The sequence below is a fragment of the Paenibacillus mesophilus genome (genome assembly GCF_005938385.1).
Classification (GTDB): domain Bacteria; phylum Bacillota; class Bacilli; order Paenibacillales; family NBRC-103111; genus Paenibacillus_AB; species Paenibacillus_AB mesophilus.
The window spans coordinates 53,530-168,872 of record NZ_VCRA01000006.1; the positions used below are offsets into that span (position 1 = coordinate 53,530).

Below are 115,343 nucleotides of genomic sequence, written 5' to 3' on the forward strand. Positions count from 1 at the left end.
TTTCATGCTCGCCCCTCCTGATTTGCTTCAACCAGTTTGTGTCCTGCGGTGCCTGCGATCCCCAACCCGTACCGAGCTTGCGACTTTGAAAATTCATCAGCAGATAGTTCCAGAATGTTCTGTAATGCTGCTTTCATGCGCTGGAATTCCTCGTCTTTGGTCAAGATTGCTCCCCCTCCTTGATAGCCCGGAACGGCCCGATGTCCTCGCCGTGGCTCCTCTTGTACTGCGTTCGATCCTTGTCCCAACAACGCCGGCACATCTTTTCTCCGCTCGCCGTATCGAAAGAATGCGGGCGGCATACCTCCTGAACCTTATCGTTGCACCAGTCGCATATCGTAAGCTGCTTCATCCATTCGTCCGGTGCGGTCTCCTGCATTCGAACAACAGCGCCGTTTCCATCACGGGCAACCCATATCAGCTCTCGCGTCCATTTCGCCATTATGTCCGCACCTCCGGGAATTCGTTCCATTCGCGGCCATCCAGCAGGCGACCGGCAGCTACTTTCCCAATTTTGCAAAGTGCCGTGTCCGGGTCGAAATTGAACCACGGTTTCCCTTTAATGCCTCGTTCGTTGCATCGAAGTTCATGAACTGGCGCCCATTCTCCAAACTGTTTGAAGAAGAAGGGCACGCCGGCCGCCTGACACTGATCGCGCAAGCTTCGAGCCCAATCCGGATGCATCGGCCGGGCGCCGGGGCCTTTTTCCCCGCCGACGATGATCCAATCAATCCGATTCCACCACGGAACCACTACCTCACCGAGCAATGGCTCGCAGCTCAGGAATCGGACCGCCGCCGGCGTCTCGATCAGCAGCGGAATCCGATCGTCCGCCGCCTTCTGAATCTCGACGCTGACGCCTAGCCATACGTTCGGGAGGGGCCATTGAAAGTCGTAATCTTCGTCCTTCAAATCGAGTCTTCCGAATCCACTGATTCGGTAACTCGTGCCATGCGCTGATGTCTCGATATCATTTTTCCTGCTTGAGTGGTTCAGATATTGCGCCATTCGCTCCGGCCGTTTCGTGAGAATTTGGAACGTGTGCTGCGGACAAAGCGCCATGACCGCGAAAACTTGGTCAATAAAGTCGTCCTGTACGTCCGGATGGAATAGGTCCGACATGCTGTTCACGAATATGCGCCGCGGCCGACGCCACCGCAGCGGCTGGTCGAGTTTATCCGGCCGGAGCGTGACGTCGAACCCTTTTTCAAAGTAATGCCCTGGTGTACCTCGGAAGCGTTCAGCTAGCGTAAGTGCGTAGCAATTCCGGCAGCCTTCCGATACCTTTGAGCAGCCGGTAACTGGGTTCCATGTGGCATCGGACCATTCAATTTTTGTTTTATCGCTCATGCCCGCATTCCTCCGTTCATCTTGCTTTATCCTTCCAACATTTGTGTATCGAAAGAAAACGATAATTCTGATAAACTTGACCCAATCGGGGTTCATTCCGTACTGTGCAAAAGCTGTTGCGCTGCCCGCGCTTGAATCAGCTGGAGAAAATAATGACGATAAGAGCCATCCGATCAAGGAAGGGAGCTGCAGCTCCCTTTTTGCTTTCTATGCTTGTTCCGTACCTTCCCCGCTCGCAATAATCCCCAGTTCCACCGAAACGTGTGTAATCTTCTCCATAGCCGCACGTACCGTCTCGTCCTTCATCGATGCGACCAGCAGCATGCCGGCTGCTGTATCAAGATCCGAAATCAAATCATCCATTTTGCTCATCCTGCTCACCTCGCCTTCCGCCTATAATATTTCTGCCGAGCATCCTTCCGCCGTGACCGGAAATTCCTGATCTGGCGGGCAAACTCGGCTTCGATCCGATCAATCTCAATTCGATCAGTCCGATGGGGATATTCGCCGCTCCAATCACCCACAACGAGCGATGTATGTCCATATGACCAGTTGCGCGAGTATTCGCAGTGCCGGCATCGTTCGTCCGTTTCGACGCACCCATACCCGGCGGGGCCATCCTCGGACCAACTGCGGAAACGAAGTTCTCGTCCGCACAGCGGGCAGCATTCCCCGCGAACATACTCGTCGCATAACCACCAAAAATCCTTCGGGTCCATGACCTTCTTCAACTGTCGCAGCCTGACGTTCATCTCGAACACCTCAATCACGTAAGATCACGTATCAAAATGGGGGGGCTGGTTACGCAAGTATGGTAGTGACCAGCCGGGAGCGTCGGGAGGACGTGCAAGCAGTTGCCGGTCAAGATCATGATGATTCCACCATCCTCAAAATAATTCCATCTGCCCGAGCTCCAAATCTTTGAGCTGTACGAGATTCGGCGCCTGCTCCCAAACGTCGCCCCCGTACCCCCGAAATTCGTACTCTCGACGAACCATATTTTCGTAAATCGTATAATTGTGGAGCCGCCCTTCCACCCGGCAGACACAACTTCCCTTGTAATACTTGTTCACGGCCACTAGTTCTATATCGTGGCCGCTTCTTGAAATGATTTCTTGCAGTTGGTTTGCATGCTCGGCAATCTGTACTTTGCTGGCGAGTACGGCATGTTGCGAACCACCATAGAAAAACTCGCTCAAACAGACTTCCCCCTTAATGCAGCACAGCAGCCCGCTGCTCGTCTTCCTCCGGTGCAACCCACACCGGCTGATAGCTCATCCGGAACGTGATACCCTGCCTGCTGCAGATCAGCGCCGCGCCGATCTCCTCGATCCAGCCTTTGGCCGATGGCGGCGGAACGAGATTGCCGATGTACTCTCGGGCCTTTTTGTCGGATTTGACTCCAACCAGTTCGAACGGCCGCCCGTCCCGCATGTACTGTGGCATTCCCTGGAGCATGGCGAGCTCGAAGGTCGTCAGCGCCCGGTGACGTGTGCCGTCCAGCGAGATGATGATCCAGACGCCTCGTTCGTAATCATCTGGGGCGCGCGGATCTGCGATGGCCGAAGCTCCCGAGTGGACGTCTCCGCCGGTCACAGTAGGAGCCGCAGCGTCCCACTTCATAACCCCGTAAGTGCCGTTACGCGGCGAGCAGGTGACGCGTGGATCAGCGATGCTGCAGGCCGATTGCATAACTCGTTCCGTCGCCCGGATCGTTTTGGCCGGCTCGTTCCATTGCTGCACGCCGTAGCAGTCCGGATAAAGCTCCGTTTTCACGCGTGGATCGCTGACCGACAGCGCGCCCGTCTGGATGTCAGTCTGGCCGATGATCGTGCTCGCCGGCGTCTCCCAGTCGCTGACCTTGTACGTTCCCGGGTATTTTCCGGCCCATTTGTTGACTCGCGGATCTGAAATTACGGGGGCTCCGCTACTTGGGCCGCCGCCACTTGTAACAGTGCGCCCGGCCTTGTCCCACTCGCTGACCTTGTACGTGTCGTGATACGGGCTGCCTTCAATCCTCGGGTCATTAATTGCAATCCCACCACTACCGAGCCGCGAACCGGTCACAACAGGCGCCGGCTCGTCGATCCGCGATATGCGGTAGGCGTTTCCCTGCTTGTTGACGTCGTGATGGATGCGCGGATCAGCGATACATGCGGCACCGTTATTCGGACCGACAGCTCCCGTTATCGAAGGGCCTATTTCGTCGAAACGATACAACCGGTATATATTACCGTGGGTCTCAGGCTTATAACCGGTTCTCGGGTCCGATATTGCCGTCGCGCTATTGCTTCGACCCGGATCGGCTGCTCCGGTGATCGCCCGGGAAGGTTTGTCCCACTCCTCGACGCCGTAAGCCCCGTTCCGCGGCTCGTGCTGTACCCGAAGTTTCCACCAATCAAGGTCCTCCAGCGCCCGCCAGTCCTTTCCGGCCGGGATCGTTGCAAGCCGGAGAGCAACGAGCCATGAGAGCATCGGTTCCCGGTGATGCCGCCCCCCGGCCGCAATATCTCCCGGCATTGGCAGCGGTCCGATCACGTCCCCGATCGTTTTAAGCGGCAGCTTCGCCGGCTCCAATATCTCAGCCGGGCATTTATCCGGATGACGGGCGATGAGAATGTACCGTTTCCGCCGAGCACCGAGCCCGCCGATTTCCCCGCAGCAGAAGACGCTTTCTGACAGCAGGTACCCCGCATCGACCATCATTTTTTTCAGCCGGTCGAGAACGTCCTTCCCCCGCGTCTGGATGCCCGGTACGTTTTCCATGAGCATGACCGGAATCGGGTCATGCTCGAACGCTTTCAAAGTCAGCTCGGTTTCCCGGAGCGCCAGTTGGTTGAGCGCTTGGTATTTCTTCGATTTGGATTTCTTCCCGCCCAGCAGTCCGGTGAAGCCCTTACACGGCGCACTGCGGAAGCTGAAATCCGGCGTTTTGTAGTTACAGGCCCGCCATATGTCGTCCGGCGTCAGCTCGCGCCAATCTTCCGGCGGCTCATGGCCGTGCCAATCGATGTATTGTTGCCGGGAAAAGAAGTCGAACTGATAGCACGGCGCACCGGTAAATACCTCGAAATTGCGGCAGGCGTCCGGGTCGACGTCCATCCCGCATACAACCTCGACCTGACCCGTTACCCCGAAAGCTTCGGGGCGGGCCATTAATGCCCCGATGGCGCCGCCTCCGAGCCCGCAGAATGGAAAGATTGCCGTTATTTTTTCGCTCATCCTGTCTGCTCCTTTACCTTCGGCAGCTGATCCAAATGCTGCTGGTTGTAATGGGCAAAAAACGTTTTGACATATCCAACGACATCGCGCCCACCGGGGTGAAGGTCCGCCAATTCCGAATATATGAGCCCCACAAAAGACTGAAATAGTTGGAAAAGTTCCACTGCCGCGCGCCCACGATCCATGCTTGCTGACTCAATTTCCGTAGCGAAGCGATCGGCCACCCCTACGACTCCGACATGTTGATGAATCGGGTGATCGCCCGGCAGGACAGGAACACGAATGAATACATACCCTTTATTCCGTTCCCGTTCTTCTTCCAGCATGCGGACTCTGCTGCGCAGGTTGTCAACTACATCATTGGAAACCCGAATTTCAGACTTTAGCCGGTCATTCTCATTCTCGAGCTCGGAGATCCGGCGCTCGGCTTGATCAGCCTCCGTCACTTCGCCCCGATCTTTAAGAGCAATTGCCTTCACGTCCCCCATACTGCACCCTCCCTGTCACGTATTACTTATCCAACGCCCCCCGATATCCCCGCTTACGCGGCGTCCCCGCCTTTTCCGTCGCCGTTCTTCTTCAGGGAGACAACGCCCCCGCGATCAACAGAATAAGGCGTTCTTGCCGGCTCCCCAGATTCTTCGCTTTCCTGCTCTTCCTCAATGTCCTCGATCGTCATCTGGTAGTCAGCTGATCGGACGGCGGCGGCGAATCGTTCAATACCCGTTTCCCATAGACCGTGTCGGGAGATAATTTCGGAGAACTCTTCCACATCGTGATCGCGAATGCCCCAATTATCCGGATCATTAACGTCGCACCACTTCGGCTCTTGCTTCTGGGTTTCCGGGTTGTATTCCAGCGTCTTTTCTCGCGTGAAATGGCAAAGCTCGTGATCGACAAGCGCCCGCCGCTGATCATCGGAGTAAACCTTCCATGCATGCTTGTCGATAAAGATGAACAGCATATGCCCGGTTGTATATCGCTCGAACGCTGTGCACTTCTTGGCCTTTCCCGCCCAGTCGTTATTTCCGTCCTTGAAGTAAAAGCCGATTAGGCCCTCGTTGTAGGCCTCTTCCAGGTGAGGATGATGATTAATAATAATGTTTGCCGCAACGCTTCTGACCTCGTGCGCTCTATCGAACATGTTATGCAACCTCCAGATTCCAAATTTTATTGACGACGGCAAGATAATCGAGCGGTACTCGGCCGGCTTCTACCCGGTAGGCATCAACATCAAGGGAAGTAATCGGAACACTCTGGGAGCCCCGCCCCCCTTTTGCCTTGCGCAGCAAATAGGAATTGAGCGTTACGAATGGAACCAGGAACGTGATCCGATGCTTTTCGAAATCGATAAGCAAAAAGCTGATTGCTCCATGTCTATGGGCTTTTGCCAGATAAGCGATCTGATGATCTTCGATGTTCTTTAGATCGAATCGGTCGAGCGACTTCACTGACTTTGCTTCGAACACGATTGATTTTCCCCCGAGGTATATCCCGTCATAATCAACAGTTGACGGTTTAGAGAAAAAGCCGGTAACCTTTCCACCCGGTCCTCTCCCTGTCACCTTGATCGGTGTCGGACGCTTATTGATGACTGCAATATCCTTTTGCTCGTACATCTCGTTGGTGCGATCGATTAGCGTCTCAAATGACATCCCGCGGTTAGCGAAATTGACATTCCTCTGCATGTCTCTCCCTCCCCTAATTGGCCCAGCGCCGATTATCACGCTTTTTGAAATTCTGCTGATCCTGCGGCGGCTTCGGCTTTGGTTGCTCCGAATGACTGCGATCGAGATTCACGAATTTGTTGAAGTTTTTCTGGAACACAAGCTCCACCGTTCCTGTCTGGCCGTTCCGCTGCTTGGCAATGTTGATTTCGATAATATTTTTCTTTTCGGTCTCTCTATCGTAGTAATCGTCACGGTACAGAAACGCTATGATGTCGGCGTCTTGTTCGATCGATCCCGACTCCCGCAGGTCCGACATCATCGGCCGCTTTTCTTGCCGTTGCTCGACAGCCCGGCTGAGCTGCGATAGCGCGATGACAGGCACGTCCAGTTCGCGGGCAATCTGCTTCAGCGTCCGAGATATTTCCGATACTTCCTGCTGCCGATTCTCGCCGGCCTTGCCCCGGCCTTGGATGAGCTGCAAATAGTCGATCAAGATGAGGCCCAGCCCCTTCTCTTTCTTCAGCCGGCGGCATTTTGCCCGGATCTCGTGAACCGTAATCGAAGGAGAGTCGTCGATGAAAATATTGGCTTCGGATAATTTGCTGATGGCTGTCGTCATTCGCTCCCAGTCTCCTGGCTCGAAGTATCCAGTCCGCATCCGTGTCGCGTCGACATCAGCCTCCGCGCATATCATCCGCTGAACGAGCTGCCCGGCGCCCATCTCGAGACTGAAAATAGCGACTGTCTCTTTCGCTCGCACGCCGACATTCTGGGCGATATTCAGTGCGAACGCGGTCTTCCCTACGGATGGACGAGCGGCGACGATAATCAAATCAGATTTCTGGAAGCCGGACGTCATCCGGTCTAAATCGGGGAAGCCGGACGGTACCCCGTTTATGCCGCGGTAAGTGTCCCGGTTTGAATAGCGGTCCTCTACCTGCTCGTAGACGGTTATCAAGACATTGCGCATAGTCGCGAATTCCTGCGCCGGCGCGGCCAAGTCTGCAAGTTTTGTCGCCGCCGTTTGCAGTCCGGAAATAACGATTCTTGGGTCTCCCGTTGACGCCGCCTGCCGCATGACAGCCATGCCGGCTTCGATCCCTTTTCGGAGCAGATACTTTTCGTAAACAGTGCCTACGTAAGCATCGACGTTGGCCGCCGTCGGGACGCTGTTTGCCAAATCAGACAGATACTGCATGCCGCCGATAAAATCCAATTCTTCCTCGTCACTCAAACGGCTGCTGAGCGTGATCAGGTCGATCGGCTCCTCTTCGTCGTATAGAGCGGCCATTCGGCTATAAATGCGGGCGTGCTTCCTGTCATGAAATGCTTCACCCTGCAGCTTGGCGCGCACAATCTCGATAGCCGTGCCCGTGGTGTCTAGCAGGATCGCTCCAAGAATGGCCTGTTCCGCCGGAAGATCACACGGTATCGGCATCCCCAGGAACTCATCCAAATTTGTCACCCGGTCTCACCTCGCAATATAGCCATCACTTTATCCCGATTTCCGGCCGGAGGAGGCGCCGCATTCTCACGCCAATGTTCGATCTGGGCAAGATACGTTTCCGTTTCTTCGCGTTGTCGCTGCCGATCCAACTGCTCGCCGAGCCGGCCGCGGATGTCGGCAATTCCTGGGGGAAACCTGCTATTTGTCGCGATATGTTGTTCGACGTTCTTCATCGCGGTATTAAAGGGGATGTCATACAGATATTTCAGATGACGCTCAATGCTTTCGTCACTGACATCAAAGTGCCTATACTCTTCCTTGATCTCTGCAAGAAGATCGATGACGTCAGCTTTGTCCACGCTGCCTCTCCTCCCTCGCTTTGCGCCGTAGATCTTCCAACTCACTTTGCTGTTTGGTCCGGCGCTGCGGTACTTCCCGCTGTTCCGGCGGATCTTTCGACTTAGGAGATTCCGGTCCGCCGCGTTTGCGGTAGCCAATCAGTACACCTTGGACATACGCCAAGTTCCTCTTATCTTCGGATTGTCTGAAGGTTTCGCGCATCGCTTTGATCATCCATTCCCCGCCGTAGTCGTCGAATAGAACTCCGAGTTCTTGGGCTTCGAATTCCCGAATCTCCCCATTCTTCGTGAAATTGTTCTGATAGGCTTGAAAGATTCGAGAGAATGGATATTCCTCCGGCGCGATTTCCGTCGTTGTTGTTGTTGTAGTTCTTTTTTTAATAATTGCTTTAATAATTGTTTTAGAAGTCCGAAATGCCGCGCTAGGATTGAAGAAATGACGCATTAAGCTTCCCTTTTTGGGAAGTTTTCGCTTCCCGATTCGGGAAGTTTTCGCTTCCCTTTTTGGGAAGTTAGTTCCCCTTTCAGGAAGTTTTTCACCTTCCCGATTAGGGAAGGAACTTCCCTTTTTGGGAAGTTTTTTGGATAGATTCGGCGACTCGTTTTCGATGTTGAAGCTGATCAGATTGTTCAGTAATTTCGGGTCAAAATCTTCATTCACATCGATATCCCACTGGTCATAATGCTTGTTGATTTGGAAGACATTCATGCTACCTTCCCAAAAGATGACATTCTTCATAACCAGCGTTTGGAGCTCTTTCCGAATGTGATTGTACTTGACTCCGCACAAGGCAAAATCTTTCAGTTTGGGGATGATCGCCGATGTTTTCCCACAGCCCCACGACAGGGTAAGGATAAAGTCGATGATGTTCCTTTGCCGTTGTGTAAACTTTCTCCGAATTATTTCCCTATGTATTTGATGGTTGATTCTTATATGAGGCCCATCAGGCTGCGGGCTTACAGCGGACTCCACCGGCGCTCACCTCCTATGCCGAAATGATCTGCTTATTCCTTTGATCGTTCTTATGCACAATCACGAGTTTGCCGACAAGCACCTTTGATACAAGCCAATCGTTAGGGTCCTTACCTGCTGATCCGATTGCGATCTTCTGCCGAAGGGTTGGGCGTTTCCCGTTTTTCAACGCCATTCAATCCTTTCCTAATGGTTTTACAGATGACACAGCCATTCGCAAGGGATACAGGCTCCAAATGCGGGAACCATTTCAGGTAATCCTTAACCTGATCCCGGAAAGCCTCCCGATCCACATCTTTCAGCTCCCACAGCTCGCGCCTAAGCGGCACGATTGTTCGCACATTATCGACTTCAACAAGGTGGCTGCTCATGCCGTCACACTATCGCGGCATTCGGTCAGGAACCGGCTAGGAGCCGCAGAAACCAACTCACCATTCCAGTTCTCAACTTGCTCAGCACGAGTAAGGAAGAGCCGTTCCTTGGCCCGAGTGACGGCAACGTACATCAGCCGGCGCTCTTCCTCCATGTCCACGGTCCGTTTCGACGGAAACACGTCTTCATTCAGGCCAGCCACAAAAACCGTATCGAATTCCAACCCTTTGGAAGCGTGGACAGTCATCAGTTTCACAGCATCCTGCTCCTCGACGAGTTTCTCCTGAATGTCGCGGTACTTCAGCCATTTCAGGAAATTCGAAGCGCTGGCGTCCTCTCCCAGCTGCTTCTTCGAACGCTCCCATGCTTCCATGGCACCGATGGCCCGCTCGACATCAGCCATCCGGTTGGTCAGGCCGTGCCGAGCGTAATAGGCGTCTATTCCCAGCGTCTCGATCAGGTAGCGCATCCAGTCAGAAGCTAAATAGACTTGCCTATCGCGAACAAGCCGATCCAATTCAAGCATGAGATTGATAAACGCCCCGCACCCAACGTCCGACGATGCTTCTGACTGAATGATTTCGAATAGCTCCTTATCCCTCTCCAACGCCTGAAACTCTATCGTCTGCATCTGCAGATCGGTCAAATAGGCTCGCGGAAACCGGAGTGCTTTCTTCAAATTGACCTTATCCCGTGGGTTGAACATGATCTGCAGCCAGGAGATCATCGACTTTACGTCTCCCCGTTTGTAAACATCATCGCCACCTGCAACCCGCTGAGTAGGCACCTCCCATGTTCCGAGTTGACGTTGAAGAAAATCGATGTGAGAGTTTGTCCGGGCCAAAATAGCGATAGATTTTAGAGGCGCCTCCAACTGCATCGAATCTTGAATAATGGAAAATATGAAAGCAGCTTCAGACATTGGATTGATCAATGATGCCCGCTGAACATCGTTACCCTGCTTATGAGCAATCAGCGTCTTCTCGGTTTGCTTCTCGTTGTGGCTAATCAACTTATTGGCCGCCGCGACGATCGGCTCAGTCGATCGATAATTGTCCTCGAGCTTCACGACCTCGCAGGACGGGTACTCCTTGGGAAAGTCGATAATATATCCGACCTTGGCGCCGCGCCAGCCGTATATCGCCTGAAAATCATCCCCGACGACAAATAGATTACGAGGAGCAAGCATGCGGAACATGTTCATCTGCTCGTCGTTCGTGTCTTGGAACTCGTCCACGAAAACGTGGCTATACATGCGGCGGTAATACTCAAGCGCTTCGGTATGCTCACTCCAAAGAGTGTTAACGTGATAGATAAGCTTGTCCAGATCAACCGCGTTGTTCTGCCGCAAACGGTAGGAGTACTCCCTTATGACCCTTTCTTCTTCAGGATGCCCGCGGCTGCCATCAGCACAATTGAATCGGTCCAGCACCTTCTTCAAGGATATTTTGCAGCCGAATTCGGTCATGATTTGAACCAAAATAGCCTCCCGGTCCTCTTGGTCGAATATCGAAAACTGCTTGTCCACGCCGATCAGGTGCCCCCACTCATTCAGCACCATAACCGCGAAGGCGTGGAAAGTATTACAGAAAAGTTTTTTCCCTTCTTGCTCGCCGATCAACTTGATGACCCGTTCCTTCATCTCTTTGCCGGCAAGTCGGGTAAAGGTCAGGGCCAGCATGTTGCTGGTCCCGACCCGATGATTGATGTGTAGGTTGGCAACCCGTCTTGTCAAAACAGTCGTCTTCCCCGATCCGGCGCCCGCCAATGTGAGAATAACCTCGGAATCCGATACAGAGGCACGAAGCTGGGCCGTGTTCAACCCGTCAAGCAGATGCATCGAAGGGCTCCTCCTCTGCAAACTGATCCGACTTGGCCGGCCCCAGATCGGTCACCAGCCACCCATCTGCTCGGAACTCGTATTCAATTGCTCCGGAAAGAACAATGTTATCGACGCGATCTTCGAGCCGGGAAATGCCGTCCAACAGCAGCTGGAAGTTCTTCGAGTCGCAATCGTTGATGTTGTCGATGACCAGTAGCTTCAATTTTGGCTGAGCCCGGTCGATGATCGTCATCATCATGGCCGCGAAGTAAAGCGCCTGCTGCCCGCGGCTCAAAACATCGAAATTTACTTGGTGTCCACGATCATTAATCCAGCCAAACTGGAAGACTTCTTTGCCGGTATCGCTTTCTGTTTGGAAAAACGGTTCGTTCATGATCCCCATGAATTGCAAGTTCTGCTGAATGTCCGATTTCAGAGGCCCGATGATCTCCTTGACTAGTTCGCCTTGGATTCCCTTCGGCCCCAGCTGCTCCAGTAACGATTTGAACGCGATCGCCTTATACTCGGCTTTCCGATTGTCCAGCATCGATTGCTGCATCAAGAGAATCGTTTGCTTTGCCTTCTCTTTCTCCTGAATCTTTTGCTTGAGCTCGTCGATCTGCGCTTGCACCCCAGCTGATTGGATTTGGAGCATCTGAACGTCTTCGATTTTATCCGCCGGTTCATTTACAAGCCGATTAAGTTCGTCTTCCAGAAGCTTCAGCTCGTTTTCACGTCGCTGAGCTGCCGTTCGGCGATCGGCTACTTCCTTATCAATGTCACCGACACGCTTCCGAATCTCGCTGTTTTTCTTACTGACTTCCTGGGCCTTAGAAAGAATGTTCTCTCGTTCCAACTCCGCAGACTTTACCTGCTCATCCAGTGTGGCAATCTCGGTCTGAACCTGCTTAAGCTCTTCCTGCAGCGTAGCGATCGCTTTGTCCGCCTCGGTCTTCTTCTTCGAGACAAATTCATCAAGTCCGGTAAAGTCCTTGTTACAACTGATCATATGATGAATGATGCAGCGTCCGCCGAGCTCCCCTACAGTGTCCAGAGATTCGGCCAAAGTCTTAACGGTACTTGATATGCTTACTACCTGATGGCGCAAGCCTTGATGCTTCTCGTCAAGGACCGCGCGCTGCGATCGTGCCGCCGAAATCTTATCTTTGAGTGGAGCCATGAGGACTTGAACATCCAGTTCTTCGAGAACCTGCTGTTCAAGGTCAGCGCGCTCCTTCTCCAATCCCGCCGTATCGGTAACAACCGGCTGCGCCTTCAATTGAGCAATATTCCCGCGCAATTCGCCGATCCGCTGAACTCGCTTGCCAACAATTTCTTTCTTGGCAGTCGATCCCGAAATCAGCTTTTCAACTCTGATCAATTGCTGCTGCAGCGAGTCAAGCTCGTTTTTCGAATCGGAAATGTTCCGGTCCGTCTCATCCATCTCGTTCTTCATGTCGGCGATTTGCCGAACGGCTCCCTGCGCATCCTTCTTCTTGCTGTCCCAGATCGTCCGCTGCGCGGTTGCCCAATCCAACATGGCTTGCAAGCCCTCGCTTACTCCAAAGCCGTCCGGATACTCCTGCAACGCTTCCTCAATAATGTCCTGTGTTGCTTGATACTGCTCCGGATTGTTCTCCCGGACCTCTTCAAGCAGCATGCTTTCCCGGAGCCATTCTTCGATTTTGGCCTTGCTCCAGCCGTCTGTCGTGATCGGGCTTAAGCTGTAGAAAAAGTCACGACGCTTGGCATCCGAAAGCGACAAGAACTCGTTAAAATCAAGCGCGACCGGAAAGCTGCCAATTTCGGAAAGGATGCGGGCCTTTTTATCCGTATCCTTTTTCTCGCCCCTTCCTGGTGAGACCGCAAGCGATTGATTGATCTCGACCTTCACCTTGCCGGTTTTGTCTCTGCTTTCATTTTTGGTAAAGGTCCGTGTGAACTGAAAAGCATCAGTCTTGAGCCCGACCACCATGGCATCCCCGGTTGCCAACTTGAATGTATCCTGAGCTGTTTTTCCGTTTCCGGGGGCATATCCCTCGATCGCAATGCCAAGGGTTTGGACCCGGGTTGTTTTCCCGGATCCGTTTGGACCTATGATCAGCGTCTTCTTTCCGAACTCCTGCGTACCGGTTTGACCCTTGACGTTGGTGAACGATATGGATTTGATCAAAACCGCTCTCCTCCTTCAAAGCCGTTCGATTGACTGCTCGACGCCGGCCCTCCGGCATGAATGACTTCGGCTTCTGCGTTTCCAGCTCGTTCCTCGTCGTCAGCCTCTGCAACAAAATCGGCTTCCGTAGCCTCGGCAGTCATGCTGATCGTCTCAGCCTTTTTGCCGTTAACGACTATGTCTTCCCCGCGCTCAGCCTGCTCGGCCACAGCCATCAGCTGCTCTTTCGAAAATTCATGAACGTATCCGATGACCTGCACTTTCGTTACACGCTGCTTCTCCGGTCCTTGGCAATCTACGTAGGCCGCATGAGAAAGCGCCGGGTGCTTCGACATCGCAAGCCGCTCGCAGATGGACTGTGCATTCCGCTCGGCGAACTGCTTTTTATTAATGAAGGTCTCGACCGCCTTCAAGATCTCTTTATGGGTAAAATCCGCCCAGACGCCGAATGTCCCGTCGATTTTCAGGAATACCCCCGTCTGCTTCTCCTTCTCCGTCAGCATCTGCTCCATGCAGACTTTGCCGGAGCCTTGATTAAACTGGACCTTCTTCATAACGTCTTGAATGAAATACATGCGGATGTCGTACAGCAGCGTTGCCGAGGTTATAACCAAATTCCCAATCGGGGAATAGCCGATCGCGATCTTCTTGCACCATACTTTGGTGATCGTGTGGCTTTCTTCGTCGATGATGGGATAAGGATTTACCACGATATCCCCGTTCGGCAGCTGGAGCGTGGCAGGAGTGATGATGGAAAGGCCGGCGATCTGGTTCAGTGTGTTGAATCCCTTCGATGTCGTCATGGCCTTGCCTTGGATCACCGCGAATTCACCGTGCGATTCCTTAAGCGTCGGCGCCCCCTTCACGCTGCGGATCAGCCCGCCCGGCGTACGGCGAACGAAAACTTGATCGTCGCCCAAGATTGCAATATTTTGCTTCTCAACGAGTTCCAACCGGCGCTCCATGCTCAAATCTTCTTGTTTAACTACCAACAAAATCAGTCCTTTCGATTGGGATAAACAGTATTGAGGGTTGTCTGCAAATGATGGACAACGAATTTCATATCGTCAGGCTTCAAGCGGTAATCATTAACCATCCTGTCGAATACTCGAGAGGAGACGTCCAGCAACGAAGCGAGCTTGACAGGATGATATTCGATGAATTGCGGCATTTCCGGTGCGTCCGAGACTATGACTTCCGGCATCGGCAACGCCTTAACCGTAAACACCCCATCGATTGCGTTCCGCAAATCAAGCGCTGCAGCCGGCTCAAGCTTCAGGTTCGGCATGTCCTCATGAAATGGAAACGACATATCCATGAGAGCCAGGGGCGCCAAAGGATGAGGATTGAGTCGAAGAACGATGCATTCCTCTGAATCCCAAAGATAATTCTTAAATTTCACGGTCTGGATCACGTGCATTCTCCATTCGCTATTGATTTTTCAAGGAACAGCATGGTACTATGGCCGTAAGATGTTTTGCTAAGGGACCCGCTGCTACGGGTCTTTTTCTGTTTTCGGGCTACACACGCGGCGGCCAATTCCATTGCCCCGGCCCCTCGCCTTGCTTTACGTCATGATTGAAGTACATCCCCTCAGGATTCAACACGCACAAATGGACCGTATTCGCATCGACAACCGCCGTAACAATTGCGGCACTCGGCTCGCTTTTGTGTACGCCATCGGCCGATCCTCGTCGCTGGTAATGCACAATTCTTCCTACGCTCGGAATCATGGATTTCCTCCTTCCTATGTATTGAAGAAGCAAGGCGGTCAGCGCGCGTGAAACGGTTTCCGCTGACTAATCTCTCCGTTCGCGTTCCCTTGCTGCGGTATCCCGCGACCATCCCGGCCGTAGCCGGTAGGTTTCGGCCCGATCCGCTTCGGGCCCATGGCGCTGTCGCGCTCGTCAGGCGGTTTGATTCGACTTTTTCATAAGCTGATAGCCCGCTGCCGCGGCCAGCTCGGCGATCGCCGCTTTGCTGACCATCTTGCCGTTATAGTGGATCAGATCATCCATGCTCCCCGAGAAGATGCAGGCCGGCTCGTATTTCTTGAGCATGATGCGCTCACCGTCCACGTAGATTTCCAGCGCATCCTTCTCACCGATCCCTAGCGTCCGACGCAACTCCATCGGAATAACGACCCGGCCCAACTCGTCAACCCTGCGTACAATACCTGTCGATTTCATCATCTATTTGACCTCCAATTTTTGTTTTACCGAACGCTCGTTCTGTGCTACAATAAACAAGAGATTTCTTAAACGGTTTCTCAACGACGTCCGGCCTGCCCGCCGGGCGTTTTTCATTTCCTCATTTGCTAGGCGCTCCATTTCCTCTTTTGCGAGACGCTCCATCTCTTCCAAATACCTGATTCCCTGCAGCAGCTTGTCCGGCTTCATAATTTCTGGATTCCGCCGGATTTGCTTCAAATTATGCCTTGCATTTCTACGAGCCCTACGCGCTTCCGCTACCAATCGCTTGATTGACATCCCCAACAACCTCCTATTTCAAATATTTGCTTGCCCGCAGCTTGCTGCGGTGCTCCTTCCACATCGTCATCCAGGAAAAGCAGTATTCCTTGCACAAAATTGCGACTTGATGAGTAAGGGCCGTGATCGCTTCGATGCATTCGATGATTGCCGTCTTGATCTTGGCGAGCTCCTTCTCGTCCATCTGGTCCCGGCGCTTCGTGATCGGCGCGGCAGCGAGCGCTTCCCGCGCCTCCTCGACCTCTTCGATCGTCTTCAAATGTACGTTCGCTCGATGCAGATCGGCGTTGTTCAGCCATGGGACCCAAGCCCCGCCAGTCGCTTCGTTTGCCGCGGCGATATATAATTCCGGCTCGTTGTAATGCTGACTCGTGCTTCGCATGACGTCCTCCGGCACCCGCCGGGTCCCGCGTATGTATTTGCTGATTGAAGAGTGGCTTACCTTCGCCACTTGCGCCGGTCCTTCACGTGTCTCGCCGCGCTCATCAATCACTTTTTCGAGGGTTTGTCCAAAATTCATAGTCCTGTTCACCTCCTTGTCCGAATATTGGGAAGCGTTTGGACACGAGGCTGATGTATGCTGTTGTTGTGATAAAACTTCCTCGAAATGCCACTCCATCACTTGCCCCGCATTATTTCTCCTGACCGCCCGCCGCCACGTCCCCGGCTGCGGGCGCCCCTTCTACTAACTGAAGTAGCTTGTTGAATTTCTCCTCCAGAACATACGAAGACAGAACGCAATGCTCTTTATAGAACCCCAATGCTTCGCGGATTCTTTCAATTTTGCGCGAGTCGCTTATGCCGAGTCGCTGATTACGTTCCGCGCTTACGATTTCTTCGAGGATGCCCCCGTAAAGGCACGTCACAACCCCTAATGGGATTTCCATTCCTCACGCTCCCTTCCGCTTCCGCAGCCACTTCTGGCCGTCTTTGATCAGCAGATCGATCGTCCCTTCGCTGGCTTCCTCCGGGTGCTTGCAGTACCAGAAAGGCCCGCCATCATGCATATGTAGGGCGCTTTCCGCTGCCTTCTGCCAGTCCATGCCCCGACAAACCACTAACGCACAAATCTTCGCGATGCATGCTTTCCGATGGTCCTGACTGCGCCATTTAAAAGGCATGGCCATCACCCCTACATCAGGATGTAAAGCATTTTGTGCCCTTTATCGATCGTCTTCACCAGTTCCCAACCGCCCACGGCCAAAAGCTCGTTTGCTCTGCGGAAATCGGTTGTCTCCTCGATCTGGCGGATATTCGTGAGATCGGTCATTGCATCAGGCTCCTTTCTCGGAGGATTTAGCAAAAGCAATCATATCTTCCTTAGCCTTGTTGGCTGCTTCCAGCCCTTCGACAATTGCCCGTACGAGGGCCGGATTATCCTTGGTGATTCGGACGACGTGTTTCTTTGCCGGCTTGTTCAAGCGAAGGCCTCCTTTCTATGCAGTTTGTTCACTGCTATCCAATAATTCCGAGACTGGAACTCCAAACGCCAAAGCCAGCTTGTTTAAAGTTGTAAGAGTCGGTTGCTTTGTACCAGCTTCCAAATAATTAATAAATGATTGGGATACACCCGACTTCCGAGCAAGTTCCATTTGCGACCATTGCCGACAGGTTCGAAGCTCCCTCAATCTTTTCACCTTGCATCACCTCCATTGATTACATTCTATATCTATTGATATATGTTGTCAACTCTATTGATATAATTTATTTATGTTTAAGGTATGATATAATCTCTATTGAGATATATCAGGATGGAGTGGCGTTATGGATTTCGCAAAAAGGTTAACTCATTTTAGGGAAGCTAGTGGGTTGAGTAAAAACCAACTATCGATTAAATCTGGGGTTTCCCAACCATACATCGGTGATATTGAGTCTGGAAAAAAGAAGCCAACTATAGATACAATCGAGCGCCTTTGTGAAGCCCTTGGAGTTACTCTTTCACAGTTTTTCAGTAGCATCGACGACTCTCTGCCCCCTGACATCCAACAACTTATTGAAACAACAAAAAAACTTCCGCCAGAAGAACGGAAGGCATTGAACGAATATCTGAATATACGGCTTTCCCAAACTGAAGGACAGAAGACGGAACTGGAACTGCCTGCTCCTGCCAAAAAGAAACTTCCCGACTTTGGAAATATCAGCGTAGCTGCCAAAGGCGGCCTAAATAAAGAAGATCTAACAGACGAAAAAATAGAACAAATTGAAAAGGAACTGGACGAGTTCAAGGAACGTAAGCGTAAATGGAAGGAAATGCATGGGGAATGAAGCAAGTACCCGAGCCGATCGGGCGAATTTCCAGGTGGTCTATGAAAAGAATTGTATTTTATTTGCTATTGTGCTTATTTGTTTCTGGATGTACGACAAAACAGACAGACACCGTAAAAAATAATTCCGTCACCAGAACGGCAGATCCTATCTTCACTGATTTTAATTCGTTCATTACAAAGTACAATTCAAAAACACAGGTACAACAAGATGCCTACTGGCAGGAATTAAAGGGACACACTGTTCAATGGAGTGGCTCTGTAAACGATGCTTATAATGATTCAACAAACAAAGAACAGAAAAGGATTATAGTTCATGTCGGCGGATCGAATTTTCTTAAAGTAAATCTATCAAAAGAAGTAAATGTTGATTTATCAAAGTTAAATAAAGGTGACAGCATCACGATTCGCGGCACCTTAAATGAGCAAGGTGGATTACTCCAATCCTGGGGAATATCAGAAGCTACTATTGTAAATAAAAAGTGAGTGTTTTCAGAAATAGCCCTCTGGGCTTTTATTTTCAAACAAAAACAGAACATATATTCGCATTTGGAGGGGTCAACATGAATTTGTGTTGGTACAAATCCAACGAAATGGAGGAAATGATTTGCAAGAAATACCGTGACAATGGGATCTTTTATCCTTCTGATCTTGAGATCGATCGCGTAGCAACGATATACCGCGCCGATGTAGCCACTCACAAAAAAGAGACAAAAACATACTGGGAAGACGATTTTGCCGTTATATACCTGAACGCCTTTTTAAATGAATTAAAGAAACGCGAGGACTTCTTTCATGAGATCAGTCACCTCATACTGCATATTGGAAATCAATACCGCATGCCTGAGCTATACATGAAAATGCAAGAAGACCAGGCGGATCAGTGCCAACTTTATTGCGCAATGCCTTACTTTATGCTGCATGATTACAAATACATAGAAAACAAAACAACCTACATCGATGTTTTATCAAAAGAATTTCGTCTTCCGATTCAATTCGTACAGAAACGAATTAACCAGATCGAACGCAGAATCCTGCAAGCAAAACTTGACGAAGAATTTAGGTCTGAAATGACACCATCACCAATTGAATACGATTATAGTCCGGAGACAAAACGTATACTCGCGCAACTGCATCGCCAAATCCAGTCATCAAGGGAGAGGAAGCGCAATGGCAAAGTTCAGAGTCGTATATGACTATTCAGATCACGGCTTAGTTCCAACTACGTTTGTTATTCGGTTTCAAACAGGTAAAGTCAAATGGGATATGTTCTCTTTATACATACGCATCGCTTCTCCATTCCAACGTATCTTGTCAGAAGATTTTCAAGATGTTGCCGGGATTTCAGTTTTTCTCGAAGATCTTATGATCAACCAGGAAAAGCCCGGTACTTTTGGTATTAATCTGGCGCGAATCAAGCATCGGTATAAAATTAACGATCTCACGAACGACGAACCACTTTTTTTTATTATCCAGATGGCTGACATTGGCGATGTATTGCAAATGGATGTAAGAAATTTTTATGATTGGGGGCGACCAGAATGAAGGCAGCAATTTATGCACGAACTGCACATTCTGAACAAAGCACATTGAGTCAAATCGAATTATGCCGCGAGTACATTCGGGAACAAAAGGGAACTGTTGTAGGTGTTTACGATGACGAAGGGTCTAGTGCCCACGACGACGATCGTGACGGACTTGCATCTTTAATGACCGATGCTTTGACAACCAGCTTCGACACTGTAGTAGTAACAGGTTATGATCGACTGTTTCGCAGCCACGGAAAGCTCCAAGAATTTATTAACCAACTCGGTGCATTAAAAATTGAATTGGTCGCGGTGAAATCATTATGAGAGTGGCCATCTACACACGCGTCAGCTCGGATCGGCAGGCCGAGGAAGGATTCTCCCTAGAGGCTCAATATGAACAACTCATCGAGCACATAAAGATAAGAAAATGGGAACTGGTCAGAGTCTTTACGGATCCGGGCATATCAGCGAAGGACTTAAAACGCCCAGGTGTCCAAGAAATGATAGCCGACCTAAAGAACAGGAAATTTGATGCAGTCCTTGTTCATAAATTGGACAGGCTTACTCGTAACATCGGAAATCTTCATGATCTAATCGATATGTTTAATAATCTTAACGTGAAGCTCATTTCATTGAGTGAAAATATTGATATTTCTACCGCAGCCGGAAAAGTATTCGTTCACTTTCTCGGCCTCTTGGCGCAGTACTACCGCGAAAACCTCGGTGAAGAAGTTCTAAAAGGGCTTCGCAAAAGCGCCATGAGTGGTAATCGAATAAATTTAAAACCAGTATTCGGTTATGACGTTGTCGACCATAAGCTAATCGTTAATAAAGACCAGGCTGAAATCGTAAAGCTTATCTTTGATCTTTATGTCAATAAGGGCAAGGGGCATAATTACATTGCAAAGTACTTAAATTCGCATAATTATATATCGAATTTTGGCCGATGGTATGACGTTACCGTTGCATATATTTTGCGCAATCTCACATATATCGGGAAAAACCATTATACCCCGCAAGGCATCCAAGAAAAACTCATCGTTCGGGACGGGGATCATGATCCTATAATTGCTCAAGATTTGTTCGATCTGGCTCAGGCAAAATCAAAAAAGGTAAGCGAAGGAATGATATCTTCATCAAGTTATGAATATCCGTACTCCACAATATTAAAATGTGGAGTATGCGGGAGTTCCTTCTCAGCAAGAGTCAAAAAGAGCAAGTACAACGATGTTGAACAAATTTACCGCAATTACCGATGTTACGGGAAGGATAAGCGGCACGTCTGCACTGTCCCAGATATATCAGAGAGAAAAGTCGAGAAATTACTGTTTGAAAATCTACAAATAGAGGTAGACAACGATATCCCAATTGAGGATGTTGTCGCAGCCGAAGCGAAAAATCTTGAAAAAGAACGCGCTAGGTTAGAGAAGGAGCTTTCGAAAAGTGCAAAGCGGAGGGAAAATTGGCAATATGCTTTCGGGGATGGAAAGCTGCCATATTCAGATTATGTAAAACTCATTGACACCGAGATGCAAAGAGCTCAGGACCTTCAAGTAGAACTTGATCGGCTACCTGTAAGAATCGAGCAGAAACCATCGAAACATCAGGTACTCGAGCAGATAAAAGAATTGAAGGAGTCTTGGGAGTTTATCCCTGTATCAAACAGGAAAAACATCATCCAAACGATGTTTAGCGGGATTGAGCTTACTTATAATGATGGGGCGTGGGCTATTACTGCGATTGAATAGCCCCCTTTTTTTCGGAGAATTACAACGCTATGCCAGCAGAGCATAGCGGCGAATAGTACGAACACCAATATTTGCTTCAAAGTCGTCAGCCCCAATTACGGATTGATCGATTGAATCGTTCCGTTCAGCTTGCCTCCGGTCGATTTGACGCTCCGCTGCATCCCCGCGCTGCCTCCTATAGTCGCGGAGTATATACCGACGACAACAGTTACAAGCATGACCGTAACCAAAATGTGCCGCATGGCGAAGCCTCCCTCGGCCGATCAAGGGCCCGGACTCAAATTCGTAATGTCCAGATTGGCCGTATCTCCCTTGGTCTTGATATTATTCCTCATCCCCGCATTCCCGTTATTGATGATCGACGTGAACAGCAAGGCCATTACGATCATCATCATGACTGTCATCAATATATTTCTCATAAATTCATCTCCTTTGCTTCATTCCATTCGAGAGAAACCAGCCCTTTCCAAGCTCAATTCAGCGCGTCGAACAGCTTCTGCCCTTCCTGTACCCAAGGATAAACGAAAATGCGGAACGTGTTCAGAATCGGAATTCCCGCTATGACGAACAAAATGTACGAGGTCGATTCTTTGCGGCTGTCTTTCGCCATATCCAGCTTTTCTTTGTAATCCTGGATCCGCTCCTTCAGCAGCGAATAGTAGCTGCCACTCTCGTTCAGGCGCAGCGAATTGATCGTTTCGGCGAAGCTGTACGCTTCTTCGGTGCCGAGCCGGCGCTTGAACCGTTTGATGGCCTGCTCCGCATCCTCGTACCATTCGTTCAGCAACAGCTGCAGGTCGGAACGGATCGCGGCGCAGAACGGTAAGCACCGGCTCAGCTTGGCATGGAGGCTCATTTTGGAGCTGCTGTAGTAAAGCAGCTGATTGCTGAGCGCATATATTTCTTTCATCATTTTATGAGAACGGTATTTCCCGAACGATTCCAGCAGCGTACGGTCGAAGCTAAGCAGCACGATGCCGATCATTCCGGCAACCATGACATAGGCAGGTTCGATCCACGGCAGCCCCCAGGAATGCCGCATTCCGAAGTATCCGGCTGCTCCGAGCATAGCGCCAAGCACCATTACACTTCTGCGCATCAGCTCGTACAGCAGCGGATCGATACGCAAACCGCTTTGCAATAGCAGCCGTTCTTTTGCCTCCGCGCTTCCCCCTGCACGTACGGATATGCCGAAAGCTTTCAGAACAAACGGGGGAATCGTCCGGCGGCGAACCAAATGCTTGATGGCGAGCAGCGGCCAACGTCTCCGCCTGCGCGGCCAAGAATGGAATAAAAAGAATAAGGACGTAAACAAGGCGGCGAATAAAGCGCCGTGCGCAATCACCTGCAGCCAAACCAAATGCTGGGACTCTATAACCATCCCGCGTTCCCCTCACATTCTCCGGATCGATAAATAAATCCCCATCAGAAACGACGCAAAAATGAGCAGCAGCGCGTCCAGCAGCATGTTCCTCCCGGCCGGATCGACGATATAATACAGGTACGCGTTATGGGCGTTTATTTTGAAATTAATGAAAAGAAACAGCAGCAAAAACAAGATCGACGAAAAATTGGCGAGGCGGATTTCCAGAAGCCGGTTTCGCTCCGCCTGGTCCGAACGCTGCGCCCGGCGCATATCCGAAATCAATTCCTTCATGCTGTCGCACAAATCGTTGCCTTCCAATAAACCTACGCGCAAAATGTTCGCGAAGTAGTCAGCCCACATATGCCCGAGACTGATGGAAAACACACGCAAGCTATCCTCCGTATCACGGCTCGTCGTCAAATTCCGGTACAGCTGCTCGAATACCGGCTTCATCGCGGGCTGCATCCGGTTTTCCTCCAACGTTACCTTTAAAGCGGTACGAATATTGCTTTGCCCGGAGACGATATAGTACTGGTAAAACAACTCGACCGCCGGCAAAAAATCCAGCCTCGCCTTCATCTGCCGACCGAGCAAACGCATACGCAGCACGATGTAGGGCAGCAGACCGAGCATACCTCCCGCCGATACGACGCCTTTAAAATTGTTGAAGCATACAAAACCGCCAATAATGCCTGTCAACAGCAGCAGCAGGGAGACGAACAGAAACGTGCCGATATGGAACCGGGCTTGAATCGATTCCAGCAAGTCCGTCAAATGCCGGTACAGCCAGTTGTATTTGGAAGCAAGGTGCGCCACGCGGTTGGCGAACGTTCCGCGCCGTACATAGTTCAACCGGTAACGGGTCGCCGAATGACGTACAATCGACTGCAGCAGTCTATTCAAAACCAAATAAACGAGCATAAACAACAGCAGCAAAAATGCGACTTTGACCAAAATCAGCATCGCTCGATCAATCCCATCGTCTGTAAAACGCGGCACTGTTCCGGATCGTACTTCATCATCCGCATCACGGCCCGATTCGAGAAAGGCTGAGGGAACCGCCACTTCCGGCTTGTAAAGTCGTAACGGACGATATCCCTCACCTTGACCTCCCCGTTCTCGTAGCCGTATTCGCCGATGCGCAGAAGCTTGCGCTTGCCGTCGACAAGCCCCATTTCGAGCCCGATTTGGGTTACATATTCGGTAATGCGCTTGGTCAACCGCTCCGGATTCATCCCTCTTCCATCCAGCATGCACATGTCCGTGATCGCTTCCGGCGCATCCTCCAGCTCATTGACGTGAACCGAAGTTACGCTTCCTTCATGGCCCCTCGTACAAGCCCTCACGTAAACGTTGGCGTCGTCGTCACGTATTTCGGCGTGACAGATCCGCTTCGGGGACTGGCGCAGCGCCAGCTTGAACGCCTGATTGCCGGAATGTACGGAATCGTCTTCGCTCACCTCGTATTCGATAATGTTTTTGTTCGGAAAGTCCCGCTTCAGCATCAGCTCGTGCCGCGTCTCGATCGTCACGATCCGCTCGTGGTCCGGCAGCTCCGCGATCATCGCCTTGATCAAATTCGTCTTGCCGGAGTTCGTCGGGCCGATGACGACCATATTGAAGTAGCAGCGCAGCAGACACAGCAGTACCGTTCGGATCGTCTCGTCCATCGTCTCGTAATCGGGATGGCACAGCGTATGCAAATTGTAGTACCGCATCGTGTAGAAACGGATCGTCATCGTCGGCTCGGCCGTAAAGCCGAAGCCGGTCAGCGTTACCCGCGACCCGTCCTTGAGCGACACTTCCGCCCAACGTTTGCGCGGATTGATCACCTCGTTATTGAACAAAACGAGATTTTGCTGAATCCGTTCAACCTCCTTGACATGCTGGAACTTGTGCGGGGACGGGATCGCCCGGCCGCCTCTCACCTCGAAAATATCGGTTCCGACGACTTGGATTTCTTCCAGCCCGTCCCTGTCCTGGAGCAGCAGCTCCAGCACGTTCATGCCGATCACTTCGGCAAACACCGCCTCGGCCAATGTCGCATAACGCCGGTTCGGGGGGACGATATGGTTCAAGCGCCGTTTCGCCAATTGGTCGTTAATAATGGCGACAAATCGGACCCGCTCCTCCTCGAACCCGAGCACCGCTCGGTTTAACGACTCGCTGTATTGCTGCCTCTCTTCCTCCGTCTTTCCCCGGGAAGCGACGAGATAGGTGCGAATTTCTTCAACGCACCGCTGGAAAGCGGGGTGTTCGTCCTCTCGCGGCAACTTTGGTTCGACAGCCGCTTGGGAAGTCTGATGTGCGGTCCCTCGCCGAAGCATGGAATAAGCGAGCACCGAAAACTTGCGTTCCGTCAGCTCTCCCATACCGTCCGCCCCGCTTTCCCAGGCTTGGCATGCATCCGCCCGAACAACCGCTTCAGCGGATGGGTGTACGGCTGCACCGCCGTTTCGATCCCGCACACCGCCGATAGCAGCGTGACGATCCCGCTCAGATCCCGGTTCAGCGGATGCTGGCCGAGCAGCAGATCGAACAGCTTGCCTTGATTGACTACTTCCGTCATATCCGCATATTTCCCGATCTTCCCGATAAACGATAGTCCGGTTTCTTTCCGGATGTCGCTCTGCCGAATGCCTGCCGAACTGCCGTTTTTATCGGACTGTGTCAGCACGAGATCGAACGAATCGGCGCTCAAGCCGATTACGGGACATAATCCGCGAAGCCAGCGATCCGTATCCTCTTGAAAATGAGTCAGCTCCGGTGTCGTTACCAGTATGCGCGAATCGGCCTGCAGAAGGGCGCAAATTGTCGCCGCATTGTCCCAATAGGCGTTCACCTCGACGATGCATACATCGAATGTACGTTTCGCTGTCTGCAGCAAATGCTCGATATCCTCCGCCGTGAAAAACTCAGCCTGCTCGCGCAGCTGGTTGCCGAACAATATCCGAAGGTTGGGCAGCCCTTTCACCGCCGTGCAATAAGCGCGGAGCCGTTCCGGGCGCAAGCTGTGCGAACGGATTTCGGCGCGGAGGTGATCGAGGCTCGCTTCCGGCTTCTCGATGCCGATATACCGGTGCAGCTTCGAGCTTTTCAAATTGAGGCATAAGTATGCGACCGAGCGTTCCGAACGGCTTGCCAATCCGACGGCGGTACCGAACGAAACGAATGTCGTGCCGATATTCGGCGTCGAACCGACGAACACGATGCTTTTTCCGCCGCTTTCGGCAATTTCGCCCCGATTTCCGTAAAACCGCTGAAGCAGCGCCGTATTTATGCTCTCTCTCGTCCGATGGGGAGGTACATATTGTATCCCGTTAACGATGCAATATTTGACCCACCTGCCGTTCTCGTTCGTATCGTGCCGATCCGACAACAACACGGTAAACGCTGCTCCGGGACAGCTTTCCTTCAGCCGCTCGACGTAGTCGCAGAACGCAGCCAGCCCGAAAAACCGGTCCGACAATACGATATGGTCGAACACGAGCGCCGCTAACGATCCGCATAGCGCATCCGGCTGTTGGAACAAATGAATGCGATCCTCCTCGCGGATTTTGCCGGATACCCATTCCTGGACGAGCGCTTCGTCCTGTGTAACAAAAGCGATTTGCATGCTGCGTCACCTCCTTCCGATTCCGTTGACCGTTTCTTCGGCAAGCGACGACGCGGATAGCGCGATAACGAGCTTTGCCTTCTTCGTACGGCATGCCCGGTCGATTGCGAGCCATTGCTCCTCGGTCAAGTTCAAATTGATCTGATCGATCGCTCCGTTCGCCTCCCGCCGGGACGCGTACATTTTCTCCGTATCGCCGTTGACCCGGGAGTACAAATTAGGAGACTTCGGGTTGTCGACTTCCACATTGGCTGAAGATTTAACCGAGGCGACCGTAATCTCGTATCCGAACAAACGCCCGGAATCGCTGTCGCTGCCGGACAAATAGAGGTTCACCCGGTCGCCGGCGCGAATTCCGTTGGATACGGATAAGATGTAATCTTTCGGGATTTGAAATGTGGATTGTCCCTGCGACGGCAGCAAATGAAACTTGTCCACCTTCCAAGCCAAAATCGGCTCGTCCGTCCCGAGCGGAACGACCGACTCCAGTCCGGCCAGCTGCGCCGCATCCGTAAACATGCCTTCCACGTATGAGCCGGCCAGCACCGGCTTGTACGCCAGCATATCCAATTCGATCATCGTTCCGGCGCGGATAAAATCTTTCGGAACGACCACGCTGACCGTTTTTTGCAACTCCACCTGCTTCAGCTGCAGCTTGTAGACGCCATAGACGAGTAGAGCGGCCATCAAGGCGGCCGAGAAGCTGATCAGCAGGTTTCGTTTTTTGTTCACCGACGCACCCCCTCCCGACACGACGAAAAGGACACAAACGGCCGGTTTCCCGGTCGTCTGCGTCCTTCGCAAACGTTGCTCGCTTTTCTATCGACTAAATAATAACATATATTGATCATTTTGTAAAATAATTCATTGTCTTCTGTGTACCTCGACCGCATCGTTTGCGTTACCGATTATGTTCACCGGCACATCCTCCGTTCTGACCACTCCGTTGGCGTAGCGAATTCGAAAATGGATCGGCACAATTCCTACCGGGATGCCTTCCGTTGCAGACATGAACTTGTCGTCGAAAAGCCGCCCTTCGAATCGGGTGCTATCTCCTGCTGCAGGGAGTAAGTTGACGCTGACCGCCAGCCGTCCGCCGTCAATTCCAACGGTGTCGATCCAAGCAGTCGCTTCGGCAACCGGTGCGGGCGAGCTTACCGTGCCGACTACGAATATTTCACCGGAATAAAAATCTTTCGGCACGCTCGTCGTGTTGTGGCCTTTATCGCTATGAATAACAGCCCACTGGGGAGTATGGTTCACTTCGGAACGGATTGTTAACGGCAACGCCTCCAATACTTTGGTTGCACTGCTTGCGGCGAAGCCGTCCGAAACCGTTAAAGTTACGGTGTATGAACCGGGATGCGTAAAAGGCTCGACCGCATCCGTCGTTCCGTATACGCGGATATCGCCGTTTGGCTTTCGAATTTCCCAGGCGGAGGTGAGCGCGTTTCCGTCCGGATCCGTCGACAAGTTGTCCAAGTATACCGTATCCCCTTCCCAAATCGGCTTCGGACTCCAATCGAAGTTCGCGAGCGGCGGACGGTTGATCAACAGCCATTTGTCCGATGACCATGCGGACCACGCATACCCGTCAAACACCCGGGCACGTACGCGCAGCTTCTGTCCGGCCGGCAGTGCCGTTCCGACCGGATGGCTTTGCGTTGTCGCGGAAGTATATTGCGACACTTCACCCGTATCGTAAATAACCGCCGTGTTAGCCTCGTTTGCGACATGAAGCTGGTATTTCAAAAAGATCGTTCCCGGGTCCGGATCGGTTTGGTTCCATGAAATCGTTGGCGTCGGACCTTCGATCGTCGGAGTTGCTTGCGTACCTGACGGATGTGAAACATCCGCCGATGGCGTCATGTTGATGCGCAGCCAACCGACGTTCGACCAGCCGGACCATACCGCCCCGTCGCTTACTTGAACTTGGACCTGCAGCGGGATGCCGGTAGGCAAATCGGCTGTCACCGTCATGCTTTGGCTCGTTGCTTGCGTCCATTGTGCGCCCGTGAAATCGTATACGACCGATCCGTCTTCGCGCATGATCTGTACGCGGTATTGCTGGAACACGCTGCCGTAAGCCAAATCCGGATCGTATTGGTTCCAAAATATCGCCGGCCGTCGGTTGTCCTGAATTATGTTGGCCGAAGCCGCCGACGTCCCGTTCGGGAAGGTCAGGACAGCCGACGGCGGGCTGTTCACGATCATCCAGCCGATGTTGGACCAATCGGACCATTCTTCCCCGTCGCTTGCTCTTACTTGCACCTGCAGCTTCGTACCGATGGGCAGATCGACCGGTACGCTCCAAGATGCGTTGTTGGCCGTTGTCCATTGCGGACGTTCGCCGCTTTCGACTACAATCGCTCCTGACGCGTCGGCTATTTTCACATGGTAGCCTTTGAAGATCGTTCCCGGCGAGTCGTTCTGGTTCCATGTGATCGTCGGTCTCGTCGTGTAGATCAGGCTCGGGGCCGCTTGTGTCCCGTTCGGGTACGTCAGTACTGCCGTCGGCCGGTTGTTCGCCGGCGGGATGACTGATACGCTAATCGTCGTGGAAACCGGGAAGCTCCATGCGCCATATTCGTCACGTACCATCAATCCGACCGTATATCCGCCGTTTTCCGTCGGGCGCGTCAGCTTATTCTTGACGTATTGACCGCTTGGCGAGATGTAATAATACAGCCGTTCCATAACGCCGCGGGTTGATCCGTAATCGATGCCGGTTACATCGGGTGGCGAGAAAGCCGAAGCATGGAACCACCGGTCCGGATCATAGCTCGTGTCGTTGTAACCGACCGTGCCGTCCGGATTAACCCACGCGGACATGACGGCAATCGGCCTTCGGTGTACGATCAATCGATTGGCATAAGCGTTCGAGTCTTTCCGGTAACCGTCAAACACCATGCTCGGATACAAATAATCCGGATGCGGATCGTCGTGGGCTTGCAGCGTGATCCAGTATTGACCGACTTTATCGAATAGTTGCTGCGGTCCCGTAAATGTCCGCCCGTTCAAGCCGGACACGCCTTGGTTGTTCATAAATTTGGGCGTATGCGCGATCGTCCATCTAAAACCTCCCGACATCGGATCGTTTTCCGGATCGGTGTAGGCGACATTCTCGTACCGCGCTTCCGCTTGGGCGACTCCATCCTCCCAAATCGCGTACTGAGTCAGCCATTCGATGTTTTGATGCGGGATGCCCTGCAGCGAAAGCTGTTTGAAATCGACGTACGCTTTCGTTGTAAACGGCCCAATCTTCCCGGTTCCAAACGTGCTGTCCGTAGTAGACAAATAAGGGACGCCGCCTAATGTAACATCGATTTGACCGCCGTTCATTTTCACCTTGATCGTGTAATCGGTATTGGCCTGGAACGAGTATGAGATGCTACTCAAGACTGTACGCGAGCCGCCTATATAGCGCGAAATGTACAATGTCGCTGCATCCAGCTCGACGGCGTACCGGTTCATCGGGTCCTGCATGCGGAACGACATGCCGGCAAGCCCGGTATCCAAATTCGGCCGATGCATGTTCACCGTAAACGACAGCTCCGCGTCGTCATATGCCGTTCCCGAAACGAACTGTCCAAGCTGCGAGCCGTTGCGAGTGATCGGACTTTCCTTCGGCGTCCCTTTCGCAATCCACATGTACCGATCCATCGGGTAGCTGGGCTGCCCCATATATCCAGGCGCGTTATAATAGTCGTAAGCTTGGAAAATCCCTAGGTGCACCCCGTCGGCAATATATTGCCTCCCCACAAGATTCGCATTTTGCAAGTAGGCTGAGTGGTATTGGGAGGAACTTTTGGACAAATACCGGTTCATCCCCCAGCTCGCGTTATTTTCCAGCGTGCCGTTGACCGTACTGGTGTAGCTCCCACTCACGTAGCCGCCGTCCGGTAAAATCGTGAAGCTGGGTGCCATCGCTTTAATCGGGATTCCGGCCCAATCTGAACGAATGCCGGTCGTTACATCGATCACGTCCTGAAACTCCGCAACAGTCGGCGACAGCGCACCATTTGAGAAGTAGTAGTAGTAGCTGTGTGTAATCAATTGCTTCGTTTCCGGATTGAATGCCGCAACCTGCTTGTTCTCCCAATTGGGAGCGAGAAAATCCGGATCGCGGTAATATCCGGTCCCGCGCAATTTCGTCGCCCAGGCGAGCGTGAAATCGCTGTTCACTCTCAAGGCATAGTAGCCGCCCGACAATTCCGGATTCAGGAAGAGGTCAACCCCGTTATTGGCGGCATCTTTGCAGCTGTTAAAAGCGAACGTGTAGTATTCACCGTCCACGCCTTTATACAATCCGGTGAAGTCCTCTCCCCAAGTGCAGGTGAACGTTCTTGGTGACGGCTCCTGTACTATCGTCCCAAACGCGTTCCGAAACTTGACGTTGATGCTTTGAGTGGATGCCGGCAGGTTCAGGGTGTTTTTACGAACCGTATTGCCGGAGGCGTCCAGTTCAATTTGATTGATGCTTCCATAGCTTTTGCTCAGAAGCACCAGATTGTCGCCTTTGCTGAACATCGTATAGTACTTGCTTTGCTTTCCTGTATTGGCAAACGGCGCCAGAGGAGCGCTTATTCGCAGCAAGTCCGGATTGGTCATGTTATAGCCTTTCATCGCTCCGGTGTACGAATCGTACATCACGACGCCGGTGGCGGATTTAGAAGGCAGGCCACTGTAACCTTGCATCGTCCAGCAGTTGCAACCATACGGGCCAACTGGGTTACCATCAACGTCTGTGTCATAGTACTCTTCTTCAAAATAGTCGAAATAAGCTTGACTGATATAATCAACGCCGACCACTTTGTAGATCGTTTCCCCGGCAACCTCAAAGCCCATAAACGTCGTAAACGGATACTCTACGTTGATGATCGTTCGCGCGCCGGAATAGTCCCCGGCCGCGATCTTCGCTTTGTTTGCATCGGCATTGGCACTGCTCGTATAAACCGGCATCGGGATGACCAGCTTTTGTGTCGGTGTAGCGGAGGTCAGCATGTAATCGTATGGACTTACGTTATCCGGCCACGAATGCCGTAATACCGTTGCCGCAGGCCCCGTGGTGATCTCTTTTACCTCGTACTTCGGCAGCCGATTCAAGTTCAAGCCGTACAACGATACGGTGTAGCCGCTACTGTCCGTTTGGTCAAAAATGAGGTGGCTATTATTCGTCCTCACCATATTGCCGAACTTGGCCGGAGTCAGATTTTGCAGATCGCCTACGGGTAGAAAAACGGGCTGCGAATAGTCCGGATTGATCGTGTCGATCGCTTTGTACGGCGATATGCGGTTCGCGCCGAATCCGTTGTCCGAGAAAGGAGTCAAAAACGGGCGATTGTCGTATTGTCCACTCCCGAAATAGAATTTGTCCGACACGTCATATTGCCGTTCCATTCCCCGACCGAGGGCTGCTGACAGCACCCCGTTCCGATTCGACCACGAAAAAGGACGGTTCTGAAGTTGCTTATTCGTATTCACGTCGTAGAGCGGCCACGTCATGATCGTTTGTGCACTGATCGTGACCGGTATGTTCACTTCCGGCTGTTGGTTTTTGCCGAAGATGTCGAACGAAACGGACGAGGCCAGGTTGATCGTATCGAGCACCAGGAGCGTAACCGGCTGTGTAGTCGAAGCATCGGCACACCTTCCGGTATCCTCGCATACGGTTACGTCGAACAAATATTTGCCGACGCGGTTCGGCGTAAAGGATGCTTTTGTCATCGTGCCCATGAGCGACTGCCAAGGATCGTCATGAAAGCCGTTGTTCGCCGCATCGTATTTGTACCGGTATGCCGCGGAGACAAGGGCATCGGAGTCCGGGCTATACGATTTATTGAACAGCTCGTAGGTGTGACCGCGAAGACCGAGCGGCGGGACGTCGAGTTTGCCTATGGGCGGCTGGTCCGGCTTAACTATGATCGGGCAGGTAGCCGGGGCTAACGATCGCAGACCTGCACTGTCATACACCCAAAGCTGGACTTGAACCGTAATATCTGCGCCAGTCGGATTGCTGTATGACGCTTGCCTGTTGACCCATTCGTCGCGGCTATGGTCGATGCTTCGTCCGGCCGGACTGTAGCTGTTGGTCGAAATGAACTTCGATGGATCGACCGGGCGGTTTGCTTTTACTGGTGTCGGTGCGCTGCAAAAGGCAATCGGCTCGGGCCGGATGACGTCGAGGAAAACGGGTACCGTTTTCGCCTCGCCCCTACGGTCTTTCCCCGTCACGTAAATCCGGTAGCTTCCGAGTTGATCGGCCGTCAAGCTATAGTAATGATCCTCCCGGTTATCGATGCCATATCGCGATGGGAGGCTTTGCAGCCAACTGCCGGATGCACCCGCGAAGTCCCAAGACCATTCGATCGGATAATCGTTCTCCGCATCGTAAGGCGACGGCGGCGCAGAAGTCGGGTCTTGGATAATGCGCAGGTTCACTTGGGATCCGAGGATAACGGTATTGACCGGTTGTGTTCCCGTTCGATTAGGCTCTTGGAAAAAGCCGGCCCGGAACTCCGGTGGCGTATTCGGCTTATCCGACGGCTGGACGATGAGCGGCTTGTCTCTTATCCATCCGGAATCGCCGCAGCTGGTGTAAATTTGCAGCGCGACCATAGTTGTCCCGACGGACAAATTGTCTGGATAGTTCGGATAAACAAATGCGGTCGTCGTAGTTCGTCCGTTTATGTTGCTGGTCATCCAGGTAATACCGTTTTGTGTGAACCGGTATTGATGGTAGCGATAAGTGCAACTGCTCGGAATCTCGAACGGCTTCGGGACGATTTGGAAGTTGTCCGTATATTTGATCGTCGGAGGAACAAGGTCGAAATCGCCGTCGATGCCGATGTTGACGGGAAATTCGTATTCGGCGTAATTGTTCAGCTCGCCGCCGCTATCTCCTTCATCAATAGCCCCCTTTCCTGTTCCATAGTCTACGTATAGACCGAACCTTATTTTTTGCGGGTTCGTCGCTGTGTAAGTGAATGTATCTGTGATAACTTGATTCGTATCTGCGCTGCTGAAGTATTTGTCAAAAACGGTGGCTCCGGTAGCTATATTTTTTACGTTTACCCGGAACGGGGTGTTGCTGATTGGAGCGCCTTGGTTTTTAAATTGGAGAGTGTATGTTTTTAGTTCGTCGATTTTGACGCTTCCGGTTGTTGTAATTCCGGATGGGACTAGGTCGGGCTTTGCTGCAGGTTCGTACACGACGTCTAGGGTGTAGGGGTATTCATAGGTGTATGCTTCTACGTTTACAGTAAAAGCGGTGTAGTAAACCATGAGCTTTGCACCGTTAGCAGGGAGGTTGGCAGCATATTGAGATAAAAAATTGAATCGTTGTCCGAATCGTACGACAATGTCATAATTGTAGGTAAGATCGACATCGTATACTCCGATAATGGAAGCGTCTTTCATTGAACCGGGGTCTATTAGCTCCGGCTCCGGCCCTGGGATCAAGGTAATTGTATCATTCAAGGCAGTCCCCGAAGCTCTTGCACGATCAACCGCATGTTTCTCTACCCACGAACCGTCTCCCAATTTGTCTGTATTAAATCGATTCTCCAAACTACCGACCAACGCCAAATTTATGTCGTAACATTCCTGACTGGTTCCGGAGTCCAATGCCGGATATTTGGACATGCCAAACTCATCTTTTTCCACCGCATAACAGGAGCGCTGATCCCCGTAGGAATTGTAGCTCGGACCCAGCCGTTCAAAGTTGGCATACCATAGATCCCGTCCATCGGCTTTTGAATATCGATACCATGCGTAGTAACCTTGGGCCGTTTGATTTTCATTCGAGTAGACCGGGACATCTTTGCCCGTAAGTGTTTCTTGTACGGTGTAACTCGTTTGCCCTATAGCATCGTCTAAACTTTTAAAAAGCGTTCCCTCATTGTATAGTTTCGCTTCCTTAATCGTATAACCGGCCTTGCCCAAAAGATTATTCGTCGTCAAAGTTTTATGGCCAATGTACTTTTTATCCGGATTCCACTGACTTTCCGCAACGTCGTACTTCAAAGTCACCGTTTCTGCGAATGCTGACTTTGAAGTAACCGGTTCAAGTAATACAGTGGCAATGAGCACGCACAACAAAACGATCGCTGTGCCCACCCACCATTTTTTATGTCTAAGCCTCATCTGTACGCCTCTATTCCATAATTGAAACTATAAGCGTTTTATCATAGAGTTTATTGCCCGCCAGCGCTGGAGCGTGAATTTTAACATAAAAACCATCTCGTACTTGTGCATGTTTCGAGATAACGAAAGCAGGAATATCCAAATATTTATTTTGAAAAATACGGGCAATACTGGTCATCTCCCCGTTTTGAAAATTTTCTTCGTTATGGATAAAACCACTCATGGTATACGGGACATAGTCCGCACTTCGGTATACTTGTGGATTATTGTTATATATCTCCCGTCCCTTGAAATATAGTACGTACACATTTTCTAGCTCGCTTACCAACTGCCCCTTGCCCAAACTGGTGTTATGCCACTTTAATGTACTCATATCTCCGAGTAAATACCGATTTGGATCATTCGGATCGTCCAAGTTAATTGCAATTAAAGCATCCAGCTCGCCCCGGTATCCATCCGGTGTCTCTACAAACAAATTGTCCGGGTCCCACGGATAGCCTCTTGAAATTCTCTTAAAGAAATCCGGCATAACCGTAAATATATTCGTTTTATGCCAAGCCAACTCCGCCCGGTTCACCGCATACTTATCCACTTCCAACTTACCGCCGCCATTAACGGTCAAGATCCGCTCGATAACCGTCACCGACTGTGCCCGTGTCGTCGCTTTCTCCACCCCGAGCTCGCCGCCGTCCAACCCTTGAATCAAGCCAGCCTTCGCGGCGAGATACATCAATTCGCCGTCGGATTTGCTTGCATCCGCCTTCTGCAGCTCCTTATCCGTCGCTCTTACGACCATCCGGGCCATCTCTTGGCGCGTAATCGGCGTGCTCCAGTCGCCGTTGTTGAAATCGCTCCAGCGGTGGATGCCGGCGTTGACGGCGGCGTTGACGTAAGGGAGGTACCACTCTCCCCCGGTTGTCCCGGCGCTGACCGGCAGCTTTAATGCGGTAACAGCCATTTTCACGAACTCCGCACGCGTAACCGATAGATCGGGACGGAACGTCCGGTCCTCGTACCCGTCGACGTATCCTTTCCCGACTGCCCTTTCGATCGCTTCCTTCGCCCAATGCCCCGAGCTATCCGGAAACGGATTCGGCTCCGCATTGACAGCAAAGGACAGCAGTACTGCTCCCGCGACTAGCGGCGCCGCTATTTTTCTCCACATCATTCATTCCCCTTTTCGTAACGGAATCGTTCATTAGTAGTATCACATAATCGTTGGTTATCCGTCCACAATTTCCCACATCCCAATTTGTACTTAAAAACAAAAACCGCCATTACCCGCGTTCCTTCGAACGCAGCATAATGGCGGTGCTTCCGCGATTGTTCATATTCCAAAAAATAACATATACTGGAGCAAGTTGTCAAGCGACCGCACAACCCTTCCATGTCCGGAAGGATTTGTTCCGTTATTAGCGTCTATCCGTTGGAGAATGGGGTGAAACGGAACAACCGGTTCCTCTATTTCAGCAAAATCGCCCAAGATAGCCCCAAAAAACGAAGATAACGGAAACAATCGTTCCTCTAAGCTCATTTTTCCGCTCATTCCGAAACGATAGCGGAACTCAGGCTTCCGTCAGTCGTCGACGACCCGATCCGGCTCGCCGTCAATCGAACCGAAACCCCTGCTCTTCCAAATATTCGCGCATATACGTACGAGCGGGACGCTTGAACTTGTCGGCCATTTCCTTCGACCAGGTCGTATCCCGCTTCCCTTTTGTCCGCTCGATATAATAATCCCGCGTCGTTCGGTCGTACTCGGCGATCGCCTCGGCTTGCGCCGCCTGCTCATATGTCTCGCGATGCAGCGCCGCTCGTAAAGGCAGACGGGGCCGCAAGCTCGACTCCTGCTCCGGATAACCGAGGCACATGCCGAATACCGGGTATACGAGCTTCGGCACGTTCAACAGCCGGGTCGCTTCGCGCAAATTGTTGCGGATTCCGCCGATATAGACGATGCCGAGGCCGAGCGACTCCGCGGCGATGGCGGCATTTTGCGCGGCTAGCGCGACGTCTACTGTAGCTACGATGAAGTTTTCCATCGTGCCCGACACCATCTCTACGCCCTCCCGCTCGCAAGCGAGACGGTCCCGGCTTAAATCGGCGCACCACACTAACAGCACGGGGCACTGCTCGACATGCAGCTGATTGCCTGCGACGACGGATAACGCCCGTTTCGTGTCCGGATTCGTCACGGCGATGACGCTATAGGCTTGTACATTGCTCGAGGTGGACGCCATCTGCGCGGAGCGGATAATCGCTTCAAGCGCTTCCTCCGGAACCTCGTCGGGTTTGAATTTGCGTATGGACCGATGCCTCTGGAGCAGCCCGATCACGTCATTCATAAATAATCCTCCGCCTTGTCCGGGACGCCGAGCCCCCGCAAAATAAATACCGCCGCATCGCGGTACATGTTCTCGAAGGTCGGAACGCCGTCGCTCAAAATGGGCAAAAAGTAGTCCGTATTTTTATGGAACAGCAGCGTCCCCATTACGAAAAACATCGTATTGTCGAGCGAGCGGAATTGAAAGACGCCGGTTTGTCTTCCTTTTTCGAGCAGCTCGCGCACTTTCAGCCATACCGGAAAAATCGTTTGCTGGATTGTCTCGACCCGCGCGGAATGCTTGAAAATTTCCTGCTGAATAATCATGACGAGCTCCGGATCGCTCAGCCGGAAGCGGGTTACCTCCTCGATCAGCTTCTTGATGCCGATAATGGGGTCGTGGAAGAACGGCTCGTACACCTCCATACGGTTCCCCGGAAAAAACGATTTGAACAACTCGACGAACACGTTGTCCTTGCCGCCGAAATGGTAGGAGACGAGAGCCACGTTGGCCCCCGCCTCATCGCATATTTGACGTACCGACGTGCCGTCGAACCCCTGCTTCGCAAACAGTTTTTTGGCAGCCAGCAAAATTTTCATCTTCACATCGAGATCCGTTGCAGACATGCGCATCCCCTCGTCGTAAGTCGTCCTTCAAGCGATCGTTCCTCTCGTGCCACTAAACACATTATGGCTTTTTCCCGCTTAATTCGCAACCGAAGGAACGCCGGACGCAACGACCGCAGGAGCCGCTTTCTCTTTACGCAGTGCGGTTATAATCAGACCGATCGCTATGGAGGACAGCATGACCGACACAAGTCCCAAAGCCGCCCCGCCGATGCCGGGTCCGCCGAACAGCAGGTTCATATTGCCTTCCACCGCATAAGTAGCGGGCAAGTAACGGCTTAAGCCGTAGTAAAAGTCCGACAGCAGCTCACGCGGCACCATAGCCCCGGACGATACGAGCTGGGCGGAGAGCATGATAATGTTCAGCAGCATCCCCGCATTGCCGAACAGAAGCAGGAACAGCTGCGAGAAGAACATGAAGGCGAGCAGGCAGAGCGTCTCGAATCCCCATAGCGCCATAAAGCCGTGCGCCGATTGCCCGCCAAGCAGCATGACGAATGACGAACCCACCAACGCGGTAACAATCGCCGCTGCGACATTTAATACGCCGCGCGCCGCGAACTTGTGCCAACGTCCGACCTGCGCGCCGATCATGATGGAAGCTTGCTGGAAGTTCATCCCCATAATCATCGACCCGACAAAAGACGCAAGCACGAGCATCATCGGCACCATCTGATTGTTCATACCCGTCACGGGGTTTGTCGAACGGATGCTGGACGCCACCTTCTCCGACAAAGCTTCCGCTGTGCCTTGAGCCTGCGCGGCCGGGACGTTCATCTGCGTCAAGACGGCCTGCGCGCCCGCCGCGACAGCCTGTTTGTTTACCGTTGCCGTGACGCTAGCGGCTACGCTCGACATCATGCTTTTGATCAGAGCCGGGTTGGACTCGTTGATCCAGTATTGCAGTTCGCTCTTCTGACCCGGCGTCTGCAGCCGCTTCGAGAAATCGGCGGGAATGTGCATCACCATCTGCACGTCCCGGTCGTTCAGCTTTTGCCGGGCTTCGTCCATTGTAGATTCCACCGATACCTGGAACGGCAAATTGCTGCGGACTTGTTCGCTGATCTGCTTGCCGAGCCCGGCATCCTCGTTTACAATCGCGATTCTCAAATGCGCGGCATTGTCGGACACCCCGTCATAACCGGTCATCCAGACGACGCTGAATATGAGCTGGAACATGATCGCGGTCGCTATTCCGATCTTCGTCGGCGTTTTTTGCAAAAAAGCTTTTAACGCTTTCCCCATTGGAATTCTCCTCTGTCGTTTTGTATTAAACATTTGTTTGAATTAAACGTTTGTTTAACACTTTACAAGCCGTATTCCACATTGTCAATACCGTTTCGACGAGGACTACAGCGACGACAAAGTACAACGACATGAAAATACCCTGAAAATACCCTAGATAGCGACATGAAAATGCCAACAACCTCGGAAAAGACGTATATTGACGACGAGAATATGCCTTCTATACGTGTAGATCGAAGAATGAATTCTTTCAAGGTGCCATCCACCGCCGCCGCGCTATACACCTTCCCAATCGGTTCCGGTAGACTCGGTCTCGATCAAATTCATCCTTTATTGTGCCGACGAAGAACCCGACGCTGCGGCATACCCTGACGGCTTCACCGTTTTCCTTTGTCGTTGCGCTTCATGCGAACGCATCGGTTCCTCCCCATGCCTTCAAAATGGAAATCGCAATGACAAAAATAAATAAAGATGTCAGAATCACTGCACAGACGAGCAGGATTTTGTGACACTGAGGTGTCGCGCTCACAACATTCTGGTCATGCTCTCTCACGGCTTGAAGTCACATCTACGACAAAACGAAAGGAATGTACCGGTGGACGAGTGCAGTTGCTACATTGATGAGGTCTGACCCAAAATATGTGGTGAAATACTTCCGCTTTTTTTAAGAGGTCAAATCGATGATTTGTCTGATTGCTTTTTTGGCTTCTGGAATCGGCAGCGCAGGAAAGACATGGTTCATTTTTGGATATTCGTAATAATTGATCATGACACCTTCCTTTTTAGCTCGGTCTCTAAGCTTTCGCGCATCAGCTAACATCAGCTCATGAGTTCCGATAAATAAGGAAATTTCCCCCAAGCCTTGTATATCACCGTTTATTGGGCTTAAAAGATAGTGATTCGGGTCTGTGTCTCCAGCATATAGTTTTCCGAGGATGGCGAGTCCATAAGAACCTAACACGGCATCATTCTTCTCGAATTTCTGAATATCTGGATTCGACAATGTGATATCTAACCATGGAGAGATTAGTATAATTCGACGCGGTTGCGGTAGATCTTTTTCCTTTAACAATTGAGCTAATGCTAACGCAAATCCACCGCCTGCCGAATCTCCCATAAATATAATATTTTGCGGAGAGGTTTTCATTAACAGCTTTTCATAAATGGGGAGTACTTGATCATATGATTCATGATACTGGTGATGAGGGACTTTTGGATAGACAGGTACGATCATGGTAGCATTGCTTAGATCCGCTATTTTACGTATGAATTTCCAATGTGCACCCCGGGGCTGATTTACATAACCTCCACCATGTAAATAAATTATATATTTTTCATTGGTTCGTTTGTTTCCTTGTAAAATATAACAATCCTTTCCATACGATTGTTCTATCGTAATATCCAGTTTTTGTTCGATTCCTCTAGGCAAAATATATGGTTTTGCATTCTCGGTTCTTTTTTGCTCGAGGAATTTCGCAAACTTCTCTTTGTCTGTATAACGTTGTTTTAGACCACTCATTAATAAAAAATATTTTATCAGTTTGCTCCGTATGCTTTGCTTCATCTCAAAATACCTCTCTTCTTGTTTTTTCAACCATATGGAACGAGTATATATACCCTTTACCTCGAACTTCGACCGTCACGGTCCGCAACTCTTGCGGTTTTTAAGGTTTTAGCTCCCCAAATCACTCGCCTGTTTCCCCGGCATGACGGGATCCTGAGTGACGCCGGATACGCCGTCCTCACCGTTCGGTACGTTCTGTCCATACCAAATTAATTGTTACCTTACCCCCTTATCGATATCTTTGTTGATCAGCGTTACCTCGGCAAGCCCATCTTGTCTGACGCGTAATTGATCCTGTTGTTCACCATTTCCATTCTCTCCTCTCCCTTGCAGGTATCGGCTAATCTTTCGATATTTCAATTTTTCGGGCAGTCTGGCTGTCTTGCTTTTCCTCTAACGTATCAATGACGCTGTCGATCACTGACCGGGAAGCAAGCAACCATTCCTTGATGGCGTTTGTTGCGTGCTCTTTGGCCTGTCGACGCTTCAGGTGAATGAACAACCGTTCCAATGCAGTCAAAGTTTCCAACATTAACACCTCCGGAATCTCTCATTGATCCTTCCCCCTGTCCGGCAAATCCCGTTTGCCGAAACGGATAACCAGCCGGTCCTCCACGTACCTTGCGCCTTCAACCTGCCTACCCATCAGAGATCTTGGCAAAATGACCTTCCGTTTATAGGCGCCCGCATCCACTGTCAATTCATCGCCTGCTTGCGTTAAATCCAGAACTTCCTTATCGACAAATGGAATCATCAGTTCCAGCAGCATGACCCCGTCCTCCTCCCGAATCATTTCCGTTCTGCCGCGGTAAAACATGTCCGAGGGATCCCGGGATTCGTACAGGATATCCGCAAATTGTTCAAGGGCGGTGAGGCCGATCACTTCCTCAGGCATCATCGGCGCTTTCAAAATCGTCAGGGGGCGGAAGTTGGATACGACTTCTTCCTCATATTTTCTTTGAATATCCCGCCAATGCGAGAAAAACCGATCTCCTGCCTCATCAGGCAGCACCCGGTTCACGATGATCGCGTCGGTGTTGAACCCGAACAAGTTTAAATAGGTGAAGGATCGTTTCGATTCTGCAAGCACCATCTTCTCGGGGTTCAGCACGATCCTCACCGACGTGATCTCCGGGTTAAGGACGACCCTCTGCACTTCCTCCAATCCGCGCGCGAACTGCTCGATGCTGTTCAGCACGTCATCCGAAGGAAGCTCCATATTGTTAACAAGCTTGGCGACCGGCCTAACAAGCTTGATTAATTTGCGTTCTGCCGGAAATATTTTTTCCAACCACCAATTCAATACATTTGGGTAGCTGAGGAGCCTCAGCGTTTCTCCTGTCGGAGCACAATCCACTACTAACACATCGTAATTTCCGTTTTGTGCGTGTTCCTTGATCAACAATAAGCTGAAAAGCTCCTCCATGCCGGGAAACACCAGCATCTCATCGGTCGTTATATCTTTCAGCTGCGCTTTGTCGAGCAGTTTCGTCAGCCAACCTTGAACCGTTCCCCAATTGCGCTCCGTTTCCCGGAGACTGTTCACTTCCTGTCCCCACAAATTTTCGCCGATCCGGACCGGTTCCGGTCCAATCGATACGGCCAGAGAATCCGACAAACTATGCGCGGCATCGGTGCTGAGAACAAGCGTCCGCTTTCCTCGTTTCGCCAGTTTCACCGCCGTCGCAGCCGCCACACTCGTTTTGCCTACGCCGCCTTTGCCCGTGAAAATAATAATTCTCATGCTTGCTCGCTCCTTTTAGTACGATTTCGTAATAAATAGGTAAAAAAAGAATCCGGTTCTAACCGGTCATTCTTCAATTATAATTTTCATCGGAACGGTCTTTTTTTCTTGTGGCTTTATCGGACCCACGTCTTGAAAAACCTTGGCTGCCTTCAACAGGAGAGTCATGAATTGCTCCATTTCATCCGGAGTCAAAGCCTCCTTCAGCCTTCCGAGAATCGCCAACATGATTTGTTCCGATTCTTTCGCAAGGCGACGTCCTTCCTGCGTCAGTGTCACGAGTTTAACACGCTGATCTTGCGCAGATGCAGCCCTGGCGATGTAACCTTTTTGTTCAAGCCGCTTTGCGATGCTGGTCATCGTACTTAGAGGGGCCCCCATCACTGACGCTAGTTCCGACATCGTCAAATCTCCCTTGAAGAGCAAAATAACCAGAGTTGACAAATCCGAGCGCGTCACTTTTTGTTCGAGCTGCAACGTATCAGACATAAAAGCGAACGGACGTAAACCGCTCCTGAGGAAGAGTTCGTAAAGTTGCTGCATGCCAATACTCCTTTTAGTACGAAATCATAGTAAATGGTTGTGTTCATTTTAGTACGAATTCGTACCAATGTCAATTCTGTCAATTCGGTTATGCCAAAATCGGTTAACAGTCATACCGATTGTATAACTGACTATTCGCCGGACTTCTCGGCTATTCGCTAACCCCGAGTACCTTTGTTCGGTACTGGAAATCCCGATAGGCATAAACAACCGTCTCGCCAGACTCCAGATTCTCGGCCTGGAATGCTTTTCGTCCACCCTGTAGGGGTTCGGAGCGTAAGTTTGATCTACAGTTTAACTACCAAAATCCGATATCAAAAAGGCTCCTCGTCCGAATAAAGATCGAGGAACCGCTGTTGCAAACCCTACTTGGCTGATCAACTTCCGCACCTTCAACAGTGAGCTGTCGGGATTATTCGCTCGTCTGTTTCACCTTTCGATTCCATTCCCTGCGCTGCAAGGCGGACTCGAGAAACTGGCATTCGTCGGGCCGTATGCCCCAGATTTCCCGCAGGTTGCCGTTCTTCTCGTCGATGACCTCATCCCGGCATAACAAGCCGTAAGCGAAGGCATCCAGTCCACGTCGGCGAAAAGCCTCCTCGATGTCCTGGGCGACGAGTCCGATATGCAAGCGGGCCCCGTCTCCCTTCTTCGCCACGGCGCCCTTGAAACGAAACATCCGGTACTGCACGCTGGCCCACGCATCGAGAACGGTGTCGGGGATCGGCTGAATGTCCTGTTTTTCGTGCCGATCCGAAGTGTTGATGACGCCGCTAGCGGCGTACACATCAGACCATCGCGCATAGGACGCGCCGAGATGAACGTCCGCATCGCTCGCGGGCGCGTGGAATTTGTCCGAGCCCGACAGCATCGTGCGGGTTACCGGTACGCCGTCCACCCACATTTTAGTTTCGCGCACCCCGCCCATGGAGAGAAACTCGATCACATTTTCCGACCACGTCGAACCTTTGCGGTATTTGCCCCCGTACCCTGCGCTCGTATATCCGTTAGCGATATACGGCGTTTCTACCCAATGGCGCGTTGGCGTTTGCACGTCGCCTTTGCCCGTCCAGCGGATCGAGTTGCTCGAATTAAGCGCGTTGACCATCTCCGAAGTTCCGCGAGCCGTCAAAGAGTTCGTTTCCAGCACTTTGGCCGTCCAGTTCGGATTTTGCACCGTCCCCAGCGTCCGCATAATGTTGTTATCGTCGATGATCGCAATCGTGGAATGAATGTAGGTCCCGATGAACGTGCACAACGATCGGCCGGACAGCCCGTTCAGATTGATCACCGGACGCTGCCGCCCTGTTTCCTGCACGCATTCGAAACGGCCGTTTATAAACGTTACGCCTTCCACATGGCCCCCTTCGGCCTTAAACATTTCAAAATCCCCTTGAAGCGGTGCCGCTCTTTCCTGGAAAATACAATTGATGAATACGTTTCCGTATGCTTTGGGCGTGCTGTTGCGGTACATGTACAAACAATGCACGTTGCCGCGATAGCGGCAGCTGATCCACGTGTTCTCGTTAAAGGCAACCTGCTTCGCTCCGGGTACGGGGTTCACCCCCAACAGCAGACCTTTTTTGATGGCATAACATTCCACCATTTCAAACTTGTTATTGTTCGCTTCATGACCGTAGGTAACGGAGTTATACACTCTATGTCCGCCGTCAAACCTTTTTGTCCGGATGCGGTGAAAATCACCCGAGTACACGCACGTATCCAGCGGCCAATACCAGTTGTTCTGCTCGCCCGGGATCAGAATGAAATTGCCGCCGCATTGTCCCAACCCGTCGAACACGACCGCTGCACGGTTGTTTTCTCCGGCGGGTCCGCCGTTGATCCGCAGGCCGGATACATTCCGCTCGTTGGGGGAGTAAATGTAAGGATCGGCTCCCGTTCCGAACAAGCCGGAGCTCTGCACCGCGAACAACAGCGGTTCGTTAAGCGTGACCGTCACGATGCGCGCCGGCAAATACAAGTAACGGTTGGGCTCTGCCTCCGCCACCCGCTTGGCCGCAAGCAGTCCGGCCGTCTCGTCGCCGTTGTCGCCGACGACTCCGAACCACTCCGCATAGACGCCGCGCCCGTCGAAGGGACGCACCCAGCAGCCGTATCCGTTCGGATCGGTTTCTCCGGCGCCGCTTAAGAAATTCGCCAATGTCGCCTGCTGGCCGTCCCATGGAACCGTCCAGCTTATAACCGTTCCGCCGTCATGCTCCGACTTGGGACGAGAGGCATCGTAGTAGAAAAGACCGCCGCCGACATCCTTTCCCGGATTATAGCCGACAACATGCGCCTGCCGCCCGTCGTATTCACCTTCGAAGCCCGGTAGCTCAGCTACGGAACCGAGCGCCTTCACGGCACGGAACGGCATCCCGGGTCCGCCCATCCATCCATATACCGCGGCGCCAACCGACCTGCCGTCCGCCACCCCATACGCGCCGGTTGCCGCCAATGCGGCCCCGGTCATGCCTACGGCAGCCAGCAGCTTTCTTCTGCTGATCTTCGGAGTAGGGGAATGTTCCTCTTGCGGCTCAAGAAACGCGTCTTTTTCTTCCTCTGGCAATTGGATCACCTGCTTTTTTTATTTTCACCGAGTAACCGCTTTCATTTATGGAACACCGATTGCCGTCATTGCTTCGCTGCTTTCGCCTCGACCACCGCTTTGTTGATCTCGTCGTTCGCCATCCGCAGGGCGGTGTTCATATCGACTTTCCCCGTAAAATACGCCTCTAGATGCTTGGTGACGATCACTCTCCCCTTCTCGTCGTAAATCGTCTTCTCGTGCGGATCGGCAGACCGGACGGCCAGCAACGCTGTGATATCCACCCCTTTGCTGAGCGGACTCTCGGCATACAGCCGTTTATGGATATCCGGGTTCACTAACGGAGACATGTTGCCCTTTTCGGAGTAAATCTTCTGCATCTCATCCGACAGCAGATAAGCCATCACCTCGAACGCCTGATCCGGATGCTTGCTGCCGTACGGGATGACGAAGCCGTCTGAAAAGATGCCGGGGCCGATGCCCGGTTTGTCTTTGAACGTCGGGTAGCTGACGACCCCCCATTGGAACCCTTCGCTCGCGGCCTTCGCCAAATCGAGATTGTTCAGCAGGAGCAGCTGCGGGAACATCGCCAATGTTTTCGTATCCAAAAACGCCTTGGCGCCGTCGCCGAACGTAGACCCGCTCGGATAGTTGCCGGGTATGCCGTAAATGTCCTGAAACGTTTGAAACAGCTTTCTCCAGCCGTCATCCGAAGAAACGAGCGCCTTGTCCGTTTTCGGGTCCACATAGGGCAGCGACAGCTGGGACTGCATCCGGTTCAGTGCGGTCCCTGCATTCAAGCCGCGGTAAGCGACGCCGTTTTCGGTGCGTGTCACCTTGCGCGCCAGCTCGATGACCTCGTCCCAGGTCATGCCGTTTCTCGGGTAGTCCACCCCAAACTTATCGAAGATGCTTTTATTGTAATGCAAGCCGAAGGCGTAGGAGCGGAACGGCAGGTAGGCCAGTTCCCCGTTTTTCGTATACGACCGGATGCTTTTGACCATTTGCGGATCAAGCCGCCCCAGATCGAATTTATGCTTGGAGACGAGCGGTTCCAGGCCGCTGGGAACGTTTAGCTCGGTCAACTGCTGAAGATTGGTCAGACCGATCCATATAAAATCGGGAATGTCGCCTGCGGCGATCAGGTTTGCCATCGTCACCTGTTTGTCCGCGTCCACCTTGCGGATCGTGACGTTCGGAAACTTTTTCTTCACCGGCTCTTGCATATAATCGATAAAATCTTGATCCCGCAAAACGCCATGCGCGAACAAGGTCAGGGTGACCGGCTCGCTTCCCGCAAGGGCTCCCGCCGCATCGGCCGGCGTCTTGCCGCCGTCCGCTTCGCGACCGCAGCCGCTCGCGATCAGTAAACCGCCAGCGATCAGCAACGTGCACAAAAGGGTTCGTCTTCTCGATCTTCTTGAATCCCCCATGGATGGATTCCCCCTGTATGATTCATAATTTCGACCGGGTGCCGGAGACGGCCGTTCCCGGAATCGTTCAATACGCAAGGTCGCGGAAATTGCGGATTGTATGAAACGTCAGCTTATACGCATCGTGGGCGGTCACCGAATGCTCGCCTCCGGAGCGGCTGACGATATGCAGATCGTTGCCGTCGATCGCCATGCTGCCGTATTGCCGCGATTCTTTGGCGAAGCGTCCGGCACAAACCAGCCCGGCGAAGCACCAATCGATGCAGTTGGTTGAAAAATGTAGCTGCAGCCGGTCCCGCTCGTTGTTGGGCAAGCCGTACCGGTCGTCCGGCATAAGCTCCGCCCGGATCATGCTGTCGCGGGCCTGCGAGCTTAACAGCCAGTAAAGCCGCGATACCTCATCGTACAAGATATGAAACTTCAACTGTCCACCGGGGCAAGGAACGAACGCGACACGTTTGCCGGAAGGAACGGTCTCCAATTGGGTTACCATGGAGCCGTCCGGCTGCTCCACGACTTTGGCTATCGCGGCATATCCCGTTCCCCCGGTATTCGCCCGCATCCACAAATGAAACGTCCGTCCGTCCGGATCGTGCCAGTAATGGTCCGGATTGACAAACTGCACCACGTTCGTCTCCAGCCAACCGGCAGATTCGGCCTTCCGCTTAGGCGCTACAAGAGCAGACCCGTTGGGCGGCGTTGCAAAAAACGGTACGCCGAAATAATCAAGCTCCCCGCCGTCGATCACATCGCGGAAGGCAATCTCCGAGGCAAACGTCCAGTTGTCCCTGCGCGTCAGGTCGGCGGCTTCGCTGCCCCGCATCAGCACGGGAGCGAGCGAGCCGACGCCCCAGCCTTTAAAGTCGGTGTAGGCCATCCGCTCCATGACCAAGTATACGTTCCCGTTTGCGTAATGGACGTTACTGGGGGCCTGGTGCCACTTTTGCCCTTCCGTAAGCGGATAAGCGTCCGACCAGGTTTCCCCGTCGTCGTCGGAACGCATCACGATCAAATCGCGGCAATGCCCCAATACGTACAGCGAGTTTCCGGCGGCAAACGGCCTGGCGTGAAAAAACGGGTATTCTTTCCTCAGAACGAAGGTTTTGCCGTGGTCATCGGACACGAACACTTTTCCCATCTTGCTCAAATCTTTCGGTTTCGTATAAGTCCAGTCCGCCCAGCGGTTGCCCAAATCCATCGTTACGACAATTCTCCCGCTCGCAAGCCGGGTGATGCCCGGGCTGCCCACAAAGGTAGAAGCCGGTTCCGGGGATTCGAATATCGTCAAATACTCGTTCGCTAAAGGGGTTACCTTGAACATATTCGCTGCCTCCTTATGATTCAAATCGAAGAAAGTTGCAGGAACCTCGAAGCTCAAACTCCCGGCATCTCCCGAACATCCGGAGCCTCTGACGATCCCGTAATCCGCCTGTTGGTGCGACCGCTCCATAACGGATCGAAATCCGGCCCCTCGGACAAATAGTCCAGTCTGCTTCTCAGCCACTGCGGATCGACTTCCTGCGCGGCCAGTCCCCGTGCGGCCGCATGGCTGGCGGCAATTCCCGCCGCTTCTCCGATGCCGGTCATCGTAGCCATCACGCGGATCGCCGCGGACGCTTCGTGGGTCGCCGACAAAGCCCGGCAAGGGACGATCAGGTTCGCGATGCCCAACGGCACGATCGATCGGTACGGGACCTCGTAATAATCGCCCGCAGGCACATTGTACCGGTCCGCCACGGCGCCGTAGCCCTTCGAAGATTCATGGTCGAAGCCCGATCCGGTCGGCGAATGGATATCGATAAAATAACGGCTGCGCACGATCGCGTCGTCAAATTTTTTCGCCCCGGTAATGTCCTGCTCCGTCATCGTATAAAGCCCTTTAATATGCCGGGTTTCCCGCACCCCGACCTGACAGGCGACCTTCTCCAAATAAGCGGCGGAGAAGTAAGGGACCTCGGTACGCAGCCAATCAGCCAGCAGAAAAGCTTGTCTGCGTCCCTCTGTTTCGGAAAAGCTCAAGTCTTTGGCGACCAGCCCGTTGACTTTGTTGATCCGGGTCATATTGAAATGGAGAACTCCCGGGTGAGGATAGTCATAAAAATGAATCCAATTCCGATACGGGTAGTTCAGCCGCCCTGCCCGGATCGCCTCCTGGAAATACGGCTCAACCAGCAGCCGCGCCTTCTTGTGTCCGGTCTCGTTGCGCTCGCGCAGATGCTTGAGCATTAGACACTTGTTCACATTCCCCATGCGGAAGCTCACCGTCATCGCCTGCGTTAATTGATCCGCCGGTCGGCCCAAGCTCCACTCGCAGCCGGCCAAGCTTGCCAAATCCGCATCGCCCGTCGCGTCAACGAACATGTCCCCTTCGATAACACCCACGCCGTCCTTCGAAGCGACTCCGATCGATTCGATTCGCCCGCGTCGGCAGACTACATTTGTCACCATCGTATGATACAAAATATCGACGCCCGCCTCCTGAAGGATGCAATCATACACCACTTTCAGGCGTTCCTCGTCAAACGCTGAGTCCGTCAGCTCCGAGCCGTAGCCTTCGGCTTCGTCCAGCCGGCGGACGATTTCCTTGAATATGCCGCCGATCAGCGATCCGGTTACTCCCGTATCCGGATGCGGGTATTCGTGGCCGGCCCAAGGATTGACCAGGGCGCTTGTCGCCATCCCTCCGCAAAAACCGTACCGCTCGACCAGCAGAACGCGCGCCCCCGCGCGCCCCGCCGCTATGGCCGCGGCTGCTCCCGACGGACCTCCGCCGCATACGATGACATCGTAACGCATCGTTCGTCCTCCTTTGTCCCCTTGATTCGTGTTGTTCTTTCCATGCGCCGCTTATAGCTGCACTACGCTCTTTCCATCTCTCGCTCCCCGCCCCCCCAAATTCTGACGCTACGGGAAACAGAAAGCCACCTCCTTAATGTTCTAATATTTAGAACGATGTTCTAATATTTATTCACCCAAATAGTAGCATAGCAATCGGTGAAATACAATCCCGGATTTCGAGCGGATTTTTGCTCTCGATCGTTGCTTGCGGTAACCATTGACGTATAAGAAGGCTATATTGTATTCTAAATATAAGAACACAGTTCTAAATATAATCGATATGTAATGAGCGGCGTCGGGAATAATAAGCGATTCGATTTATCGATATTGGATTGGGCGGAGTGGAAAATCATGATTGCAGAGGATCAAATCAAGACGAAAACGTTATTTAAAGCTTTGCAGGTGCTGGATTGCTTTACCGCGACGACGCCCGAGCTCGGCGTTACCGAAATCAGCGAGCGTCTCGGCCTGTACAAAAGCAACGTGCATAATATCATGGACACTTTCGTCAAAGCCGGCTATATCAAAAAAAATCCGGAAAACGGCAAATATAGGCTTACGCTCAAGGTGCTGCAGCTTGGCCACGTCGTATCGAGCAACATCAGTTTCCGCAAAACGGTTCAGCCCCACATGCAGGAGTTGGCAGACGCTACGGGTGAAACGATATTTCTGGCGATTCCCGGAGAAGACGCGGAAGTCGTGTACCTCGATTCCTCCTCGCCGAGAAATCTAATGACCGTCAAGTCGGTCATGGGCATCAAGGCTCCCCTGTACTGCACTGGGATCGGCAAAGCGATGCTTGCCTATCTCCCCCGCGAGGTCGTCGATGCCGTAATCGGGCGGGGACTGGCTTCCATAACGGACAACACTATTACCGATACCGGCAAGCTGCTGCAGGAATTGGAAACAATTCGGCTCCGCGGATATGCCATCGACAATATGGAGCACCAATTCGGCATCAAATGCGTGGGCATGCCGATTCGCAACCGGAAGGGCGACGTTGTCGCTGGCTTGAGCATATCCGGCCCGTCTCTGCGCTTCGACGAACAAAGAATAGAGGAGCATGTACGGAGACTGGGAGCGGTAATTGCCGTTCTAGAGATAGAATGATTCCGTCAACCGACGGGAAGTCTCCCGTTCCAGGCTCTGTGCTCGTGGTTGATTTCAAAGGCTCTATGTTTACCAAGGTGGAGAATGGGCCTTGTTCGAATAATTTTGTCATCGTTTGCTCCCTCCAAAAGAAAAACAGCGCGGGAGTAATCCCCGCGCTGCAGCTTATTTTGCTTCATAACGACTCAAGTACGTAACGAGACTGTCGGCCCGAGTCGTCGCTTCCGTCGCCTTCAAGATATCTTCGTGCGTGATGATACTGTCCTCGCCGCCGATCCGCCGCAAGAAATCTTCCGTAATCGTGCATGGCGGCTGCAGAGCAGGCAGCGTGTCGACGGATTCGCCGTTCGTCGACCGGATGACGACCGGATCGCGGCCGACTAACGGGTCGCCATGCAGCCTGAGCTCGACGAAGCTCTCCGTCCCGGTGACGAATATCCGGCCGTCGCCCCAGGTCCAACCCCCGACCGGCGAATGCCAATCGGCATACAACTGGGCAACGATGCCATCCTCCATCAACACTTGCACGCTGGCCGAATTATAGAAGGACGGATGCTCGGGCATGATCGTCTTCCCGACATATCCGCCGACCGATTCGATCTCCTTGCCGGTCAGCCATCGCAGCAGGTCGAAATCGTGAACGAGCAGATCGATCAGAATACCGCCGGACTGCCGCTTGGAAAAAAACCATTCCGGGCGGGAGGCGGCATCGAGTCGGTGGGGCTTGCGCATCCCGACGGTCACAATGTCGCCGAGAGCGCCCCGCTCGATCTGTTTCTTCAACGTGTAGATTGCCGGATGAAACCGTTCGGTGAGCAGCATACCAATCTGGATGTTCCCTCTATCGATAACCGACTTCAGGCGCTGCAGCCCGTCCGGGCTGACGGCCGCAGGCTTGTCGACCATCACGTGCTTGCCCCGGCTTTCGCATAATTCGATCACGTCGATCTTCTCGTCGTTAATCGCCGCACAGCCGACAACGTCAACGGAGTCACCCAGCAGTTTTTCCTTGTCGCGCGTCAGAGAAATTCCGAATTTGTCGGCCAAGGTGCGGGAAAGCCCGTTGTGTTCTTCTTCGTAGATGCCCGCGCAGCTGTAGCCCAGTTCCATCATCTCGCTAATAAAAATCCCGATATGCGCATGCTGGCAGCCAATAATGGAAAACTGGCGTTCGTTCATGCCGGAGTATGCCCCCTTCGCCGTTCTATATAAGTTGAACTAATGATTAGCTGTCGCTCCATTCCGAAAGGGATTACCTTGCAGCTTCAGACAGGTTGTTTTGAGTTTCTTGATTTGTATTGGCCTTCGGATTGTAGAAACTCAAAGCCAAAACTCGCTTACAAGGTAATTCCCTTTCTCCATTGCACTTGGCACTTTCAAGGAGGTTATTAGTTCAACTTATATAGGTCTTAGTTGTTTTTCTCGAAAATTTTGTCGGCTTCCTTGCGGAATTCGGCGACAACCTCGTCGATGGAAGATTTGCCGAACTGCAGCTTCTGCACTGTTTGTTCGAACAGCTTCGTCACTTCGCCTGTCCCTTTGGGCCCGCCGTCGTACATGCCGGGCTTGCTGTTCGTGACGTGATCAAGCATTTTCACCATTTTTTTGTCGCGATCGTTAAACCGCGGAGTCAAGTAGTCCAATATTTTTTTGTTTTCCGGCAGCCCTCTCTCGATTTCGAGCACGTCGGCCGCTTCCTTCGAATTAAGGAAGAAGTCCAGGAACATGGCTGCTTCCTTCGGATGCTTCGACTTGGCCGACATCGACAGGAACATGGCGGGCAGCAACACGCTTCCGGTATTTTTGTCCTTCGGATAAGACACCATTTCGATCTTGTCCTTCATGACGTTTTCGTAGGCTGGGAACGTCGCCGTGAATTGAGGGCCTATGATCGGGACAATGCCTCTCATCAGCGCGTCCTTGTTCGGATCGAAGTTGCCGAGCGGTAAAAACGAAGCCGTCATCGCAGCCGGCGGCACGATCCCTTCCTTCCGGGCGTCGTCCCACATTTTCAGCCAGTTTCGGAACGTCTGATCGTTATAACCGAGTCGATTTCCTTTATACATCGTATCCCCGACCGAAAACGCATAATACATAAACGCTTCGAGCGATGCCGACATATCGAAAGCCCCGTATACTTTGTCGCCGAGCTTGGACTTGATTTCACGCGCTTTATCGAAATATTCCTTCCAGGTCATATCGAGCTTCGGCGGCTCCACGCCTGCCTGCTGATACATTTCTTTATTGTAGATGAGTACGGACGCGTTGTCGGACACAGGCAATCCGGCAAGCTTGCCTCCTACGGTTCCTTGAGTGGAGATCACTTCCTTGTTCAAATCTTCGATACGGATCTCCTTGTTGGAATACGGGGTAAGGTCGGCGAGCACCCCCCGGTCGGAATATTCTTTGATGTACAGAACGCTCATCTGCATCAGATCGGGCGCATTGTTGCCGGCGACCTGCGTGGACAGCTTCTCCCAGTAGCCGTCGAAGCTCGTATACTCCGGCTTGATTTTGATGTTCGGGTGTAGCTGCTGGAATTTGTCGATCGCCTTCAGCGTCCGGTCGTGCCTGCCTTGACTTCCCCACCAGGCGAACCGCAGCTCCACGTTTTGAAGCGCTTCCGATTTATTCGCTCCTGCGCCCGGCTGATCGCCGCTTTTCTTTTCCGTAGGAACACAGCCAGCCAGCATACCGCCTAATAGAGTCAAAGCCATCAATGAACCGAGTACCCGTCTTTCCGGTCTGTTCCGCCTCATCATTGCGAATGCACCCCTCGATGTTTTTCTGTCGTACAATTTCATTATAGAATGGCGGTTTTTTAATAAAATAAGAGAAATCTACAATAAGTATTGAAAAAATACGGACTGTGTCGAGACTGTCGATTAACTGAAAGCGAAGCGAAAGCACGCCGTTCCAAGTAAAAAGATACCTTCTTTTACTCAGACAGCTTGTTTTAAACTCCTTGATTTATATAAGATTTAGCGGTTGGAATTTAAATCCAAAACTCGCCAGAAGGTATCCTTTTCACTTTCCACTCCTTTACTCACGAGTTAATCGACAGTCTCTGTGTCTTCTCTTATTTGTTCAGCTCGGACGGATAATAGCCGGTATGCTTCTTGAATAATTGACTGAAGTATGCGTTGTTTTTGTAGCCGACGATTTGTGCGATTTCGAACACTTTATAATTTCCGGTCAATAGCAGCTCCTTCGCCTTTTCCATGCGGACGCGCGTCAAGTAGCCGTTGTAATTTTCGCCGGTTTCCTGCTTGAAGATTTGGCTTAAATAATTGCGGGTCAAATAAACCTTCTCGGCAATGAGGTCGAGCGTAATATCTTCCGCATAGTGCTGCTGCACATACCGCTTGATGAAATCGATCGTCTTGCGGTGCTTTTGCGAGCTGCGTTCGTCCATCGCCCTGCAAATCGGAACGAGCAGATCGCGCAGCCAGCCGGAGAAATCGGCAATGCCGTAAACGAGCTCGAGCTCCTTGAACATGGAAAAGTCCGGGCGGAAATGTTCGATTTGCAGTCCGTGCTCGTGCAGGGCGAGCGACACGATGCCGACGATATCGATCGCGAACTCCCTGAGCTCGCTGATGCTCGGGGCCGCCCCTTCCCGAAGAGCGCGCGTCAGCTCGCCGATTCTCAGCTCCATCAGTTCTTCTTCCCCGACCATCATGGCGTCGACAACAGCTTGGCAGCTCTCGATCGGGCGGCGCGACACGGGTCTGGCAAGCTCCCGGACGTCCTCCTGCAGCAGCAGCTGCTTGTCCGGCATGCTCTCGCGGCTTGCGAGCAGCTCGACTGCCGACGCGTAAGATTTCGGGATATCGCCGACGTGCTCCGCAACCGAACCGACCGCCGCCCAAACTTGCAGCTTCAAGTACGATCTGACATGCTCCAGCAGCTCCTCCGCGACATGGATCGCCTGCCGCCTCGCCCGCTCCTGTTTCGCGTGCGTTGGAGCCGCAACGATGACCGAAACCAAATTGCGCTGAATATCGGCGACATAGACGCCGTCTTTAGGATCCGCAAGCTCGTCCACAATATTTTTGACCGCATAGGCGAATAAGGCCAAATCGTTCGGCCGGTACGTATTGCGCTCGCGGTTGACGAAAAATTCGATAAGCACGACACTGAAATGCCGGTTGGAAAGGTCGAGCTTCAAATAATCCGAAACTTTATGGTAGAAAGCGGTTTGGCTAAAGCCCGGCTCCAGCAGCCCCTTGAACAACTGCCGCTTTGTCGTCGGCAAATTGTACGCAAGCAGCTCCCTAAGCTCCCTCTCTTCCTTCTCGACCGTATCCCGTCTCGTTATTTTGTCCACTGCTTCCTTCAGGACCCGCTCGATCTCATCCAGCGTGGCAGGCTTCGACAAGTAGTCGTTGACGCGCAGCTTGACCGCGGATTGGGCGTATTTGAAATCTTCATATCCGCTCAAAATGATCACTTCCGATGTATTGCCCGCCTCGCGCAGCGCCTTCAGCATATCGATGCCGTTCATAACCGGCATAAAGATATCGGTCAAAATAATGTCGGGACGATGAGCCTCGATCTGCTCGAGCCCCTCCTTGCCGTTAATGGCCGTTCCGACCACCCGGATTCCGAATTCCTCCCACCTGACAGAGCGGGATAATCCTTGAACGGTAGTCATATCGTCGTCGATGATGACGGCTTTGATCATGCCGGTTCCCCCCCGATGCCCTGCGGCGGCTCCTCGGCCAGCTTGGGCAAATTCAATGTCACGCTCGTCCCTTGGCCTGGCCTGCCGAACAATTGAACCCCGTAGCCGTCTCCGAAGTACAGCTGAATCCGCTCATGCACATTTCGTATCCCGTTATGCTCCCGGCCGGGAGCGGGGCTGTCCGTCTCCATCCCGCGCCCGTTATCCTCGATCCTGAAATGGATACCCCGGTCGTCCTCCCACCCGGTAATATGCACGACCCCGTCGGCGCGTCCGTGCAAGCCGTGAAGGAGACTGTTCTCCACGAACGGTTGGACGATCAGCTTCGGAATGTAGTAGCGTTTCATCGAATCCGGCACGGAGACGACGAACCGAATCGTTTGCTTGTAGCGGATCGTCTGCAGATCCACATAACATTGCAGGTGTTCCATTTCCTTCTGTATGCTTATAAAAGTAGCACCGCTCGACAGCCCGATCCGCAGCATTTTGCCGAGCAAGGCGAGCATGCGGCTAATGTCGCGGGCGCCGGCTTCGATCGCGTGCCAGTTCATCATATCGAGCGTATTGTATAGAAAGTGCGGGTTGATTTGCTCCTGCAGCACCTGAATTTCCGCTTCGCGCTTGCGCCGGTTTTGCTCCGTTACTTGCGCGATCAACGATTCGATGCGTTCGGCCATATCATTGAAATTATCGTTCAAGTGGCCGAATTCGTTGCGGTAATCGTTGTCGATGCGAATGTTCCATTTCCCGACCTTCATCGCATTCATGGCGCGTATCAGCCTGCGGATCGGTGCGGCGAACTGTACGGATAGCAAGAACGCCATCGTAACCGCAAGCAGGATGCATAAAACGACCGCGATCAAAATAACGGTTGCGATGCGCCGGCTTCCTTTCGTGATCGTTTCCCAAGGAATGACGTCCATCGTCACCCAGGACGTTCGGGTCTGCTTATTCCAGATGATCAGCGACTTCGTGTCCAAATGGGCTATCGCAAATTGATCGGACGCGGATTTGGATTTGTCCATAATCGCCGCGATGTCGCCGCTTGCCTCGTCGTAAGAAACCGGTTTGGAGCCGCCGTTAAATTGCGCGATAAGCCGCCGGTTCGTGTCGAGAATAAACCGGCTCGCATCCGTCCTGCTGCCGAACGCCAGCTTCTCGATGTAGGACAATTTCACGTTCACTACGAGTATGCCGACTTCCTTGCCCGCCGGTGACAGCACCTTTCTCGCAAAGCTTACGACCTGCCGGTCTCCCGCCGGGTAATCGCCTACTTCGACTGGATGAGCGCCGACCCAGCAGTAGTCGGCATCCTTGATTTCGTTGTACCAGAAAGTCCGTTCCAATATGCCGTAGTCGTATACCCCGCTGCCGGCGATATGGCTGTTGATCGTCGTTTGCTTCGCATACAGCTGTACGGAAAGTATGCCGTCCTTTACATAGCTCGGGCGGCTGAGCAGATCGATAATATCGGAAGTTTGGCCGATGCGCTCGAACGAATCTTCGCTGTACTGCAAATAATGGATCAGCTTCGGGTTGCTCGCGAGCGCGAGCGAATCGAATTCGACCGACTGGAGCTGCATGTCGAGCTGCTTGTTGATTTCGTCCAGCAGCAGCTTCCTGGAGGAGATCGTCTGCCCTACCACTTCCTGATTCGTAATGTAATAGCTCGTCATGCCGAGAAGCAGAATAAGCAGCACGGAAATCGCAAGAAAGGAAGCGAAAAACGTCGCCTGAAACGAAAATGTTTTGAAAGGATTCCTCATCCGCAAGCATCACCTGTCGTCTTCGCCGTTTGTTATACATCCAGCATAAGGCCGATTGCGTTCGCCGTAAACAACTACCCCTTGATTCCGGTGGTAGCAATTCCTTCCACGAAATATTTTTGCGCGACGAGGAAAATAACGAAGCACGGAATGACCGACAATAGCGACATCGCATACATCGGTCCCCAAGTGACCGCCGACGAGTTGTCGAGGAACAGCCGCAGCGCGAGCGGCACCGTATATTTCGCGGTGTCGGTCAAATAAATCATCTGCCCGAGGAAATCGTCCCACGTCCATATGAAGCTGAATATGGCCGTCGTAATGAAAGCCGGCGTGCATAACGGCAGCACGATTCTGAACGCGATACCGATCGTCGAGCAGCCGTCGATTTTGGCCGACTCGTCCAAATCTTTCGGGATGCCGCGAATAAACTGAACGATCAGAAACACGAAAAACGGACTAACCGCCAAAAAATGCGGTACGATCAGCGGCAGCGTCGTGCCGACCCAATCGAACGATTTGAACAAAATGTACTGCGGCACCAAAGTGACCTGAGCCGGGAGCATCAGCGTCAGCATCAAGATGCCGAACCACATTTTTTGCAGCGGAAAGCGAAGCCGGGCGAACCCGTATGCGACGAGCGCGCTGGACAGCAAAGTTCCGATAACGGAAAGTACCGCGATAAAGAAAGAATTGTAGAAGAAATGGGCGAAGCTGAATCCGGGTATGGCTGTCCAGCCTTCGGCAAAATTGCTCCAATGCAGCTCGCTCGGAAACAGCCGCTGCTTCGGAATGTCCTCGTTCGACTTCAGCGCATTGCCGACGAGCCACAAGATCGGATAAATCATGACGATGCTGCTCGCGATCAACACGATATAACGGTATACAACCGCTTGTCTCATCCTGCTTCTCCCCTTTTCGTCGTATCGTTATGTTTCATAGTGCACCCATCTTTTGGACGACCAGAAAATGAGAACCGTGCAAAAGGCGATGATCGCAAGCAAGATCCAGGCGAGCGCGCTGGCATAGCCCATATTGAAGTAGGCAAAAGCTTTCTGATACAAATATAGCGCGTAGACGAGCGTTGAGTTGATCGGTCCGCCCTTGGTGACAATAAAGGCTTGGGTGAACATTTGGAAGCTGCCGATAATTTGCATAACCAGGTTAAATAAAATGATCGGTGTCAGCATCGGCAGCGTAATCGCGAAAAACGTACGAACCTTCGACGCTCCATCGACCGAGGCGGATTCGTACAGATCGCGCGGAATTTGCTTCAGTCCCGCCAGAAAAATGACCATCGACGATCCGAACTGCCATACCGCCAGCAGCACGAGCGTATACAGAGCCGTTCCCGGATTGTTGATCCAATCGATTCCTTCGAACCCGAATAAGCCCGCAATCCGGTTCAATATCCCGTCCATGCCAAACAAGTTCCGCCAGATCGCCGACAGCGCGACGCTTCCTCCGATCAAGGAGGGCAAATAAAATACCGCCCTGAACAGCGACATGCCCCGAATCGCCCGGAACAACAGCAAGGCGACCAGCAGCGCGAACATTAATTTAAGCGGCACGGACAACGCCACATAAGTGAGCGTAACTTGCAGCGCCTTCCAGAACTCGGCGTCATCCGTTAAGATCTCCTTGTAATTGGCCAAGCCGATCCAGTCGGGCAGCTCCAGCAAATTGTACTGCGTAAGCGATAAATAAAAAGATTGCGACAGCGGCCCGATCGTCAATAGGAAGAACCCGATCAGCCAAGGCGATATAAACGCGTAGCCCCAAATCGGCTCGATCCACTTGTTCCATTTGCCGGCACCGGCTTTTGTTATCCGCGGTATTTGCTCCATCTGTGTCACTCCCGAACTCGGTAATAGTTTAAATCGCTCCGTATTCACATGTTACCGTTTGCTCGGGAAGCTATAAATGAGAGAAATCTATAAATAATAATAAAAAAATACACGGTTTTGGGCCCAAATCAAAAAGACGGTTTGCCGGAGGCAACCCGCAAAGTTGTTGAAAAGTCTGCAAAGAGAGGAAGCGGTGAAGGCAAGAGGTGGGGGAATGCGCTCCACTTCCGTTAAAATCGTGTTGTTTTTGGAATTTTCAGCGGTTACAACACGATTTTAAAGTCAGCCGCCTCGCTTTACGCACATCTCCCCCACCTCTCTTTGTATTCCAAATCTCTCCTTTTGCCTTTTCAACAGAAAGGCGGTTGCCTCTTAGTCGAAGGCAACCGCCAGAATATTGAGAAAGTGCGCATTCTTATCAACTTACTTTTTGCCATAGCCGCTCACGGTCGTACGGTTTCTCCCGTTCGACTTGGATTCGTACAATGCCCGGTCCGCTGCTTCGATCATCTCCCGGTAATCGCCGTCCTCCGGCCATGCGGTAGCCGCTCCCGCGCTGATTGTAACAATGCCGAACCGGGACGACTCGTGGCCGAGACGCAGATCGTTTACCGCCTGATGCAAATATTCGGACAGCTTCTGTACTCCCTCTTCATCCGTCTCCGGCAAAATAACGGCAAACTCCTCGCCCCCGTATCGGGCGATAAAATCTTTGGACCGCTTCAGACTGTTCCGAAGCGCTCCCGCCACCGCCCGCAAGCATTCGTCTCCTTGCTGATGGCCGTACGTATCGTTATACAGCTTGAAATGGTCGATGTCGATCATAATGAGGGATACGCAGCGGGCGTTGCGAAGCGCCCAGTTCCATTCTTCGGCTATTCTCGCATCGAACGCCCTCCGGTTGGAAACGCCGGTTAATCCGTCCTGGTACGACAGCCGCTCCATCACTTCGTTTTTTCGCTCCAGTTCTTTGCGCTGCGCGAACTCGACGATTTTATACCGTTCCATCACATATCCGACTACGGCCGAGCCGAGAAAAGTGGACAGCAAGTACAAATTGCTGTTGATGTAAGCCAAGTAGGCGGTTTCTTCGATCCCGTCTTGAAACGGCTGCTGCACGAACAATACCGTGACCGCATAGCCCGCCGCCAGCACTACGGAAACGGTCGTCGCTTGAATCCAGCGCAAGCCGAACAACGTGAAATTGCCGAACAAGATGAGCATCAATCCGGCAAAGTAAAAATAATTGGCCGGCTCTTCCGGCTTCAGTACGGCCATGATGCCGATCGACCCGCACCCGGAAAACAACTGCACGACACACATGATCGACTGCAAATGTCTTCGGAACACCCGGGTGTAGGTCAATCCGTAACTGATCAGAAAGAACGGCATCATAATGCCGTAGCGGATTCCCCATATTTCATGCTTGGATAAGGGGGCGGCCCAAATATCGTCAATGCCGAGCAGAGCGAATAAACCGAGCGAGACGATCAGCCCGAAACGGAGAATCGATAAATGTTTGGAGACGTAATAGTGCTCGAACTCCTCTTCCAAATCGGGATCGAGGTGAAGGTTGAATCGTTTTTTCCAATTGTACAATCCGTTTTTCAGCCTGCACCACGCTCCGACAGAAGATCACTGCGCCCACGCACGAAAACCAGGACCGCAGCGGTATGCGCGGTCCCGTACTCCCTACTATTTTATTCATTTATGTATGCCGCTATGCCTGCCGCCGTTTCGGTCGTACAGTCCACGATCGTCCATTTCGCCTGATTGTACGGCGGCAGCCACTCTACTCTCGCGTTCAAAAACCCGCGCCGGTTAAATATATGGTCCAGGAAGTCGCGATGATAGCCCGGCACCTTCTCGTTGCTGCCGATGCCATCCAGCTCCACCCAATGGGCCGTTTGCTTCTCCGCTTCGGTCGTAGAGAGCGTTCCAATTACTTCGCGGGCCAGCATAAGGAAGGCCACGGAATGATAATCGGCTTGGTTGTTCAGAAAGGTGATCACGCCAACCATGTTCAAGCCGGATACTTCAAGCCCCGTCTCTTCGCGCATCTCGCGGACGCACGCTTCCTCGATCGTCTCGGTCAGCTCCACGTGACCGCCCGGCGGGATGAATAGCCCGTACGTTTTATAAGCCGGATTCAGCTTTTTGATCATGGCGATTTTGCCGTCGCGCACGGCGATGCACGACACTTGAACACGGACCGAAGACATAGATGTACACCCCGCTAGTCGAGTCGCATTTCAACTCCAACAACGGTAATTCTACGCCCCCGGTCCATTTCCTTTTTTTGCATGCGAATTATTTCGTAAGACTGTCGATCGTTATGTTTCGGGCCGAACCCAGCCTGTTTTTCACGACCAGCTCCGCGGCATTGTTCGGGTAAATATTCAGCGCGCCGTCCACATCCGGATTCGTGGCGCCGACTTGTGCATCCGCACTTTTCGCGATGACGATGGGGGCTCCCGCTCCATTGGCGACAATAATCGCATAGTTTCCGCCATAATCACTGGCGATCATGAAAATGCCCCTCTGCGGATTGCCCCGCGACTTTAATACGACCGACGCGTCGTCCGCCACAAGGTACGATTCCATAAACTTCTTGCCGCCATAGGTGGTGAAGTGTGACGACGAGAAGTACGAGCTATTCGCTCCCGCAAGGTTGACGACCCCGAGTGTACCCGGCGCAAAATGATTCGTGGTCACCGTATTCCGGTCGCAGCCGACTTGTTCTTCAAATGCATAGGAGTGAGTCGTTCCGATCACTTTGTTGTCCGACACGACGCTGTCCGTCACATTTCGCAGCAAAATTGCCGCCTTGGAGCCGGAGACGCTCGGATTCATAATCATATTTCCGGAAATTTTGAGCTGTCTGGTGATACAGCCGAGGACTCCCGCATAAATACCCGCTCCGGATGCATTGTAGACCGAGTTGTCGCTGATCGTAATCCCCTCGCACGGCTTGGTCGGCGCACCGGTTACCGTAATGCCATAGTAATTCGCGCTGACATTGTCCGAAACCCGTATCGTGTTTCCGGTAACGACACAGTTTCTGACCGTCCCCCCCGAAGCGCCTCCTACATAGACAGCCGGCCCGACCGATCCGCCGATGTGATTGGCCGGATTTTCCGAAGCATGAACCGTATTGCCGACGACGGTAACATTCTCGACGATGCCGTGCGTATTCAAGTAAGCGGGAGTTCCGTCGCCCCACGCTTCCAACCCGATGCATTCGCGATAGCAATCGATAAACACATTGTTCGCGATCGTCCCTTCCTTTACGTTGCCGAAGGCGATACCGAAATTGTTGCTTTGCTCGATCCGGCAGCCTTCCACAGTCACGTCCTGACTCTGAATCGTCGCGTAGGCATTAAATACGGAAACCCCGAGTGCTCCGCTTTCGGCAGAGCTTTTTCCCCTGACCGTCACCCGGCTGATTCTCAGATGATGGATGCCGCCCAAAATGATTCCGTGCTGGGCGTTCGCCCCCGACCGGTCCACGCAAAAATCGGATAGGCCGATATCGGTTTGAAGCGCATCGTACGGCGAGGTAATGATCCGATTCGTCGGTACGTCGAATACGCCTTTGATGACAGTCGAGTCGCCCTGGCCTCTTAATTTCACGCCTGACTTAAGCACGATCATGCTTTTAACCGTTATCAATCCGGGAGGAAGACAAATCTCTCCGCCTCCGGAGGAGCTGACCTCATTGATTTTCTCATTCAAGTAGGCGGATGCATCCGGCATTTCGGTAATGTCCGCCCCGATGTCGCAGCACGTTTTGCAAGCCTTATCGCCATACACCGCTTCCACCACCGGATTTTTCTCCTTTCCGAAAGCCGTTCCTTGCGAAACGGTGTACATCATAGCCGTCGCCCCTGCCGCCGCTCCGAGCGAAGCGAGCATTTTCCTTCTGCTCATGTTCACCTGATCGTCCATACGCTTCGATACCTCCGTTCGTTTATCGTTTCTACTTCCCGTCTATTTCCGCGATTTTGGCGTTAAGAATGGCCGCCGCTTGACCGAGCGACGTATTCGTATCTTTAGCACCCGTGATAATGTCCGTAAATGACGTTGTAATCACGCTTTGGGCATGCCCGTCGTATTTCGTGTACACTCGCGGGTCGGCAAATTTGGCCGCCAGCATCGCCATCGTATTTTTTCCTATCAGGTCGGGTGAATCTTGCCCGAATACGGACCGGACCGATTGGCTCTTGAGAACGGGAGGATTGCCGATTCTCGCCTGCTCCATCTGCACTTCGTCCGATGTCAGATAGGCGATCGCTTGGAACGCCTCCTCCTTATGCTTGCTGGTCGAAGCAACGCTGAAATAGGCGGGATAAGGCTGCGCTCCTACACCGGGCCGATCTTTAAACGTCGGGAACGTGACGACATCCCAATTCATCCCTTCGTTCGCTCTCGGGTAATTGGACGAGAAATGGGCGTACATGGCGGCCGTTCTTTCCTTATAGAACATATCGCTCTGCGCGCCGCCCGCGAGCACTTTTGCATCCGCACCGTACCCCGGCAGTTGGAAAAAACGGACGAAGTTATCCATGAACGGGTTCCACCGTCCGTTGTCGAACGCCGCTTTTTTCGTCTTCGGGTCGATGAAGTCCAGCGAGTATTGATTCGTCATGGCCAAATGGGGCGGCGAGGAAACGAATCCCCGATACGTCTGACCTCCGTCGTTCCGGGTCATCTTCTTGGCAATTTCGTACGCATCGTCCCACGTCATGCCGTCCTTCGGATAGGCCACGCCGAACTTATCGAACAGATCTTTGTTGTAGAACAGCACCATGGAAGTGGCTTTTATCGGCAAAGCGAGCACTTTGCCTCCCGACATGTTGCGAACCATATCGATCGTTGAAGGCTCGAACCGGTTCAAATCGAATTTGTTTGTTTGAATCGTTTCCGCCAAATCGAGCGATATCCCGGTATCGATAACGCCCGGCAGAGCGCCGATGGAAGTAAAGATGACATCGATATCCGCTTTGGCGACGATCAGCTCCTGAAGCGTATTTCCTTTCGTGCTCTGAATGAATTTGATCGAGATGTTGGGATACTTCCGCTTGATCGGATCGCCGTAATCCCTCATGAAGTCCGCGTCCGGGTAACCGGTAGAGGTATACAGGAAAGTAAGCTCCACGGGATCGGCCTGCTTGGACGGCTGGTGCTGCTGCTTCACCGTATCCGCCCCCGGGTCCGCCCCTCCGCAAGCCGAGGTTGTCGCCAGCAGCAGAGGCGCGCACAAATAACGCCATGCTTTCTTGTTCATTTTCTTTGTTCCTCCCTGATTTTTGATCCGCTTGGCTTGCAAACGACAATCCATAAAGCGACGCCCTTATGAATGAATGCGCTTTATTTTTCCCGAATCACGCCACCTCCCTATGCCATTTGGTATAATAATCCGTAACTACCTTGACTATAGACGCAGGAACGCCATGTATCCATGAACGTGGTTTCGATTTGATCGGAAAATGGATCGGAGGATGCCATGCGATGCTGTACAAAATGTCTCGATTAGCCAGGCTGGACGTCAAGTGTGTGGATTTGTGCGATGCGAATCATCATACGTTTTTCGCGGAGCATCACAATCCGAACTATGAGCTGATTGCAGTAGCCGAGGGGACCGTGCATTTGGAGGTCGAAGGCGAACGCTTGAAGTTGTCGGCGGGCGAATCTTTGCTTCTGAGGCCTTGGGAGTCGCATGGGGGGTGGAAACCCGGGGAACGGCAGGGGAGGTTTTTCTGGGCGCAATTTTCGTGCGATCCCGACATTGACGAGTTTCTATTGCATCAAGCGTCCGAGCTTAATATCATCCATGCCTCGCAGTTGGAACTGCGGACGATCGAGAGCCGCAGCGACGACCCGTTAGTCATTCCCCGATTATTCCGGCCCAAGCAGTACTATAAACTGCTCGGTTTGTTCGAAGAGCTTATGGAAACATGCAAAAAACCGAAAGGCAACTTTCGGTTCCGTGCGACGATATTGCTTGCCGAGATGCTCCGGCTCATCTCCGACGATTGGCTCGAGCACACGAAGCTGGATACGGCTGCGCCGACGTCGTATATGACCTATCGCAGAATGTTGAGCTACTTGAATCAATTTTATACGGAGGACATCCCCAAACAAAATTTGGAGCGATTCATGAACCGCAAGTACGAATACTTGTGCCATGTGTTCAAAAAGTATGCGAACACGAACATCCAGCAATACGTTCACCAGTTGCGGACGCAGCGCGCCAAATATTTGCTGCGCCATACGGGCAAAAGCGTGAAAACGATCGCCCAGGAAGTCGGCTATCCCGACCCGTTTCATTTCAGCCGCATCTTCAAAAAGATCGAAGGGGTCGCTCCCCAGCATTATCGCAACAATGGCGACCACAGCCGGCAGTATGCGCCGGGGAGCTCTTGATTTACGCCGGCGCCTGCACGATCTTCATCAAGTTCGTCGCTCCGCTGCGCCCGACCGGCACGCCGGCTGATACGATGACCGTATCCCCCGGGCATAAAGCACCGCTCTTGACGGCGCTTCGCAGCGACGATTCGAGCATTTCGTCCGTAGTAGGCGCCGGTTCGCCCTTCACGGGAATAACGCCCCATACGAGACAGAGCCCGCCCAATACGCTCTCGTTCGGCGTCACGGCGATAATCGGCGCCTTCGGCCGGTATTTGGACACCATGCGGGCGGTAAATCCGCTCTCCGTCGGCGTCAATATCGCCTTCGGCTCGAGGTCGAGCGAGGCTCCTACGACCGATTGGCTGATCACTTCGGTTACGTTGGTCGGATGCAGCGCGATTTTTTGCTCGAACGATTCGCGGTAGGGCAATATCGTCTCGGTTTTCTCGGCGATGCGGGCCATCGTCTCGACCGACTCGACCGGATATTTGCCCGCCGCCGTTTCCCCGGACAGCATGACGGCGTCCGAGCCGTCCAGCACCGCATTGGAGACGTCGCTCGCCTCGGCGCGCGTCGGCCGCGGGTTGACTTGCATCGACTCCAGCATGTGCGTCGCCGTTATGACCGGCTTGCCGGCCGCATTACACGCCCGGATCATCCGCTTCTGGACGAGCGGGACGTCTTCGACCGGAATTTCTACGCCCAAATCTCCCCGCGCGACCATAATCCCGTCGGAAACCTCCAATATTTCAGTCAAATTCTCGACGCCTTCTTCGTTCTCGATCTTGGAAATGATCCGCACGTGCCCGGCTCCATGCTGCTCCAGCAGCTCGCGGATTTGCACGATATCGGCCGCCTTACGGACGAACGATGCGGCAATAATGTCCACCTTCTGCTCCACGCCGAACGCGATATGCAAAATGTCGCGCTCCGTCACGCCCGGCAGCGATGTCCGGATGCCCGGCAAGTTCACGCCTTTGCGCGGCTTCAGCTTGCCACCGTTGACGACGCGACATACGACTTCGGTGCCTTCCGCCTGCTCGACCTCAAGCTCGATCAGACCGTCGTCGATCAAGATGGTCGAGCCCGCCCGCACATCGCGCGGCAGCTCCGGGTAGTTGACCGAAACGCGGCGGCCGTCGCCTGTTATCGTCTCCGTAGTCAAAATGAACCGGTCGTTCTCGGCCAAGTCGTAAGACGGCTCGGCCAGCATGCCGATTCGCACTTCCGGCCCTTTAATGTCCACCAGAACGGCTATGTAGGTTCCCATTTCCCGAGCCGCTTGCCGCACCCGCTCAATCCGCCCCGCGTGATCCTCCAAGCTGCCGTGAGCCATATTCAAGCGGGCGACGTTCATCCCCGCCGCTATCATTTGCTTCAGCACATCGACCGAATCGCAGGACGGCCCCATCGTACAAACAATTTTCGTTTTGCGCATGTCCGTTTCTTCGTCCTCTCTCTACCGGAAGTACAAGCTTCTGAGTTCATTGTAAATCCAAGCTTCGATGAGGCGCTATGAAAAATAGTACCGACTGTGTAAAATAGTATTCATCCATGCAAGAGAGAGGATATCCATCATGCTGCAAGTCATTGACGTTCGCCACGATAAAGGAACCGGCTGGTTCAAGGAAGCCGACCCCGCCGCGCCGGTCCGGTCGCTCGCTCTCGTCACGTACGGCTCCTGCGTGTACTGGATCGGCGGCAAGAAGGTCGTCGCGGAGAAGGGCGATATGCTGCTCATCTCGGACCGGACCGTCTTTTACGGCAAAAGCATCCCGACCCTGCTGCATGAAAAATACGTCATCTCGTTCCGCGAGGAAGGCCCGGGCCCGGTGATGCCGATTCTGGACTCGCATCCGTACGTCGTATGGAAAACCGGCCTGTACGAGCTGATAGCCGACCGGCTCAAAACCGCTTGCGAGCAATGGAACGAGGAGCTTCCTTACCGGGAGGCGATGGCCCAGGCGATGCTGCTCGAAACGCTTGTGCACGCAAACCGCGAGCTTGACCGGGGGCAGCCGTCCCATGAGAAATACCGGCTAGTCGAAGCGATGCGCAGCTATATCCAGCTCCATCATCGCGAGCAGGTAACGAAAGAACAGGTGGGCGAAGCGATCGGGAGAAGCCCGAACTACGCCGCAACCTTGTTCCGCTCCGTGACGGGCCAGACGATCGGCGACAGCGTCCATGCGGCCAGAATGAAGACGGCGCAGTATTTGCTCCGCCATTCGCTGCTTACGGTCGCGGACATTTCCGAGTATGTCGGGTACAGCGATCCCTCATACTTTTACCGGATCTTTAAAAGGCACATAGGGCGTGTTCCTTCCGAGCTGCTCGCGGAAAGAGACGAGTCGCTGAACTAAAAGACAAAAAATAGGCTTACCCCGCACGAATGCGCGATAAGCCTCCTTGTACACGTACAGCCGTGTCACACGTAAGGGTTGTTCAGTTTCTCGTATCCGATCGTCGTCGGCTTGCCGTGCCCCGGGTATACCTTGACATCGTCCGGCAAATCGAACAACGTGCCGTGGATCGACTCCATCAGCTCGCGCTGGCTGCCACCCGGCAAATCGGTCCGGCCAACGGACAACCGGAACAGCACGTCCCCGCTGAACAGCTTGTCGCCGTACAGCAGACTGACGCTTCCGGGGGAATGTCCGGGGGTATGGAACACCCGGAACTTCTCACCGAGCAATTCCAATGTCTGGCCGTCATCAAGCGCGTATTCCGCCGGGTCCGTTACGATCGGGCCTCCGAGCTCCGGCCATCTCGCCGAGCCGTTCTTCTTCGGGTCGGACAGCCAATCGGCTTCGGCATCGTGCACGTAGACCGGGCATTTTTTCCACTTGCGCAGCTCGTCCACTCCGCCGATATGGTCGAAATGGGTATGGGTAAGCACGATCGCCTCGATCTCCATCGTGTCGATTCGCTTGAACAACGATTTCGGGTTCATCCCGGGATCGATGACGAATCCCCTCGTACGTTCCGCATTCGAGAGCAAATAGGCGTTCGTCTGCAAGGGACCGAGTTCGAAAGCATCAATGTTCAGCATAACAGTCTCCGTCCGTAGATTAGAAAGTGGAAATCAAGTCGCGCAGCTCTTTCACGATGACGGCATGGTAGCCGGTTCCTTCGCCGTACTGCGCCATCATCTCGGTGCGAGCGACTTTGATGTTCTCTTCATAATCGGGCGCATTCCGGTCCGGATTCGCCTGTTTGAACTGGATCATGACCTCCTGAACATGCTTCGGACGCGGTCCCCATTGACCGAGTACGAATCCGCCCGTGTCGGTGAAAATCACGACCGGAATCGACCGGCCGCCCATCGTAAGGAATTGATCCATCGTATCGGTATGCTCTTCCATGATCAGCACTTCCACCGGGATTCCGGAGTTTTCCAGCGCCCGGAACACGACCGGGACGTTGCGGACGACGTCGCCGCACCAATCCGCCGCCAATATGAGGCAGCGCAAATCATCGCGGTTCGACAGCGATTCGAAAAAGTCGCGGTCGTCGTCGGAAGTCCATTCGAACCGGTTGGACCAATCGAGAAATTTATCCTGGTTTTTCGTCATCCGGTCGATAAATTGCTGAGGCTCCAACCCTTTGCCCAGCTTGTCGGCCAAGTTTTTGCTCATGGCTATCCCTCCTTCATAATGTTGCCACCTCTATTTTATCTGATTACGTTTATCCATGTCCATTCGGGCCGCAATTCCCCCGCCACAGCCAAAAAAACCACGAAAGACGCAGGCGGCCTTAACCGCTCAGGAACTGTCACGTAATTACTAGCCGACTCACGAGCAGCTATGTGATAACGTGACAGTCCTTTGTCCTTCGTGGCAATTGGTGCTCTGTTTTATCGCTACTTGCCGGAGCCGCTCTGCTCTTCGAGCAGCTTGACGATCCGTCCGACCTGCTCCCCGGCTAACTCCTGCTTCGCTTTGTAAGACCTTATGTACGAGGGAAGCTTGTCCGGCGTAAGCGCAGCGAATCCGGGGCTTTGGCCCGTAATCGTTGCATCCGGGTGGGTCAAGCAAATGACGCCGACGACTTCGGCTTTGATCTGATTGCGCCTGAGCAAATTTTTGAGCGCGAATTCCCGGCGGTACGCCTGGGCGGTCGGATCATCCGGCGACCCTGCCGTTCCCGGCTCGGCGATCCGTTCCGCGAATCGGATTTCGCCGGCTGTGTTATTGAGCTCGATATGAAATACTCCGTTCGGCCCTATGACGATACGATCCGCCTGCTTTACCGCATCGCCGGTTAAGATGCGTTGGCCGTCCAGCACCCTGTACTCGCTTCCGAGCTGTTCGAGAACGCGCAGTCCACTTGCTTTGCTTTCCTTGGAGTCTGCAACGGCTGCCGGCCGGGCGGACTTCTTGGACCGTTTATAGAGCAAATAAACGACGTACAAAACGGTTAACGCTACCGCTCCCCAAATAATTTCCTGCATATATTCCGCGGCCATCTCGTCGATATTTTTCCAATTGTCTCCGAGCTTCTGGCCCAAGTAAATGAAAAACATCGACCAAGGAATGACCGCCAGCGTCGTTAAAATCGTAAACTTGGACAGCGGCATGCGCGCCATACCGGCCGGTACGGAAATCGCATGACGGACGACCGGAATAAATCGGGCTGTGAAAATAACGCCCGTCCCATATTTGTTGAACCATTGCTCCGACACGTCGATATGGTGCTTGTTGATCAAAATGTATTTGCCGAACTTCTCCAATACCGGTCTGCCGCCGTAGCGGCCTATCCAATAGACGAAAATTTGAGCGATTACGCCTCCGATCGTGCCGAACACAACCGCCATCCAATAATTGATCTCGCCCTTGGAAACCAAATAACCGCCGAATGCAAGTACGATTTCGCTAGGAATAATTTCAATCATCAAGCCGAGCATAATTCCCCAATAGCCCAGGTCGGTCAACCAGGAGGTTGCCGCATCGATCACGCCGTGAATCCAGTCGCTCATCGGTAACCAACTTTCTTTGATATTCTTGAGCGGCGCCCCGCCAATTTCAGAATGCCGGGAGCCATGTCCCATCCTATTCTACCATAAAGAGGGCATGGACGCACCCGGACTGTAGGCCGGGCGGTATTTTCGCCCGAATCGGCGGCAGAGAACCGCTTCCCCCTTTTTCCCGGGTCGACCGTTCTCCAGTCATGCCGGAACAAGCCCCCACATACGTTAATAGTGGATGATGGATGACAAGCATTCGGCTTAAAAATGAAGGAGGAGAACCCGATTGGCCTACGTACCGTCGCACCGCAAACCGAACAGACGCGCTTCCGTCCGGCTATTCGTATTCAAGAAGAAGCAGCTGCTGTTCATACTCGGCATACTCATCCTGGCCGCCGCATACGCGCTCTATGCCCGCCAGGAGAAAATCGCCTCCGTCACCGGAACGGCTCTCGATACGCGCACGATCCATATGGTTACGGGCGAGTTCAAGGCGACGCTGCCTGACGGCAAACAGCTCGAGGCGTACCGCTGGGATCCGGGCACCGTGATCGTCCGCAAAGGCGAGAAGGTCAAGCTGAGCATCCGCGGCGTTAATGGAGCAAGCCATCCTTTCATGATCGAAGGGCTCGGTCTCAAGGGCGAAGTAAAGCAAGGAGAAGAAACGATCGTTTCGTTCAAAGCGGACAAAGCGGGCATATTCCGGATCATTTGTCTCGCCCACCCCGATGCGGCGCACGGCGGCCCGATGATCGGCTATATTGTCGTGAACTGACCGCTCCCCCAGTAGCCTAGCGGCGGCCCTCTGCATATGGTAATAGCAGAGAGGAGCGGGTGATGCGGCATGATGAGGCCTGCAGGCGAGAAGCACAGCGAGAAGCATAACCAAAACTTGCCTACTTTGCGGAAAATACGCCGGGCGTGCAACAAGGAGCTGTACCGGACGGTCAAACGGCTGAAAATATGGGTTCCCCCGGCCCAGCTCGCCGAAGCCGAGGAGCTGTATTTAAAAAAAGTAGTGCTTAACCTGCAATATATCGCGGAAAACAGCAGCAACCGCAAATTGCTGTCCGATTGGTGGGACGAGAACGTCTGCCAGGAAATCGCGGCGCTTTGGAACGTCGAGCCTGCCGATTTGTCGCGGGCGTTCCGGGACGCGTTCGGAGGGTAGACGGCTGCCGCGACCGATCGAATAAGCCGGGTCCGGACAGGATTGCGGCTTGTTCGCGTTCCGCGTACACCGCCCCTCCCCCCTTAAACGGAGGACGAGCCACGAATCCTATGAAACGACGTCACTTGCATTCAAGCGACAACCAACCCAACCAATAGGGGGAAGTTACGACATGCAAGGCTTACGCCACCTGCAACACGATTCCAAGCTGGACCCGAACTGGATTCACCTGATGCTCGCAGCCAAACAAATCGGCATCACTGTCGAGGAGATTCGTAAATTTTTGCGGCAAAGTCCGCCCGGATCCGATGAGCCCGAGTCATAACGGGCTTTTACGGTTGTCTCCTTTTGCAATCGCTTTCAGTACGGCCCATTCCGTTCTTTAGCTGTATAAATCCCGTGATCCGCATGCATTTTACTGCCATTTTTGTTATGATGGGAGTACAGATTAGACAGCTGAGAACGGTACGTTAAAAGGGGATAATCGCATGATAGGCAAACGCGTGAAAGAATTGCGTCTTACGAAAGGGCTTTCGCTCAGCGAGTTGGCCGAGAAGGCCGGGGTCGCCAAATCGTACTTGAGCTCGATCGAGCGGGATATTCAAACGAATCCTTCCATCCATTTGCTGGAAAAAATTTGCGCGGTGCTCGAAGTTCCGATCGAGGCGTTTTTGAACGACAAAAAAACTACGGCACAGGAGCTCGACGCCGAATGGATCGAGCTGGTGCGGGAAGCGATGGCTTCCGGAATCAGCAAAGAACAGTTTCTCGAGTTTCTCGAATTCAATAAATGGCGCAACAGCAGGTAATGGCCGAAAACGGCGCAACAATCGGCGCCGTCTCTTGAAACTCCATCATAATCGCAGCTTACTGTGCTTCGATCGCCTCAACCCGTGCGGCGAGTTCTTGAACCGCTTTAATCAGAGGGGCGATAAATTCGGTATAACGCAATCCGTAGGCGATATCGCCGGCCTCGCTTCCACTGCTATCCCGAGCCTGAACCGGAGAGCGACTCAACGCGGCAAACTCGTTATCCGACATGCCCAACCCGTGTATTAACCGTTCTATATCCTGCGCAAGCAGCCCGTAATGCACTTTCCCGCTTCGATCGTCGGTCATCCGAAATTTGACCGGCTTCAGCTTGGAAACGAACGCAAGCCCCAGATCGGACTCCCCGATGTCCTCCTTCAGCCGCGCATCCGATGTTTGAATAACGGCATTCGCCGCGTAAATATCTTTAAATCGGTTCGCGGATGTGCCTAGGTCCTGCGTACCGTCCCCGGACGGATGCAAAATACCGCTGCTCTTAAACACGAAATGCTGCGTTCCATTAAAGGAAAGCGCCAGATCGCCTCCCGCCGTAATGACCTCATCGATATACGCCGTACCGCTTCTGAACGTTTGCCGGGATACGGCATCTATCGTTCCGGCCGTATAGGCCGCCCCGTCCTGAATAATGGAGAGCTGCTTCGCCAGCCGATCGGCTGCCGCATTCGCCGATGTCGTCGCGCCGGAAATAACCGCCGTCGAGCCGCCGTCGCACAGTACCCCGTAACGGGTATTGCTGCTGGAAGCGATACTCGTCGCTCTCGCGACGGCCCCAAAAGCAAGCGACAGTCCGTCCCGGCCGTTGTTCGTCGTTTTCGCTCCCGTGCACGAGATTCTCCCGCCGTACTCTCCGTGGATGCCGTTCCAACTGTTATAGATCGAAGTCGCCCCATCCGCGCTGAGCTGGGCCCCTGCCCTCGCTTCGAATCCGTTCACGGCATTGCCTGCCGATACCGTATTCGGAGCGATCAACGATCCGCCGTTGAAAGCGAACCCTCCGTCCAGACGGTTTCCGGAAAAAATCGCCCCGCTCGTATTGAAGCATCCGCCGTAGTCGGCGATGACGCCGTCCAAGTAGTTGCCCGCCGCTATGCAAAATTTGATGTCGATCGCGCCGGAGGTGCCGACATAATACCCTCTTCGGCCATTTCCCGTCGAGACGACGCTTTTCCCGTAAATACCGGAACCGCCGGCCACACAAAGCCCCTGCTGGTCGAACTGGCTGACGCACACGAACTCGCCCAAAGAAATCGACCCTCCCGAAATGCCGAGCGGATTCTCCCCTCCCGGCGTCGCGGAGCCGCTTATGATCGTATTGGAGCCGACATAGATTCCGTGCGTGCCCTTCTCCGTGCCTATGACATTGGAGGGATTCCAATACTCGTACATATTGCCGACGATGCCGACATCTTCAAGAAGGCCGACGCTCGCGCCGCGCACGACAATACCGTCCGTGCCGTTGTATTGCATAATCGTGCCGATCTTGTAAATATCGGCCGAAGTGAGCGTATTCGCCGGAAACGCCGGTTGACGGTGACGGTTGCGGACCGTGATCTGATTGCCCGACACCGCCGTAATTTCCCAGAATCCGACATGCGCATAATGGTTGCCCGTGCCTGCCGTCTTGCGGACCATAACCCAATCGCCCACCGTCATTCCGCCGGTAGTCGTCACGGCGAGCGAGACGAAGTACTCGCCGGCCGCGCCCGTTACGCCGGATTGAGAGGTAGCTTTTGCGGTGACAACAACGTCAGCACCCTTGATCCGAATTTGCTCCGCATAAGGATGAGTGATCCGGGTAGCCCCCGGCATCGTGTGCCTGCCTTCCGCAATCCGAATGCTCACCGTGGCGCTCGCCGGAATGATCCAGCTCTCGATCGCGCGAAGCGCCGCGTTCAGATCCGGATATTGCGCCGGTACGTGGATCACGACATTGGCTCCTGCGGGCACCAAATAAACTTTGCCTCCGGCGGCGTCCGCCGCGAGCTGCGCATCACCGCCCCGATCTGCGGCGCTGACGATCTCGTCGAGCTTATCGGCGACCGTTCTGCCGGAATATCCTACGAGCGCCGCTCCTTTCGCGGAATCCGCCGCATCTGCGAGATCTTCCCTAAGTCCGTGCGGATTGCCGTTGCCGCCGTAGACGGCTCCATGGACGGAGGCCGCCCCCGCCGGACCGAGCTTGAGCAGTTCCGCAGACACTAGAGCCGCACTCGCGAGTCCGACACCGGCGAGCACCTTCCTGCGGCTGATCGGCTTGGCGGAATCGCCGCCCTGCGGCGATCCCTGATCCATCTCCCGTTTCTCGTTCCTATCCGTCATCCCGAATCACTCCCTTAGAGTTGTTCCACACGAAAAGTGTCTATTTATTCCGGCCTTCCGCGTATTTCTTCGACTGCTCTTCGTCAAATTGACGCAGCGCCGTGTTCAGGTCCGTTTTTTCCTTAATGATCTTGCCCATCAAGTTGGTCACGTCGTTCAAAGCTCTGCTGGCGAATTCGGTCGGCGGGAACGGCTTGGCCGGCTTCGTTTTGAAAACCGCCTGTACGTTTTTCCCTTTCAAAATATCGAGATTTTTCCCGAACTCTTCCTCGAACTTCTTGTCCTTCAGCACGGAAATTTTGCCGTCTCGAACCATTTCCATTTGCACTTCGTCGGAGAATACCGTACTCATGACCTGCAATGCCGCTTCCTTGTTTTTGCTCGTTTTGGTCAGCAGCATCAGATGAATATCGATTTGAGTGCCGATGCCAGGCTTTTCCGGAAATACCGGATAAGACGCCATATCCCAATTCGTAAAGCTCGCCTTCACCTTCTCGTCGTTCATGAAGCTAAGCCAGTTAAGTCCGGCAATCATCGCGATCGTCTGCGTCTGATTGAAATCCTTGATCCCGTTGCCGAGCGACTTGATATCCGAGTTGCCCGGGATTTCGTAAATGTCTCTTACCATCTGGAACACGCGTCTCCATTGATCCGTATTGGCGATCGATTTGTACGTAACCGGATCGATCAGAGGCAGCTCGAGCTGGGAGCCGGGCCGGAACACGGAGTCCGGCTCGAGGCCGCGATATTGCACATTGTCCGACACCCGCGTCAATTTTTTGGCCAACTCCGTCACTTCGGCCCACGTCAGACCGTCCTTTGGAAATGGAACGCCGAATTTATTGAAAATATCTTTGTTGTAATAGAGAGCGTTGAATTGCAGCGTATACGGGAATCCGACCAAATAGTCCGTCTGGTTCGTAATTTTGAGCGAGTCGAGCGCATCGGCTTTGAACTTGCCTTGGTCCACCTTCTGGCTTTTGATCAGCTCGCTCAGATCGAATTGCAGGTCCATCTGCTTGAAATCCTGCAAAGTAAGAGAGTTCGTCGTAATAATATCCGGAACTTCCTTCGCCGCGATCAGATTCGGCAGCGTCACCGTCTTGTTGTCGATCAATAAAGGCTTGACGGTAATGTGAGGATGCTTCTTCTTCAACGGCTCGATGATGTAACGCTGAATTTCCTGCTCTGTAAAATAGCCCGGCCTGTATCCGAACGTGATGGTGACCGGTTCGGTTTTGACCGGTTGAACGGCCGCCGCCTTGTCGCTTGATGCGGTATTCCCCGCCTGCTTCGCTCCGTCCCCCTTCGCCGCTTCTTGACCGCCGCAGCCGGCCAGCAGCGCTGCAAACATGCTTAACGTCATAAACGAAGCGCCAAACCGTTTCTTTACCATCGCAACCCTCTCCTTTTAAATCGCATCGTAACGGCATTCGCCGAGCTCTTTCGACGCTGCCCCCTACTTCTGCTTGCTGTCGTCAATATGCTTATTCATGTTTTGTTCCGCGTCTCTGAGCGCGGTATTGAGATCTTTGCCGTTGAAATACTCCTCGAAGCTTTTCAGAACGATTTGGTTCGTCGTGCTGTCTTCGAATCGCGAATAAGCCGGGGCGGGAACGGGGGAGCTTTTGAAAATCGACTCCAGCCGTTTTCCTTTCAGGAAAGGCATGTCGGCACCCAACTGCTTTTTCATTTCCGGATTTTTCAATACCGACATTCTGGCAGTCGTCCTAGCGCCGAGCAGCTGAACTTCGTCGGACGTAATGACTTCAAGCACGCGCATCGCCTGCTCTTTGTACTTGCTCGTTTTCGTAATGGCGACTACATTGGCATCGACGTGCCCGTAAACGTTCGGTTTTTCTTTATAGCTCGGATATTGGGCAACGTCCCAGTTCAGGCCTCCGTTCGCCGCTTCCTCCAAGGCGAGATTGAATAAATTGATCGTCGTCAGCATCGCCAAGTTTTTGTCTTTCAGAAAAGCCGGCTTCGCGTTCGCATTCAGAAACGTCGGCGGCTTGTTGCCGGGTATTGCATACATGGCGCGCGCCAGCTCGAACACTTTCTTCCACTCGTCTCGATTGATCGCCGACTTCCCGGTTTGGCCGTCTACATAGGTGAGTCCGAGCGGCTTGGACAGCCGGGACACCGCTTCCGGATCGAGCCCCCTGTACTGCACGCCCCCGTCGCTGCGCGATACTTTATTAGCGAGCTCAATCGTCTCCTCCCAAGTCATGCCGTCCTTCGGGTAAGGCGCGCCGAACCGGTCGAAAATATCTTTATTGTAATAGAGCGCATTGAAATTAACGGCAAAAGGAAGCGCATACAGTTCGCCTTTATCGGAAAGCACTTTAATCGCGTCGAGTACTACCGGTTCGAATCGATTCAAGTCCATACCGTGCTTACGGGCAAGCGGAGTCACATCGTACAGCAAATCGTATGCCTGGAAGGTAGGCAGGCCGCCGTTCCACGTATAGAGCAGATCCGGCGGTTGGCCGGCCGCTACCAGATCTTGTATCATCGTTCCTTTGCCCGGTTTAATCATTTCGATCGTAATATGCGGGTACTTCTTTTTGACCGGTTCGATAAATAAATTATTCACGTCTTTGTCGTCAATCCCGACGGAAGGAAATAAGGTTAGCTTAACGGGCGTCGTATCGACCTCGGACGCTTTGCTTGTTTCCGCCCGTTCCACGGAAGCCTCATTCGCACCTTTCTTGCCTGTAGGTTCGCCGGTTCCGCCGTCGCAGCCCGTGGCAGCCAACAGGACGCTTAAGCCGGCAAATACCAGTGCCGCTTTCCTTGCTCGCATGTCGCTCTCCCCCAAGTTGTTAGTTTGGTTTATTCCATTAGCGTCAGGCGCCAACAAACAATCCTAAACCGGTTCCACGTATACGTAATGTAGAGCCGATTTTGTTTCGCAACGACGGCAGGATATGAGTACTCCCCCGGCTCTCCTTCCAGCATGACTTCATGATCCCATGTATCGCCGTTGTCCTCGGAGAAGCGAACTACGAGAGGCGTCCTCGCTCCCCTGTCCGCTCCGACCGGATTGTAGACGAGCGCCAGCACGCCGTTATCCATCCGGACGAGATCGATGCCGCTGTTGTTGTTGGGCAGTCGTGTCGGGTAAGCAGCCGACCACGTTCTCCCTTGATCGGAGGAGTCGCTGCGGTAGATCGCTCCCGCCGTGCTGCGCAGCAGCATATGAACGCCCTCCGCGGACTCCCATAACGTCGGCTGAATGATGCCTTTTCCGGGGAAAACGCCGTGATCGATCGGCACATGACGGCTCTTCGTCCACGTTGCTCCATCGTCGCCGGAAATATCGACAAATGCGTCCCATTCCTGAAGCGTTTCGATCGATGCCGGGGCAAGCAGCATGCCGCTCCGCAAATAGATCGGCTTATTGCGGACCGGCCCGCGGCCGCCGATATCGCCTTCGACCAGCGGACACGGGGACGACCAGCTCTCCCCTTCGTCCCGGGAAGTCGTCACCATCGTATGCCAGTGCGGAATCGTATGGCCGACTTTATAGTAAAGATGCAGCAGCCCGTCGTTCGCCTGAAACAACACCGGATTCCAGTGGGGCAGTCCTTCCTGGGCCGCTATCTTCCGCGGTTCGGTCCATATCCCCTGCGTGCGTCTGGAACACCAGATCGCCACGTCGTTAGCCCCTTCCTTCGCTCCTCCGAACCAGGAGACGAGTATATCCCCGTCCTGAAGCACGACCACAGTCGATGCGTGGCAGCTTGCAAACGGCCGCCGGTCTTCAAAAATGTATTTCTTCTCTTTAGCGGCGAACTTCAATACAAGTCGCCCTCCCTCCGCTTTCCATTCTTGCTGTTCGAATGCGGCCGCAATCTGGAATCAATATACCCCGGGACCTGCGAGCTTCCAAGAAGCAGTAAGGAAACTAAGCGCATCGTTTTTCCCCCTCCATCCGTTTCCGATGCACATTTCTACCCCGATGCGTATTTCTAACCGGTCCAATCGTTCGTTCCCGGCACGCCAAATAGCCCGCAACCTGATAAAGGCTGCGGACTTGTATGGACTATAAGCCGGATTCATTCGCCGGCTATCGATTTGCGGTTCGGATCGGATGCGAACGATTTCCGGAATTCGTTCGGGGACAAGCCCTCCATCTTTTTAAATGTACGCAAAAACGTAGTTCGGTTCGTTATGCCTACCTTCTCGGCGATATCATAGATCGTCATATCCGTATGGATCAGCAGTTCTTTCGCTTTGGCGACACGTACTTGGCTTATGTAATCCGTAATATTCATGCCGGTTTTATCTTTGAACACCCGGGAAACGTATTTGACGGAAACGTTCATTTTATCCGCTATTTTCTCCAAATATAGATCCTGGTCGTAGTGATCATCCACATAACCCATAATCGTGGAAACGAGTGCGCCGGATTTATATGCTTGCTGCTGATGGACGATCGTCCCGGCCAGCCCATGATAGAACCGAATCAGCAGTTGCCGCCTGCTAGCGAAATCGGCGGAATGCTCGCCCGAATGAACGAGCTGCCGCTGCTCCTGATCTGCCAAGAGGCCGGACGCGCCCAATCCTCTCTCCGACATAAACCGTACTGCCGTGTTGTACATATCGGAAATAAGCGAGTTCAAATGTTGCTGCGATACGCCCTTTTGCTCGCTAGCCCGCAAAATGTCCCCGATCGTTTCTTCCAACCCGTCCGCATCGCCGGCTTTCAGCAAATTCAGCAGCTTGTTCTCGTCCGAGAAAAAGTATGGGGCGTTGTACCGCAACTCGTGTTCTTCCGCACGGATCGTCAAAAAATCGGCGCAGGAGGTTTGGCTCTGCAAGGCTGCCATCGCATCCCGATAAGATCGCGATATCCCGGCGAGCCCCGGATAAATGTTGCCGACTCCGGCGTGAATCGTACAATATAGAGCATCGTAACGAAACGTTTCGATGAAACGGTCCAGCCCTGCGCGGATTGCGGCAAGATCGTCCCGACTGTCGACATTGAACATGCAAATGTATTGATGCTGCTTGCATTCCAGCACGTACAGATCGGCGCAATCGTGCAGCATGCCCCGGATCAGCTTCTTCAACTTCCCCTGAATGAGAATCCGATCCACGTCTTGGATAGCATAGAACTCGTCCTTGAATTCGAACAAAACGGTGCAGCAAATAAAGCTGTCCTTCGAATAGCCCATATGATTGCGCATCATTTTTTGCATATCGTGTTCTTTCGGAGCCTCATAGCCCTGAATCAATTGAAGCAGCGCATAATCCAAATATTCCACTGAAATCAGGTGTAGCTCGTCCCGGAACTGCCGATTAAATCCGATCAACCGATCGATGCCCTGACCGATCCGGGCGAACTCGTCGCTTTCCGCCGTTTCTTCATTTGCTCGCTTGTATTCATCGTCTTTACGGTTCAAAATGTCCGCGATATGCCGGATCGGATTATAGATGCGGTAGGTGAATACGAATGCAAACAACACGCTGATGACGACCAGTACCGTACAGATGACTACAATCATATTGACGATACCGGCAGCTTGCTTGTTAAATTCGCTTATCGGTGTGAACGCGTAATAATTCCAGCCGTAGATGTCCGAACGGACGACGGTCGATATATAATGCCGACCTTGAACGGATACCGTGCCTTGAAAAGTCGAGTCCGCCTCAGTCAGCCTGCTAATCTCCCCGATTGCGCTGCTGTCGGGGAATTCGGGATCGGAAGAGAGAATGACACGATCGTGGTCCATGACCATAAACCGGGTGTTCGGGTAGGCTACATTTCCCGCCAGCGTCTTTTGGATCGCCTCGATCGAGACGGATGCCGCCAGGACGGCCTTGTTGCCTTGCACGACGCCGGATGTGAGAAGCGGGATCACTTCCTTTTGCGATAAAGGCGTCGCCACGGCTGACCGATCCAATATTTCCACGTATGGCGCGGTATCCAGCTTTCCAAGCCAGAAGCTCTTGTCGTACCGATCGAACCGGTAATGGCCGTCGAAGAAAGGCACGAAATCTACAAGCCCGGCGCTCGTGTATACTTTGCTCGAATCGATGTATACAAAAATATCGTCGACGAAATCGTTCGCGATCGATCGCAGACGCCGCAAGCCGTTCAAAATCTGGGCAACTTCGGCGCGCTCCTGCAAGGAGTACATCGCATAGGGCTTAAACAACCGAACGACAGTCGAATCGTTCAAAAAGCCGACCGCCGATTCTTGCACCATCCGCAAATCGTTATCGATAGCAAGCGCGGACGACCGCAAATTCATCGTCATCTTTTCCGTAAAATCGCGCTTGAATTGATTGACGAAATGAAAATAAGTGAAAGTTCCGATCAGCACGATCGGAACGAGAAGCGATAAGAAATATAGCAATATTTTTACAAATAGGCGATTGAATCGAACGGGCGTCCTCGATCTGCTCATCTGCCGGATCCCCCATCGATTGTGCGTCGTTCTGCGCGGGCCAAGCTTTCGTTATAGATGTTCTCCATTTCCGGAACACCGGACCGGGTTAGCTGCGCCGCAAAATCTTCATATTCGCTTAATGGCTTGGCACCGATGATGAACTTCAATACATCCTGTTCGAGAGGCGCTATCTTCGACCCGATCTGCGTCAACCGCTCTCTCTCCTCCTTCGTGAAGCCCGGGGCCAAGCTCGGAGTCACGTAAGCGCCGGGATCGTTCTTCAACTGCTCGCTCCAGCGAAACAGGTCGGGGTTCGATATTTGTCCGCTCGGTCTGTCGTCGACATGCGGGGAAATCGCCAGCAAGCCCGCACCGATTTCGGACAGCGTCATGCGCACCGGGTCCGCCGAATCTTTGTATTTCCGCACCAGACTGTCCACGATTCTAGGTTCCCCGTTTACGATTTCGTACGTTTCGCCCCGTTTGCCGAAGTTGGATACTTCGGCCCCTTCCGGGCTATACAGCCAATCGAACAGTTTGACAACTCTGTCCGGGTCCTTCACTTTGGAGCTGATGACATAAATATCGGTCAACCAGCCTTGCGGATACAAGAACCCTCTGGCCGTTCCTTGGCTGTTCGAGAAGTAAGGAATTAACTCCAGACGGTAGCCGGGATCGATCCGCTTCAACTTCTCGTTGAAGTTCAACGCGAACGTATTGTTGTCGTAATAAAAAAACGACTGTCCGCTGCTCAGCTTGTCGCTCCATATTTGTTGGGTATTGACATCGAAGTCGGGATCGAGCAATCCTTCGCTATATAGCCTGTTCATATACGCCAATACTTGTTTAAACTCCGGTTTGTTCGTGCCGTAAACGTAGCTCCCTCCCCCGATATCCGGATCGTAGTACATCCCGAAGCCGGAACCGAGACCGAACGCAACCGCGCCGAAGAACGATCCGATGCCTCTGGCCGTCCATGGTGCGGAATCCGGGTACGCTTCTTTCAGCTTCTTCAATACGATGTACAGCTCTTCGAACGTTCTCGGGATGTCCAAGTTATGCTTGCGCAAAATATCGGTGCGGATCATCGGAGCTCTGCCGCCCTGGATAAAATGCTGTGCCGTCACCGGAAAGCCGTACAATTTGCCGTCCACGTACAATCTTTGGATTTGCGGGTTTTCCGCAACGATTTTCCGGAAGTGGGGCATCTGCTCCAAATAATCGGAGACGGGGAGGAACAGGCCGGTTCTTACATACTCGCTAAGCTCGGTCGGATTGATAAGCATAATATCGGGCATATGGTTCGTCTGCATCAACGAGCGTTTCTTATCCGAATAACTGCTTAACGGAATCGGCTCGAGCTCCAGCTTGATTCCCGTTCTCGATTCGATTTCACGGAGGACGGCGGTATTCGTTCTCAACGCTTGCGCAGGGTGGTCGCTTCGCATGAGCCGAAGCGTCAGCTGCGAATTTGGTTGCGTTTTCATTTTGTCGCAGCCCGACGCCAGCGGAAGCAGGACAAAGCATAGGCATAAGATCGATTTCATGGCAAAGCTAAATGGAAGACTGACTTTCATGCGTACCCCCTTGAAACAAACCGACTTTTTCGTTCTGCAATAAAGAATTACGTTCTCTTTTTTAAGAGAATACCATTTATTACAGCATGTTTCAATACTTCATCTCTTCTATAGTGATTATCCCAGCGAGCCGCCTTCTGCCAGCAGCATGATTTCATCGAATTCGAACGAGCGGACGCCCGTCAAGCGCTGTTTAGCGGCATTAATCATCGCTCCCGCCACTGAAGATGCCGCTACGGGTTTATATTTGCGCAGGCTGCCGACTATCAGGAACGAGAACATTTTCCCGACAACCTCCCCGATCTTTTCCCCTGCCCGCACTTCGGCACGATCTCCTGTAAGCAGCGAAGGCCTGAACAAATAGAGGCCGGGCAAGCCCAAAAACTTAAGCTGGCGCTCCATCTCGCCCTTTACCCGGCTGTAAAAAAATACGGAGGCCGGATCGGACCCTACCGCCGATACGATAGCGAACCGGGATGCGCCATATTGCTTGGCGAGGCTGCCGAGCAGCACCGGATATTCGTAATCCACCAGTCTGAACTGCTGCTTGGACTTCGCCTTCTTCATCGTCGTTCCGAGAGCGCAGTACACGTCGGCGTCTTTCCACTTGCCTGACAGAGAGGCCTCCAGCTGCCCCCTGCTCCAATCCGTCTCCATTTGGACGAGTTTGGGACTTCCCGGGAAACTCGCCCTTCTCCGGACCAGAGCAATTACTTCGTCATAAGTCGAATCATCCAAAAGAAGCTTGACCAGCTCCCCGCCGATCAAGCCCGTAGCCCCGGCTACGATAGCCGTTCTTCCTTTTCCGCCTGCAGCCGTTCCCGTCATTCGCGATCCGCTCCTCGCATTAGCACACTGTACATGTCTTTACTCGTATTGTACCGCAAATACGGGAACGAAAGGAACTTCAGCAAGTCTTAGCCGTCGTCCGTGGAAAGAAATCAATCCGCCCGTGCAAGCGAGTCCAGAACGACCTTCATCTCTTCATCCGTTCCGATGCTGATTCGCAGCTTGTCGGCCAGACGCGGGATGTCGAAGTATCTGACATAAATATGTTCCGAAAGCAGCCGCTCGTACAGCTCCTTGGCCGTCCGTCCTTCTCTAGGGGGCGAAATGAGCACGAAGTTGGTTACGGAAGGGTATACCGTCCACCCGATTCGGGCAAGCGCTTCGCAAAACCGTTCGCGCGTCCGTCCGATCCGCGTAACTGTCTCCCGCATATAATCCTGGTCCGACAAAGCCGCCTCCGCCGCCAGCTGTGCGACCGCACCCACACTGAACGTCTCCCTTGCTTTCTCCATCGCCCGGATCAGACGTTCGTTCGCGACGGCGAAGCCGATTCTGCCGCCGCTGAGCGCGTATGCTTTCGAGAACGTCCGCAGCACGAGCAGATGGTCGTAACGCTCCGTCAGCTTCAGCACGGATACCCCTTCCGGCGCAAAGTCGATGTACGCTTCATCAACGACTACGAGTCCGCGATACGACTGCAGCAGCCGTTCGATTTGCGCCGCTTCCAGATGGAGCCCGGTCGGCGCATTCGGATTGGCAATGACGATCGCCTGCGGTGCCGATTCGGTCAGCTTCTCCGGCGCGATGCGGAAATCGTCATCCGTAGGCACGGAGGCCACCCGGACTCCCGCCATCTCCGCTACCGTCGTATACAGGCCGAACGACGGATCGGGAATCGCCACCGTATCGCCTTCGCACAGAAACGTCTTGTACAGCAGCGTGATCAGCTCGCTCGATCCGTTCCCGCACAAAATCATGGAAGCGGGCACGCCGTGAACGGCCGACAAAGCCTCGCGCAGCGAAGAACAACCCGAGTCGGGATATTCCCGGAGCAGAAGCTCGGGATCGAGCCGGCGGAGAGCATCCGTTACTTTTGGCGAAGCGGGATAAGGGCTCTCATTCTGGTTCAGCTTGATCGCCTTCGTTCCCGGCTCCGGACGTATGCCGGCGACATAAGGCTGCAATCTATCGATTCGGGGGTGGATCGGAATCATGGAAGATTTCTCCTTTCGTATTAGGAAACCGTTGTGATACTATTACGATAAGGAAAAACTGACATTTCGAACATATCCAGAAACGTTTATTTTTGGGTGACAGTTTTACGAGGAGAGGAAGGGGGAAGGAATATGGAGCTACTGCCCCTGCTGGACGCACAAAGCGTCGAACCGTTGTACAGCCAGCTGTACCGCCACATCCGCGGGGAAATCGAGGCCGGACGGCTTCGTGCCGGATCCCGGCTGCCGTCCGTTCGCAAGCTGGCCGCCCATCTCGGCATAAGCCGGACCCCGGTCGAGGATGCTTACCAACAGCTGCTCGCTGAAGGCTATGCGGCGAGCAGGCCGCGAAGTGGCATTACGGTTCAAATCTACGAACCGGAATTCAGTCGCGGCTTCTACCGGACGTCATCGGCCGAGCCGGGCAGGAAGGAAAGTCCGCGGCTGGTTCTGCCCGCCAAGAAGGCCGATCCGTCGATCCCGGTTCATGCCGGGGAGAAGACCGATTGGATCGATTTCTCGTATGGCGACATCGATTTGAGCCATTTTCCGTTTCCGTTATGGAAAAAGCTGCTCGGCAGCTGCTTCTCGCCCGATCACCGCGACTTGTTCCGTTACGGTGATCCGCTCGGCGAGTCCGGGTTCCGTGAAGCGCTGAGCGACTACGCGTACCGGGCCCGCGCCGTCATATGCCCTCCCGAGAGGATCGTTGTAGGCGCTGGTACGCACCATTCGACGGAGCAAATATGCCGCCTTCTGCAGCGAACGCCGTATAGCGCCGCGCATTCGCCCATTGCCGTGGAGCAATCGATGAGCGACGGCATCGCGGCTATTATGCGGCAGCACGGATATAGGCTCGTTCCGCTGCGGTTGGAGCCGGACGGCATCCGCATCGAAGATTTGTACGATTCCGGCGCCAGAATCGTCTACACGACGCCGTCGCACCAATTTCCTCACGGGATGGTGATGTCCATCGGCAAAAGACGCCGGCTGCTGAACTGGGCGGCCGATGTCGGCGGGCTGATCGTCGAAGACGATTACGACGGCGAGTTCCGTTATGCCGGACTGCCTATTCCGTCTCTTCAAGGACTGGACGCCGCCGCGAACTGCGTCGTGTATATGGGTACCTTCTCCCGCGCTCTCGCGCCCGCCTTCCGGCTGAGCTATACCGCTCTGCCGCCCGCGCTGGCGATTGCTGCGAAAGCCGCGCTCCACCCGTTCGACCGGCTCGCCTCCCCGCTGCACCAGAAGACGCTGGAGCTGTTCATGGCCGGCGGCCACATGCAGCGACATATTCGCAAAATGCGCAGCGTCTACCAGCGCAAGATGGCCGCTCTGTTGGCTGCGGTCAGACGGTGCCTGGAGCCGCGCTTTCGCGTAAGCGGAGGCGGAGCCGGCCTGCACGTGCTGCTCGAGACGGATGACGGCCGCGACGAAGCGCAGCTGATCCGGCTCGCTGAAGCAGCCGGAGTCCGGGTGTACCCGACATCGGTATACCGAATCGATCCGCACCGAGGCGAATCCGCCTCCATCCTGCTCGGCTTCGGAGGGCTGGATGAGCGCCGGATCGAGGAAGGCGTTCGGCGTTTGGCCGACGTTTGGAAACGGTAGTCGGCAAGTTGAAATAACCCCACAAAGTGGAGCCTTGCTTCGAAGCTTATTCCAAATACTTTGCGGGGACCCCGAGATTATATAAACTCTGTATCGGTGAAAAAGCCCCGGCGACTACGCCCGGGCTTCCTTGTGATCCCTATACCGTTTTATCATTCAGACTTCCGCTTCCATAAGTTGTCGTCGCATTCGACCCGATTGCGCCCCAGATGCTTCGCCCGGTACAGCGCCCTGTCCGCGCGTTCGATCATATCCTCGAGCGTATTCGTGCCGTATGTGCGCTGCGGGCTCGATTGCGCGACGCCGATGCTCACGGTTATGACGATCTCCCGCTCCTCGTCCCGGTACGGCGAGTTCATGAACCAGGTGCGAATCCGCTCGGCCAGCTCCTTGCCCCGTGCGAGCTCGCAATTGGTGGCCAAAATAACGAACTCCTCCCCGCCGTATCTGGCAGCCACGTCGGAATTGCGCACGGAGGCGACAAGCAGCGCCGCGGCATGCTTCAATACCCGGTCACCGACCAGATGGCCGTATGTATCGTTAATTTGTTTGAAGTAGTCGACGTCCACGAGCAGAATGCACGAAGGATTGCCGGCACGCGCCGCCGCTTCCTCGATCTTTGCACCTTCGTTCATAAGGAAACGGCGATTGTACACTTCCGTCAAATGGTCGACGACGGCGGATTCCTCCAGCAGCTGCACCGTGGACTGCAATTTGTCCGACATGATGTTGAAATTGTCCGACAGCTCTTTCAGCTCGGCCGGAGCGGAACGAATGAGCGCCGGATCGATCCGATGCCCGTACCGGCCTTCCCGGATGCGCTTGGTCCCGTCCAACAAATGCTTCAGCAGGACGCTTATTTTGCGGGTAAACAGCATCGTGGCGACATAGCTGGCTAGTAATGTCAGGCCGCTGATCAGCAATATGGCGGCGAGCAGACGGTAGTAGGGCTTGAATGTGTCCCTCATCCGGGTCTCTCCTACGAGCAGCCACTGGCGGTCCGCGGACCAAGCATAAGCCCCGAATACGCGATTCCCGTCACGATTCAGGTACGACTTCCAATCCTGAGTGCCTGCAACCGCCCGTTCGTAAATTTCCGTCCGGTACGGTTCTTCGGTTTGCAGCGCTCCCGAAGCGTCCCGCTTTCTCGTAATCCGGTAACCCTCTTTGTTCAGCAGAAACGTTTCGCCGCTCTCGCCGAACCGGAACTCATTGACGAATGCATCGAGCGAAGACAAATCCACCGTACCTATGAGGACCCCGGCAAACAATTCGTTCCGGTCGCGTACGGGAGCGGTGAACGCCAGCATCGACTTGCCGGACACGCGTCCGGTCATGACGTCCGTCACAAACGCTTCATTGTTCCGGGCCGCACGGAAATAATCGCGGTCGGAAACATCCGTATCCAATGCCTCGGTCATGCTTAAGACGAGCTTCCCGTCCGCATTCGCGAAGCTGATCGTATTGAAATCCGTATGCGAGCTTTGGAACAAGCGGAATTGACTCCCCATTTCCTGGAGATTCAACGAACGGGCCGCTGAAGTCAACGCCATATAATGGACGTCCGCGAGCCGTTCCGATTTCCACTTATCGATAAACAGCCGCTGCAAATCGATCGCTTCCTGCAGTGCGGCATGGATCTCCCTTTCCTTGATCACTTTGCCGAAGAGGGCCATGTACAGGACGACAAGCAAGCACATCGCCATTACCAGCACGCTGAATAAAAGCCGAAGACGGCCTTTCAACGAGGAAACCCGCAAAATCCCGAACAGGTTCTGCATCCGGTCAACCCCACTTAAGTTATGCAAGCTCAAAAAAAGGCCCCGCTTCCCGAATCAATCGAGCGTGACTTCTTTGCGGGGATCGTGCAAATATTCGAACATGAGCCGGATTTGCGATTCCGTAGTCCGGTTCCGCGAAAGCTCGGGCAGTTCGTTCTCGCCGAAATACGCGACGTCGGACGTCTCGAGACCCGCTTCCGGGCTGCCTCCGATTTGTTCGCACATAATGAACAGCTTGTAAATATAATAGGCCTCCGGGGGATGGGGGTGACACTTTTTGTCCAATACCGCCAGCAGCTTTACCGCACGCACGTCAAGCCCCGCTTCCTCGCGGATTTCTTTGACGGCCACTTCCTTCGGGGTATAGCCGATATCGGCCCAACCGCCGGGCAGCGTCCACTTGCCGTCCGCCTTTTCCCGGACCATCAATATTTTTCCGTCTTGGAACACGACCCCGCGCACGTCGACCTTCGGAGTCGGGTACCCTTTCTCGGAGGCGAACAGCTCCTTCACAACGGGGTAAGGCTCGCCGGTCTGCTCTCTCAGCATCTCGATGCTGATTTCCCGCAGCTCCCCGTACCGTTCGATGTCATAGCCGTTATCCGTATACGTTAACCCGGCCTGGGCGATCGCCTGGATGCGCTGCGCCCAATGCAGCCATTGATGTTCATTCATCGGATATTCCTCCTGTTCACGAATGGGAGACCGCTTCCGTAAGCTTCATCGTGAAGTAACGGGGGCCGGCTCCATCCGGTTCGTAGACGACGGCCAGCAGCGTGCTACGGGAGCGGTCGATCGTCCCGTCCGCCTCGTACTGCCGCAAATCGAACGGTACCGTCTCTACGACGGCGTGCTTGTGCAGCTCCTTCTCGGATAGTCCCAGCTCCGCAAAGCCGGACGACACCCGGTCCGGATAATTCGCCAGCAGCTGCATGTACGACGCTTGCACCGCCTTGTCGAGTTGAAAGTCCCACCATATTTTACGGGGCTTGTACTTGTGGTTCATGAAGTAATCGAGCTTCATCAGCCCTTCCGCCACGTCCCGGTCGGGGGTTTCGCGGTAGGCGAGAAACGCGTTCAGCCGCTCGAACAAATCTTCGAGCTGATGGCCGATTTTTTGCCAGCCCCGATCCTCCCAATAATCGCCGAACTCCTGGAAAAAGTCGAACGCCGAGCGAAACTGGCGGCCGATCAAATAAGCGACCGTCCGGTCCATCCGGTGTGCGTTCCAATATTTCTCCAGCACGTCCTCTACCCGCTTGATCCGCATCAGATCGGAGAACGGCATAATGGAGTTGCCGAGTATTTCGTAGGGCGATGTATCCATGTAAACGTAGCCGTACTTGTCGGCGTCATGACGCAGCCCGGTGCCGCGGAGCATTTTCAGAAATCCGAGCTGAAGCTCCTCCGGCCCGAGCGCGAACACGTCGTTGAACGTTTTGCGGAACGAGTCGTAATCTTCCTCCGGCAATCCGGCGATCAGATCGAGATGCTGATCGATTTTGCCGCTTTCCTTCACCTTCGTGACGGTACGCGTCAGCTTGACGAAATTTTGGCGGCGCTTGACGAGCTCGTTCGTCAAATCGTTCGTCGACTGCACGCCGATCTCGAACCGGAATACGCCCGGGGGCGCATGCTCGGCCAAATAATCGAGCACCTCGGGGCGCATAATGTCGGCCGTAATCTCGAACTGGAACACGCATCCGCGATGATTGTCGATCAGAAACCGGAATATTTCCATGGCATAGTCCCGCTTGATGTTGAACGTGCGGTCGACGAACTTGATCAGCTTGGCGCCGGAATCGATCAGGTGGAGCAAATCCGCCTTCGTCCGTTCCATATCGAAGTACCGTACGCCCACCTCGATGCTCGACAAGCAGAACTGGCAGCTGAACGGGCAGCCGCGGCTCGTCTCGAAATAGACGACCCGGTTCGGCAGCGCGGGTTCATCCTCGGCGAATCGGTGCGGCGACGGAATATCGTCAAGCGCAAGCTTCGGACGTCCCGGATTGATGCACACCTCTCCGGCGCGGTCCCGGTAGGCCAGACCGAACACGAAATGGAACTTGCGCGCACCCGACAGCTCCCGCAGCAAGTGGAGGAACGTCTCCTCCCCTTCGCCCATGACGATAAAGTCGACCTCCGGAATCCGCTTCATCCAGTAATCGGTATCGTAGGACACTTCCGGGCCGCCGAGTACGATTTGCAGCTCCGGCTTGATTTTTTTCAGCATGCTGACGACCCGGATCGTTTCTTCGATGTTCCAGATGTAGCAGGAGAAGCCGATCACGTCCGGATCGCGCCGGAACAAGTCGGAGACGATATTCATGACGGGATCTTTGATCGTATATTCGGCCATGGCGACATCGAACTCGTCCTGGCAAAACGACTTCAAGTAGCGCAGCGCGAGACAAGTATGGATGTATTTGGCGTTCAGACTGGAAACGATGACGTTCATGGGTACATTACCTTCTTTATGTTAGGCGTTATCGGCATCCCTGCTCCACCGGACAAGCGGTTCGGGCACTTTATAACTACGCCATTCTTATAGTAGTTCTCATCTTTTTATTGTACACGAAAACCGGCACTCCACAAAATAACCCCCTAACTTTTTCAATCGCGCGAAATTAATGGTTCGGTCTCAAATTTGGAGCGGCGAGCGGTATAATGATATATTTGTTGCATAGCCTGTTGGGAACTGTCACGTAATGATCTACTTTGCAACAGACGCCATCCATAGCAGATACGTTATTACGCGACAGTTCCTTATGCATAACCTATACATAGATGTCTGGAGGAACAATACATGCCAACGGAACGTGATTTGGACAAATACGCGGAGCTCGCCGTGCGCGTAGGCATCAACGTACAGCAAGGGCAAACGCTCGTCGTCTCCGCGCCGCTGACTGCGGTGGACCTCGTACGCGGCATAACGCGGAAAGCTTATGAAGCCGGCGCCAAGAACGTATATGTGGAATGGAACGACGAGCAGTTGACCCAAATCAAATACAAGCTTGCCCCGGACGAAGCCTTTACGGAATACCCGATGTTCCGGGCGAAAGGCTGGGAGGAATTCGCCGAGAACGGCGCCGGCTTCCTGAGCATCTACTCGCCCAACCCGGACCTGCTGAACGGGATCGATCCGGAACGCGTTGCAACCGCGAGCAAGACGGCCGCCATCGCGCTGCAGGGCTGGCGCAGCTATACAATGGCCCACCGGGTCGCCTGGTCGCTCATCTCTACGCCGACCGAGGAATGGTCGGCCAAAATATTTCCGGATTTGCCGGCCGCCGAAGCCGTCGGCAAGCTGTGGGAGCATATTTTGAAGGCGACCCGCGTCGATCAAGACGATCCGGTTCAAGCATGGAAGGAGCATAACGCTCGTCTCGCGAAGACGGTCGACTATTTGAATCGCAAGCAGTACCGGCAGCTCGTGTACCGCGCCGAAGGAACGGAGCTTCGCGTCAATATGCCGGACAACCACGTATGGCACGGCGGCTCGACGGAGAACGAGAAAGGCGTTACGTTCAATCCGAACATGCCGACCGAAGAAGTGTTCACGATGCCCCATAAGGACGGCGCGAACGGATTCGTCCGCAGCACGCGGCCGCTCAATTATGGCGGCAACCTGATCGACAACTTCACGCTGCGGTTCGAGAACGGCAAAGTCGTCGACTTTATGGCCGAAAAAGGATACGATACGCTGAAGCTGCTGCTCGAAACCGACGAAGGGGCCGGACGTCTCGGAGAATTGGCGCTCGTGCCGCACCGTTCGCCGATCTCGGATACGAACCTGATTTTCTATAATACGCTGTTCGACGAGAACGCCTCGTGCCACTTCGCTCTCGGCCGCGCTTATCCGACGACGCTCCAAGGCGGCACGGACATGACGAAGGAGCAATTGACCGAGCATGGCGCCAATGACAGTCTCGTGCACGTCGATTTCATGATTGGCGCGGCCGACCTGGATATCGACGGCATTACCGCCGACGGTGCCGCGGAGCCGATTTTCCGCCAGGGCAACTGGGCTATCGATTTTTCTTAACAGCGGAAAACGCAGCAACTATTAGAGCCGCACCCTGCTATGGTGCGGCTTTTTTGGACCGAATCCATATCCCGTATTTGCCAAAACAACAAAACCATTCGGGAAAATGTATGGTTCGACGCAGGAGATTAAGGTATAATAGCGACGAAAAACGACTTCCATACCAGTCATCCGATGCGGTCGGCCGCTAAACTATTTCGGGGAGTTGGACCAGATGAAAATAGCTGCCCAGCTGTATACGCTGCGCGATTTTTTGAAAACGGAAGAGGACATTGCCGCCACGCTGCAAAAGGTGAAAGATATCGGCTACAATGCCGTGCAAGTATCCGGCCTCGGGCCGATCGGCGATGAAGCGTTGAAGACGATCGCGGATCGCGTCGGCCTCCATATTTGTGCCACGCATATTCCGTTTGCCGACATGGTGAACAAGCTGGACGACGTTATCGCCACTCACAAGCTGTGGAACTGCAAATATGTAGGAATCGGCGGACTGCCGCCCGAATATCGGACAAGCTCGGAAGGATATGCGACCTTCGCCAAAGTCGCATCGGAAGTATCCCGCAATCTGAAAGAGGCGGGACTGCAATTCGTCTATCACAATCATGCTTTCGAATTCGCCAAATGGGACGGTAAATCGGGCATGGATATTTTGCTTGAGGAATCGGATGCGAGCGCATTCGGCTTCGAACTGGACGTGCACTGGGTCCAAGCCGGCGGCGCCGATCCGATCGACTGGATCCGCAAAGTGAACGGCCGCATGCAGGTCATTCATTTGAAGGATTTCACGGTTACGCCTGCCAGCGAGCGGCAGTTCGCGGAAGTCGGGGAAGGCAACATGAATTTCCGCGCGATTTTGCAGGCTTGCGAAGAAACCGGCGTCGAGTGGGGTGCCGTCGAGCAGGATAGCTGCTACGGCCGCGATCCGTTCGAATGTTTGGCGGTCAGCGCCCGTAACTTGAAGGCACTCGGAGCTTCGTTCTAAACCCATGCCGAACAGGAAGAGTCGTTAACGCGATCTTCCTGTTTTTTTGTCCGGTTACGGCTGGGCGTGCACCGCTTCTTCTCCGATCAGCGGCATACGGTACAGCTCCTCGGGAAAAGCCTCTTCGTGCCGCTGCGGCGAGGCGTTTCCCCGTGCGAACGGCTCCGCGTTTCTCTGCATGTTGACCAGTACGTCTTTCCATATGACCGCAGGCAGCCGGTCTTCATCCTCCATACCGAAAAGCGGCTGTACGCCCCCCAATTCATCCAGCACGTGCAGCACGACCGGGGGCTCGGCTGCGGCTTTGCCCGGTTCCAGCCATTGGTACGCTTCCCGGATCATTTGCTGCTCCACAAGCGCTTTTTGTTCTATATAAACCGCCGAATTCCCTTCGGCTTCCGCAATGAGCCGTTTCAGACGTTTACGTTCCTCCATCCATTTGGCAAGGCGGTACAAAATCATCGTTCAACCACTCCCTTCGAATCTGACTTCATTGTAGAGCCCGAACATTAACGCAACATTAGCCGAGCATTAACTTTATGTGACAATCGTGTAACATTGTTAATGGATTGTCCGGGGGCAGTGCCGCTCTTGGTTACTAGTATGTCTCGCGGTTCGTCTTCTTATGTATGCGTTTTCTTAAAATTAAAAATAAAGGAACTCCATTCCGTTGCCGTGCAAGCCTTTAACGGACGAAGTTCCTGTATGTTCGGGTATTCCTTCCTTGCCTTACTCCCACTTGAACAAAAAGCTGGAGATGGCGAAAGCCGCGACCATCCATCCGCCGAGCAGGGCCATCTCCGGCCACAGCGCCGACAGATCGGCTCCGACGTTCATCACTTGGCGCATCGCCGCCGTCAAGTGGGAGATCGGCAGCAGCTTGACGATAGGCTGCATAAATTCCGGCATATCCTTAATGGGGAAAAAGACGCCGCCCAGAAACAGCATAGGGAACGATACGAAGCCGGCGATCGGCCCCGCGCTTTCGGGCGTCTTCGCGAGCGATGCGATGACGAACCCGAGCGACATGAACGTAAGCGTGCCGAGCACGACGAACAGGAACAGCAGCCACCAGGCGCCGTTGACTTGAGTGCCGAAGAAGGTCGAGCCGACTACGACGACAATCAGCACCTGCAAGCTGTTCATGACGAGCCGAGCCGTAATTTGAGCGCCGATAAACGTAGCCGAGTTCAACGTCGTGCTGCGCATCCGCCGCAAAATGCCGCGCTCGCGCCATGATGCGATTTGGCCGGCGACGCCGTTCAAGTTGTTGGACATGATCATCATCGCAATGATGCCGGGTACGAGAAAATCGATATATTTCAGATGCAGCGACTGCACCGCCGAAGCGTCTACGGTAACAACCGGCGAATAGTTGGCGAGCTGCTTGCTGACTCCGTCCACGACTTGGGACAAGAGCGTCAAGGCAAGCTGCGACATCGTCATGTTCGTCTCATCGTAATACGCTTTGACCGTGGCCACTTCGGGCGTCGTAATGAATACCGGATCGACGTATGTGCTGGTATCGTGCATGGACAACCGTTCCTGGTACCCTTTCGGTACGACTACGACGATATGACGGTCCCCTTGCTTCAGCTCCTTCAGCGCCTCTTCCTTATCGTACCGCTCCTCGAGCTCGATAACGGTGTTCAACTGCTGCAGGGAACGGATCAATTGGCGGGAGGCGGTGCTGTAATCCTCATCGATAATCGCGCCGCTTATCGAGATGCCGCTGCCGTTTCCGAGGAAAAAACCGAGCATCCCGATGAAAAACACCGGAAACAGCAGCGACCAAAACAACACTTGCCGGTTTCTCGCGAAAATGCGGAGCTGAGCGAGCGTAAGCTGCAAATAAGCTTTCAAGTTTCCCTCAAGCTCCTTCCCGTCATATGGATAAACACGTCCTCGAGCGTTGCGGACCGGGTGCGCAAATCCGCGAAAGGCAAGCCGTTTCTATCGGCGACGGCAATCCAATCCGTCAGCGTAGCCTGCAGACTGTCCGTATATAAGACGAACCATTCGTCCCGCACGTCCACCTGCTTGACCCCGCTGACTCCGCGGAGCAGCCCGAGTATGCCGTCCGATTCCGCGCTGCCGGCAGACTCCGCTTCCACGAAGGGAAGCCTGAATTCGACGGCGCTCTCCGATTGCAGGCTCCGTACCAGCCGTTCGGGCGTATCGAGCGCGATTACTTTTCCGCGGTCCATCAGGCAGATCCTATCGCACAGCGCATGCGCTTCATCCATATAATGGGTGGACAGCACGATCGTTTTGTTGCGGGCTTTCAGCTTGAGTATAATATCCCATAACGTTCGCCGGGCTTGCGGATCGAGTCCGGTCGTCGGCTCGTCGAGAAAGATCACCTGCGGATCGTTGACGAGTGCCAGCGCAATGGCCAGCCTTTGGCGCTGACCTCCGGACAAATGCTTGACCCGGTCGTTTTTCTTTTCTTCCAAAATCATATCCTGCAGAAGCGGCTGAATCGGCACCGAATACGGGTAGAAGCTGGCGTACATGCGCACGATTTCTTTCACCTTCAACAAATCGAACAGCGAGGTGGACTGCAGCTGAACGCCGATCACCTGCTTCACTTTTTTGAGTTCCTTCTGCGTATCGTATCCGGCCACGACGGCCGTCCCGGAATCGGGCCGCCGCAAGCCTTCTATCATTTCCAGTGTTGTCGTTTTACCCGCACCGTTCGGCCCGAGCAGGCCGAACACCTCGCCTCGGCGAACTTCGAAGCGGACATGGTCGACGACGGTGAAAGCCCCATACTTCTTGACAAGCCCATCTACCCGGATGACCGTCTCATCCCCGTCGGACCGGGCTGCCGCCCCGTTGACCGATTCGTTCATAAGTTCCCTCCCCCGCGATTAGAAACTATTATATCATTGTTTGCGGACGATAGCATGGTTGGACGGAATTCGGTAGATTTGCGGCTCATTCACGGGCTGACGGAAGTGCCGCAGATGCTTTTTCCCGCCGGATGCGATATAGTATCTGAAAGAAACTTATAGTTCAAAGGAGACCGGCATGAACAAGAAGGGACTCACACCAGCCAAAGCCCCCGAAGCGAAAAAATCTTCAACGACCGAGCTTGCCGTAGGACAGCCCGGAGAGCTGCTCGAATTTTTACTGGCTTCGCTCGCGGGGCGGAGCCGCAATTCGGTGAAATCGATACTGGCCCGCGGGCAAGTATCGGTCGACGGCCGCACGGTAACGAAGTACGATCATCCGCTGCAGCCCGGACAGCGGGTTCATGTAAGCTGGGCGAAAGTGATCGGGGAACGGGAAAACGAGCTGGTCGGCTTGACCATTCTGCACGAAGACGACGACGTTATCGTCGTCCATAAGGAAGCGGGGCTTCTCTCCATCGCCACCGCCCAGGAGAAGGATTTGACCGCGTACCGTCAGTTGATGGAGCACGTCCGCCGCTCCGACCCGCGCGCCCGGATCTTCATCCTGCACCGGCTCGATCGCGATACGTCCGGCGTCATGATGTTCGCCAAGAGCGAACGGGTGCAGCAGCAGCTGCAAAACGATTGGCAGGATGCCGTGCAGGAGCGCACCTATGTCGCATTAGTGGAAGGCGCGGTACGGAATCCGGAAGGAACCGTCAAATCGTGGCTGAAGGAAAACAAGGCGATGATGATGTATTCGAGCCAGAAGCCGGACGACGGCCAGCTTGCGATTACCCACTACAAAGCTTTGAAGACGAGCAAAGATTATTCCCTGCTGGAGGTTCGGCTGGAGACGGGACGCAAAAACCAGATCCGCGTCCATATGAAGGATATCGGCCATCCCGTCGTCGGGGACAAAAAGTACGGCTCGCGCTCGGGAGCGATCGGCCGTCTCGGCCTGCATGCGCACGTTCTCGCCTTCCGCCACCCGCGCAGCGGGGAAGTGATGCGCTTCGAGAGCAAAGTCCCCCCTGTTTTTATGCGCGTGTTTAAGCCGGAGTGAATCGAAGCAGGCACATCCGCATCCGAAGTCCGAAAACCTAGCGTTTCCATGTCGACCAAACATTAGACCGCTGCCTTGGTATTGCGGTCTGTTTGCGTAAGAGACATCACTACGCCGAGGACATAAGGTACATGTGAACACTACTTTGAGCGGAATTGGGACTTTGATCGAAAATAACGTACATTTGAGCGCTATTGATCCATTTCCGACCCGCAAACGCAGCAAACACCCCTGATCCCGGCATATAAGGTACATTTGAGCACTAATACCCACTGAACGGATACTTTTAGCCACAATAACGTACATTTGAACGTTATTCGTCCATTCGCCATTCGTGACTTGCCCGTCCCTAACCCTAACCCTAACCCTGACAAACAGCTGTCAGCTTTCCTCTGTTACGATAAACGATAGACTAGTAACGCAAGAAAGGTCGTGCATACACCAATGGCGGAGCCGTTGAAAGACATCTACAATGATTCGTTTATGGACAAGCTGGCCGGCAAAATCAAAGCCGAGCAGCCGAACTTCCCGTCCGAAGCCTTCAAAAAGCTCGTATTCGCCGACGGCTGGGAATCGCTCGCGCTGAAGCAACGTATGCGGCGAATTTCCGAATCGCTTTCCGCGACGCTCCCTCCCGATTACCGGGAGGCGCTGGACATTTTGATGCGGGCGTCCGTCGATTGCCGCGGGTTCGAACATATGTTCTTCCCTGATTTCGTCGAACTGCGGGGGCTGGACGATCCGGAGGCATCGGTGCCGGCGCTCGCCGTCTTTACGAAATATTCCAGCTCGGAGTTCGCCGTCAGGCCGTTTATCCGGAAATACCCCGATCTTCTGCGGAAGCAATTGACGACGTGGGCCGCCGACCCGAACGAGCACGTCCGTCGGCTGGCGAGCGAAGGATGCCGGCCCCGCCTGCCGTGGGCGATGGCATTGAACGAGTTCAAGGACGATCCCTCCCCCGTGCTGGAGCTATTGGAACTGCTCAAGGAGGACAGCTCGGAGTACGTCCGCAGAAGCGTGGCGAACAACCTGAACGACATCTCCAAAGACCACCCTGGTCTTGTGATGAAAACGGCAAGAAGGTGGTACGGACGGCATCCGCATACCGATTGGATCGTAAGGCACGCCTGCCGCAGCCTGCTCAAACGGTGCGATCCGGAGACGCTCCGCTTCTTCGGCTTCGTCCCGGCGGAACGCATATCCGTAGTCGGACTAACCTTGTCTGCGGAAGAAGTTAGCATCGGCGGCGCTTTTACCGCAGCGTTCCGGATCGTCAACAGCGGCGATTCGTCGTCGCTGCTCCGCATCGAATATGCCATCGATTTCGTCAAGGCGAACGGAAGCCGGTCGCGCAAGCTGTTCAAGCTTTCCGAGAAGGAATACGATCCGGGAGAAACCCCGGTTCGGTTCAATCACCGCTTCGAGCAGCTAACCACCAGAAAGCATTACCCCGGCGAACACGCGCTCGCGATCATCGTCAATGGCGAGCAATTGTCCGGCATTTCCTTTACGCTGCATCCATGAAGCAGCCATCCTTTTCCCCTGCGGCAACTCCCCGACTCCGCTGGCCTCCCCCGCATGTTGCCTTTTGGCGACATGCTTTTTCGCCTTTTTTAAACAAATCTTCAGAAACCCTTCAGAAATTCCTTCGCTCGATCTGAACATTTAACCGATACGATAAGGGCATCGTCCAAAAGAAAGGAAGAGACGTCTTGCCCATGAAAAACGCGATCCGTGAAAAGCTGCTGTTTCTGTATAAATTCTCGCTCGCCCCCAAACAAATCGGAAGCGTGACGCCAAGCTCCGCGTTTCTCGCCAAAAAAATGATCGATTCCGTTCCGTGGGGCCGCGTGCGGGCTATCGCCGAGCTTGGAGCGGGCACAGGCGCCATTACCAAATATATCGGTACGGCAATGCGGAAACAGACGAAAGTGCTGCTGTTCGAGAAAGACCCGTATTTGCGCGAGGAGTTGGCCCGCCTGTACCCCGACTATTCGTGCCACGTCGACGCCTGCCAGCTTGGCCTATCTTTGCAGCAGGAAGGAATCGGACGGCTGGACTGCATATTGAGCGGGCTTCCGTTCTTCAACTTCCCCCAGCAGCTGCGCGACCTGCTGATGGATCAAATTGCCGCCGCCCTCAAGCCCGGAGGATTGTTCATCGCGTTCCAATATTCGCAGCAGATGAGGAAGCAGCTCGACCGGCGGTTCGATATCGAGCATATTCATTTCGTTCCGCTCAATATCCCTCCCGCATACGTATATGTTTGCCGAAAAAGGGAGTCCGATTCATGAGCTATGAATGGCTGCTGTCGTTCATTCAGCAATTCGGCTATGCGGCGCTGTTCTTTGCCCTATGGCTCGGGATTGTGGGCATGCCGATTCCGGACGAGGTCATCGTGATGACGGGAGGAGCCGTAACGGCCGGCGGGGCGCTGCATACGCTCCCCGCTTTTATAGCAACCTATCTGGGGGTCGTCTCCGGGTTGTCGGTAGGCTATGTGCTGGGCCGATGGTTCGGCACCGCTGCGCTCGACCGGCTGCGGCGCAAAAAAAAGTTCGATCGCTATATTGATTTTTCCGAAAAACTGATGCAAAAATATGGTAGCTTCGCTTTATGCATCGGCTATTTTTTTCCGGTCATCCGTCATGTAATGCCTTATGCGGTCGGAAGCAACAAGATGACGTTCAAGCGCTACGCGCTGTTCTCGTACACGACCGGACTCCTATGGACCGCCCTGTTTTTCACCCTCGGGCGTCTTGTCGGGGAGCAAGTTCAGCAAGTCGGATATCATGTCTATGAGCTAGGCTTGAAAGCGTTATGGGTGCCGCTTACGCTTGCCGCGGTATTCGCAATTTGGCATTTCACTCGAAAGTCGAAAGGGAGGGGTAAGCTTTGGCCTTAACCGTGCTCGTTGCGGATGATGATCCGGAAATCCGGGATGTGGTCGGCATTTATTTGCGGAACGAAGGTTACCGCGTCGTGGAAGCAGGAGACGGAGTTCAAGCCGTCGAACAGATGAGCCGCGAGAAGGTCGATCTGCTCATATTGGACGTGATGATGCCCCACCTGGACGGCATCAAAGCCTGCTTCAAAATTCGCGAGAAGTCGAACATCCCGATCATCATGCTGTCCGCCAAAAGCGAGGATATCGATAAAATTACCGGCCTTACGACAGGCGCGGACGACTATGTAGCCAAACCTTTCAATCCGTTGGAGCTGGTCGCGAGGGTGAAGGCGCAGCTTCGCAGGCAAACGTTAGCCGGGACCGGCGGCAAGCCGAACGACGGCTCGGTTATCGAAATCGACGAATTGATCATCCATAAAACCCGCCATCTCGTCACCGTGCGGGGGAAAGAAGTTTCGCTCACCCCGATCGAATTCTCGATTCTGGCGCTGCTCGCGGGACATCGCGGGCATGTGTTCAACGTCGAGCAAATATACCGGAACGTTTGGAAGGAAGACAAGTTTTGTTCGGACAATACGGTCATGGTCCATATCCGGAACATCCGGGAGAAGGTGGAGGAAAATCCGCGTGAGCCGCGATATATTCAGACGGTTTGGGGAGTCGGCTATAAGGTGGAGTAAGAAGATTTGGTTCGTGCTCAATTGGAAAAGAAGCATCCGGGGACGCATATTGTGGTCGACTCTCATAAGCTTCTTCCTGGCCGTATTCATGGCTTCGATCTGGAACAATTTCTTCGTCCTGATCGGAACGTTCCTACTCTTTTTCTTCCTGTTCATGGACAATATCGTCCGTTATATCCGGTCGCTGGCCGACGGACTGATGCGGATCGCCCAAGGGAACCTGGACTACCGGCTGCCTCCTTCCAGATATGACGAGCTCGGCAGCGTGGCGAACAACATCAACTATATGGCCGAGCAGCTGCATGATAGGATCGACAGGGAGCGCCGGATCGAGAAATCGAAGATGGAGCTCATCACCAACGTTTCCCATGATCTGCGGACGCCGCTCACCAGCATTATCGGGTATTTGAATTTGCTGAAGCATGACGACTACGGCGATCTCGATGAGCATAAGCGATACATCCAGAACACGTACAATAAAACGCAGCAGCTGAAAAAACTGATCGACGACTTGTTCGAATATACCCGGCTGACGAGCGGCGAAGCCCGCCTCTCCTTCCGCCCCGTCGATCTGGCCGGCCTGATGGAGCAGGTGCTGACCGAGTTCGAACCGCTTGCCCACGAGCAGTCACTCACTGTCCGGAAGCTATGCGAGCGGGAGCGGGTGCTCGGATTGGTCGATGCGGAAAAATTCGTGCGGGCCGTCGACAACCTGCTGATGAACGCCCTCAAATTTTCCGTAAAGCCGGGAGCTATCACGGTCCGGCTCTTCGAGCGAGGCAGCCGAATCCGCCTGGAGGTCGAGAACCGGGGCACCCCGATATCGAAGGAGCAGGAGCTGCTGCTATTCGATCGTTTCTACAAGGCCGAGCCTTCGCGGAACGACCATTCGATGCTGCCGGGAGCGGGACTCGGACTGTCGATCGCGAGAAGCATAGCGGAGCTGCACGGCGGGCACATCGGCCTGGAACACCGGAACGGGCTCTTTACGTTCTATATCGAACTGCCGCGAAAGGAGCAGACGCCACCTTATCCGGAACGCGGCTGATGCCGGCAGCGAGCGGTTACGTACGGAGAAGCGGGCCGACCTCGCTCAACCGCTCGACGACATAACGCGGCGCGTACCGTTCCTCCAGCTGAAGATTGCCGCGGTTGTAGAAGCAGAAATCGATACCCGCCCCCACTGCCCCTTCGTAATCATCCTTTAATGAATCGCCGATATACAGCACTTCCGACCGGTCGACGCCAAGCTCCCGCAGAGCGATATCGAAAATGTTCCGGTCCGGCTTCCAGTGCCCGACCTCGTCGGATACGATAAACGCATCGAACAGGTGGGCGATGCCGCCGCTCGCCGTCCGTTTCCGCTGGGATTCCCCGATCCCGTTGGAGATGACGGCCAGCTTGCGGCTGCCGTGCAGCTCGTCCAGCAGCTCCTTGGCCCCTTCCTCGAAGTGGCACAGCCGGCAAAAATGCTCCCAATACGTGCCGGCGAGCGCCTTCGCCAAGGCGGCGTCCCGCTCCAGCCGGATCAGCGTATCGTGAAACGAATATTCCAGCACCTGATGAATGTTCAGCTTCCGCTCGTTCCGCTCGCTCCAATACACCCAGTTGATCGGCGAGAACGTCTCCCAGAACCGTTCCCACGTGAACCGCTCCCATTGCTCCAGCCCGTGCTGCCGTCCGGTCATGTGCATCGAATCGGCCTCGCACCGGTCGTAGTCAAGCAACGTGTTGTCCAAGTCGAAAATGATCGCTTTGTACAAATAAGGCTCCCCCTGTCCGTATGATCGCATTCCAAGTACATTCCACCCGGGCATCGCATATTCCTTCCAACCCAATCAAAAAGAGACCATCCTTATCGAAAGGATGGCCTCGCCCATGTTCCAGTTACTTTTTCTTGCTCTTCTCGGCTTCCACGAGCCCCTTCAGCTTCTCGTCCAGCTGGCGCAGCGACGTGTTCAAGTCCGCTTTGCCGCTGACGTAGTCGAGGAACGCCGCGCTTACGGCGGATTGCTGCGAGCTCAGAGGGACGTCGACAAGCCCGGGCTTCCGTTTGGGCGTCGGATCGGTCGGCGGATAGAACGATACCGCTTTCATGTTCTTGGATTTGTAGATCGGATGACTCGATCCGAGCGCGTTCTGAATGTCCTTATTGTTCAGCGTCGTCGGGATGCCCTGCTTCGAATCCTCCATCTGGATTTCGTCGGTCAGCATCTCCATGATGACTTGGAACGCCTCGTCCTTATGCTTGCCCGTCTCCGTAAGCGCCCAATAAGCGGGACCGCGTTGGCTGACCCGTTTCGGAGCGCCCTCCATCGTCGGCAGCGACACGATATCCCAGTTGATTTCCGGCGGAATAATCAAGTAGACGCTGTGCAGGTTGGCGGACAAAGCAGCCTCGCCTTTGCCGAACATATTCATATCGTCGGCGGCGGTCTTCGGATATTCGTTGCCTTGCACATCGTAGAAGCGCTTCAAGTTGCTGAACACCTTCGACCATTTATCCGTATCGGTCAGACCGTCCTTCTCCGGATCGAGAATCGCCTGGGAGAACGGATTGTCGCGCAGCATTCCCGTCAAGTTGGCGCTGAAGCCGCGAATTTGCTTGCCGCCGTCCATCCGCGTCATTTTCTTGGACAGCTCGTAAACTTCATCCCAAGTCATGCCGTCCTTCGGATAAGGCACACCGAACTTGTCGAACAAATCTTTGTTGTAGTAGAGCACGTTCGGGAAAAACGGAGGTACGGGCAAGCCGTACAGCTTTCCGTCGCGCGTATAATCTTTAATCTCTGACATGAATACGGGGTTAAACCGGTTCAGATCGTACTTGTATTTCGTCACGTAAGGGGTCAAATCGACGCCGAGGTTCAAATCGAGATAGCCGCTTCTGAGCGTCGGAATATCGGTCCGGATAATATCCGGGATTTCACCTCGCGTAACAAGGTCTGTAATATTGTTGCCCGTTCCGCTCGTCTGGTAGTTGAACGTAATATGAGGAAATTTCTTCTCCAGCGTTGCCCGGAACCGCTTATCAAACTCCTCCTTGCTGACTCCGGCCGCATAGATCATCAGCGTATACGGATCTTTTTTGACTTCCGTCTTCGGTGCGCTTTTGTCGCCTTCGCTCGCCCCCGAATTGCTTCCGGACCCGCAGGCGGCCAGCAGTACACTGCAGATGAGTCCTAATGCCGCGACTCTGTTCTTGCTCATTGGTAAAATCCCCCTAGTTTTTTGTTAGCGCTTCCAATCAACTCGAATTTATTATCTCAAATACAAGCGAAACACAAGTGACATATTTTTACTTCGATCACCCTCTTTTTTACTATCCTGTACATTACATGTATATTAAGTTGTGTTACAATATATTCAAAACCATTCCGGCAGGTGAACGTCGTTGGTGGCATACCCCGTGTACCAAGACTCTCTGGCTCACGAGCAATTCGGCAAAAGCAGACTCCCCATGTTTGTCGTGAAAGGCCGTATTACCTCCAACATTCCGCTGCACCATCATAACTTCGCCGAGCTCAGTCTCGTCGTCGAAGGGAGCGGAACGGAAATCATCAACGGAAAGCCGCACCCGTTCCAAAAAGGAAGCGTTTCCTTTTTGCTGCCTCACCATATTCACGAAGTTCAATTAAACAGTCCTACCGCGATCAAATACAACTGCATGTTCGACCTCCATCTGCTCTTCCTAAGTCCGTCCGATCGCGACCTGGCGAATGCGCTGCTCAAAACGGGCTTGCAATACCCGTCGCATTACGATTTGGACGAGGATCAGGCAACCCATATGCTCCGGTTGTTCGAATCGATGAAGCAAGAGTACGAGAACGACCGGTTCGCCAAAGAATCCGCCCTTCGCTCCATGCTGATGGAAGCGTTCATTATTCTGCTCCGCACCCCGCACCCGGCGCAACATTCCGCTTCCGCCTTAGTCGAAACCCGCAACAACATGGAAGACATCCTGCACTATTTGCATATCCATTACCAGGAGGAAATTACGCTCTCCGTGCTGGCGAAGCAATTTAACCGGAACGCCTCGTATATTAGCCGGATGTTCAAACAGCTGGTCGGACGAACCTTTACGGAATATTTGCATATGCTGCGAGTCGGACGGGCGGCCAGTCTGCTTGCCACCACCTCGATGAGCATAACCGACATCGCGATCGATGTCGGATTCGATCATACCCGCACGTTTACACGGGCGTTCAAGGAAGCGAAAGGCACGACGCCAAAGCAATTCCGCGCCATTCGCCAGCGGCAGCAGCCGATAGAATGACGGTCCGGATAACCGTTAAATAAAGGAAGACGGGCGCAAACCGAAAGGCTCGTCCGAAACCTATGGGGACAACCCGGAGTTGTTCTTAGTTTTTGCGTTTTGAGCGTGTACGGCGGCTTTTCCGATCGGATAAAATCCCTAATTCATTATGTGCCGGTTGAAAGCGGCCCGTAAAAGGAAGAGGAGGTTGTCTGTAAGAGATGAAGAAAGGTTCCGTGCTAGTCATTGCCCTTGGGATGATTATCCTGTCCACACAGGCCGGCGCGATATCGCTGGAGCAAGGGTCCAGAAGCGAGCACGTCCTCGATCTGCAGCAGCGGTTGAGCTCGCTCGGTTATTTTAAAGCGGGTATAACCGGCTATTACGGCTCCGTCACGAACACAGCGGTGAAAAAATTTCAAACGAAGGCAGGTCTGCCCGCCAGCGGACAAGCCGATGCCCATACGTTGTCGGCCTTGAACGAAGCCTCTGCGCCGGATCAAACGGTCCTGGAGCAAATGGCACGAATGATCCATGCCGAGGCAAGGGGCGAATCGTTTCTCGGCCAGGTCGCCGTCGGAGCCGTCATCCTCAACCGGGTACAGTCCGACGCGTTTCCCGATTCCATAACCGAGGTTATTTTTCAGCCCGGTCAATTTTCCGCTATCCGGGACGGGCAGTTCAACCTGACTCCCAGCCCGACTGCCTATGAAGCGGCCAAAGCCGCCTTAAACGGGTCCGATCCGACAAACGGAGCCCTGTATTATTACAATCCCAAAATCGCCACCTCGTCTTGGAGCAAGAAACGTCCGATCAAAGCCCGCATCGATCGGCACGTATTTACTCAATAATCCGATCCCCATGAATGCGCCATTCCTACACGCACAATACGAAGGACTGTCCCGCGGAGTCCGAACGGACTCCAGGACAGTCCCTTTTTTCCTCAGATCTTTCTCCATGAGCGGTATTTAACGGCATAATACGCAGGAACGACTGCACACAACAGTATGGCCGCCGCCTTCACAATAATAATGGAAACCGCCTCCTCATCAATTAACATCGAACGTCTTTCTATAATATACCATGCGTGCGGGCGTAATGCGGGTTTCCCGCTATTTACAACGGCCATACTTCGAAAAGTAGCAAAATTCGGCTACCGAATGTAAACTTATACTACAGTCAAACGTCAACGGTGGGACCTTATGAGATTATGGCTTCTGGCAATTACATATGCACTGGCGATCGCCGTTTTTTTCGTATACAAAGAAGAAATCGCCGACTGGATGATGTATCGCCGTCCTTCGGCGGCCGTTGCATTCGGGATCGCTTTAGGCTTCGTACTGTTTCCGGTAATCCCATACAAAATCATGATCGGCACGCTCGGGTTTATGTACGGGCCTCTGGTCGGCTTTGCGGTCAGCTGGTCCGCCGCTTCGGTTGCTTCCGTGATTGTATACGTCGTGATCCGGACGAACTTTCAGAAGCGGGGCAGAGCGTATATGGCGAAATTCGAACAAATGGACAAAGTGGCGAAAATGATGGAAAAGCGCCCGTTCGCGACGATTTTGGTCGCCCGTCTCCTCCCCGTCCTGCCGCAAACGCTCGTGAACGTATATCCCGCCTTTTTGTCGATCCGGCTGCCCACTTACGCCATCGCCTCAGCCTTGGGGAAAATACCGAGCATTCTGCTATTCTCTTACTTGGGCAATCAGCTCTTCACCAATTGGAGCAACGCGTTGATTGTGATTGGCGTATACATCGTGCTGTTGGCTTCGAGCTGGATCGGTTACCGCTTATGGATGAGAAGAGCTTAATGGTTCAGGCTCCATAAGCGTGCAAAAAACGGCTCCGTCACCGCTGTCATGCGGGATGGAGCCGTTCTCTTTTCCGCGAAGCGATCCCGCCGTTAGTACATGCTTTTTACCGTTGTTTTCGGACACCAGCGGGCCGTCTGCAGGAAAGGAAGCAGGACGTCCAACGCTTCGTTGCTGCGGATGCGCTGCAGAGCGGTTGTTGCGATGGCCGACACGTAACGATTCGGATCATCGAGTGCCCGTTTCAATGCGGGAACTGCCGCACCCGCTTCCGTCCCGAGCCGAGCGAGAGATAATCCCGCCATAAAGCGTACATAGCCGTCTTCGTCTCGCAGTGCATCGCATAGAGCAGGAACAATCGAAGCTGCCGGCTGTCCGATCATGCCCAATGCCTCGATGGCATGCAGTCGGACGAATGCGGAATCGTCTTGCAGCAGTTTGATCAGTCCGGGCACGGTACAGGAAGCGGACGCCCCGATTTCTCCCAATGCATAGGCGACATATCCGGGGACATCGCCATTCTCATAGGAGACATCCAAAGCTTCTGCGAGAGCCGGCAGCGCCTCGGTTCCTGCTGCAGCTAGCCCGTACGCGGACGTTCGGACGACCATGGGAGAAGGGTGCCTCAGCCCGTCAATAAGTGCCGCAACAGCATCCTGACCTAACGTTGCCAGAGCGTAAGCGGCGTCCAGAGCCGACGCTTCATCGGATTCGTATGTCAAGCAATCGGCCAATTGCCGGATGGATCTGCCGTCCGATTCTTCGTGTGCCCGGGCGGCTTCATACTTGGAACGATTCAAGGCCGGCGATCCGGACAGCCAGCTCCATACATGCTCCCACATAAAGGTATGGTCCATGACCGGAAGCTTGTTAGCGGAAGGCTCCCATCCTTCCCGCCTATTGTTCCAGCTCGGGTAAGCGGGCGCTTCCATGCGGAAAAACAAAAATTTCAGCATATACCGGTCGATAGCGGAAGTGTTCGGCATAGCCGTATGCCAAATGTCATACGCGATTAACGCCATTGTCCCCGCTTTACCGGTAACGGGGAGCCTGTACTCGGAACCGTCGTCGGACAGTTTATAGTGGTTATGCGTCCCCGGCATAATGGAAGAGGGCCCCATATCTTCCGTCACATCCTGCGGATAATAGAAGATCATGGCCGACCACGGGTGATGATTGCGTATTTTCTCGTTCCCCCAGTAGTTGTCTTTGTGCCAAGCTATCCCCTTGCTGCCTGCGCGGTTAAAGTGGCCGTGCCGATGGGCATGCATGATGTAGTTCGGTCCCAAAACACTCGTCAGGGCGCCTCTTACGGTCGGATGATCGAAAAACTGCTGGATTTCCGGTATGCGCGGCACCAGATTGTTGCCCAGGTTCCCCTCGTTCGCATATACCTCGTTCATTTTCTGTAATACGGATTGATGAAATTGCTGAGAAAAATCGGTTTGAAGCAGCACATAGCCGTGTGAAACGAATTGGGCCATCTGTTCGTCGGTCAATAAATATTTGATATCGATCACGGAATGATACCTCCCTATAGTGTGTGCCTTTCGGCCACAACCGCAAGATCCAAGCCAAGCCAAGTCTGCACCGGGGAGCTGCGCGATTCGTTACATCCGGACCACCTCTCCATGCTCGAAACTCAATATTATATATAATCTTTTTCGTTAATGAGATTATACAATTAAGTTATACACTATTCAACATAATTATATATAATTATTAAAATTTTATATAATCTCTACCCGCTCCGGATGTAAATAAACAAAAAAAGAACCGTACGGCGTTAGGCCGACGGCTATTCGAACAAGTATTATTTACAGAACTGTACTAGATCCATTCGTTCTGGGCCAGCTCCAACCGGTTAACCGGACCGATATCCATATAGTCCTTGTACGCGCGGCGGATATGCTCCCTCATCACTTTTTCCGCATGATCGGGGTCGCCCTGCTTAAGAGCCTCGATCAGCTCCCCGTGCTCGGACACTTCCTTTTCTTTGCTGAACTTGCGCCCGACGATCCGGTTCACCAGCTGGTTGCGAAAGGAAATGATATGAAGCATCGATACGAGGACGGAATGCTTGGACAGCATGTAAATATAATGGTGGATATAGCCGGAATCCTGCTGCAAAGATTCGATCGTATCGTCGTCAAGCTTCTTCTTCATGTCCTCATAAAATTGCTCCAAATGTTTGATATCTTTATTGGAAGCATTTTGAACGGCCAGTCGGATCGCCATCCCTTCCAATACGGAACGGAACGAATAGTGCTCGAACACATCTCTTTCACTGAGCGTGTTAATGACCGGACCTTTTTTCGGAACGAGGGTGACGATCCCTTCTCCGGCCAGCTGGCGGATCGCTTCGCGAATCGGCGTTTGGCTGACTCCCAGCTCCCGGGCCAATGTCGTCTCCACGATCCGGTCGCCCGGGTCCAACTCGCCGACGATAATTTTTTGTTTGATGAACTTCACGATATCCGCACTTAAGTTTTGCTTATTTGTTGTTGCCGCACGATTGGTTTCATTCATTGTCGGTTCACCTTTGGAAGTATGGCGTATCATTCATTATATATAACATATATATATTATATATTAAATTTCGGGAATCAACAACAAGGCAGCGGATCGTGAAGGACTATACGCAAAAAGGCCGCGCGAACGCGACCCTTTCTTAGCTATAATTATCGTATGCCGAGTACCTCCGCCAACTTTAGGGAAGCAGTTCAACTTCTTCCATCACCGCATTGGGGAATTCGTCGGGAAAAGCGCTCCAATCCGCGGCCAACTCGTCGTCGGTCAGCAAACAGTCGTCCAGTGCGGCGGATAGGCGGGCCGGTTCCATGCCGATGCCGATCACGACTACTTTATTGATCCGGTCGCCGTATACGGGGTCCCATCCGTTTCGCCATGAGTCATCCGCCGCCGCCAACTGCCGCTTCTCCTCCTCGGGCAGCGCGGCGATCCAGTAGCCGGCAGGTCCGAATTGGATCGAAGGCCCCGCCTGGCTCAAATTTTGCGCCATATCATTGCGGGTAGCGAGCCATACGATCCCTTTCGCCCGGACGATCTCTGTCGGCCAATCCGCCATCCATGCCATCAATCGGCCGGGGTGAAACGGCCTGCGCCTTTCGTAGACGAACGAAGAGATCCCGTATTCTTCCGTCTCCGGCGTATGGACCGGCTTCTCCATCTCCTTGATCCAACCGGCCGACGAGCTCGCCTCGTCGAAGTCGAACAGGCCGGTGTTCAGGATGGCTGCCGGGTCCACTTGGCCTTGAACGGTCCGGATCAGCTTCGCTCTCGGCTGAAGCTTGCGCAGGACGGCCTCCAGCTCGGCAAGCTCGCCTTCCTCCACCCTATCGCATTTATTCAACAGCAATACGTCGCAAAACTCGATCTGATCGATCAGCAAATCGACCACTTCCCTCGTATCGTCTTCCCCGACCGCTTCATTGCGCGCAAGCAGCGTCTCGCCCGACGAGAAATCGTGCCAGAAACGGTATGCGTCGACGACGGTAACCATGCAGTCGAGCCGGCAAAACCGGGTCAAGTCGATGCCGTGCTCCTCATCGATATACGTAAACGTCTGGGCAACCGGCACCGGTTCGCCGACTCCCGTAGATTCGATCAAAATATAGTCGAACCGTCCCTCCTTCGCCAGCTTCTCGACCTCCCGCAGCAAGTCTTCCCGCAGCGTGCAGCAGATGCAGCCGTTCGACATCTCGACGAGCGTTTCGTTCGTGCGCGATAATCCGCCTCCATCCTTGATCAGCCCTGCGTCGATGTTCACTTCGCTCAGATCGTTGACGATGACGGCGACCTTTAGTCCGTTGCGGTTGTGCAGCACGTGGTTCAGTACGGTCGTTTTCCCCGCTCCCAAATATCCGCTAAGGACGGTAACGGGAATTGTAGTCGAATTGTTCATTGGTTGACCTCTCATTAAAAGTAATTTTTACGATTTCCAGATGGAGCTAGTGCCGATCGGCCTGATTCGGACAACAAATAACAGCCTTCTGGGGCTCTTATTTGGCGCTTACTGCGGCCGATCTTGGAAATAGGTGTTGATCCTACTATCGCGCTAATCCGACACTTAATAGTAATTTTTACAATATAACTATATCAGTACAACGTCCCCTCGTCAATGCCGCATTGTGGCAGGCCTCTCCCATCGCACGGAAGGCTGCATGCGCTCGGAAACACAAAATCCCCGGACACGTTGTCCGGGGATTCGTTCGGGCGGCGGCTTGCCTTACCGTCCGATCCTATTGATATTCAAATTCAGACCGGTTAATTTATCGTTGACACGGGTTTGAATCTCATGCAGTTGAGCCATATCGTGCGCCAAATCGATGACTTTCGTTTTGACGACGGCGATGACGCTGCTTGCCACTCTCGCGACGTAATCGTCGGCTACCGGATTTCCGGACGGGAGTGCGCTCAGCTTGCCCAAGCTTTGCATCGCTTCGGTGCTCACCCGCAAGTTTTTGCTTTGAATTTGGTCCTGCACCGCTTTCGTCATGCCGGACAATGCCGCTTTCTGCAATTCCGGGTCCGATGCCAACAGCTTTGCCAGTTCGTCCATTCCTTTAGTATCGGGCATTCATGATTCCTCCAATATATTTAGAATTAATAGGACGACCACTCGCAACCTAACCGGTCTTGTAAGCGGCCATATTATTCAGCAATATTTCCATTCCGTGCTTGCGCATCGCGTCCTCCACCATCCAGAAGTCGGATCGGGAGCGCAAGCCATTGCACATGTGACATACCGAATGCTCCCGCGGCGGCAGCTTCCACTCGGGATGATGCTGCTGGACGATCCGTTCGAGCTCTTCCAGGCCGCGATGCGTAATGACCTTCAAGTAAACGTCGCCGAGCATGTTCGTCAGCACCTCCGGCATCGTCTGCCGGTACAAATTGCCGACGACGAACACGCCATCGTCCAGACAGACCGAGCAGCAAGGATCGACGTCGCCGTTCGGCTGGATCACCATCTGCACGCGCGGACAGAACAGCTGGTCGTCGCGCGGAATCCGGGTCTGGACAAGCCGCGGAAGCTGCTTCGCCCTGCCGACCGGCAGCACGTAGTAATTCTCGTCCCAAATGATGCGGTCGTGCCATTCCGGTTCGAAATAGTCTCTGGCGCTTTTGCCGGGACTTGTGAAATTGCTCGTTACGGACACGGCGAGACCGACCTCGAGCGCCGTTTTTGCCGCCGTCGCGGCATGCTTCGGGTTGACCCAGACCGAATGGCTTTCGTCCATCGATACGGCCACTTCCACCAAGCCGAGTGCGCGCAGCTCCTGCAGACGGCGCCTCGCAAGCTCGGGGTTGTTCCCCCAAAATCCGTTCGTCGTGATCGACGTCATGAAGCCGTAGTCGTATAAATGCTTATGTACTTCCAGCATTTCGTCGTAGCGGAGAAACACTTCCCCTCCCGTGAAGCCCGCCGTCTTGCAGTAAGGCACATACTCGGAGAAGTCGTGAATCCACTGCCTGACGCCGCTGATGTCGATCACGCCCTTCTTCGAAGGACCGTCGTCGTTGCAGCATATATCGCAAAACGCGTTGCATTGCCTCGTCAGACTGAATACGAGATCCTGAATGCGGACGTGTCCCCGCAAACTCGTCTCCGTCAGCTGCATCTCCTCCGCCAGCGAAATCGGAAACCCCTCCTTTCCGAAAAAGTGAGAAGACCGTATGTAAAACATGCATGAGGTATTTTCAATATAGCAATCCGTCCGAGGAGCTGTCATGGGAATTACTCCCTATTCAGGAATAAGCCGTTCGGTGTAATTTATGCTGCCGGATCGTGCGGAATCAGGCATGATTTTCACCCCGGCCCGTATGCCATTCGGTCCGCTTCCGAAACACGGCTCGAATGCTCGCAGAACTAGAAGGGAAGCGCCAAGAGTGCTTACGGCACTAATCGGCTCCGACAATTACTGCAGCGGCCGGCTGCCCGAGCCGGTCTACCGGCGCTATGACGGAACGCCGCGCTTACAGCCGGCAGGAGCATGTTTTCGTACGATCCGTCATATATGTAATTGTTGAGGCTGTTGAAAAAGTCTGCAAGAGAGGAAGCGCTGAAGTCAGGAGGTGGGGGAATGCGCTCCACTTCCGTTAAAATCGTGTTGTTTTTTTGAATTTTCAGCGGTTGAAATGCCTGCTTAAAAATCGTAAAATTTACTATAAGAAGCAACATCGAAAGGATGATTCGTATGAATAAACGAATACCGGTTATCGTCATCAGCGGATTTCTCGGCAGCGGGAAGACGACGCTGCTGGTGCGTCTGCTGAAGGGAGCCGCGGAACACGGGTTGAGGCCCGGCGTGCTCATGAACGAGCTCGGCAAGCTCGATGTCGATGGTCACATTCTGGAGGAGCACGCGAACGCATCGGTGCAGAAGCTGCTGGACGGCTGCGTGTGCTGCAGTAGGAAAGAAGAGCTGCTCGGCGCTCTGAAGTCGTCAGCGGACCAGCGGCCCGACCTGATCGTGATCGAGCTTACCGGCGTCGCCAATCCCGAGGAGATCGCCGAAACGATTACGGAGCCCGAGCTGCAGGACATTCTTTACTTGAGACACGTCGTCACCGTGCTGGATGGCGAGCACATTCTCGACTACAACAGCCTATTCGCGGCGGATAAACAGCTCGTGCGCACGCTGAGGCGGCAAATCGAGGTGGCCGACCGGCTGCTGCTCAACAAAACCGACTTGATCCCGCCCGCGAAGCAGGCCAAAATCGAGAAAACGATCCGCAAATACAACGATCGGGCTCCGCTCTATCCGACGACGCAAAGCCGCATGGACTTGAGCCCGCTGTTTGCCGATATCGAATCCGCCGCATCCCCGGCCGCAGCCGCTTCGTCACAAGCGTCAATAGCTCCGAAGGCTGCGATCCGCGGCGTTGCGACGGTCGTTAAGCGGCAGGAGACGAAGTCTTTTTCGCGCATCCAGACGATTTCGCTCCCTTGGAATCGTACGGGTGGCGCCACCCGCTCGAAGGTGGAGAAATTTTTACGGGCTTGGGATGACCGGCTGCTGCGGGCGAAAGGATACATATGCTTTGGCGGTGACGACTCCGTTTATTTGATGCAATATGCCGGCCAAAGAACGGTATGGGAGCGATCCCGTTACGCCAGCGAGCCGTATGTTGTGTTTATCGGTATCGACCTGGACGAGGATCGGCTGGCCGAACAATGGAGCCGGATCTTCGATTGACATCGGCAGTGCCATGAAGCAAGAAAGGGCGATGCATGACGCGCTCCCGCGTTCCGCATTGCCCTTCTTCATTTAGTCCGCCAGCTTCTCGAATTCGTCATAATACGGATACACGTAAGGCGTCTCGGGCGCCTGTATGCTCTCGATGCTCGTCGCATTCAGTCTCATGATCTCGTTGTCCCTGTACTTCGTCGTGCCGATCGTTCCGACGATTTTCACCCAGGAGTCTTTCTTCAATGTTTTAGCCGCGGCGCTCTCCACCAGAACGCCGTACGGGGAAGAATCGGCCGAACAGCACATCATGGACAGCCGAGATACGACGAATTGATCTTCCCTCATGTCCGGCTCGCGGTAGACGAATCCGGTAATCTCCATTTTCTTGCCGACATACCGGTCGAGAAACAGGTCGACTGCCGTCAAAAGCTCCATAAAGCCGGTTTCCTTGATCACAATGCGATCCTGCTTGTAAAGCTTCATCCCGAGGGAAACGTAAGGCTCGCTGAACCCGTCGGACGGAAACAACCGCTTCAGCTCCTCATCGGAGGAGGAACGCGTTTCCGCCCTTGTGTCCGCCGTTACCGCCGATGCCGATAGTTCGGGCGTCTTCACAGCAGGAGCTTGAACCGCAGCATCTGGCGGCCCAGCCGCCTTGCCGTCCGCTTTAGCCGCACCGCTTGCGCCGCTCAGATTCATTCCTTTCATCGCCACGACATCGCTTCCCATGAGCTTGTCGGGAAGCAGGAAGCCGAGCGTCAGCGGGAGCAGAAACAGGCCGTACAGCCATAGGTTCCGAACGATCGAGCCGGAGGGCATATGCTCGCATTCGCACGGCGTCCCGGACTTGCCGAGAAACGACCGCAGCCCGAGAAAGCCTTGATACAAAGCGATGACGAACAGAGCGATAGCCGCGCATTTCACGTACATCTCCATTCGCGGGGCGATGTAATAAACGAGGCTCCCGGATTTGACTAGATGCAATATATAAAAACAAAATCCGGCCATAATGACCGCGCGAAACAAATAATGAACGGTAAGCGAACGACTCCCGATCATATCGAGCACCTCCTTTAGCCTCCGACAATTACCTCAGCACAAGCTGCCCGGCGACAGCCGCTCCCAAAAATACGAACAGTACGACAAGTACGAACAACGTCAGAACAAACTTTACGCGGAATACGGAAGCGAGCATAAGCGTCGACTTCAGGTCGAGCATCGGCCCGAACACCATAAACGTCAGCAGAGAGCCGGCCGAGAACGTACCCGCGAAGGACGAAGCGACGAAAGCGTCGGACGTCGAGCATAATGACAATAAATAAGCCAAACCCATCATGAAAAAGTGGGACATAACCGGATCTTGTCCGACCTCAAGCAAGCTGCCGCGCGGAACGAACGTCTGCATGGCCGCGGCCACGACGGATCCGAATATCAAATATTTGCCCATATCGAAAAATTCCGCTCCGGCATGCTCCAGCATCGCGAATACGGGATTGCCGCGGGCATGCTTATGCGCCCTCCCCTCTTCATCGGAGGATTCATACAGCGTGACGGCGCTGTGCTTCAATACGCTCTTCTTGAA

110 protein-coding genes and 1 pseudogene (2 of these 111 only partly in view) are annotated in these 115,343 nt (G+C 53.5%); 26 read left to right on the plus strand and 85 right to left on the minus strand.

Annotated features, from left to right (window positions below; translation table 11 throughout):
* The 27 genes from FE783_RS37965 to FE783_RS38975 all read right to left on the minus strand — a co-directional run.
* Positions 1 to 6, minus strand: partial view of a hypothetical protein gene (locus FE783_RS37965; RefSeq protein ID WP_202916178.1) — the beginning only. It extends 171 nt beyond the left edge of the window; the window shows 6 of its 177 coding nt (coding positions 1-6); it begins with the start codon at positions 4 to 6; the stop codon falls past the left edge of the window.
* Positions 3 to 164, minus strand: coding sequence for a hypothetical protein (locus FE783_RS37525; protein ID WP_158301771.1), 162 nt, complete (start codon positions 162 to 164; stop codon positions 3 to 5). Before FE783_RS37525 ends, FE783_RS37965 begins: the two co-directional genes overlap by 4 nt.
* The gene (locus FE783_RS12775; RefSeq protein ID WP_138879757.1) at positions 161 to 442 is read right to left on the minus strand and encodes a hypothetical protein; all 282 of its coding nucleotides are present in this window, start codon (positions 440 to 442) and stop codon (positions 161 to 163) included. Before FE783_RS12775 ends, FE783_RS37525 begins: the two co-directional genes overlap by 4 nt.
* Entirely contained in the window at positions 442 to 1,350 is a 909-nt protein-coding gene (locus FE783_RS12780) for a DUF5131 family protein (protein ID WP_138879758.1), read from the minus strand. Before FE783_RS12780 ends, FE783_RS12775 begins: the two co-directional genes overlap by 1 nt.
* 207 nt (positions 1,351 to 1,557) lie before the next feature.
* Positions 1,558 to 1,722 carry a hypothetical protein gene (locus tag FE783_RS37530; RefSeq protein WP_158301772.1) on the minus strand — a complete coding sequence of 55 codons (165 nt, stop codon included), beginning with the start codon at positions 1,720 to 1,722 and terminating at the stop codon, positions 1,558 to 1,560.
* Positions 1,723 to 2,237: 515 nt separating this feature from the next.
* Complete coding sequence (locus FE783_RS12785) at positions 2,238 to 2,549, minus strand: hypothetical protein (RefSeq protein ID WP_138879759.1); 312 nt, start codon at positions 2,547 to 2,549, stop codon at positions 2,238 to 2,240.
* Positions 2,550 to 2,562: 13 nt separating this feature from the next.
* Complete coding sequence (locus FE783_RS12790) at positions 2,563 to 4,572, minus strand: DNA cytosine methyltransferase (RefSeq protein WP_138879760.1); 2,010 nt, start codon at positions 4,570 to 4,572, stop codon at positions 2,563 to 2,565.
* On the minus strand, positions 4,569 to 5,060 hold the full coding sequence (locus tag FE783_RS12795; RefSeq protein WP_138879761.1) for a hypothetical protein: 492 nt from the start codon (positions 5,058 to 5,060) through the stop codon (positions 4,569 to 4,571). Before FE783_RS12795 ends, FE783_RS12790 begins: the two co-directional genes overlap by 4 nt.
* Positions 5,061 to 5,113: 53 nt before the next feature.
* On the minus strand, positions 5,114 to 5,716 hold the full coding sequence (locus FE783_RS12800) for a putative metallopeptidase (RefSeq protein WP_238403031.1): 603 nt from the start codon (positions 5,714 to 5,716) through the stop codon (positions 5,114 to 5,116).
* Between the two features lies 1 nt (position 5,717).
* Positions 5,718 to 6,260 carry a Holliday junction resolvase RecU gene (locus tag FE783_RS12805; protein ID WP_138879762.1) on the minus strand — a complete coding sequence of 181 codons (543 nt, stop codon included), beginning with the start codon at positions 6,258 to 6,260 and terminating at the stop codon, positions 5,718 to 5,720.
* Positions 6,261 to 6,273: 13 nt separating this feature from the next.
* On the minus strand, positions 6,274 to 7,707 hold the full coding sequence (dnaB, locus tag FE783_RS12810) for a replicative DNA helicase (RefSeq protein WP_420799735.1): 1,434 nt from the start codon (positions 7,705 to 7,707) through the stop codon (positions 6,274 to 6,276).
* Positions 7,704 to 8,048: a replicative helicase loader/inhibitor gene (locus FE783_RS12815; RefSeq protein ID WP_138879763.1), complete on the minus strand. Its 345-nt coding sequence runs from the start codon at positions 8,046 to 8,048 to the stop codon at positions 7,704 to 7,706. The genes dnaB and FE783_RS12815 overlap by 4 nt, the downstream gene beginning before the upstream one ends.
* Positions 8,035 to 9,021 (minus strand): replication protein, encoded by a 987-nt coding sequence (locus FE783_RS12820; protein WP_138879764.1) that lies wholly within the window; start codon positions 9,019 to 9,021, stop codon positions 8,035 to 8,037. The genes FE783_RS12815 and FE783_RS12820 overlap by 14 nt, the downstream gene beginning before the upstream one ends.
* 13 nt (positions 9,022 to 9,034) lie before the next feature.
* On the minus strand, positions 9,035 to 9,196 hold the full coding sequence (locus tag FE783_RS38970; protein ID WP_420799736.1) for a DUF6906 family protein: 162 nt from the start codon (positions 9,194 to 9,196) through the stop codon (positions 9,035 to 9,037).
* A 192-nt stretch (positions 9,197 to 9,388) separates the two neighbouring features.
* Complete coding sequence (locus FE783_RS12825; RefSeq protein ID WP_138879765.1) at positions 9,389 to 11,233, minus strand: ATP-dependent helicase; 1,845 nt, start codon at positions 11,231 to 11,233, stop codon at positions 9,389 to 9,391.
* Positions 11,220 to 13,388, minus strand: coding sequence for an AAA family ATPase (locus FE783_RS12830; RefSeq protein ID WP_138879766.1), 2,169 nt, complete (start codon positions 13,386 to 13,388; stop codon positions 11,220 to 11,222). The genes FE783_RS12825 and FE783_RS12830 overlap by 14 nt, the downstream gene beginning before the upstream one ends.
* Entirely contained in the window at positions 13,385 to 14,353 is a 969-nt protein-coding gene (locus FE783_RS12835; protein WP_138879767.1) for a hypothetical protein, read from the minus strand. The genes FE783_RS12830 and FE783_RS12835 overlap by 4 nt, the downstream gene beginning before the upstream one ends.
* A 32-nt stretch (positions 14,354 to 14,385) precedes the next feature.
* Positions 14,386 to 14,802: a hypothetical protein gene (locus tag FE783_RS12840; protein WP_138879768.1), complete on the minus strand. Its 417-nt coding sequence runs from the start codon at positions 14,800 to 14,802 to the stop codon at positions 14,386 to 14,388.
* Positions 14,803 to 14,908: 106 nt separating this feature from the next.
* Positions 14,909 to 15,121, minus strand: a complete 213-nt coding sequence (locus FE783_RS12845; protein WP_138879769.1) for a hypothetical protein — start codon at positions 15,119 to 15,121, stop codon at positions 14,909 to 14,911.
* 174 nt (positions 15,122 to 15,295) lie between these two features.
* Positions 15,296 to 15,580 (minus strand): AbrB/MazE/SpoVT family DNA-binding domain-containing protein, encoded by a 285-nt coding sequence (locus FE783_RS12850; protein WP_138879770.1) that lies wholly within the window; start codon positions 15,578 to 15,580, stop codon positions 15,296 to 15,298.
* On the minus strand, positions 15,581 to 15,877 hold the full coding sequence (locus tag FE783_RS12855; protein ID WP_138879771.1) for a hypothetical protein: 297 nt from the start codon (positions 15,875 to 15,877) through the stop codon (positions 15,581 to 15,583). It abuts the gene before it with no gap.
* A gap of 13 nt (positions 15,878 to 15,890) precedes the next feature.
* On the minus strand, positions 15,891 to 16,397 hold the full coding sequence (locus FE783_RS12860; protein ID WP_138879772.1) for an XRE family transcriptional regulator: 507 nt from the start codon (positions 16,395 to 16,397) through the stop codon (positions 15,891 to 15,893).
* A 112-nt stretch (positions 16,398 to 16,509) separates the two neighbouring features.
* Positions 16,510 to 16,764 carry a hypothetical protein gene (locus tag FE783_RS12865; protein WP_138879773.1) on the minus strand — a complete coding sequence of 85 codons (255 nt, stop codon included), beginning with the start codon at positions 16,762 to 16,764 and terminating at the stop codon, positions 16,510 to 16,512.
* A 3-nt stretch (positions 16,765 to 16,767) separates the two neighbouring features.
* A complete protein-coding gene (locus FE783_RS12870; protein ID WP_138879774.1) occupies positions 16,768 to 16,998 on the minus strand; it encodes a hypothetical protein in 231 nt (76 codons plus the stop codon).
* Between the two features lie 11 nt (positions 16,999 to 17,009).
* A complete protein-coding gene (locus FE783_RS37535) occupies positions 17,010 to 17,147 on the minus strand; it encodes a hypothetical protein (protein ID WP_158301773.1) in 138 nt (45 codons plus the stop codon).
* A gap of 4 nt (positions 17,148 to 17,151) precedes the next feature.
* Positions 17,152 to 17,298 carry a hypothetical protein gene (locus tag FE783_RS37540; protein WP_158301774.1) on the minus strand — a complete coding sequence of 49 codons (147 nt, stop codon included), beginning with the start codon at positions 17,296 to 17,298 and terminating at the stop codon, positions 17,152 to 17,154.
* Positions 17,299 to 17,313: 15 nt separating this feature from the next.
* Positions 17,314 to 17,514 (minus strand): helix-turn-helix domain-containing protein, encoded by a 201-nt coding sequence (locus tag FE783_RS38975; RefSeq protein WP_138879775.1) that lies wholly within the window; start codon positions 17,512 to 17,514, stop codon positions 17,314 to 17,316.
* A 127-nt stretch (positions 17,515 to 17,641) separates the two neighbouring features.
* Here FE783_RS38975 and FE783_RS12880 point away from each other — a divergent pair, with 127 nt between their 5' ends.
* The 6 genes from FE783_RS12880 to FE783_RS12905 all read left to right on the plus strand — a co-directional run bounded on the left by FE783_RS12880 (position 17,642) and on the right by FE783_RS12905 (position 21,418).
* Positions 17,642 to 18,142, plus strand: a complete 501-nt coding sequence (locus FE783_RS12880; RefSeq protein ID WP_138879776.1) for a helix-turn-helix domain-containing protein — start codon at positions 17,642 to 17,644, stop codon at positions 18,140 to 18,142.
* Positions 18,118 to 18,627 carry a hypothetical protein gene (locus FE783_RS12885; RefSeq protein ID WP_138879777.1) on the plus strand — a complete coding sequence of 170 codons (510 nt, stop codon included), beginning with the start codon at positions 18,118 to 18,120 and terminating at the stop codon, positions 18,625 to 18,627. The genes FE783_RS12880 and FE783_RS12885 overlap by 25 nt, the downstream gene beginning before the upstream one ends.
* Positions 18,628 to 18,704: 77 nt before the next feature.
* Entirely contained in the window at positions 18,705 to 19,337 is a 633-nt protein-coding gene (locus tag FE783_RS12890) for an ImmA/IrrE family metallo-endopeptidase (protein ID WP_138879778.1), read from the plus strand.
* The gene (locus FE783_RS12895; RefSeq protein WP_138879779.1) at positions 19,312 to 19,686 is read left to right on the plus strand and encodes a hypothetical protein; all 375 of its coding nucleotides are present in this window, start codon (positions 19,312 to 19,314) and stop codon (positions 19,684 to 19,686) included. Before FE783_RS12890 ends, FE783_RS12895 begins: the two co-directional genes overlap by 26 nt.
* Complete coding sequence (locus tag FE783_RS12900) at positions 19,683 to 19,994, plus strand: recombinase family protein (RefSeq protein WP_138879780.1); 312 nt, start codon at positions 19,683 to 19,685, stop codon at positions 19,992 to 19,994. Before FE783_RS12895 ends, FE783_RS12900 begins: the two co-directional genes overlap by 4 nt.
* Positions 19,991 to 21,418 carry a recombinase family protein gene (locus tag FE783_RS12905; protein WP_138879781.1) on the plus strand — a complete coding sequence of 476 codons (1,428 nt, stop codon included), beginning with the start codon at positions 19,991 to 19,993 and terminating at the stop codon, positions 21,416 to 21,418. The genes FE783_RS12900 and FE783_RS12905 overlap by 4 nt, the downstream gene beginning before the upstream one ends.
* A 95-nt stretch (positions 21,419 to 21,513) precedes the next feature.
* On the opposite strand, the gene FE783_RS37545 is transcribed toward FE783_RS12905, so the two are convergent.
* The 20 genes from FE783_RS37545 to FE783_RS12995 form a co-directional block, all read right to left on the minus strand.
* Positions 21,514 to 21,660, minus strand: a complete 147-nt coding sequence (locus FE783_RS37545) for a hypothetical protein (RefSeq protein ID WP_158301775.1) — start codon at positions 21,658 to 21,660, stop codon at positions 21,514 to 21,516.
* A 21-nt stretch (positions 21,661 to 21,681) separates the two neighbouring features.
* Complete coding sequence (locus tag FE783_RS37970) at positions 21,682 to 21,837, minus strand: hypothetical protein (protein WP_202916179.1); 156 nt, start codon at positions 21,835 to 21,837, stop codon at positions 21,682 to 21,684.
* A 53-nt stretch (positions 21,838 to 21,890) separates the two neighbouring features.
* The gene (locus FE783_RS12910; protein ID WP_138879782.1) at positions 21,891 to 22,799 is read right to left on the minus strand and encodes a hypothetical protein; all 909 of its coding nucleotides are present in this window, start codon (positions 22,797 to 22,799) and stop codon (positions 21,891 to 21,893) included.
* Between the two features lie 12 nt (positions 22,800 to 22,811).
* Positions 22,812 to 23,747: a type II secretion system F family protein gene (locus tag FE783_RS12915; RefSeq protein WP_138879783.1), complete on the minus strand. Its 936-nt coding sequence runs from the start codon at positions 23,745 to 23,747 to the stop codon at positions 22,812 to 22,814.
* Entirely contained in the window at positions 23,741 to 25,156 is a 1,416-nt protein-coding gene (locus tag FE783_RS12920; protein ID WP_202916180.1) for an ATPase, T2SS/T4P/T4SS family, read from the minus strand. Before FE783_RS12920 ends, FE783_RS12915 begins: the two co-directional genes overlap by 7 nt.
* Complete coding sequence (locus FE783_RS12925; protein ID WP_138879784.1) at positions 25,144 to 26,400, minus strand: CpaE/TadZ family protein; 1,257 nt, start codon at positions 26,398 to 26,400, stop codon at positions 25,144 to 25,146. The genes FE783_RS12920 and FE783_RS12925 overlap by 13 nt, the downstream gene beginning before the upstream one ends.
* A 6-nt stretch (positions 26,401 to 26,406) precedes the next feature.
* On the minus strand, positions 26,407 to 27,132 hold the full coding sequence (locus tag FE783_RS12930; RefSeq protein WP_138879785.1) for a CpaB family protein: 726 nt from the start codon (positions 27,130 to 27,132) through the stop codon (positions 26,407 to 26,409).
* 132 nt (positions 27,133 to 27,264) lie between these two features.
* Complete coding sequence (locus FE783_RS12935) at positions 27,265 to 33,684, minus strand: PKD domain-containing protein (protein ID WP_138879786.1); 6,420 nt, start codon at positions 33,682 to 33,684, stop codon at positions 27,265 to 27,267.
* Positions 33,685 to 34,555: 871 nt separating this feature from the next.
* A complete protein-coding gene (locus FE783_RS12940) occupies positions 34,556 to 35,710 on the minus strand; it encodes an S-layer homology domain-containing protein (RefSeq protein ID WP_158301776.1) in 1,155 nt (384 codons plus the stop codon).
* A gap of 442 nt (positions 35,711 to 36,152) precedes the next feature.
* Positions 36,153 to 36,890, minus strand: a complete 738-nt coding sequence (gene nfsA / locus FE783_RS12945) for an oxygen-insensitive NADPH nitroreductase (RefSeq protein WP_138879788.1) — start codon at positions 36,888 to 36,890, stop codon at positions 36,153 to 36,155.
* Positions 36,887 to 37,495 (minus strand): TetR family transcriptional regulator, encoded by a 609-nt coding sequence (locus FE783_RS12950; RefSeq protein ID WP_138879789.1) that lies wholly within the window; start codon positions 37,493 to 37,495, stop codon positions 36,887 to 36,889. Before FE783_RS12950 ends, nfsA begins: the two co-directional genes overlap by 4 nt.
* Positions 37,496 to 37,573: 78 nt before the next feature.
* The gene (locus tag FE783_RS12955) at positions 37,574 to 38,740 is read right to left on the minus strand and encodes a YhgE/Pip domain-containing protein (protein ID WP_138879790.1); all 1,167 of its coding nucleotides are present in this window, start codon (positions 38,738 to 38,740) and stop codon (positions 37,574 to 37,576) included.
* A 664-nt stretch (positions 38,741 to 39,404) separates the two neighbouring features.
* Complete coding sequence (locus tag FE783_RS12960) at positions 39,405 to 40,304, minus strand: alpha/beta hydrolase fold domain-containing protein (RefSeq protein WP_138879791.1); 900 nt, start codon at positions 40,302 to 40,304, stop codon at positions 39,405 to 39,407.
* 340 nt (positions 40,305 to 40,644) lie between these two features.
* Positions 40,645 to 40,836: a hypothetical protein gene (locus tag FE783_RS12965; protein ID WP_138879792.1), complete on the minus strand. Its 192-nt coding sequence runs from the start codon at positions 40,834 to 40,836 to the stop codon at positions 40,645 to 40,647.
* 18 nt (positions 40,837 to 40,854) lie between these two features.
* Entirely contained in the window at positions 40,855 to 42,048 is a 1,194-nt protein-coding gene (locus FE783_RS12970) for an ArsA family ATPase (protein ID WP_138879793.1), read from the minus strand.
* 66 nt (positions 42,049 to 42,114) lie between these two features.
* Complete coding sequence (locus tag FE783_RS12975; protein WP_138879794.1) at positions 42,115 to 42,591, minus strand: MarR family winged helix-turn-helix transcriptional regulator; 477 nt, start codon at positions 42,589 to 42,591, stop codon at positions 42,115 to 42,117.
* Positions 42,592 to 43,003: 412 nt separating this feature from the next.
* A complete protein-coding gene (locus FE783_RS12980; RefSeq protein ID WP_138879795.1) occupies positions 43,004 to 45,160 on the minus strand; it encodes a tail fiber domain-containing protein in 2,157 nt (718 codons plus the stop codon).
* Between the two features lie 65 nt (positions 45,161 to 45,225).
* A complete protein-coding gene (locus FE783_RS12985; RefSeq protein ID WP_138879796.1) occupies positions 45,226 to 46,572 on the minus strand; it encodes an ABC transporter substrate-binding protein in 1,347 nt (448 codons plus the stop codon).
* Between the two features lie 67 nt (positions 46,573 to 46,639).
* Positions 46,640 to 47,893: a sialidase family protein gene (locus FE783_RS12990; RefSeq protein ID WP_138879797.1), complete on the minus strand. Its 1,254-nt coding sequence runs from the start codon at positions 47,891 to 47,893 to the stop codon at positions 46,640 to 46,642.
* A 53-nt stretch (positions 47,894 to 47,946) separates the two neighbouring features.
* Positions 47,947 to 49,368, minus strand: coding sequence for an FAD-dependent oxidoreductase (locus FE783_RS12995; RefSeq protein WP_138879798.1), 1,422 nt, complete (start codon positions 49,366 to 49,368; stop codon positions 47,947 to 47,949).
* A gap of 393 nt (positions 49,369 to 49,761) precedes the next feature.
* Between FE783_RS12995 and FE783_RS13000 the strand changes: the two genes are divergently transcribed.
* Positions 49,762 to 50,520 carry an IclR family transcriptional regulator gene (locus FE783_RS13000; RefSeq protein ID WP_138879799.1) on the plus strand — a complete coding sequence of 253 codons (759 nt, stop codon included), beginning with the start codon at positions 49,762 to 49,764 and terminating at the stop codon, positions 50,518 to 50,520.
* A 165-nt stretch (positions 50,521 to 50,685) separates the two neighbouring features.
* Here FE783_RS13000 and FE783_RS13005 read toward each other — a convergent pair whose 3' ends face one another.
* The 10 genes from FE783_RS13005 to FE783_RS13050 all read right to left on the minus strand — a co-directional run bounded on the left by FE783_RS13005 (position 50,686) and on the right by FE783_RS13050 (position 64,107).
* Positions 50,686 to 51,699, minus strand: a complete 1,014-nt coding sequence (locus FE783_RS13005; RefSeq protein WP_138879800.1) for a Gfo/Idh/MocA family protein — start codon at positions 51,697 to 51,699, stop codon at positions 50,686 to 50,688.
* Positions 51,700 to 51,929: 230 nt separating this feature from the next.
* Positions 51,930 to 53,282, minus strand: coding sequence for an ABC transporter substrate-binding protein (locus FE783_RS13010; protein ID WP_158301777.1), 1,353 nt, complete (start codon positions 53,280 to 53,282; stop codon positions 51,930 to 51,932).
* A 317-nt stretch (positions 53,283 to 53,599) separates the two neighbouring features.
* Entirely contained in the window at positions 53,600 to 55,207 is a 1,608-nt protein-coding gene (locus FE783_RS13015) for a response regulator (RefSeq protein ID WP_138879802.1), read from the minus strand.
* Positions 55,204 to 56,973 (minus strand): cache domain-containing sensor histidine kinase, encoded by a 1,770-nt coding sequence (locus FE783_RS13020; protein WP_138879803.1) that lies wholly within the window; start codon positions 56,971 to 56,973, stop codon positions 55,204 to 55,206. The genes FE783_RS13015 and FE783_RS13020 overlap by 4 nt, the downstream gene beginning before the upstream one ends.
* Positions 56,974 to 57,047: 74 nt before the next feature.
* Complete coding sequence (locus FE783_RS13025) at positions 57,048 to 57,875, minus strand: carbohydrate ABC transporter permease (protein ID WP_138879804.1); 828 nt, start codon at positions 57,873 to 57,875, stop codon at positions 57,048 to 57,050.
* Positions 57,876 to 57,902: 27 nt separating this feature from the next.
* Positions 57,903 to 58,820, minus strand: coding sequence for a carbohydrate ABC transporter permease (locus tag FE783_RS13030; RefSeq protein WP_138879805.1), 918 nt, complete (start codon positions 58,818 to 58,820; stop codon positions 57,903 to 57,905).
* Between the two features lie 423 nt (positions 58,821 to 59,243).
* Positions 59,244 to 60,419 (minus strand): GGDEF domain-containing protein, encoded by a 1,176-nt coding sequence (locus tag FE783_RS13035; protein WP_138879806.1) that lies wholly within the window; start codon positions 60,417 to 60,419, stop codon positions 59,244 to 59,246.
* A gap of 101 nt (positions 60,420 to 60,520) precedes the next feature.
* On the minus strand, positions 60,521 to 61,042 hold the full coding sequence (locus FE783_RS13040) for an NUDIX hydrolase (RefSeq protein ID WP_138879807.1): 522 nt from the start codon (positions 61,040 to 61,042) through the stop codon (positions 60,521 to 60,523).
* A gap of 88 nt (positions 61,043 to 61,130) precedes the next feature.
* Entirely contained in the window at positions 61,131 to 62,768 is a 1,638-nt protein-coding gene (locus FE783_RS13045; RefSeq protein ID WP_138879808.1) for a right-handed parallel beta-helix repeat-containing protein, read from the minus strand.
* 31 nt (positions 62,769 to 62,799) lie between these two features.
* Positions 62,800 to 64,107 carry an ABC transporter substrate-binding protein gene (locus tag FE783_RS13050; protein WP_158301778.1) on the minus strand — a complete coding sequence of 436 codons (1,308 nt, stop codon included), beginning with the start codon at positions 64,105 to 64,107 and terminating at the stop codon, positions 62,800 to 62,802.
* A gap of 191 nt (positions 64,108 to 64,298) precedes the next feature.
* On the opposite strand from FE783_RS13050, the gene FE783_RS13055 reads away from it, so the two are divergent.
* Positions 64,299 to 65,246, plus strand: a complete 948-nt coding sequence (locus FE783_RS13055; protein ID WP_138879810.1) for an AraC family transcriptional regulator — start codon at positions 64,299 to 64,301, stop codon at positions 65,244 to 65,246.
* 1 nt (position 65,247) lies between these two features.
* Here the strand turns inward: FE783_RS13055 and pyk are convergent, their stop codons facing one another.
* Positions 65,248 to 66,669, minus strand: a complete 1,422-nt coding sequence (gene pyk / locus FE783_RS13060; RefSeq protein WP_138879811.1) for a pyruvate kinase — start codon at positions 66,667 to 66,669, stop codon at positions 65,248 to 65,250.
* Between the two features lie 139 nt (positions 66,670 to 66,808).
* Between pyk and FE783_RS13065 the strand changes: the two genes are divergently transcribed.
* Complete coding sequence (locus tag FE783_RS13065; protein ID WP_138879812.1) at positions 66,809 to 67,594, plus strand: helix-turn-helix transcriptional regulator; 786 nt, start codon at positions 66,809 to 66,811, stop codon at positions 67,592 to 67,594.
* Between the two features lie 65 nt (positions 67,595 to 67,659).
* On the opposite strand, the gene FE783_RS13070 is transcribed toward FE783_RS13065, so the two are convergent.
* The 4 genes and pseudogenes from FE783_RS13070 to uptA all read right to left on the minus strand — a co-directional run.
* Positions 67,660 to 68,283 carry an MBL fold metallo-hydrolase gene (locus FE783_RS13070; protein WP_138879813.1) on the minus strand — a complete coding sequence of 208 codons (624 nt, stop codon included), beginning with the start codon at positions 68,281 to 68,283 and terminating at the stop codon, positions 67,660 to 67,662.
* Positions 68,284 to 68,302: 19 nt separating this feature from the next.
* Positions 68,303 to 68,869, minus strand: coding sequence for a thioredoxin family protein (locus tag FE783_RS13075; RefSeq protein ID WP_138879814.1), 567 nt, complete (start codon positions 68,867 to 68,869; stop codon positions 68,303 to 68,305).
* A 224-nt stretch (positions 68,870 to 69,093) separates the two neighbouring features.
* Complete coding sequence (locus FE783_RS38295; protein ID WP_420799740.1) at positions 69,094 to 69,555, minus strand: nuclease-related domain-containing protein; 462 nt, start codon at positions 69,553 to 69,555, stop codon at positions 69,094 to 69,096.
* A 45-nt stretch (positions 69,556 to 69,600) separates the two neighbouring features.
* Positions 69,601 to 70,209: pseudogene (gene uptA, locus FE783_RS38300) on the minus strand (undecaprenyl phosphate transporter UptA); the annotation flags it as partial.
* Between the two features lie 274 nt (positions 70,210 to 70,483).
* Here uptA and FE783_RS13085 point away from each other — a divergent pair.
* The 4 genes from FE783_RS13085 (at position 70,484) to FE783_RS13100 (ending at position 72,177) form a co-directional block, all read left to right on the plus strand.
* Entirely contained in the window at positions 70,484 to 70,972 is a 489-nt protein-coding gene (locus tag FE783_RS13085; RefSeq protein ID WP_238403037.1) for a cupredoxin domain-containing protein, read from the plus strand.
* Between the two features lie 72 nt (positions 70,973 to 71,044).
* The gene (locus FE783_RS13090) at positions 71,045 to 71,368 is read left to right on the plus strand and encodes a dehydrogenase (RefSeq protein ID WP_138880086.1); all 324 of its coding nucleotides are present in this window, start codon (positions 71,045 to 71,047) and stop codon (positions 71,366 to 71,368) included.
* Positions 71,369 to 71,540: 172 nt separating this feature from the next.
* Positions 71,541 to 71,693, plus strand: a complete 153-nt coding sequence (locus tag FE783_RS13095; RefSeq protein WP_138879816.1) for an anti-repressor SinI family protein — start codon at positions 71,541 to 71,543, stop codon at positions 71,691 to 71,693.
* A gap of 163 nt (positions 71,694 to 71,856) precedes the next feature.
* Entirely contained in the window at positions 71,857 to 72,177 is a 321-nt protein-coding gene (locus FE783_RS13100; RefSeq protein ID WP_138879817.1) for a helix-turn-helix domain-containing protein, read from the plus strand.
* A gap of 58 nt (positions 72,178 to 72,235) precedes the next feature.
* Here FE783_RS13100 and FE783_RS13105 read toward each other — a convergent pair whose 3' ends face one another.
* The 8 genes from FE783_RS13105 to hisC all read right to left on the minus strand — a co-directional run bounded on the left by FE783_RS13105 (position 72,236) and on the right by hisC (position 84,502).
* Positions 72,236 to 74,518: a tail fiber domain-containing protein gene (locus tag FE783_RS13105; RefSeq protein ID WP_138879818.1), complete on the minus strand. Its 2,283-nt coding sequence runs from the start codon at positions 74,516 to 74,518 to the stop codon at positions 72,236 to 72,238.
* Between the two features lie 40 nt (positions 74,519 to 74,558).
* Positions 74,559 to 75,914 (minus strand): ABC transporter substrate-binding protein, encoded by a 1,356-nt coding sequence (locus FE783_RS13110; RefSeq protein ID WP_138879819.1) that lies wholly within the window; start codon positions 75,912 to 75,914, stop codon positions 74,559 to 74,561.
* Positions 75,915 to 75,977: 63 nt separating this feature from the next.
* On the minus strand, positions 75,978 to 77,327 hold the full coding sequence (locus tag FE783_RS13115) for an ABC transporter substrate-binding protein (protein WP_138879820.1): 1,350 nt from the start codon (positions 77,325 to 77,327) through the stop codon (positions 75,978 to 75,980).
* A 29-nt stretch (positions 77,328 to 77,356) separates the two neighbouring features.
* Entirely contained in the window at positions 77,357 to 78,325 is a 969-nt protein-coding gene (locus FE783_RS13120) for a sialidase family protein (protein ID WP_138879821.1), read from the minus strand.
* Between the two features lie 257 nt (positions 78,326 to 78,582).
* Positions 78,583 to 80,940 carry a helix-turn-helix domain-containing protein gene (locus tag FE783_RS13125; protein ID WP_138879822.1) on the minus strand — a complete coding sequence of 786 codons (2,358 nt, stop codon included), beginning with the start codon at positions 80,938 to 80,940 and terminating at the stop codon, positions 78,583 to 78,585.
* Positions 80,937 to 82,409 carry an extracellular solute-binding protein gene (locus tag FE783_RS13130; RefSeq protein WP_158301779.1) on the minus strand — a complete coding sequence of 491 codons (1,473 nt, stop codon included), beginning with the start codon at positions 82,407 to 82,409 and terminating at the stop codon, positions 80,937 to 80,939. Before FE783_RS13130 ends, FE783_RS13125 begins: the two co-directional genes overlap by 4 nt.
* A 207-nt stretch (positions 82,410 to 82,616) precedes the next feature.
* Entirely contained in the window at positions 82,617 to 83,327 is a 711-nt protein-coding gene (locus tag FE783_RS13135) for an NAD(P)H-binding protein (RefSeq protein WP_138879824.1), read from the minus strand.
* A 113-nt stretch (positions 83,328 to 83,440) separates the two neighbouring features.
* Positions 83,441 to 84,502 carry a histidinol-phosphate transaminase gene (gene hisC, locus FE783_RS13140; protein WP_138879825.1) on the minus strand — a complete coding sequence of 354 codons (1,062 nt, stop codon included), beginning with the start codon at positions 84,500 to 84,502 and terminating at the stop codon, positions 83,441 to 83,443.
* 132 nt (positions 84,503 to 84,634) lie between these two features.
* Here hisC and pdxR point away from each other — a divergent pair, with 132 nt between their 5' ends.
* The gene (pdxR, locus tag FE783_RS13145) at positions 84,635 to 86,113 is read left to right on the plus strand and encodes a MocR-like pyridoxine biosynthesis transcription factor PdxR (RefSeq protein ID WP_138879826.1); all 1,479 of its coding nucleotides are present in this window, start codon (positions 84,635 to 84,637) and stop codon (positions 86,111 to 86,113) included.
* Positions 86,114 to 86,265: 152 nt separating this feature from the next.
* Here the strand turns inward: pdxR and FE783_RS13150 are convergent, their stop codons facing one another.
* From FE783_RS13150 to FE783_RS13160, 3 genes are read right to left on the minus strand one after another with little or no spacing between them, the layout of a single operon-like run.
* On the minus strand, positions 86,266 to 87,894 hold the full coding sequence (locus FE783_RS13150; RefSeq protein WP_138879827.1) for a sensor domain-containing diguanylate cyclase: 1,629 nt from the start codon (positions 87,892 to 87,894) through the stop codon (positions 86,266 to 86,268).
* Between the two features lie 54 nt (positions 87,895 to 87,948).
* Complete coding sequence (locus FE783_RS13155; RefSeq protein WP_138879828.1) at positions 87,949 to 88,569, minus strand: NUDIX hydrolase; 621 nt, start codon at positions 88,567 to 88,569, stop codon at positions 87,949 to 87,951.
* Positions 88,570 to 88,585: 16 nt separating this feature from the next.
* Positions 88,586 to 90,352: a B12-binding domain-containing radical SAM protein gene (locus tag FE783_RS13160; RefSeq protein ID WP_138879829.1), complete on the minus strand. Its 1,767-nt coding sequence runs from the start codon at positions 90,350 to 90,352 to the stop codon at positions 88,586 to 88,588.
* A 348-nt stretch (positions 90,353 to 90,700) separates the two neighbouring features.
* Between FE783_RS13160 and FE783_RS13165 the strand changes: the two genes are divergently transcribed.
* Both FE783_RS13165 and FE783_RS13170 read left to right on the plus strand, forming a co-directional pair.
* Positions 90,701 to 91,939, plus strand: a complete 1,239-nt coding sequence (locus tag FE783_RS13165; RefSeq protein WP_138879830.1) for an aminopeptidase — start codon at positions 90,701 to 90,703, stop codon at positions 91,937 to 91,939.
* A gap of 214 nt (positions 91,940 to 92,153) precedes the next feature.
* Positions 92,154 to 92,921, plus strand: coding sequence for a sugar phosphate isomerase/epimerase family protein (locus FE783_RS13170; protein ID WP_138879831.1), 768 nt, complete (start codon positions 92,154 to 92,156; stop codon positions 92,919 to 92,921).
* A gap of 54 nt (positions 92,922 to 92,975) precedes the next feature.
* Here the strand turns inward: FE783_RS13170 and FE783_RS13175 are convergent, their stop codons facing one another.
* The 3 genes from FE783_RS13175 to FE783_RS13185 all read right to left on the minus strand — a co-directional run bounded on the left by FE783_RS13175 (position 92,976) and on the right by FE783_RS13185 (position 95,776).
* Entirely contained in the window at positions 92,976 to 93,383 is a 408-nt protein-coding gene (locus tag FE783_RS13175) for a hypothetical protein (protein WP_138879832.1), read from the minus strand.
* A gap of 267 nt (positions 93,384 to 93,650) precedes the next feature.
* Positions 93,651 to 94,784, minus strand: coding sequence for an ABC transporter permease (locus FE783_RS13180; RefSeq protein WP_138879833.1), 1,134 nt, complete (start codon positions 94,782 to 94,784; stop codon positions 93,651 to 93,653).
* On the minus strand, positions 94,781 to 95,776 hold the full coding sequence (locus FE783_RS13185; protein ID WP_138879834.1) for an ABC transporter ATP-binding protein: 996 nt from the start codon (positions 95,774 to 95,776) through the stop codon (positions 94,781 to 94,783). The genes FE783_RS13180 and FE783_RS13185 overlap by 4 nt, the downstream gene beginning before the upstream one ends.
* Positions 95,777 to 95,954: 178 nt before the next feature.
* On the opposite strand from FE783_RS13185, the gene FE783_RS13190 reads away from it, so the two are divergent.
* From FE783_RS13190 to FE783_RS13215, 6 genes are all read left to right on the plus strand, one after another.
* Positions 95,955 to 96,884, plus strand: coding sequence for an RluA family pseudouridine synthase (locus FE783_RS13190; RefSeq protein WP_138879835.1), 930 nt, complete (start codon positions 95,955 to 95,957; stop codon positions 96,882 to 96,884).
* A gap of 444 nt (positions 96,885 to 97,328) precedes the next feature.
* Entirely contained in the window at positions 97,329 to 98,411 is a 1,083-nt protein-coding gene (locus FE783_RS13195; RefSeq protein WP_138879836.1) for a DNA alkylation repair protein, read from the plus strand.
* Positions 98,412 to 98,605: 194 nt separating this feature from the next.
* The gene (locus FE783_RS13200; protein WP_138880087.1) at positions 98,606 to 99,181 is read left to right on the plus strand and encodes a class I SAM-dependent methyltransferase; all 576 of its coding nucleotides are present in this window, start codon (positions 98,606 to 98,608) and stop codon (positions 99,179 to 99,181) included.
* On the plus strand, positions 99,178 to 99,792 hold the full coding sequence (locus FE783_RS13205; protein ID WP_138879837.1) for a DedA family protein: 615 nt from the start codon (positions 99,178 to 99,180) through the stop codon (positions 99,790 to 99,792). The genes FE783_RS13200 and FE783_RS13205 overlap by 4 nt, the downstream gene beginning before the upstream one ends.
* Positions 99,783 to 100,475 carry a response regulator transcription factor gene (locus tag FE783_RS13210; RefSeq protein ID WP_138879838.1) on the plus strand — a complete coding sequence of 231 codons (693 nt, stop codon included), beginning with the start codon at positions 99,783 to 99,785 and terminating at the stop codon, positions 100,473 to 100,475. The genes FE783_RS13205 and FE783_RS13210 overlap by 10 nt, the downstream gene beginning before the upstream one ends.
* Positions 100,476 to 100,488: 13 nt before the next feature.
* Positions 100,489 to 101,523, plus strand: a complete 1,035-nt coding sequence (locus FE783_RS13215) for a sensor histidine kinase (RefSeq protein ID WP_238403038.1) — start codon at positions 100,489 to 100,491, stop codon at positions 101,521 to 101,523.
* 16 nt (positions 101,524 to 101,539) lie between these two features.
* Here the strand turns inward: FE783_RS13215 and FE783_RS13220 are convergent, their stop codons facing one another.
* Positions 101,540 to 102,238, minus strand: coding sequence for an HAD family hydrolase (locus FE783_RS13220; RefSeq protein ID WP_238403046.1), 699 nt, complete (start codon positions 102,236 to 102,238; stop codon positions 101,540 to 101,542).
* 124 nt (positions 102,239 to 102,362) lie between these two features.
* Positions 102,363 to 103,685: an ABC transporter substrate-binding protein gene (locus FE783_RS13225; protein ID WP_138879840.1), complete on the minus strand. Its 1,323-nt coding sequence runs from the start codon at positions 103,683 to 103,685 to the stop codon at positions 102,363 to 102,365.
* Positions 103,686 to 103,884: 199 nt separating this feature from the next.
* On the opposite strand from FE783_RS13225, the gene FE783_RS13230 reads away from it, so the two are divergent.
* The 3 genes from FE783_RS13230 (at position 103,885) to FE783_RS13240 (ending at position 106,544) form a co-directional block, all read left to right on the plus strand.
* Positions 103,885 to 104,751, plus strand: a complete 867-nt coding sequence (locus FE783_RS13230) for an AraC family transcriptional regulator (protein ID WP_138879841.1) — start codon at positions 103,885 to 103,887, stop codon at positions 104,749 to 104,751.
* 200 nt (positions 104,752 to 104,951) lie between these two features.
* Positions 104,952 to 105,581, plus strand: a complete 630-nt coding sequence (locus FE783_RS13235) for a cell wall hydrolase (protein WP_138879842.1) — start codon at positions 104,952 to 104,954, stop codon at positions 105,579 to 105,581.
* A 351-nt stretch (positions 105,582 to 105,932) separates the two neighbouring features.
* The gene (locus FE783_RS13240) at positions 105,933 to 106,544 is read left to right on the plus strand and encodes a TVP38/TMEM64 family protein (RefSeq protein WP_138879843.1); all 612 of its coding nucleotides are present in this window, start codon (positions 105,933 to 105,935) and stop codon (positions 106,542 to 106,544) included.
* 92 nt (positions 106,545 to 106,636) lie between these two features.
* On the opposite strand, the gene FE783_RS13245 is transcribed toward FE783_RS13240, so the two are convergent.
* The 5 genes from FE783_RS13245 to FE783_RS13265 all read right to left on the minus strand — a co-directional run bounded on the left by FE783_RS13245 (position 106,637) and on the right by FE783_RS13265 (position 112,189).
* Positions 106,637 to 108,064 carry a HEAT repeat domain-containing protein gene (locus FE783_RS13245; protein ID WP_238403047.1) on the minus strand — a complete coding sequence of 476 codons (1,428 nt, stop codon included), beginning with the start codon at positions 108,062 to 108,064 and terminating at the stop codon, positions 106,637 to 106,639.
* Positions 108,065 to 108,374: 310 nt separating this feature from the next.
* Positions 108,375 to 109,073 (minus strand): GntR family transcriptional regulator, encoded by a 699-nt coding sequence (locus FE783_RS13250; RefSeq protein ID WP_158301780.1) that lies wholly within the window; start codon positions 109,071 to 109,073, stop codon positions 108,375 to 108,377.
* Between the two features lie 181 nt (positions 109,074 to 109,254).
* Positions 109,255 to 110,469 (minus strand): GTP-binding protein, encoded by a 1,215-nt coding sequence (locus tag FE783_RS13255; protein ID WP_138879845.1) that lies wholly within the window; start codon positions 110,467 to 110,469, stop codon positions 109,255 to 109,257.
* A gap of 324 nt (positions 110,470 to 110,793) precedes the next feature.
* Positions 110,794 to 111,144, minus strand: a complete 351-nt coding sequence (locus FE783_RS13260) for a hypothetical protein (RefSeq protein ID WP_138879846.1) — start codon at positions 111,142 to 111,144, stop codon at positions 110,794 to 110,796.
* Positions 111,145 to 111,193: 49 nt separating this feature from the next.
* Positions 111,194 to 112,189 carry a radical SAM/SPASM domain-containing protein gene (locus tag FE783_RS13265; protein WP_158301781.1) on the minus strand — a complete coding sequence of 332 codons (996 nt, stop codon included), beginning with the start codon at positions 112,187 to 112,189 and terminating at the stop codon, positions 111,194 to 111,196.
* Between the two features lie 576 nt (positions 112,190 to 112,765).
* On the opposite strand from FE783_RS13265, the gene FE783_RS13270 reads away from it, so the two are divergent.
* The gene (locus tag FE783_RS13270; protein ID WP_202916181.1) at positions 112,766 to 113,767 is read left to right on the plus strand and encodes a CobW family GTP-binding protein; all 1,002 of its coding nucleotides are present in this window, start codon (positions 112,766 to 112,768) and stop codon (positions 113,765 to 113,767) included.
* Between the two features lie 72 nt (positions 113,768 to 113,839).
* Here FE783_RS13270 and FE783_RS13275 read toward each other — a convergent pair whose 3' ends face one another.
* Positions 113,840 to 114,820: a TIGR03943 family putative permease subunit gene (locus FE783_RS13275; protein ID WP_138879849.1), complete on the minus strand. Its 981-nt coding sequence runs from the start codon at positions 114,818 to 114,820 to the stop codon at positions 113,840 to 113,842.
* A gap of 28 nt (positions 114,821 to 114,848) precedes the next feature.
* A protein-coding gene (locus FE783_RS13280) for a permease (protein WP_138880090.1) crosses the window boundary here: on the minus strand, positions 114,849 to 115,343 show its 3' end. 510 nt of this gene lie beyond the right edge of the window; 495 of the gene's 1,005 nt are visible here — the last part of the coding sequence; its start codon lies beyond the right edge, outside the window; it ends in the stop codon at positions 114,849 to 114,851.

What these genes read in the sequence shown, in the direction of transcription:
- FE783_RS12775 (WP_138879757.1), bottom strand. Translation starts at nt 442, where the DNA reads ATGGCGAAATGGACGCGAGAGCTGATATGGGTTGCCCGTGATGGAAAC.
- FE783_RS12780 (WP_138879758.1), bottom strand. Translation starts at nt 1,350, where the DNA reads ATGAGCGATAAAACAAAAATTGAATGGTCCGATGCCACATGGAACCCA.
- FE783_RS37530 (WP_158301772.1), bottom strand. Translation starts at nt 1,722, where the DNA reads ATGAGCAAAATGGATGATTTGATTTCGGATCTTGATACAGCAGCCGGC.
- FE783_RS12790 (WP_138879760.1), bottom strand. Translation starts at nt 4,572, where the DNA reads ATGAGCGAAAAAATAACGGCAATCTTTCCATTCTGCGGGCTCGGAGGC.
- FE783_RS12795 (WP_138879761.1), bottom strand. Translation starts at nt 5,060, where the DNA reads ATGGGGGACGTGAAGGCAATTGCTCTTAAAGATCGGGGCGAAGTGACG.
- FE783_RS12800 (WP_238403031.1), bottom strand. Translation starts at nt 5,716, where the DNA reads ATGTTCGATAGAGCGCACGAGGTCAGAAGCGTTGCGGCAAACATTATT.
- FE783_RS12805 (WP_138879762.1), bottom strand. Translation starts at nt 6,260, where the DNA reads ATGCAGAGGAATGTCAATTTCGCTAACCGCGGGATGTCATTTGAGACG.
- FE783_RS38970 (WP_420799736.1), bottom strand. Translation starts at nt 9,196, where the DNA reads ATGGCGTTGAAAAACGGGAAACGCCCAACCCTTCGGCAGAAGATCGCA.
- FE783_RS12825 (WP_138879765.1), bottom strand. Translation starts at nt 11,233, where the DNA reads ATGCATCTGCTTGACGGGTTGAACACGGCCCAGCTTCGTGCCTCTGTA.
- FE783_RS12835 (WP_138879767.1), bottom strand. Translation starts at nt 14,353, where the DNA reads ATGGAGCGCCGGTTGGAACTCGTTGAGAAGCAAAATATTGCAATCTTG.
- FE783_RS12845 (WP_138879769.1), bottom strand. Translation starts at nt 15,121, where the DNA reads ATGATTCCGAGCGTAGGAAGAATTGTGCATTACCAGCGACGAGGATCG.
- FE783_RS12850 (WP_138879770.1), bottom strand. Translation starts at nt 15,580, where the DNA reads ATGATGAAATCGACAGGTATTGTACGCAGGGTTGACGAGTTGGGCCGG.
- FE783_RS12855 (WP_138879771.1), bottom strand. Translation starts at nt 15,877, where the DNA reads ATGTCAATCAAGCGATTGGTAGCGGAAGCGCGTAGGGCTCGTAGAAAT.
- FE783_RS12860 (WP_138879772.1), bottom strand. Translation starts at nt 16,397, where the DNA reads ATGAATTTTGGACAAACCCTCGAAAAAGTGATTGATGAGCGCGGCGAG.
- FE783_RS12865 (WP_138879773.1), bottom strand. Translation starts at nt 16,764, where the DNA reads ATGGAAATCCCATTAGGGGTTGTGACGTGCCTTTACGGGGGCATCCTC.
- FE783_RS12870 (WP_138879774.1), bottom strand. Translation starts at nt 16,998, where the DNA reads ATGCCTTTTAAATGGCGCAGTCAGGACCATCGGAAAGCATGCATCGCG.
- FE783_RS37535 (WP_158301773.1), bottom strand. Translation starts at nt 17,147, where the DNA reads ATGACCGATCTCACGAATATCCGCCAGATCGAGGAGACAACCGATTTC.
- FE783_RS12880 (WP_138879776.1), top strand. Translation starts at nt 17,642, where the DNA reads ATGGATTTCGCAAAAAGGTTAACTCATTTTAGGGAAGCTAGTGGGTTG.
- FE783_RS12885 (WP_138879777.1), top strand. Translation starts at nt 18,118, where the DNA reads ATGGAAGGAAATGCATGGGGAATGAAGCAAGTACCCGAGCCGATCGGG.
- FE783_RS12890 (WP_138879778.1), top strand. Translation starts at nt 18,705, where the DNA reads ATGAATTTGTGTTGGTACAAATCCAACGAAATGGAGGAAATGATTTGC.
- FE783_RS12895 (WP_138879779.1), top strand. Translation starts at nt 19,312, where the DNA reads ATGGCAAAGTTCAGAGTCGTATATGACTATTCAGATCACGGCTTAGTT.
- FE783_RS12900 (WP_138879780.1), top strand. Translation starts at nt 19,683, where the DNA reads ATGAAGGCAGCAATTTATGCACGAACTGCACATTCTGAACAAAGCACA.
- FE783_RS12905 (WP_138879781.1), top strand. Translation starts at nt 19,991, where the DNA reads ATGAGAGTGGCCATCTACACACGCGTCAGCTCGGATCGGCAGGCCGAG.
- FE783_RS37545 (WP_158301775.1), bottom strand. Translation starts at nt 21,660, where the DNA reads ATGCGGCACATTTTGGTTACGGTCATGCTTGTAACTGTTGTCGTCGGT.
- FE783_RS37970 (WP_202916179.1), bottom strand. Translation starts at nt 21,837, where the DNA reads ATGAGAAATATATTGATGACAGTCATGATGATGATCGTAATGGCCTTG.
- FE783_RS12910 (WP_138879782.1), bottom strand. Translation starts at nt 22,799, where the DNA reads ATGGTTATAGAGTCCCAGCATTTGGTTTGGCTGCAGGTGATTGCGCAC.
- FE783_RS12915 (WP_138879783.1), bottom strand. Translation starts at nt 23,747, where the DNA reads ATGCTGATTTTGGTCAAAGTCGCATTTTTGCTGCTGTTGTTTATGCTC.
- FE783_RS12920 (WP_202916180.1), bottom strand. Translation starts at nt 25,156, where the DNA reads ATGGGAGAGCTGACGGAACGCAAGTTTTCGGTGCTCGCTTATTCCATG.
- FE783_RS12925 (WP_138879784.1), bottom strand. Translation starts at nt 26,400, where the DNA reads ATGCAAATCGCTTTTGTTACACAGGACGAAGCGCTCGTCCAGGAATGG.
- FE783_RS12935 (WP_138879786.1), bottom strand. Translation starts at nt 33,684, where the DNA reads ATGGTTTACTACACCGCTTTTACTGTAAACGTAGAAGCATACACCTAT.
- FE783_RS12940 (WP_158301776.1), bottom strand. Translation starts at nt 35,710, where the DNA reads ATGTGGAGAAAAATAGCGGCGCCGCTAGTCGCGGGAGCAGTACTGCTG.
- nfsA (WP_138879788.1), bottom strand. Translation starts at nt 36,890, where the DNA reads ATGAATGACGTGATCGGGCTGCTCCAGAGGCATCGGTCCATACGCAAA.
- FE783_RS12950 (WP_138879789.1), bottom strand. Translation starts at nt 37,495, where the DNA reads ATGTCTGCAACGGATCTCGATGTGAAGATGAAAATTTTGCTGGCTGCC.
- FE783_RS12955 (WP_138879790.1), bottom strand. Translation starts at nt 38,740, where the DNA reads ATGGGGAAAGCGTTAAAAGCTTTTTTGCAAAAAACGCCGACGAAGATC.
- FE783_RS12960 (WP_138879791.1), bottom strand. Translation starts at nt 40,304, where the DNA reads ATGAAGCAAAGCATACGGAGCAAACTGATAAAATATTTTTTATTAATG.
- FE783_RS12965 (WP_138879792.1), bottom strand. Translation starts at nt 40,836, where the DNA reads ATGTTGGAAACTTTGACTGCATTGGAACGGTTGTTCATTCACCTGAAG.
- FE783_RS12970 (WP_138879793.1), bottom strand. Translation starts at nt 42,048, where the DNA reads ATGAGAATTATTATTTTCACGGGCAAAGGCGGCGTAGGCAAAACGAGT.
- FE783_RS12975 (WP_138879794.1), bottom strand. Translation starts at nt 42,591, where the DNA reads ATGCAGCAACTTTACGAACTCTTCCTCAGGAGCGGTTTACGTCCGTTC.
- FE783_RS12985 (WP_138879796.1), bottom strand. Translation starts at nt 46,572, where the DNA reads ATGGGGGATTCAAGAAGATCGAGAAGACGAACCCTTTTGTGCACGTTG.
- FE783_RS12990 (WP_138879797.1), bottom strand. Translation starts at nt 47,893, where the DNA reads ATGTTCAAGGTAACCCCTTTAGCGAACGAGTATTTGACGATATTCGAA.
- FE783_RS12995 (WP_138879798.1), bottom strand. Translation starts at nt 49,368, where the DNA reads ATGCGTTACGATGTCATCGTATGCGGCGGAGGTCCGTCGGGAGCAGCC.
- FE783_RS13000 (WP_138879799.1), top strand. Translation starts at nt 49,762, where the DNA reads ATGATTGCAGAGGATCAAATCAAGACGAAAACGTTATTTAAAGCTTTG.
- FE783_RS13005 (WP_138879800.1), bottom strand. Translation starts at nt 51,699, where the DNA reads ATGAACGAACGCCAGTTTTCCATTATTGGCTGCCAGCATGCGCATATC.
- FE783_RS13010 (WP_158301777.1), bottom strand. Translation starts at nt 53,282, where the DNA reads ATGATGAGGCGGAACAGACCGGAAAGACGGGTACTCGGTTCATTGATG.
- FE783_RS13015 (WP_138879802.1), bottom strand. Translation starts at nt 55,207, where the DNA reads ATGATCAAAGCCGTCATCATCGACGACGATATGACTACCGTTCAAGGA.
- FE783_RS13020 (WP_138879803.1), bottom strand. Translation starts at nt 56,973, where the DNA reads ATGAGGAATCCTTTCAAAACATTTTCGTTTCAGGCGACGTTTTTCGCT.
- FE783_RS13025 (WP_138879804.1), bottom strand. Translation starts at nt 57,875, where the DNA reads ATGAGACAAGCGGTTGTATACCGTTATATCGTGTTGATCGCGAGCAGC.
- FE783_RS13030 (WP_138879805.1), bottom strand. Translation starts at nt 58,820, where the DNA reads ATGGAGCAAATACCGCGGATAACAAAAGCCGGTGCCGGCAAATGGAAC.
- FE783_RS13040 (WP_138879807.1), bottom strand. Translation starts at nt 61,042, where the DNA reads ATGTCTTCGGTCCGTGTTCAAGTGTCGTGCATCGCCGTGCGCGACGGC.
- FE783_RS13045 (WP_138879808.1), bottom strand. Translation starts at nt 62,768, where the DNA reads ATGGACGATCAGGTGAACATGAGCAGAAGGAAAATGCTCGCTTCGCTC.
- FE783_RS13050 (WP_158301778.1), bottom strand. Translation starts at nt 64,107, where the DNA reads ATGAACAAGAAAGCATGGCGTTATTTGTGCGCGCCTCTGCTGCTGGCG.
- pyk (WP_138879811.1), bottom strand. Translation starts at nt 66,669, where the DNA reads ATGCGCAAAACGAAAATTGTTTGTACGATGGGGCCGTCCTGCGATTCG.
- FE783_RS13065 (WP_138879812.1), top strand. Translation starts at nt 66,809, where the DNA reads ATGCTGCAAGTCATTGACGTTCGCCACGATAAAGGAACCGGCTGGTTC.
- FE783_RS13070 (WP_138879813.1), bottom strand. Translation starts at nt 68,283, where the DNA reads ATGCTGAACATTGATGCTTTCGAACTCGGTCCCTTGCAGACGAACGCC.
- FE783_RS13075 (WP_138879814.1), bottom strand. Translation starts at nt 68,869, where the DNA reads ATGAGCAAAAACTTGGCCGACAAGCTGGGCAAAGGGTTGGAGCCTCAG.
- FE783_RS13090 (WP_138880086.1), top strand. Translation starts at nt 71,045, where the DNA reads ATGAGGCCTGCAGGCGAGAAGCACAGCGAGAAGCATAACCAAAACTTG.
- FE783_RS13095 (WP_138879816.1), top strand. Translation starts at nt 71,541, where the DNA reads ATGCAAGGCTTACGCCACCTGCAACACGATTCCAAGCTGGACCCGAAC.
- FE783_RS13100 (WP_138879817.1), top strand. Translation starts at nt 71,857, where the DNA reads ATGATAGGCAAACGCGTGAAAGAATTGCGTCTTACGAAAGGGCTTTCG.
- FE783_RS13105 (WP_138879818.1), bottom strand. Translation starts at nt 74,518, where the DNA reads ATGACGGATAGGAACGAGAAACGGGAGATGGATCAGGGATCGCCGCAG.
- FE783_RS13110 (WP_138879819.1), bottom strand. Translation starts at nt 75,914, where the DNA reads ATGGTAAAGAAACGGTTTGGCGCTTCGTTTATGACGTTAAGCATGTTT.
- FE783_RS13115 (WP_138879820.1), bottom strand. Translation starts at nt 77,327, where the DNA reads ATGCGAGCAAGGAAAGCGGCACTGGTATTTGCCGGCTTAAGCGTCCTG.
- FE783_RS13125 (WP_138879822.1), bottom strand. Translation starts at nt 80,940, where the DNA reads ATGAGCAGATCGAGGACGCCCGTTCGATTCAATCGCCTATTTGTAAAA.
- FE783_RS13130 (WP_158301779.1), bottom strand. Translation starts at nt 82,409, where the DNA reads ATGAAAACGCAACCAAATTCGCAGCTGACGCTTCGGCTCATGCGAAGC.
- FE783_RS13135 (WP_138879824.1), bottom strand. Translation starts at nt 83,327, where the DNA reads ATGACGGGAACGGCTGCAGGCGGAAAAGGAAGAACGGCTATCGTAGCC.
- hisC (WP_138879825.1), bottom strand. Translation starts at nt 84,502, where the DNA reads ATGATTCCGATCCACCCCCGAATCGATAGATTGCAGCCTTATGTCGCC.
- pdxR (WP_138879826.1), top strand. Translation starts at nt 84,635, where the DNA reads ATGGAGCTACTGCCCCTGCTGGACGCACAAAGCGTCGAACCGTTGTAC.
- FE783_RS13150 (WP_138879827.1), bottom strand. Translation starts at nt 87,894, where the DNA reads ATGCAGAACCTGTTCGGGATTTTGCGGGTTTCCTCGTTGAAAGGCCGT.
- FE783_RS13155 (WP_138879828.1), bottom strand. Translation starts at nt 88,569, where the DNA reads ATGAATGAACATCAATGGCTGCATTGGGCGCAGCGCATCCAGGCGATC.
- FE783_RS13160 (WP_138879829.1), bottom strand. Translation starts at nt 90,352, where the DNA reads ATGAACGTCATCGTTTCCAGTCTGAACGCCAAATACATCCATACTTGT.
- FE783_RS13165 (WP_138879830.1), top strand. Translation starts at nt 90,701, where the DNA reads ATGCCAACGGAACGTGATTTGGACAAATACGCGGAGCTCGCCGTGCGC.
- FE783_RS13170 (WP_138879831.1), top strand. Translation starts at nt 92,154, where the DNA reads ATGAAAATAGCTGCCCAGCTGTATACGCTGCGCGATTTTTTGAAAACG.
- FE783_RS13175 (WP_138879832.1), bottom strand. Translation starts at nt 93,383, where the DNA reads ATGATTTTGTACCGCCTTGCCAAATGGATGGAGGAACGTAAACGTCTG.
- FE783_RS13185 (WP_138879834.1), bottom strand. Translation starts at nt 95,776, where the DNA reads ATGAACGAATCGGTCAACGGGGCGGCAGCCCGGTCCGACGGGGATGAG.
- FE783_RS13190 (WP_138879835.1), top strand. Translation starts at nt 95,955, where the DNA reads ATGAACAAGAAGGGACTCACACCAGCCAAAGCCCCCGAAGCGAAAAAA.
- FE783_RS13195 (WP_138879836.1), top strand. Translation starts at nt 97,329, where the DNA reads ATGGCGGAGCCGTTGAAAGACATCTACAATGATTCGTTTATGGACAAG.
- FE783_RS13200 (WP_138880087.1), top strand. Translation starts at nt 98,606, where the DNA reads ATGAAAAACGCGATCCGTGAAAAGCTGCTGTTTCTGTATAAATTCTCG.
- FE783_RS13205 (WP_138879837.1), top strand. Translation starts at nt 99,178, where the DNA reads ATGAGCTATGAATGGCTGCTGTCGTTCATTCAGCAATTCGGCTATGCG.
- FE783_RS13225 (WP_138879840.1), bottom strand. Translation starts at nt 103,685, where the DNA reads ATGAGCAAGAACAGAGTCGCGGCATTAGGACTCATCTGCAGTGTACTG.
- FE783_RS13235 (WP_138879842.1), top strand. Translation starts at nt 104,952, where the DNA reads ATGAAGAAAGGTTCCGTGCTAGTCATTGCCCTTGGGATGATTATCCTG.
- FE783_RS13240 (WP_138879843.1), top strand. Translation starts at nt 105,933, where the DNA reads ATGAGATTATGGCTTCTGGCAATTACATATGCACTGGCGATCGCCGTT.
- FE783_RS13250 (WP_158301780.1), bottom strand. Translation starts at nt 109,073, where the DNA reads ATGAATGAAACCAATCGTGCGGCAACAACAAATAAGCAAAACTTAAGT.
- FE783_RS13255 (WP_138879845.1), bottom strand. Translation starts at nt 110,469, where the DNA reads ATGAACAATTCGACTACAATTCCCGTTACCGTCCTTAGCGGATATTTG.
- FE783_RS13260 (WP_138879846.1), bottom strand. Translation starts at nt 111,144, where the DNA reads ATGCCCGATACTAAAGGAATGGACGAACTGGCAAAGCTGTTGGCATCG.
- FE783_RS13265 (WP_158301781.1), bottom strand. Translation starts at nt 112,189, where the DNA reads ATGCAGCTGACGGAGACGAGTTTGCGGGGACACGTCCGCATTCAGGAT.
- FE783_RS13270 (WP_202916181.1), top strand. Translation starts at nt 112,766, where the DNA reads ATGAATAAACGAATACCGGTTATCGTCATCAGCGGATTTCTCGGCAGC.
- FE783_RS13275 (WP_138879849.1), bottom strand. Translation starts at nt 114,820, where the DNA reads ATGATCGGGAGTCGTTCGCTTACCGTTCATTATTTGTTTCGCGCGGTC.